This window comes from Arthrobacter sp. ok909, from assembly GCF_900104405.1.
GTDB classification, from domain to species: domain Bacteria; phylum Actinomycetota; class Actinomycetes; order Actinomycetales; family Micrococcaceae; genus Arthrobacter; species Arthrobacter humicola.
In genome coordinates, this window is record NZ_FNJS01000003.1 from 1 (window position 1) to 114,112 (window position 114,112).

104 protein-coding genes, 3 tRNA genes and 2 riboswitches (1 of these 109 cut by a window edge) are annotated in these 114,112 nt (G+C 67.6%); of the genes, 70 read left to right on the top strand and 37 right to left on the bottom strand.

Annotated elements, in window-relative coordinates; genetic code table 11:
- A partial coding sequence (locus BLR03_RS03410; protein WP_139184461.1) for a transposase occupies window positions 1–337 on the top strand: 337 nt, incomplete at its 5' end.
- A gap of 38 nt (window positions 338–375) precedes the next feature.
- Here the strand turns inward: BLR03_RS03410 and BLR03_RS03415 are convergent.
- Complete coding sequence (locus BLR03_RS03415) at window positions 376–597, bottom strand: hypothetical protein (protein WP_091249457.1); 222 nt, start codon at window positions 595–597, stop codon at window positions 376–378.
- Window positions 598–949: 352 nt separating this feature from the next.
- On the opposite strand from BLR03_RS03415, the gene BLR03_RS03420 reads away from it, so the two are divergent.
- A complete protein-coding gene (locus BLR03_RS03420) occupies window positions 950–1,276 on the top strand; it encodes a hypothetical protein (protein WP_091249459.1) in 327 nt (108 codons plus the stop codon).
- 142 nt (window positions 1,277–1,418) lie between these two features.
- On the opposite strand, the gene BLR03_RS03425 is transcribed toward BLR03_RS03420, so the two are convergent.
- Genes BLR03_RS03425 through BLR03_RS03435 form a run of 3 tightly spaced genes read right to left on the bottom strand, consistent with a single transcriptional unit; the run spans window position 1,419 to window position 6,638 of the window.
- A complete protein-coding gene (locus tag BLR03_RS03425; protein ID WP_091249462.1) occupies window positions 1,419–2,978 on the bottom strand; it encodes an FAD-dependent oxidoreductase in 1,560 nt (519 codons plus the stop codon).
- Window positions 2,975–5,245 carry a molybdopterin oxidoreductase family protein gene (locus tag BLR03_RS03430; protein WP_091249465.1) on the bottom strand — a complete coding sequence of 757 codons (2,271 nt, stop codon included), beginning with the start codon at window positions 5,243–5,245 and terminating at the stop codon, window positions 2,975–2,977. Before BLR03_RS03430 ends, BLR03_RS03425 begins: the two co-directional genes overlap by 4 nt.
- A 1-nt stretch (window position 5,246) precedes the next feature.
- Window positions 5,247–6,638, bottom strand: coding sequence for an MFS transporter (locus BLR03_RS03435; protein WP_091249979.1), 1,392 nt, complete (start codon window positions 6,636–6,638; stop codon window positions 5,247–5,249).
- Window positions 6,639–6,954: 316 nt separating this feature from the next.
- On the opposite strand from BLR03_RS03435, the gene BLR03_RS03440 reads away from it, so the two are divergent.
- Complete coding sequence (locus BLR03_RS03440) at window positions 6,955–8,367, top strand: MFS transporter (RefSeq protein WP_091249468.1); 1,413 nt, start codon at window positions 6,955–6,957, stop codon at window positions 8,365–8,367.
- Window positions 8,368–8,482: 115 nt separating this feature from the next.
- Here the strand turns inward: BLR03_RS03440 and BLR03_RS03445 are convergent, their stop codons facing one another.
- From BLR03_RS03445 to BLR03_RS03455, 3 genes are all read right to left on the bottom strand, one after another.
- Complete coding sequence (locus tag BLR03_RS03445) at window positions 8,483–9,214, bottom strand: glutamine amidotransferase (RefSeq protein ID WP_091249471.1); 732 nt, start codon at window positions 9,212–9,214, stop codon at window positions 8,483–8,485.
- A 79-nt stretch (window positions 9,215–9,293) separates the two neighbouring features.
- A complete protein-coding gene (locus BLR03_RS03450; RefSeq protein ID WP_091249982.1) occupies window positions 9,294–11,114 on the bottom strand; it encodes an acetyl/propionyl/methylcrotonyl-CoA carboxylase subunit alpha in 1,821 nt (606 codons plus the stop codon).
- A gap of 189 nt (window positions 11,115–11,303) precedes the next feature.
- On the bottom strand, window positions 11,304–11,996 hold the full coding sequence (locus tag BLR03_RS03455) for a Maf family protein (RefSeq protein WP_091249474.1): 693 nt from the start codon (window positions 11,994–11,996) through the stop codon (window positions 11,304–11,306).
- A 131-nt stretch (window positions 11,997–12,127) separates the two neighbouring features.
- On the opposite strand from BLR03_RS03455, the gene BLR03_RS24305 reads away from it, so the two are divergent.
- From BLR03_RS24305 to BLR03_RS03465, 3 genes are read left to right on the top strand one after another with little or no spacing between them, the layout of a single operon-like run.
- A complete protein-coding gene (locus BLR03_RS24305; RefSeq protein WP_175460401.1) occupies window positions 12,128–12,295 on the top strand; it encodes a hypothetical protein in 168 nt (55 codons plus the stop codon).
- Window positions 12,292–13,035 (top strand): cytochrome b N-terminal domain-containing protein, encoded by a 744-nt coding sequence (locus BLR03_RS03460; protein ID WP_091249477.1) that lies wholly within the window; start codon window positions 12,292–12,294, stop codon window positions 13,033–13,035. Before BLR03_RS24305 ends, BLR03_RS03460 begins: the two co-directional genes overlap by 4 nt.
- The gene (locus BLR03_RS03465) at window positions 13,032–13,985 is read left to right on the top strand and encodes a hypothetical protein (protein ID WP_254788139.1); all 954 of its coding nucleotides are present in this window, start codon (window positions 13,032–13,034) and stop codon (window positions 13,983–13,985) included. Before BLR03_RS03460 ends, BLR03_RS03465 begins: the two co-directional genes overlap by 4 nt.
- 123 nt (window positions 13,986–14,108) lie before the next feature.
- Here BLR03_RS03465 and BLR03_RS03470 read toward each other — a convergent pair whose 3' ends face one another.
- From BLR03_RS03470 to BLR03_RS03480, 3 genes are read right to left on the bottom strand one after another with little or no spacing between them, the layout of a single operon-like run.
- Entirely contained in the window at window positions 14,109–16,664 is a 2,556-nt protein-coding gene (locus BLR03_RS03470) for an MMPL family transporter (protein ID WP_091249480.1), read from the bottom strand.
- Window position 16,665: 1 nt separating this feature from the next.
- The gene (locus tag BLR03_RS03475) at window positions 16,666–17,367 is read right to left on the bottom strand and encodes a TetR/AcrR family transcriptional regulator (RefSeq protein ID WP_091249482.1); all 702 of its coding nucleotides are present in this window, start codon (window positions 17,365–17,367) and stop codon (window positions 16,666–16,668) included.
- Window positions 17,368–17,409: 42 nt separating this feature from the next.
- Window positions 17,410–17,631, bottom strand: a complete 222-nt coding sequence (locus tag BLR03_RS03480; RefSeq protein ID WP_091249485.1) for a heavy metal-binding domain-containing protein — start codon at window positions 17,629–17,631, stop codon at window positions 17,410–17,412.
- Window positions 17,632–17,780: 149 nt separating this feature from the next.
- Here BLR03_RS03480 and BLR03_RS03485 point away from each other — a divergent pair, with 149 nt between their 5' ends.
- Window positions 17,781–18,347 carry a Clp protease N-terminal domain-containing protein gene (locus BLR03_RS03485; RefSeq protein WP_091249488.1) on the top strand — a complete coding sequence of 189 codons (567 nt, stop codon included), beginning with the start codon at window positions 17,781–17,783 and terminating at the stop codon, window positions 18,345–18,347.
- Between the two features lie 92 nt (window positions 18,348–18,439).
- Here BLR03_RS03485 and BLR03_RS03490 read toward each other — a convergent pair whose 3' ends face one another.
- The 4 genes from BLR03_RS03490 to BLR03_RS03505 form a co-directional block, all read right to left on the bottom strand.
- Window positions 18,440–19,894: a dicarboxylate/amino acid:cation symporter gene (locus BLR03_RS03490; protein WP_091249490.1), complete on the bottom strand. Its 1,455-nt coding sequence runs from the start codon at window positions 19,892–19,894 to the stop codon at window positions 18,440–18,442.
- A 291-nt stretch (window positions 19,895–20,185) separates the two neighbouring features.
- Window positions 20,186–21,871, bottom strand: a complete 1,686-nt coding sequence (locus tag BLR03_RS03495) for a DUF885 domain-containing protein (RefSeq protein ID WP_091249987.1) — start codon at window positions 21,869–21,871, stop codon at window positions 20,186–20,188.
- A 91-nt stretch (window positions 21,872–21,962) separates the two neighbouring features.
- Window positions 21,963–22,214 carry an acyl-CoA carboxylase subunit epsilon gene (locus BLR03_RS03500; RefSeq protein WP_175460409.1) on the bottom strand — a complete coding sequence of 84 codons (252 nt, stop codon included), beginning with the start codon at window positions 22,212–22,214 and terminating at the stop codon, window positions 21,963–21,965.
- Window positions 22,215–22,219: 5 nt separating this feature from the next.
- The gene (locus BLR03_RS03505; protein WP_091249494.1) at window positions 22,220–23,803 is read right to left on the bottom strand and encodes an acyl-CoA carboxylase subunit beta; all 1,584 of its coding nucleotides are present in this window, start codon (window positions 23,801–23,803) and stop codon (window positions 22,220–22,222) included.
- A gap of 204 nt (window positions 23,804–24,007) precedes the next feature.
- Here BLR03_RS03505 and BLR03_RS03510 point away from each other — a divergent pair, with 204 nt between their 5' ends.
- The 10 genes from BLR03_RS03510 (at window position 24,008) to BLR03_RS03555 (ending at window position 34,985) form a co-directional block, all read left to right on the top strand.
- Window positions 24,008–24,898, top strand: a complete 891-nt coding sequence (locus BLR03_RS03510; RefSeq protein WP_091249495.1) for an SDR family oxidoreductase — start codon at window positions 24,008–24,010, stop codon at window positions 24,896–24,898.
- Window positions 24,899–25,084: 186 nt separating this feature from the next.
- Window positions 25,085–26,026, top strand: coding sequence for a biotin--[acetyl-CoA-carboxylase] ligase (locus BLR03_RS03515; protein WP_091249498.1), 942 nt, complete (start codon window positions 25,085–25,087; stop codon window positions 26,024–26,026).
- Window positions 26,019–26,618: a PH domain-containing protein gene (locus BLR03_RS03520; RefSeq protein WP_091249500.1), complete on the top strand. Its 600-nt coding sequence runs from the start codon at window positions 26,019–26,021 to the stop codon at window positions 26,616–26,618. The genes BLR03_RS03515 and BLR03_RS03520 overlap by 8 nt, the downstream gene beginning before the upstream one ends.
- Window positions 26,608–27,936, top strand: coding sequence for an adenylate/guanylate cyclase domain-containing protein (locus BLR03_RS03525; protein ID WP_091249502.1), 1,329 nt, complete (start codon window positions 26,608–26,610; stop codon window positions 27,934–27,936). Before BLR03_RS03520 ends, BLR03_RS03525 begins: the two co-directional genes overlap by 11 nt.
- 163 nt (window positions 27,937–28,099) lie before the next feature.
- Complete coding sequence (locus BLR03_RS03530; RefSeq protein ID WP_091249505.1) at window positions 28,100–28,888, top strand: PP2C family protein-serine/threonine phosphatase; 789 nt, start codon at window positions 28,100–28,102, stop codon at window positions 28,886–28,888.
- Window positions 28,889–28,955: 67 nt separating this feature from the next.
- Window positions 28,956–31,289: an NAD-dependent DNA ligase LigA gene (gene ligA / locus BLR03_RS03535; protein WP_091249508.1), complete on the top strand. Its 2,334-nt coding sequence runs from the start codon at window positions 28,956–28,958 to the stop codon at window positions 31,287–31,289.
- Complete coding sequence (locus BLR03_RS03540; protein WP_091249510.1) at window positions 31,286–32,128, top strand: inositol monophosphatase family protein; 843 nt, start codon at window positions 31,286–31,288, stop codon at window positions 32,126–32,128. Before ligA ends, BLR03_RS03540 begins: the two co-directional genes overlap by 4 nt.
- Before the next feature lie 99 nt (window positions 32,129–32,227).
- Complete coding sequence (locus BLR03_RS03545; protein WP_091249513.1) at window positions 32,228–32,731, top strand: GNAT family N-acetyltransferase; 504 nt, start codon at window positions 32,228–32,230, stop codon at window positions 32,729–32,731.
- An 83-nt stretch (window positions 32,732–32,814) separates the two neighbouring features.
- The gene (locus BLR03_RS03550) at window positions 32,815–33,198 is read left to right on the top strand and encodes a RidA family protein (RefSeq protein WP_091249516.1); all 384 of its coding nucleotides are present in this window, start codon (window positions 32,815–32,817) and stop codon (window positions 33,196–33,198) included.
- A gap of 68 nt (window positions 33,199–33,266) precedes the next feature.
- Complete coding sequence (locus tag BLR03_RS03555; protein ID WP_091249518.1) at window positions 33,267–34,985, top strand: SulP family inorganic anion transporter; 1,719 nt, start codon at window positions 33,267–33,269, stop codon at window positions 34,983–34,985.
- 78 nt (window positions 34,986–35,063) lie between these two features.
- Here BLR03_RS03555 and BLR03_RS03560 read toward each other — a convergent pair whose 3' ends face one another.
- Both BLR03_RS03560 and BLR03_RS03565 read right to left on the bottom strand, forming a co-directional pair.
- Window positions 35,064–35,735: a response regulator gene (locus tag BLR03_RS03560; RefSeq protein ID WP_091249521.1), complete on the bottom strand. Its 672-nt coding sequence runs from the start codon at window positions 35,733–35,735 to the stop codon at window positions 35,064–35,066.
- A complete protein-coding gene (locus BLR03_RS03565) occupies window positions 35,728–37,437 on the bottom strand; it encodes a sensor histidine kinase (protein ID WP_175460402.1) in 1,710 nt (569 codons plus the stop codon). Before BLR03_RS03565 ends, BLR03_RS03560 begins: the two co-directional genes overlap by 8 nt.
- A gap of 180 nt (window positions 37,438–37,617) precedes the next feature.
- Here BLR03_RS03565 and BLR03_RS03570 point away from each other — a divergent pair, with 180 nt between their 5' ends.
- The 4 genes from BLR03_RS03570 to gatB all read left to right on the top strand — a co-directional run bounded on the left by BLR03_RS03570 (window position 37,618) and on the right by gatB (window position 42,771).
- Window positions 37,618–39,093, top strand: coding sequence for a CitMHS family transporter (locus tag BLR03_RS03570; protein ID WP_091249995.1), 1,476 nt, complete (start codon window positions 37,618–37,620; stop codon window positions 39,091–39,093).
- 282 nt (window positions 39,094–39,375) lie between these two features.
- Window positions 39,376–39,672 carry an Asp-tRNA(Asn)/Glu-tRNA(Gln) amidotransferase subunit GatC gene (gene gatC / locus BLR03_RS03575; RefSeq protein WP_091249523.1) on the top strand — a complete coding sequence of 99 codons (297 nt, stop codon included), beginning with the start codon at window positions 39,376–39,378 and terminating at the stop codon, window positions 39,670–39,672.
- Between the two features lie 4 nt (window positions 39,673–39,676).
- Complete coding sequence (gene gatA, locus BLR03_RS03580; protein ID WP_091249526.1) at window positions 39,677–41,266, top strand: Asp-tRNA(Asn)/Glu-tRNA(Gln) amidotransferase subunit GatA; 1,590 nt, start codon at window positions 39,677–39,679, stop codon at window positions 41,264–41,266.
- On the top strand, window positions 41,266–42,771 hold the full coding sequence (gatB, locus tag BLR03_RS03585; protein ID WP_091249528.1) for an Asp-tRNA(Asn)/Glu-tRNA(Gln) amidotransferase subunit GatB: 1,506 nt from the start codon (window positions 41,266–41,268) through the stop codon (window positions 42,769–42,771). The genes gatA and gatB overlap by 1 nt, the downstream gene beginning before the upstream one ends.
- 93 nt (window positions 42,772–42,864) lie before the next feature.
- On the opposite strand, the gene BLR03_RS03590 is transcribed toward gatB, so the two are convergent.
- Complete coding sequence (locus BLR03_RS03590; protein ID WP_091249531.1) at window positions 42,865–43,770, bottom strand: LysR family transcriptional regulator; 906 nt, start codon at window positions 43,768–43,770, stop codon at window positions 42,865–42,867.
- Window positions 43,771–43,943: 173 nt separating this feature from the next.
- On the opposite strand from BLR03_RS03590, the gene tdh reads away from it, so the two are divergent.
- The 4 genes from tdh (at window position 43,944) to BLR03_RS03610 (ending at window position 48,778) form a co-directional block, all read left to right on the top strand.
- Window positions 43,944–44,990, top strand: coding sequence for an L-threonine 3-dehydrogenase (gene tdh, locus BLR03_RS03595; RefSeq protein WP_091249533.1), 1,047 nt, complete (start codon window positions 43,944–43,946; stop codon window positions 44,988–44,990).
- A gap of 87 nt (window positions 44,991–45,077) precedes the next feature.
- Complete coding sequence (locus BLR03_RS03600) at window positions 45,078–46,286, top strand: glycine C-acetyltransferase (protein ID WP_091249536.1); 1,209 nt, start codon at window positions 45,078–45,080, stop codon at window positions 46,284–46,286.
- A 99-nt stretch (window positions 46,287–46,385) separates the two neighbouring features.
- Window positions 46,386–47,519, top strand: a complete 1,134-nt coding sequence (locus BLR03_RS03605; protein ID WP_091249539.1) for an NAD(P)/FAD-dependent oxidoreductase — start codon at window positions 46,386–46,388, stop codon at window positions 47,517–47,519.
- Between the two features lie 11 nt (window positions 47,520–47,530).
- On the top strand, window positions 47,531–48,778 hold the full coding sequence (locus BLR03_RS03610; protein ID WP_091249541.1) for an amidohydrolase family protein: 1,248 nt from the start codon (window positions 47,531–47,533) through the stop codon (window positions 48,776–48,778).
- 27 nt (window positions 48,779–48,805) lie between these two features.
- Here the strand turns inward: BLR03_RS03610 and BLR03_RS03615 are convergent, their stop codons facing one another.
- Complete coding sequence (locus BLR03_RS03615; protein ID WP_091249544.1) at window positions 48,806–49,486, bottom strand: histidine phosphatase family protein; 681 nt, start codon at window positions 49,484–49,486, stop codon at window positions 48,806–48,808.
- A 121-nt stretch (window positions 49,487–49,607) separates the two neighbouring features.
- On the opposite strand from BLR03_RS03615, the gene BLR03_RS03620 reads away from it, so the two are divergent.
- Window positions 49,608–50,375 carry a CPBP family intramembrane glutamic endopeptidase gene (locus BLR03_RS03620; protein WP_091249547.1) on the top strand — a complete coding sequence of 256 codons (768 nt, stop codon included), beginning with the start codon at window positions 49,608–49,610 and terminating at the stop codon, window positions 50,373–50,375.
- Between the two features lie 133 nt (window positions 50,376–50,508).
- Here the strand turns inward: BLR03_RS03620 and BLR03_RS03625 are convergent, their stop codons facing one another.
- Window positions 50,509–51,147 (bottom strand): VOC family protein, encoded by a 639-nt coding sequence (locus BLR03_RS03625; RefSeq protein WP_091249549.1) that lies wholly within the window; start codon window positions 51,145–51,147, stop codon window positions 50,509–50,511.
- A 144-nt stretch (window positions 51,148–51,291) separates the two neighbouring features.
- A riboswitch (SAM riboswitch) is annotated at window positions 51,292–51,407 on the top strand.
- Between the two features lie 61 nt (window positions 51,408–51,468).
- Between BLR03_RS03625 and BLR03_RS03630 the strand changes: the two genes are divergently transcribed.
- The 4 genes from BLR03_RS03630 to BLR03_RS03645 all read left to right on the top strand — a co-directional run bounded on the left by BLR03_RS03630 (window position 51,469) and on the right by BLR03_RS03645 (window position 56,496).
- On the top strand, window positions 51,469–52,785 hold the full coding sequence (locus BLR03_RS03630) for a bifunctional o-acetylhomoserine/o-acetylserine sulfhydrylase (protein ID WP_091249552.1): 1,317 nt from the start codon (window positions 51,469–51,471) through the stop codon (window positions 52,783–52,785).
- A gap of 115 nt (window positions 52,786–52,900) precedes the next feature.
- Window positions 52,901–53,016, top strand: a riboswitch (SAM riboswitch).
- Between the two features lie 11 nt (window positions 53,017–53,027).
- The gene (locus BLR03_RS03635; protein WP_091249555.1) at window positions 53,028–54,203 is read left to right on the top strand and encodes a homoserine O-acetyltransferase MetX; all 1,176 of its coding nucleotides are present in this window, start codon (window positions 53,028–53,030) and stop codon (window positions 54,201–54,203) included.
- 169 nt (window positions 54,204–54,372) lie between these two features.
- On the top strand, window positions 54,373–55,755 hold the full coding sequence (locus BLR03_RS03640; protein WP_091249557.1) for an MFS transporter: 1,383 nt from the start codon (window positions 54,373–54,375) through the stop codon (window positions 55,753–55,755).
- A gap of 174 nt (window positions 55,756–55,929) precedes the next feature.
- Complete coding sequence (locus BLR03_RS03645) at window positions 55,930–56,496, top strand: isochorismatase family protein (RefSeq protein WP_091249559.1); 567 nt, start codon at window positions 55,930–55,932, stop codon at window positions 56,494–56,496.
- Here the strand turns inward: BLR03_RS03645 and BLR03_RS03650 are convergent.
- The gene (locus tag BLR03_RS03650) at window positions 56,493–57,113 is read right to left on the bottom strand and encodes a hypothetical protein (protein WP_254788155.1); all 621 of its coding nucleotides are present in this window, start codon (window positions 57,111–57,113) and stop codon (window positions 56,493–56,495) included. The two genes, BLR03_RS03645 and BLR03_RS03650, sit on opposite strands and share 4 nt — an antisense overlap.
- A gap of 87 nt (window positions 57,114–57,200) precedes the next feature.
- Window positions 57,201–58,064 (bottom strand): SGNH/GDSL hydrolase family protein, encoded by an 864-nt coding sequence (locus BLR03_RS03655; RefSeq protein WP_091249998.1) that lies wholly within the window; start codon window positions 58,062–58,064, stop codon window positions 57,201–57,203.
- Window positions 58,065–58,158: 94 nt separating this feature from the next.
- On the opposite strand from BLR03_RS03655, the gene BLR03_RS03660 reads away from it, so the two are divergent.
- Window positions 58,159–58,815, top strand: coding sequence for an alpha/beta hydrolase (locus tag BLR03_RS03660; RefSeq protein WP_091249564.1), 657 nt, complete (start codon window positions 58,159–58,161; stop codon window positions 58,813–58,815).
- A 31-nt stretch (window positions 58,816–58,846) separates the two neighbouring features.
- Here the strand turns inward: BLR03_RS03660 and BLR03_RS03665 are convergent, their stop codons facing one another.
- Entirely contained in the window at window positions 58,847–59,083 is a 237-nt protein-coding gene (locus tag BLR03_RS03665) for an RNA-binding S4 domain-containing protein (RefSeq protein WP_091249566.1), read from the bottom strand.
- A gap of 33 nt (window positions 59,084–59,116) precedes the next feature.
- Between BLR03_RS03665 and BLR03_RS03670 the strand changes: the two genes are divergently transcribed.
- From BLR03_RS03670 to BLR03_RS03680, 3 genes are all read left to right on the top strand, one after another.
- Window positions 59,117–60,082, top strand: a complete 966-nt coding sequence (locus BLR03_RS03670) for a DMT family transporter (RefSeq protein WP_091249569.1) — start codon at window positions 59,117–59,119, stop codon at window positions 60,080–60,082.
- A gap of 121 nt (window positions 60,083–60,203) precedes the next feature.
- Entirely contained in the window at window positions 60,204–61,589 is a 1,386-nt protein-coding gene (locus BLR03_RS03675) for a glycine--tRNA ligase (protein ID WP_091249571.1), read from the top strand.
- 2 nt (window positions 61,590–61,591) lie between these two features.
- Window positions 61,592–62,602: a GNAT family N-acetyltransferase gene (locus BLR03_RS03680; RefSeq protein ID WP_091249581.1), complete on the top strand. Its 1,011-nt coding sequence runs from the start codon at window positions 61,592–61,594 to the stop codon at window positions 62,600–62,602.
- Between the two features lie 194 nt (window positions 62,603–62,796).
- On the opposite strand, the gene BLR03_RS03685 is transcribed toward BLR03_RS03680, so the two are convergent.
- From BLR03_RS03685 to BLR03_RS03695, 3 genes are all read right to left on the bottom strand, one after another.
- Window positions 62,797–63,681 (bottom strand): lysophospholipid acyltransferase family protein, encoded by an 885-nt coding sequence (locus BLR03_RS03685; protein WP_091249584.1) that lies wholly within the window; start codon window positions 63,679–63,681, stop codon window positions 62,797–62,799.
- Window positions 63,682–63,771: 90 nt separating this feature from the next.
- Window positions 63,772–64,584 (bottom strand): DUF1295 domain-containing protein, encoded by an 813-nt coding sequence (locus BLR03_RS03690; protein WP_091249587.1) that lies wholly within the window; start codon window positions 64,582–64,584, stop codon window positions 63,772–63,774.
- Window positions 64,584–65,342, bottom strand: coding sequence for an alpha/beta hydrolase (locus BLR03_RS03695; protein WP_254788141.1), 759 nt, complete (start codon window positions 65,340–65,342; stop codon window positions 64,584–64,586). Before BLR03_RS03695 ends, BLR03_RS03690 begins: the two co-directional genes overlap by 1 nt.
- A gap of 249 nt (window positions 65,343–65,591) precedes the next feature.
- On the opposite strand from BLR03_RS03695, the gene BLR03_RS03700 reads away from it, so the two are divergent.
- From BLR03_RS03700 to BLR03_RS03755, 12 genes are all read left to right on the top strand, one after another.
- Window positions 65,592–66,965, top strand: a complete 1,374-nt coding sequence (locus tag BLR03_RS03700) for an FAD-binding oxidoreductase (RefSeq protein ID WP_091249590.1) — start codon at window positions 65,592–65,594, stop codon at window positions 66,963–66,965.
- 126 nt (window positions 66,966–67,091) lie between these two features.
- A complete protein-coding gene (locus tag BLR03_RS03705) occupies window positions 67,092–68,627 on the top strand; it encodes a YibE/F family protein (RefSeq protein ID WP_254788142.1) in 1,536 nt (511 codons plus the stop codon).
- Between the two features lie 100 nt (window positions 68,628–68,727).
- Window positions 68,728–69,906: a tRNA dihydrouridine synthase DusB gene (gene dusB / locus BLR03_RS03710; RefSeq protein WP_091249593.1), complete on the top strand. Its 1,179-nt coding sequence runs from the start codon at window positions 68,728–68,730 to the stop codon at window positions 69,904–69,906.
- Window positions 69,890–71,188 carry a deoxyguanosinetriphosphate triphosphohydrolase gene (locus tag BLR03_RS03715; protein WP_175460403.1) on the top strand — a complete coding sequence of 433 codons (1,299 nt, stop codon included), beginning with the start codon at window positions 69,890–69,892 and terminating at the stop codon, window positions 71,186–71,188. Before dusB ends, BLR03_RS03715 begins: the two co-directional genes overlap by 17 nt.
- Before the next feature lie 118 nt (window positions 71,189–71,306).
- Window positions 71,307–71,609 carry a hypothetical protein gene (locus tag BLR03_RS03720; protein ID WP_091249601.1) on the top strand — a complete coding sequence of 101 codons (303 nt, stop codon included), beginning with the start codon at window positions 71,307–71,309 and terminating at the stop codon, window positions 71,607–71,609.
- A 1-nt stretch (window position 71,610) separates the two neighbouring features.
- A complete protein-coding gene (locus BLR03_RS03725; protein ID WP_254788143.1) occupies window positions 71,611–72,645 on the top strand; it encodes an FAD:protein FMN transferase in 1,035 nt (344 codons plus the stop codon).
- Window positions 72,638–73,195 (top strand): ferric reductase-like transmembrane domain-containing protein, encoded by a 558-nt coding sequence (locus tag BLR03_RS03730; RefSeq protein ID WP_254788144.1) that lies wholly within the window; start codon window positions 72,638–72,640, stop codon window positions 73,193–73,195. The genes BLR03_RS03725 and BLR03_RS03730 overlap by 8 nt, the downstream gene beginning before the upstream one ends.
- On the top strand, window positions 73,192–74,448 hold the full coding sequence (locus BLR03_RS03735; RefSeq protein ID WP_091249608.1) for an NADH-ubiquinone oxidoreductase-F iron-sulfur binding region domain-containing protein: 1,257 nt from the start codon (window positions 73,192–73,194) through the stop codon (window positions 74,446–74,448). Before BLR03_RS03730 ends, BLR03_RS03735 begins: the two co-directional genes overlap by 4 nt.
- Window positions 74,445–74,696: a ferredoxin gene (locus tag BLR03_RS03740; protein ID WP_091249612.1), complete on the top strand. Its 252-nt coding sequence runs from the start codon at window positions 74,445–74,447 to the stop codon at window positions 74,694–74,696. The genes BLR03_RS03735 and BLR03_RS03740 overlap by 4 nt, the downstream gene beginning before the upstream one ends.
- A gap of 48 nt (window positions 74,697–74,744) precedes the next feature.
- A complete protein-coding gene (gene dnaG / locus BLR03_RS03745; protein ID WP_091249617.1) occupies window positions 74,745–76,754 on the top strand; it encodes a DNA primase in 2,010 nt (669 codons plus the stop codon).
- A gap of 53 nt (window positions 76,755–76,807) precedes the next feature.
- A tRNA-Asn gene (locus tag BLR03_RS03750) sits at window positions 76,808–76,880 on the top strand.
- 137 nt (window positions 76,881–77,017) lie between these two features.
- Window positions 77,018–77,090: transfer RNA gene (locus BLR03_RS03755), tRNA-Asn, on the top strand.
- A gap of 298 nt (window positions 77,091–77,388) precedes the next feature.
- On the opposite strand, the gene BLR03_RS03760 is transcribed toward BLR03_RS03755, so the two are convergent.
- The gene (locus BLR03_RS03760) at window positions 77,389–77,796 is read right to left on the bottom strand and encodes a hypothetical protein (protein ID WP_091249618.1); all 408 of its coding nucleotides are present in this window, start codon (window positions 77,794–77,796) and stop codon (window positions 77,389–77,391) included.
- Between the two features lie 560 nt (window positions 77,797–78,356).
- Window positions 78,357–79,580 (bottom strand): multidrug effflux MFS transporter, encoded by a 1,224-nt coding sequence (locus tag BLR03_RS03765; RefSeq protein ID WP_091249620.1) that lies wholly within the window; start codon window positions 79,578–79,580, stop codon window positions 78,357–78,359.
- A gap of 184 nt (window positions 79,581–79,764) precedes the next feature.
- Here BLR03_RS03765 and BLR03_RS03770 point away from each other — a divergent pair, with 184 nt between their 5' ends.
- The 6 genes from BLR03_RS03770 to BLR03_RS03795 all read left to right on the top strand — a co-directional run bounded on the left by BLR03_RS03770 (window position 79,765) and on the right by BLR03_RS03795 (window position 85,221).
- Window positions 79,765–80,655: a phage holin family protein gene (locus BLR03_RS03770; RefSeq protein WP_091249622.1), complete on the top strand. Its 891-nt coding sequence runs from the start codon at window positions 79,765–79,767 to the stop codon at window positions 80,653–80,655.
- Between the two features lie 55 nt (window positions 80,656–80,710).
- On the top strand, window positions 80,711–81,334 hold the full coding sequence (locus BLR03_RS03775) for a CDP-alcohol phosphatidyltransferase family protein (protein ID WP_091249624.1): 624 nt from the start codon (window positions 80,711–80,713) through the stop codon (window positions 81,332–81,334).
- The gene (locus BLR03_RS03780) at window positions 81,334–82,236 is read left to right on the top strand and encodes a DMT family transporter (RefSeq protein ID WP_091249627.1); all 903 of its coding nucleotides are present in this window, start codon (window positions 81,334–81,336) and stop codon (window positions 82,234–82,236) included. The genes BLR03_RS03775 and BLR03_RS03780 overlap by 1 nt, the downstream gene beginning before the upstream one ends.
- Window positions 82,237–82,340: 104 nt before the next feature.
- Window positions 82,341–83,537, top strand: a complete 1,197-nt coding sequence (locus BLR03_RS03785) for a glycosyltransferase (protein ID WP_091249630.1) — start codon at window positions 82,341–82,343, stop codon at window positions 83,535–83,537.
- Window positions 83,538–83,761: 224 nt separating this feature from the next.
- Window positions 83,762–83,835, top strand: a tRNA-Ile gene (locus BLR03_RS03790).
- Window positions 83,836–84,030: 195 nt separating this feature from the next.
- Entirely contained in the window at window positions 84,031–85,221 is a 1,191-nt protein-coding gene (locus BLR03_RS03795; RefSeq protein ID WP_091249631.1) for an acyl-CoA dehydrogenase family protein, read from the top strand.
- 109 nt (window positions 85,222–85,330) lie between these two features.
- Here the strand turns inward: BLR03_RS03795 and BLR03_RS03800 are convergent, their stop codons facing one another.
- Window positions 85,331–85,930, bottom strand: a complete 600-nt coding sequence (locus BLR03_RS03800; protein WP_091249634.1) for a M23 family metallopeptidase — start codon at window positions 85,928–85,930, stop codon at window positions 85,331–85,333.
- A 782-nt stretch (window positions 85,931–86,712) separates the two neighbouring features.
- Here BLR03_RS03800 and rpsB point away from each other — a divergent pair.
- The 6 genes from rpsB to BLR03_RS03835 all read left to right on the top strand — a co-directional run bounded on the left by rpsB (window position 86,713) and on the right by BLR03_RS03835 (window position 91,769).
- On the top strand, window positions 86,713–87,594 hold the full coding sequence (gene rpsB / locus BLR03_RS03810) for a 30S ribosomal protein S2 (protein ID WP_091249638.1): 882 nt from the start codon (window positions 86,713–86,715) through the stop codon (window positions 87,592–87,594).
- Between the two features lie 143 nt (window positions 87,595–87,737).
- Window positions 87,738–88,574, top strand: a complete 837-nt coding sequence (gene tsf, locus BLR03_RS03815; RefSeq protein WP_091249641.1) for a translation elongation factor Ts — start codon at window positions 87,738–87,740, stop codon at window positions 88,572–88,574.
- Window positions 88,575–88,761: 187 nt separating this feature from the next.
- Window positions 88,762–89,499 carry a UMP kinase gene (gene pyrH / locus BLR03_RS03820; RefSeq protein ID WP_018774549.1) on the top strand — a complete coding sequence of 246 codons (738 nt, stop codon included), beginning with the start codon at window positions 88,762–88,764 and terminating at the stop codon, window positions 89,497–89,499.
- A 132-nt stretch (window positions 89,500–89,631) separates the two neighbouring features.
- Window positions 89,632–90,189 (top strand): ribosome recycling factor, encoded by a 558-nt coding sequence (frr, locus tag BLR03_RS03825; RefSeq protein WP_091249643.1) that lies wholly within the window; start codon window positions 89,632–89,634, stop codon window positions 90,187–90,189.
- Entirely contained in the window at window positions 90,189–91,109 is a 921-nt protein-coding gene (locus BLR03_RS03830; protein ID WP_091249646.1) for a phosphatidate cytidylyltransferase, read from the top strand. Before frr ends, BLR03_RS03830 begins: the two co-directional genes overlap by 1 nt.
- 33 nt (window positions 91,110–91,142) lie before the next feature.
- Window positions 91,143–91,769: a DivIVA domain-containing protein gene (locus tag BLR03_RS03835; protein WP_091249648.1), complete on the top strand. Its 627-nt coding sequence runs from the start codon at window positions 91,143–91,145 to the stop codon at window positions 91,767–91,769.
- A gap of 25 nt (window positions 91,770–91,794) precedes the next feature.
- Here the strand turns inward: BLR03_RS03835 and BLR03_RS03840 are convergent, their stop codons facing one another.
- The 4 genes from BLR03_RS03840 to BLR03_RS03855 form a co-directional block, all read right to left on the bottom strand.
- Window positions 91,795–93,267, bottom strand: a complete 1,473-nt coding sequence (locus tag BLR03_RS03840) for a sodium/solute symporter (RefSeq protein ID WP_091249651.1) — start codon at window positions 93,265–93,267, stop codon at window positions 91,795–91,797.
- Window positions 93,268–93,346: 79 nt separating this feature from the next.
- Window positions 93,347–93,721, bottom strand: a complete 375-nt coding sequence (locus BLR03_RS03845; protein WP_091249654.1) for a DUF485 domain-containing protein — start codon at window positions 93,719–93,721, stop codon at window positions 93,347–93,349.
- Window positions 93,718–94,437: a LytR/AlgR family response regulator transcription factor gene (locus tag BLR03_RS03850; RefSeq protein WP_091249656.1), complete on the bottom strand. Its 720-nt coding sequence runs from the start codon at window positions 94,435–94,437 to the stop codon at window positions 93,718–93,720. The genes BLR03_RS03845 and BLR03_RS03850 overlap by 4 nt, the downstream gene beginning before the upstream one ends.
- Window positions 94,438–94,484: 47 nt before the next feature.
- Window positions 94,485–95,696: a sensor histidine kinase gene (locus BLR03_RS03855; protein ID WP_091250010.1), complete on the bottom strand. Its 1,212-nt coding sequence runs from the start codon at window positions 95,694–95,696 to the stop codon at window positions 94,485–94,487.
- Window positions 95,697–95,947: 251 nt separating this feature from the next.
- On the opposite strand from BLR03_RS03855, the gene BLR03_RS03860 reads away from it, so the two are divergent.
- Both BLR03_RS03860 and BLR03_RS03865 read left to right on the top strand, forming a co-directional pair.
- Entirely contained in the window at window positions 95,948–96,328 is a 381-nt protein-coding gene (locus tag BLR03_RS03860; protein WP_091249659.1) for a DUF485 domain-containing protein, read from the top strand.
- Window positions 96,325–97,941, top strand: a complete 1,617-nt coding sequence (locus BLR03_RS03865; RefSeq protein WP_091249662.1) for a solute symporter family protein — start codon at window positions 96,325–96,327, stop codon at window positions 97,939–97,941. The genes BLR03_RS03860 and BLR03_RS03865 overlap by 4 nt, the downstream gene beginning before the upstream one ends.
- 165 nt (window positions 97,942–98,106) lie before the next feature.
- Here the strand turns inward: BLR03_RS03865 and BLR03_RS03870 are convergent, their stop codons facing one another.
- The gene (locus tag BLR03_RS03870) at window positions 98,107–98,520 is read right to left on the bottom strand and encodes a hypothetical protein (protein WP_254788145.1); all 414 of its coding nucleotides are present in this window, start codon (window positions 98,518–98,520) and stop codon (window positions 98,107–98,109) included.
- Window positions 98,521–99,134: 614 nt separating this feature from the next.
- Window positions 99,135–99,608: an Lrp/AsnC family transcriptional regulator gene (locus BLR03_RS03875; protein ID WP_091249664.1), complete on the bottom strand. Its 474-nt coding sequence runs from the start codon at window positions 99,606–99,608 to the stop codon at window positions 99,135–99,137.
- Window positions 99,609–99,833: 225 nt separating this feature from the next.
- On the opposite strand from BLR03_RS03875, the gene pdhA reads away from it, so the two are divergent.
- From pdhA to BLR03_RS03890, 3 genes are read left to right on the top strand one after another with little or no spacing between them, the layout of a single operon-like run.
- Window positions 99,834–100,982: a pyruvate dehydrogenase (acetyl-transferring) E1 component subunit alpha gene (gene pdhA, locus BLR03_RS03880; protein ID WP_254788156.1), complete on the top strand. Its 1,149-nt coding sequence runs from the start codon at window positions 99,834–99,836 to the stop codon at window positions 100,980–100,982.
- Entirely contained in the window at window positions 100,982–101,992 is a 1,011-nt protein-coding gene (locus BLR03_RS03885) for an alpha-ketoacid dehydrogenase subunit beta (RefSeq protein WP_091249668.1), read from the top strand. Before pdhA ends, BLR03_RS03885 begins: the two co-directional genes overlap by 1 nt.
- Window positions 101,989–103,401: a dihydrolipoamide acetyltransferase family protein gene (locus tag BLR03_RS03890; protein ID WP_091249670.1), complete on the top strand. Its 1,413-nt coding sequence runs from the start codon at window positions 101,989–101,991 to the stop codon at window positions 103,399–103,401. The genes BLR03_RS03885 and BLR03_RS03890 overlap by 4 nt, the downstream gene beginning before the upstream one ends.
- Before the next feature lie 268 nt (window positions 103,402–103,669).
- Here the strand turns inward: BLR03_RS03890 and BLR03_RS03895 are convergent, their stop codons facing one another.
- Complete coding sequence (locus tag BLR03_RS03895) at window positions 103,670–104,341, bottom strand: SACE_7040 family transcriptional regulator (protein WP_091249672.1); 672 nt, start codon at window positions 104,339–104,341, stop codon at window positions 103,670–103,672.
- A 149-nt stretch (window positions 104,342–104,490) separates the two neighbouring features.
- On the opposite strand from BLR03_RS03895, the gene BLR03_RS03900 reads away from it, so the two are divergent.
- The 7 genes from BLR03_RS03900 to BLR03_RS03930 all read left to right on the top strand — a co-directional run bounded on the left by BLR03_RS03900 (window position 104,491) and on the right by BLR03_RS03930 (window position 112,519).
- The gene (locus BLR03_RS03900; protein WP_091249675.1) at window positions 104,491–106,098 is read left to right on the top strand and encodes a carboxyl transferase domain-containing protein; all 1,608 of its coding nucleotides are present in this window, start codon (window positions 104,491–104,493) and stop codon (window positions 106,096–106,098) included.
- A 7-nt stretch (window positions 106,099–106,105) separates the two neighbouring features.
- The gene (locus BLR03_RS03905) at window positions 106,106–108,283 is read left to right on the top strand and encodes an acetyl/propionyl/methylcrotonyl-CoA carboxylase subunit alpha (RefSeq protein WP_091249678.1); all 2,178 of its coding nucleotides are present in this window, start codon (window positions 106,106–106,108) and stop codon (window positions 108,281–108,283) included.
- A 63-nt stretch (window positions 108,284–108,346) separates the two neighbouring features.
- A complete protein-coding gene (locus tag BLR03_RS03910; protein ID WP_091249679.1) occupies window positions 108,347–109,510 on the top strand; it encodes an acyl-CoA dehydrogenase family protein in 1,164 nt (387 codons plus the stop codon).
- Between the two features lie 39 nt (window positions 109,511–109,549).
- A complete protein-coding gene (locus BLR03_RS03915) occupies window positions 109,550–110,350 on the top strand; it encodes a CoA transferase subunit A (RefSeq protein WP_091249682.1) in 801 nt (266 codons plus the stop codon).
- A gap of 2 nt (window positions 110,351–110,352) precedes the next feature.
- Window positions 110,353–111,114, top strand: a complete 762-nt coding sequence (locus BLR03_RS03920; RefSeq protein ID WP_091249683.1) for a CoA transferase subunit B — start codon at window positions 110,353–110,355, stop codon at window positions 111,112–111,114.
- Complete coding sequence (locus BLR03_RS03925) at window positions 111,111–111,683, top strand: MaoC family dehydratase (protein WP_091249686.1); 573 nt, start codon at window positions 111,111–111,113, stop codon at window positions 111,681–111,683. Before BLR03_RS03920 ends, BLR03_RS03925 begins: the two co-directional genes overlap by 4 nt.
- Window positions 111,680–112,519, top strand: coding sequence for an HpcH/HpaI aldolase/citrate lyase family protein (locus tag BLR03_RS03930; protein WP_091249689.1), 840 nt, complete (start codon window positions 111,680–111,682; stop codon window positions 112,517–112,519). The genes BLR03_RS03925 and BLR03_RS03930 overlap by 4 nt, the downstream gene beginning before the upstream one ends.
- Before the next feature lie 189 nt (window positions 112,520–112,708).
- Here BLR03_RS03930 and BLR03_RS03935 read toward each other — a convergent pair whose 3' ends face one another.
- Entirely contained in the window at window positions 112,709–113,812 is a 1,104-nt protein-coding gene (locus BLR03_RS03935; protein ID WP_217639735.1) for an ABC transporter substrate-binding protein, read from the bottom strand.
- A 76-nt stretch (window positions 113,813–113,888) separates the two neighbouring features.
- Window positions 113,889–114,112 carry the 3' end of an ABC transporter permease gene (locus BLR03_RS03940; RefSeq protein ID WP_091249692.1) on the bottom strand. Its footprint extends 655 nt past the window's final position, so 224 of the gene's 879 nt are visible here — the last part of the coding sequence; its start codon lies off the right edge, out of view — the gene reads right to left on this strand; it ends in the stop codon at window positions 113,889–113,891.

Below are 114,112 nucleotides of genomic sequence, written 5' to 3' on the forward strand. Positions count from 1 at the left end.
CCTCATCCACGCCGGGCAGCTCATTCTGGGCGACAAAGGCTTCGCCGGCCGGGAGTTCGAACAATTCATCACAGAAAATCTCGGCGCCACCCTGATCCGGCCCGACCGCAAAGACGAGAAGCACCGCTTCGGGAACTTCGGCGGCATCCGGCAATGGATCGAATCCGTCTTCGACACCCTCAAAGGTCAACTCACCCTTGAACAGCACGGCGGACGGACCCTCGCCGGGGTCTATGCCAGAGTCGCGGCCAGACTCTTCGCACTCGCCGCCGGTATCTGGCACAACTGGCACATCGACGCGCCCCGCAAACGCTCACTCATCGCCTACGACCACTAAACGAATACGGACTCACTCATCTAGTAGGCCGGCCGGCTCTACGGACGGTTAAACTCCTGCTGCCACTGTGCCTTATCCCATCTCTCCTGCAGCTTTCGGTCCATGGTCCACTTACTCTCCCATGTGTCGAAGTTGGCTTTGAAGGTGGGTACGTAGTAACTGGAGCCCTTGCGGCGGGTTCTCTTCTTGAGTCTCAGCAAGAGGCCGAGCAGGATCCACACTGCGATGAGAATTACGACCAGGAAGAATATCGTCTCCACGGGCAACCAGTCCTCGAAGGGGTTTAGTGCCCCCAGTTTAATCCAACTAGCGCCGGATAACGAGGCGTGCTCCTTCCCACCGGCAGTGCCACTGCCCGTACCGCTGTCGCACGAACAAGAGTCCTGTTTGCCGGTAGGGAATGATTGTCGGAAATGGCTCCTGAGACGGAGAGTCGTCTCTTGGCCGGATGCTTAGCGCGTCCACCTTTCAGAGCGAGCGCATCGTTGCGCCGGTACTGCAGTGTGTTTGAACAATGTCCGGGCTTCCGTGCCGTGACCGACAACTCCCGTGCGGGCGATCAGGGAGTAAAACCCCTATCTCGAGGCGTGTCGCATGTGTAATAGTGGCGTTATGTTCATTTTCGTGCTATTGGCGATCGTGCTACTGGTCTTGTTCTGGCAATACATCGTGGCGGGGCTCGCTCTTTGGGTGCTCGTACTCCTTTTGCGCGCCGTGATCAAATGGACGGTGGCCGACCCGGCGCCGGGCTACCGCCGGAAGCCCGTTCAGACCCGGCCTGTGGCCAAGCCTGTCCAGACCCGGCCTGTGCCCGCGCTGAAGCCTGCCCGCGGGCTGCCCGCGCCGGACTATCTGCCCAGGTGGACTGCCAGCCGCCGGCTGGACGCCGGCCGCGAGCATGCCCAGTGGCAGAAGACGTTCGACAACGCAGCTCAGTAAACCCCGCCGAGCCGGCCTCCGGGGCGGCAGAACCCCGGTCCGGCGATGCCTCGCGGGCACCGATGGCGGAAATCGTGCGGATAAAGTTCGCCGCCATGCCAGTTCTTTGCGCCTTTTTCAAAGCGTGACGTCCTTCCCGCCCTCAGGCAACCGCCCCCTGAAAGTGGGCCTCGATGATTCCCTTGATGTCGTCGTGGCAGCCGCCGCAGCCCGTGCCGGCACGGGTCGCCGCGGAAACCTCGGGCACCGTGGAGCAGCCATCGGAGGCCGCGGCGGCAATGGCCGTTCCGCTGACGCCGGCGCACCGGCAGACCGTCCGGGTGGGGTCGGCGGCTCCGGGCGGGGCGAGCTGGTCCGGCCCGTCCAGGCGCAGCAGCAGCGAGCGGTCCGCGGGGAGTTCGGCGCCGCGCTCGAACAGCTGCACGAGCTCCGCCGAGGTCCGGGGCATGCCCACGGCCACGAGTCCCTCAAGCACGCCGGCGCGGGTGGTCATCTTCACGTAGCGACCATGCTCCGGATCGGCCCACTGGGCAATCTGCAGCCGGGCGCGGCCGTTCACTGCTCCGGCGGTGAGGGCTTCCTCGTCCCACGGTTCGGCGGACACGTCCCCGGCCGCGGCCATGTTCATGCCGCGGGCCTTGAGCACGATCACGCCCGGCAGCTCCGCCGCAAGCGCCGGCAAAGCTTCCGCCTCGGCAGGAGCGCCGGACGCCAGCAGGGTCAGATATTCGGCGAGCCATTCGGCCTGCCGCCAGCCCGGGCCTACCAGTCCGGACGGACCGCGCGCGGTCCGGCACTCCACGCATTCCGGGTCCGGGCAGCGGACCTCCGCGCAGTCGCCGATCGCAAAGATGTGGGGCTCGTGGTGGGCGCGGAGCTTGTGGTCCACCAGGATGCCGGCGGCCGTGGAGAGTCCGCAGCCTTCGGCCAGTTCGGTCCGCGGCCGGACGCCGCACGAGAGGACCAGGAGGTCGCCGTCGATCGCGGAGCCGTCATCCAGCAGCAGGGCCGAAAAGCCGCCGTCGGGGGCGTTGTGCTCGACGCCGGTGGAGCGGGCGTTACCGGCCACGCGCACGCCGCAGTTCCGCAGCGACGCCGCGAGCACGGCGCCGCCGCCGCGGTCGATGTTCCGGCCCAGGGGATGCGGGCCGTTGTGCACCACGGTGACCGTTGCGCCTTCCTCGGCCGCGGCCAGGGCGGCCTCCAGGCCCAGGACGCCGCCGCCCAGGACCACCACGCGCTTGCCTCCGGCCACCGCCGAGTGGAGCACGGACGCGTCCCGGAGATCGCGCAGGGCCGTCACGCCAGGCGGCAGGACCGGGGCGGCCGGGTCCGGGTTGAGTCCGGTGAGGTTCGGGATGACCGGCCGGGAACCGGTGGCGAAGACCAGCCGGTCGTAGCCGGGGGTGGTGCCGTCGGTGAGGACAACCTGCTGGCGGGCGCGGTCCACGCGCCGGACGCGGACCCCCAGCCGGACGTCTACGCCGTCGGCCACCAGCGCGGCCGGGTCCGCGAGGGCCAGGGCGGCCTGCGTGGTCCGGCCGACGCCGAGATCCGCCACGAGGACACGGTTGTACGCGGCCTCGGACTCTTCGCCGATTACCGTCAGGTGCGCGATGCCGATGCGCACGGCAGGCAGCAGCTCGTCGATCAGCCGCGCGGCGACAGGCCCGAAGCCCACCACCACAATCCGCTCAGTCATGAGGTCTCCTCTGCTTGAAGAACGCGGGCTTGAACACCGCTGTGATCACCGGCCGGGACATCCCCGGACACTGCCGGGCGAATCCACACTTTGCTGGACTTGAACTCAGGCATCCCGGAAATGGGGTCCGTGGCCGCCTCAGTAAGCCGGTTGGCGCTCTCGAGTTCCGGGAAGTGGAACGGCAGGAACACCGTCTCCGGGCGGATGTCCGTGCTGAGCTCGGCACGGCAGCTGACCTCGCCGCGTTCGTTCGAAATCGAGACGTAGTCGCCGTCGGCGATGCCCTGGGCGGCGGCCGCGGCGGGGTGCAGCTGCAACCGCGCCTCCGGCCGGGCCTCGACCAGCGCGGCCACCCGGCGGGTCTGCGCCCCTGACTGGTAGTGCTCCATGAGGCGGCCGGTGATCAGCGTCATCGGCCTGCCGGCACGGTCCGCCGTGGAAGCGGACGCGGAGTCCCGAGAAACAGAACGACGTCGGGGCGTCACCGCCGTGAAGACGGCCCGCCCGTCCGCATGGGCAAAAGCGTCCAGGAAGAGTCGCGGCGTGCCGGTGCTACCCGACGGGTACGGCCAGTAGGCGGCCTCGCCGCGGTCCAGCATGGCGTAGTCGATTCCCGAGTAGTCGGCCAGGCCGCCGGAGGACGCGAGCCGGAGCTCCTCGAACACGGTCTCCGGGTCCTCGCTGAAGGTGGAGGGCGCATGCAGGAGCTCGGCCAGCCGGGTCATGATCCACAGCTCGCTGCGGACACCGGGCGGGGGAGTGAGGGCCCGTCGGCGGCGGAGCACGCGGCCTTCGAGGTTGGTGAGGGTTCCCTCTTCCTCGGCCCACTGGGTCACGGGCAGGATCAGGTCCGCCACGGCGGCGGTCTCGGAGAGGAAGAAGTCGCACACCACGAGGAAGTCCAGGCTGCGCAGGCCCTCGATCACGGCGTTGGCATCCGGGGCGGAGACCGCGACGTTGGCGCCGTGCACGAAGAGGCACCGGACGCCGTCGGGCTGTCCGAGGGACTTCAGGAGCTGGACGGCGGGGAGGCCGGGGCCGGGGATCAGGGTCTCGGGCACGCCCCACACCTTGGCGATGTAGGAGCGGGCGGCGGGGTCGGTGATCTTCCGGTAGCCGGGGAGCTGGTCGGCCTTCTGGCCGTGTTCGCGGCCGCCCTGGCCGTTGCCCTGGCCGGTGAGCGTGCCGTAGCCGCTGCGCGCGGAGCCCGGCAGCCCCAGCAGGAGCGAGAGGTTGATGGCGGCCGTGGCGGTGTCAGTGCCGTCGACGTGCTGTTCGACGCCGCGGCCGGTGAGGATGTAGCTGCCGCCCTTGCGGGCGCCGTCGGCCAGCCGGCGGGCGGTGTCGCGGATCAGCCCGGCCGGGACGCCGGTGATCGACTGGACCCGTTCCGGCCAGAAGCTTCCGACGCTGCGGACCACGGCGTCGTAGCCGGCGGTCCGTTCCGCGATGAACGCGGCGTCGGCCAGGCCCTCGTGGATCACCACGTGGGCGATGCCCAGGAGGAGGGCGAGGTCGGTGCCCGGCAGGGGCTGCAGGTGCAGACCGCCGCCGTCGGAGGTAAACGCGGCGGTGGCGGAGCGCCGGGGGTCGACGACGATCAGCCCGCCGGCGTCGCGCGCGCCCTGCAGATGCTGGACGAAGGGCGGCATGGTCTCGGCGACGTTGGAGCCCAGCATCAGGATGGTGCTGGCGGCGTCGAGGTCCGCCAGCGGGAACGGCAGCCCGCGGTCCAGGCCGAAGGCGCGCATGCCGGCCGCGGCCGCGGAGGACATGCAGAACCGTCCGTTGTAGTCGATCCGCGAGGTGCCCAGGGCCAGCCTGGCGAATTTGCCGAGCTGGTAGGCCTTCTCATTGGTGAGGCCGCCGCCGCCGAAGACTCCCACGGCGTCCGCTCCGTGTTCGGCGCGGGCCTTCTTCACGGCGGAGACGATCCGCATGAGGGCCTCGTCCCAGCTGACCGGGCGGTGGACGCCGTCGTCGTCCTTCAGCAACGGTTCCGTGACGCGGCCCGGGTGGTCCAGCAGCGACGCGGAGGTCCAGCCCTTGCGGCACAGGCCGCCGCGGTTGGTGGGGAAGTCCCGGCCGGTCACAGTGACGAGAGGCGCGCTTGCGGGTGACACAGCGACGGCGGGTGCCGTCGCCGGTGCGGCGTCAACGGGGTCTGACCCCGGCTGGGGAGCCGGGGTCAGAGCCGCTGGAGAGGTGAGCGTCATGGCGCACTGCAGGGCGCAGTAGGGGCAGTGCGTGTCGGCGCCGGTGATCATGTTAGACGTGTCCCATCGCGTTTCGGTTGGCGTTGCGGATGTAGCAGAACCAGCAGACGGCCAGCATCAGGACGTAGGCCCCGACGAATCCGTAGAAGGCCGAGGTGTAGGAGCCGCTGGCGGTGTTGGAGGCGTTGAGCACCTGCGGGATGATGAATCCGCCATAGGCGCCGATGGCCGAGATCAGGCCGAGGGCCGAGGACGCGAGCCGCTGGGTGGTGTGCGTGCTGGCCCCGGAACGGGCGGCCCGGCTGGAGGTGGCGAAGATGATCGGGATCATGCGGTAAGTGGCGCCGTTCCCGAAACCGCTCGCGGTGAACAGGAGCAGGAACAGAAACAGGAAGAGCCAGAAGTTCTTCAGGGGCAGCGTCCAGAGCATGGTCAGGGTGATGACGGCCATAGCGGCGAAGGCTGCGACGGTCATGCGGGCTCCGCCCATCCGGTCCGCCATGCGTCCGCCGTAGGGGCGGGCCAGGGAACCAACCAGCGGGCCGAGGAAGGCCAGGGACAGGGCCACGGTGCCGACGGAGATCGAGGAGAATGCCGGGAAGTAGTCCTTGATGAGCTTGGGGAAGACGCCGGCGAAGCCGATGAACGAGCCGAAGGTGCCGATGTACAGCAGCGCCATGATCCACAGGTGCGGTTCCTTGAGCGCGGCCAGCGAGCCCGCGACGTCGCCCTTGGCGCTGGTGAGGTTGTTCATGTACTTCCAGGCGCCGAAGGCGGCCAGCAGGATCAGCGGAACCCACATGAACCCGGCCACGGGCAGGTTCACGGTGCCGGCTGCCAGCAGGGTGATGGCGATCGGCACGGCCAGCTGTGCGACGGCGGCACCGAGGTTTCCGCCGGCGGCGTTCAGGCCCAGGGCCCAGCCCTTTTCCCGCGCCGGGTAGAAGAAGGTGATGTTCGCCATCGAGCTGGCGAAGTTGCCGCCGCCGAAGCCGGCCAGGGCCGCCACGAAGAGCATGACGCCGAACGGGGTGGCCGGGTTGGCGACGCACAGGCCCAGTCCGATCGTGGGGATCAGTAGCAACAGTGCGGAGACGATGGTCCAGTTGCGGCCGCCGAAGCGCGGCACCATGAACGTGTAGGGGATCCGCAGCGTGGCGCCCACGAGGCTTGGCATGGAGATCAGCCAGAAGATCTCGTTGGTGGAGAACTTAAAGCCTGCGGCGGGAAGCTGGACCACCACGATCGACCACAGCTGCCAGACAACGAAGCCCAGGAACTCGGCGAAGATGGACCAGTTCAGGTTGCGACGGGCGATCGCGCGGCCGGCCGATTCCCACTGTTCCTTGTTTTCTGCATCCCAGTTGGCGATCCAGCGGCCGGGCCGGTGCTCAAGGGTAAGGGTGTCGGCAGTGCGGGCGGCGCCGGCATCTGCGGTGCCGATTTCGGCGGTGCGTTCAGCAGTCACTTAGGAGACCTCCTTGGGGGGTGTTGTCCCTCAACGGTAGGTACGCCGCGTTTCAGGGACGGTCGCGGTTTATTAACGTGCTGTGACGTTTGCCTATCGGGGCTTATGTGACGGTGTGAGAATCGCTGTGACGACCACCACGTGAGACAAACCAGAATGTCCAAATAGTGGAACGTTTGTCCATTGGGTGGACGATGGGAACTATTATCAGACATATACGAATCCCTAGCCGGCGGCCCGGGGCATCGGGCCCTGGGGAACATCTGTCCGGTCATCATGAAAGCGTTACTACATGTCCTCCACTGCAACCTCCGCGGAGCATGGGTCTGCCAAGCAGGTGAACTCGCGCGGCCGCGTGATCGTCGCCAGCCTGATCGGCACCACCGTCGAGTTCTACGACTTCTACGTGTACGCCACCGCCGCCGTGCTGGTCTTCCCGAAGCTCTTCTTCCCGGGGCAGAACGAGACCACGCAGCTCCTGGCATCCTTCGCCGTGTTCGGCGTCGCGTTCATCGCCCGGCCGCTCGGCTCGATCGTCTTCGGCCACTTCGGTGACAAGTTCGGCCGCAAGGGCACGCTCGTGGCCTCGCTGCTGACGATGGGCATTGCCACCTTCCTGATCGGCTGCCTCCCGACGGCGACCGTTCCCGGCTGGACCTTCTGGGCCCCGGCCCTGCTCGTCGTGTTGCGCTTCGCCCAGGGCCTTGCCCTCGGCGGGGAATGGAGCGGCGCGGCGCTGCTCGCCACCGAGAACGCCCCGGCAAACAAGCGTGCCATCTATGGCACGTTCCCGCAGCTGGGTGCGCCAATCGGCTTCATCATCGCCAACGTGATCTTCCTGATCTTCAGCTACACCCTGACCCCGGCGGCATTCGAGGCGTGGGGCTGGCGCGTACCGTTCCTGGCCAGCGCCGTGATGGTGATCATCGGCCTCTACGTCCGGCTCAAGCTGATCGAAACCCCCGCCTTCACCAAGGTCCTCGAATCCAAAGAGGTCGCCAAGCTGCCGCTGGCACGGGTCTTCAAGACCAGCTGGCGCCCGCTGATCCTCGGCACGTTCATCATGCTCGCCACCTACGTGCTCTTCTACCTGATGACCACATTCACGCTGACCTATGGCACCCGGGCGGCCAGCCTGGACGCGGCGAAGGCCGCCGCCGTAAAGGCCGGCAAGCCGATGACCGATGCCGCCGCGGCGGCGTTCGTGCCGGGTCTGGGCTACACCCGGAACGACTTCCTCTGGATGCTGATCGCCGGCGTCGTGTTCTTCGGCATCTTCACGCTGGTCTCCGGCCCGCTGGCCGAGAAATTCGGCCGCCGCAAGATGCTGATCGCCGTGACCTTCGGCATCCTCGCCTTCGGCCTGCTGTTCGTTCCGCTGTTCAACGCCGGCTTCGTCGGCGCCATGGCACTGCTGGTCATCGGCTTCTCGCTCATGGGCCTGACGTTCGGCCCCATGGGCGCGCTCCTGCCGGAGTTGTTCCCGACCAACGTCCGCTACACCGGCTCCGCGATCAGCTACAACGTCTCCAGCATCCTTGGCGCGGCCGTGGCTCCGTTCATCGCCGTCTGGCTCTGGGAGCTGGCGGGCGGCAGCACCGTGCTGGTGGGCGTCTACCTCGCCTCCATGGCCGTGCTGACACTGATCGCCCTGTTCGTGAGCAAGGAAACCCGGGACCTCGACTACGAGAACAATGTAGCCTGACGCTCCAGGCCTGCTGCTGACGGAAATGCCCGGCGTGTTCGCTGAACACGCCGGGCATTTCCGCGTCCGGCACTTCCGTATCTCGTCGGTCCGTACCTGGTGACTGCCAGCGGGACTAGCTCGCGTAGCGCTCGACGAAGTTCCGGAGGATTTTCATCGGTTCGGTGGCCGCGAACTGCCGGGCGTCCTCCATCAGCATCTCGGCCGATTCCGGCGGGAAGTATCCGGCATGGCGGTAGATGTCGATCCTGGTGATCAGCCCCTCGGCGTCGAGCTCAGGATGGAACTGGGTGGCGTAGAGGTTGGTCTTGATCCGGAACATGTGCACCGGGCAGGCGGCCGAACTGGCCAGGAGCACCGCGTGGGCAGGCAGGACGGTGCAGGCTTCCTTGTGGCCGGTGAAGGCCGTGAAGCTCTCCGGCAGCCCGCGCAGGAGGGGATCCACGAGCCCTTCGTCCGTTAGCTTGATGGTGACGCCGCCCAGGCCTTCACCGTAGGTGCGGTCGATCACGGCGCCCTGGTGCCGGCCCAGCGTGCCCACCCCGTAGCAGGCGCCCAGGAACGGGAAATCCTCAGCGACGACCCTGTCCAACAGCGCGGCGAGCTCGCGCTCCACCCGGTGCTGGGTGTCGGTCTTGTGCTCGGAAGGGTCGCTGGAGGTGAACGGGCTTCCGCCCACGATCACTCCGGAGTAGCGCGACAGCTCCAGCTCAAGCAGGGGGCCGGCCTCCATCCGGATGCGGTGCAGCTGCGGGGGTTCCAGTCCGCCGTAGCGCAGGTAGGCCCGGTACTCGTCCTCGGCGGCCTCGTCCTCGGCGCGGGAGGCGAGGAGCAGAAATGGCTTCACAGACCAAGTTTGCACGGGCCGGACGCAGGGGCGCCAGAGGCACGCCTGCGTCCCGCCCAGCGGATGCTGAGGGCCGAAGCTACTCGGCCGCGCCGTCCTCGATCAGGGCGATGATGGCGCCGGCCGAGACCGTCTCGCCGGCAGCGGCGGAGAGGCCGATGACGATCCCGGCGCGGTGCGCGGTGAGCGGCTGCTCCATCTTCATCGCTTCGAGCACGACGACGAGATCGCCTTCGGCGACGGCGTCGCCCTCGGCGACGGCCACCTTCACGATGGTGCCCTGCATAGGCGAGGTCAGCGCGTTGCCGCTCGCGGCCACGGCTGCGCCGCCGCTGCGGAGGCGTTTCTTGGCCTTGGCCGGCTTGGCGCCGGCCGTGGCGCTGACCGAGCCCAGTGATGCGGGCAGGACGACTTCCAGGCGCTTGCCGCCAACCTCGACGACGACGCGCTGGCGGTCGCCGGCGTCGGCCGCTTCGGCCTCGGTGCCGGTGGGGGTCCAGGCGGGAATGTCGTTGACGAAGGCCGTCTCGATCCAGCGGGTGTGGACCTTGAAGGGGCCCTCGGCCGGTGCGAAGTCGGGGTTGGAAACCACCGCGAGGTCGAACGGGATGACGGTGGGGATGCCTTCCACCACCATCTCCTCGAGCGCGCGCCGGGACCGCTGCAGGGCCTGGGTGCGGGTGGCGCCGGTGACGATCAGCTTGGAGAGCATGGAGTCGAAGTTGCCGCTGATGACATCGCCCTGCTCCACGCCGGAATCGATGCGGACACCGGGGCCGGTCGGGTTCTTGAGCGTCGTGATGGTGCCCGGGGCGGGCATGAAGTTCCGGCCCGGGTCCTCGCCGGTGATGCGGAATTCGATCGAGTGGCCGCGGACTTCCGGGTCCCCGTAGCCGAGCTCCTCGCCGCGGGCCAGCCGGAACTGTTCGCGCACGAGGTCGATCCCGGTGACCTCCTCGGAGACACAGTGCTCCACCTGCAGGCGGGTGTTGACCTCAAGGAAGGAGATGGTGCCGTCCTGGCCGACGAGGAACTCGCACGTGCCCGCGCCGAGGTAGCCGGCCTCTTTCAGGATGGCCTTGGATGATTCGTAGAGGCGCCGGTTCTGCTCCTCCGACAGGAAGGGGGCCGGGGCCTCCTCGACGAGCTTCTGGTTGCGGCGCTGGAGCGAGCAGTCGCGGGTGGAGACGACCACAACGTTGCCGTAGGCGTCGGCGAGGCACTGGGTTTCGACGTGCCTCGGGGCGTCCAGGAAGCGCTCGATGAAGCACTCGCCGCGGCCGAAGGCGGCGGTGGCCTCGCGCACGGCGGATTCGAAAAGTTCGGGGATTTCCTCGCGGGTGCGGGCCACCTTGATGCCGCGGCCGCCGCCGCCGAAGGCCGCCTTGATGGCGACGGGCAGGCCGAACTTGTCCACGAAGTCGAGGATTTCCTCGGCGGACGCCACGGGATCGGCGGTCCCGGGGACCTGCGGGGCGCCGACCTTCTCGGCGATGTGGCGGGCCTGGACCTTGTCGCCCAGGGCGGAGATCGCCTCGGGGGAGGGCCCGATCCACGTGATGCCGGCATCGATCACCTTGGCGGCGAAGTCGGCGTTTTCTGCCAGGAAGCCGTATCCCGGGTGGATGGCATCCGCGCCGGACTGGCGGGCGACGTCGATGATCTTGTCCATCACGAGGTAGGATTCCGCGGCGGTGTTGCCGCCCAGCGCGTAAGCCTCGTCGGCGAGCCGGGCATGCAGCGCGTCGCGGTCCGGATCCGCGTACACGGCCACCGAGGCAATGCCCTCATCGCGGGCGGCGCGGATGATGCGCACCGCAATTTCTCCGCGGTTGGCGATCAGCACTTTGCTGAGCGGGCGGGTGCCCGCTGCTGCATGTGACTGCGTTGATCCCGGCACGGTGGTCGCGGACTGCTCCGAATTTGCTGACAAGGCGTCTCCTTCTTTCCTTCAGGGAGCCTAGCGCGGTTTTGAGGGTTCCGCCGATATTACTTGCGGATTCCGCGCGTAAACGGCCCTTCCTTTGTAGGGTTCCCACAAAGGGCGGCGAATTGGCTCATTCCGCCGTCGCTGGCCCTCCCCCTGCCCTCACTCGGCACGGACGTCCGCCGGGTCAATGGCGCCGCCCGTCCAGAGTTCGGTGATTCCCACATTTGCCTGGCCGAGCAGGGCGCGGAGCGTGGAAATGGAAAGCCCGACGACGGTGTGGGGGTCGCCGTCGACCTTCCGGATGAACGCCCCGCCGTAGCCGTCGATCGTGAAGGAGCCGGCACACTGGAGCGGCTCGCCGGTGGCGATATAGGTCTCGATCTCCTCGGCGCTCATCTCCATGAAGTGCACTTCGGCCGAGGACACCGAGCCCAGCGTGGCGCCGGAGCCGCGGGCGGTGAGCTCGCCGCCGCCGTCGGCGTCCCCGCCGTCGGTGTCGCGGCAGTCCACGAGCCAGTGCCCCGTGTGCAGAACGCCCATGCTGCCGCTCATACGGAGCATGCGCTCACGGGCGACGTCGGCCGTGTAGGGCTTGCCGTGGGCCTCGCCGTCGAACTCGAAGACCGAATCGCAGCCGATGACGATGGCGCCGTCGGCCTCGGGCAGCGAGGCGACGGCCTCGGCTTTGGCCCGGGCGAGCAGGAGGGCGGTGTCATGTGGGTCAGTCACGCCGTAGCGGGCCTGGACGGCGTCCTCGTCCACGTCGGAGACAAGGACCTCGTGCTGGATCCCGGCGTGGCTGAGCAGCTTGGTGCGGGCGGGGGACTGGGAGGCAAGAATGAGGCGGGTCACGGATCCAGCCTAATTGACCCTGTGCCTGCCGGAGAGCGGTGGACGGGCGCCGGGCGGGGCGAAAGACTCTGGTTGCTGACATTGGGTGATGGTGTGGTTGACTCGGCACCCTACAGAGAATCGAGAAACCCATGGCCGGTTGGCTAGTGGCAAGCGTTGGCACCGTTGGTGACGGAACATATTATGGCTGGGACGGCTTCACCATCCAGTCGGGCAACCTGATAGTGATCGTCGTCATGATCATCCTGTTCGTCCTGGCCCTGGTTCTGCCTTTTCCCGGCGGGAAGCGGCGGAAGTGAGCGCCCACGCGACGCCGGGGCATGGCACGCCCGTCGACGAACCTGATGCCCACACCTTGACCGGCAGAGCCCGCCGGTGGCTCCTTAAGAAGCTTCCTCCGGAGAAGCTCTTGCCCGAGGACCAGCCAAGCTATGTGGCATCCTGGGCGTACGTCTTCGGCATGGGGGCCATCGCTTCCCTCCTGTGGATCATTGTTTCCGGGGTGGTGCTGGGACTGAACGGGCCCCAGTGGTATCACGTTTCCTCGCTGGGGCACTTCGTCAACAGCAGCCATCTGTGGAGCGTGGAGCTCTTCTTCATCTTCATGGTGGTGCACCTGTGGCTGAAATTCTGGATGGCGGCCTGGCGCGGGGGCCGGGTCCTGACCTGGATCACCGGCGTGATCTCCTTTGGCATTTCCATCGTGGCCGCCTTCACCGGGTATCTGCTCCAGACGAACTTCGATTCCCAGTGGATTGCCTTCGAAGCCAAGGATGCGCTGAACGCGGTCGGAGTCGGCGCCTGGTTCAATGTGGCCAACGTCGGACAGCTCTTCACCTGGCACGTCACCCTGCTGCCCCTGGCCGTGGGCGCTGTGGTGATCCTGCATGTCCTGCTGGTCCGGGTCCACGGCGTGGTACCTCCGCTTGAGGCCGCGGAGTCAGACGCCCAACTGCTTCACAACAGTCCGGAGTCCGCGGAGCCTCCAGAGCCCACCGCACCGCCGGAGACCACCGAATCCCGGGGCGCAGTGCGATGACCAGGAAAACCAACAGTATCTCCTGGCGGAAGACGGACGACGTTGCCAGCCGGCCCTGGACGGGCAGCGTCCGCGAATATGACCTCATCAAGGAACTGATCATCGGTGTTGTGGTGGTCGGCCTGCTAGTGCTCGGCGTATCCGCCCTCTTCGGGTCCCCTGATGAGCCCAGCATCAGCTTGAAAGCGTGGGCCACGGCCGCCCCGGCGGATTTCGTTGGCACCGCGGCAAAAGAACTGGCCGGTACCAGCGATTCTGCGGGGTACGGGCCGCCCTACACCTCGACCCCAGGTGCGTCGCAGACGATCGGCCCCGTGGACCTGCAAAGCCTCTCCGGCGTCCGCCTTCCCGTAGACAACGCCAATGACTTCGTGATCGCCCCGCTGGCGACGCTGCCGTCTCCGCCGGCAGACCTGGCACGTTGGATGGCGGCCACAGACCAGCAGCGCTCAGGCTGGGCAGCCGCCTATTCCGACGCCCTCGCCGCCGCGCCCGATAACGACCCCGCCAAGGTGGCCGACGGTGATTACGGCCCGGTCCCTGCGCTGACCGGCGCCTTGCTGAACATGGCGCGCCAAGGAAATCTGGACGGCGTTCTGCAGAACGGCGGAAGCTTCTACAACACGGACTACACGCACAGCCTCCTGTTCCTGGGAGACGGCAGCTACTTCCCGGGTCTCGCGGCAAGCCAGCACCTCTCCGGGGATCAGTGGGGCGTGATGAACGAAACCGGCGATACGCCGGGGCAGTCCTGGTTGTGGCTCTTCTCGCTCCTTTACCAGGTGGAACCGTTCAAGTCCGCGCCGAATGCCGATGCGCTGGTTGTCGTCACAATGTTCGTGCTCACGGCATTGCTTACCCTGCTGCCGTTCATCCCCGGTCTGAGGTCGCTGCCGCGTTGGATTCCCCTTCACCGCTTGGTCTGGAAGGACTACTACCGCAATCGCTGAGGGAGCCGGCAGCACAGCAACGCGGGGTCACTTAGCGCCCGTCCGAAGGGGACTAATGGGCGCTATGTGACCCCGCGTTGCTCTAGCGGGCGGAGCATTACCGTCGTATCGCGCTGGCGAACGTCAGCGCGCTGCGACCTCTTCGGACTCGGCTTCGGGCTCGGCTTCGGGCACTGCCGAGGCGGCGCGTGCCGGCTGGTGGAGCTTGGCGCCCTCGACGTCGACGTCCGGTAGGATCCGGTCCAGCCAGCGGGGAAGCCGCCAGGCCCTCTCGCCGAGCAGGTACATCACTGCGGGGACGATCGTCATGCGGACCACGAACGCGTCCACCAGCACGCCGAAGGCCATGGCGAAGCCCAACGGCCGGACCATGTTCAGGTGCGAGAAGATGAAGCCGGAGAACACGCTGACCATGATGATGGCGGCAGCGGTGACCACGGACGCGGCATGGCTAAAGCCGGTGCGAACCGCGTGTTTGGCCGATTCACCGTGCATGAACGACTCGCGCATGCCTGAGGTAATGAACACCTGATAGTCCATGGCCAGGCCGAACAGCACGCCGATCAGGATGATCGGCAGGAAGCTCAGCACGGCACCCGGATTCTCGACGCCGAACACGCCCCCCAGCCAGCCCCACTGGTAGACGGCGACGACGGCACCGAAGGCGGCGGCGAGCGAGAGCAGGAAACCGCCGGTGGCCAGCAGCGGCACCCAGATAGAGCGGAACACGAGCAGCAGGAGGATCAGCGAGAGGCCCACCACGATTGCCAGGTATGGCGGCAGCGCGTCACCGAGCTTGGTGGACACGTCGACGTTGCCGGCGGTCTGTCCGGTGAGGCCGATGCTGACGCCGGTGGAGTCCTTGATCTGGGCCTTTTCGGCGCGGAGTTCGGAGACCACCTGGACGGTGCTCGCGCTGGCCGGACCCTCGGTCGGGATGACCTGGAATACGGCGGTGCGGCGGTCCTCGCTCAGGGCCAGGGGCACGGCGGCGGTGACATTCTCGGTCTTGCGCAGGATGTCCGCGACGTCGAACTGCTTGGCCGTGGCGTCGGCTTCGCTGAGTCCTTCGGGGAGCTCGCCCACCACGATGATCGGGCCGGTCATGCCCTCGCCAAAGCTCCGCTTGGTCACGTCATAGGCCTTGAAGGCCGGTGAGGCGACCGGTTCGGAGCTGGCATCGGGCAGGGCAAGCCGCAGTTGGCTCGCCGGCAGAGCCACGATGCCCAGCAGCAGGGCTGCGGCCAGCAGGGTCAGGACCGGGTGCCGGGTGACGAGGCCACCCCAGCCGCGGGTGCTGCGGCGTTCGTCGCGGGCCCGGTCCTCGGTTTCGTGGCCCGGGGCGGCGTTGTGCTTCTCCGCCTTGGCCCATGCTCGCTTGGAGATCAGTTTCCGGCCCACAAGGGAGAGGACAGCGGGCGTCAGGGTCAGGGCAACGACGACGGCAACGGCTACCGTCGCGGCGGCAGAGAGACCCATGACAGCCAGGAACGGAAGGCCGGGGACCACGAGGGCCGCGAGGGCGATGATGACAGTAAGGCCGGCGAAGAGCACAGCGTTGCCGGACGTGCCGGTGGCCAGCGCCACTGATTCCTCGGCGTCCATACCGCCGAGCAGTTGGCCGCGGTGCCGGTTGACGATGAACAGGGAGTAGTCGATCCCGACGGCAAGGCCGAGCATCAGCGCCAGCATCGGGGAGATGGAGCTCATATCCATGGCACCGCTGAGGGCGAAGGTGCCGCCAACACCGACGGCGACGCCGACGATGGCCATCAGCAGCGGAAGCCCGGCAGCGATCAGGGTCCCGAGCATGATGATCAGGACCAGGGCTGCCACGGCGATGCCGAGAATTTCGGCGGTGCCGAAGATCTCGGAAATGTCCTCGCTGATCTCCTTGCTGGGCAGGGCGGTCACGTTGGCGGCGGAAACCTCCTTGACGATGTTCTGGACTTCCTGCCGGACCTCAGGCTTGAGCCCGTTGATGGAGGTCTTGAACTGGAGCTGTGCGATCGCGGCCTTGCCGTCCTCGGAGACGAAGCGCAGGCCCTTCGATGCCTCCAGCTGACGTGTGCCCAGGGCCAGCTTTGCCTCGCCGGCTTCCAGTTCCTTGGTGCCGGCGTCGAGCTTTGCCTGGCCTTCGGCGAGGGCCGCCTTCTGCTGGCCGAGCTGCGCCTCGATGACGGCGGCCGGCATGCCGGCCGACGTCATCTGCTGCTCGGCAGCGTCCAGCTTGGCCTTTCCTGCGGCCAGCTCGGCCGCGGCCTGGTCCAGCTGGGCTTTGCCGGCAGCGGACTGCTCCTTGCCCGCGGCGAGGTCGGCGGCGGCCTTGTCCAGTTGCGCCTGGGTGGCGAACGGATCAACCGTGCCCTGGACATCGGGCAGGGTCTTCAGTTTTGCCAGCGCAGCCGTGACCGCATCCTTTCCGGCCTGGCTGAACTGGGCATCGTTGGCTTCGAACACGACGCTCGCGGAGCCGCCGGACGACGAGGGAAGCTCGCTCTTGAGCTTGTCCGCCATCTGCTGGGTTTCGGTGCCGGGAATCTGGAAGTTATTCGACAGGGTGCCGTGGAAGGCGGCTGCCGCAGCACCGACGGCCACCATGACGGCGAGCCAGAGGGCGATGACGAGCCAGCGGTGACGGTAGGAGAACTTGCCGAGACGGTAAAGCAATAGGGCCATGTCAGTGCCGATCTGGGGAAGGGGTGGCGGGGGACTGGGATGCGAAACCGGAGCCCAGCAGGCCCATGGATTCGATCAGGAGCTGGCGGAGGACGGACAGGGAATCCGGGCTGAGGTCGCCGCCGCAACGGGCGAACCACACGTCCAGGGCTGCTTTGCCGCAGGAGATGACCGAACCGGCGAGGGCACGCAGATAGAGTTCGTCGATGTCGCGGCCGGCCGTGCGGGCAAAGCGTTCGCGGGCGGCCTCGATGATTTGTTCGGTGCAGTGGTCCCAGGCTTCCAGTTCGGAGCGGCTGAGCTGGGGATTGGTCTGGCCCAGGCTGTAAATCTCGGCCACTGGTGCAACCGTCATGGGATCGGCCAGTTCAACGAGGGCTGCCCGCGCCGAGTCCAGGATGGGTTCGTCGGCCGGACGCAGCCGGAACTGCTGTAGCGCGGTGTCAAGAAATCCGAATGTCACCGAGGCCAGCGCCGCCTCGGTGCTGCCGAAGTAGTTGAAGAAGGTGCGGCGGGATATCCCGGCGGCGTCGGCAATGTCCTCCACCGTGAAGTTTCCGGGGCCCCGTGACCGGAGCAGGTTTAGTGCGGCATCAGTGATGGCCTGCCGGGTGGCCGCCTTATTTAGTTCGCGGCGTGACGGGACGCCTGGTTCACCGGATGCGGCAGCCTGGCCGCCGGCAGAGGATGGTAGTGAAGACACGCCCTTACACTACGTGCATGTTTGCACTCTGGGCAAGTATTTTCAACGCTCAAGCGCTCCGGGCTCGTTGTGTGAGAGTGGAATGGCAAAGACGGCCGTGCCGTACGCGCAGATCTCCGTCCAGTTGGGCCCGATCGCTGACGTGTCGAAGCCCATGGCGACAATGGCGTTGGCGCCGCGCTGCTCGGCTTCGGAGACCATCCGGGCCATGACCTGCTGCCGGCTGTCGTAGAGGTCTGCGCCAGGGGGGATCCGTTGCCGGATTCACAGCAGGATTCACAGGAACCTGAAAGCTGGGAGACAGCTATCTCTGCTCAGGCGGGTGCAGACTGAAGACGCTGGTGGTACCGACTTCCCAAGGAGAGCCGTCAGCAACAAAAGCCGTCACCGCGCGGCAGATCCAGGAGACACACATGTCACGCACAACCAAAATCGCGCTCGGCCTTGGGGCCGCGGCGGTGGCACTCGGCGCCGGGCTCGGAGTCGCCGGGATGGCCTCTGCCACGACGATGCCGAGCCCCACCCCGTCCCCCAGCGCCCCGGGTGGCACCTTCTCCGGCGGGCACGGCATGCACGGTGGGCGCCACGGCCACGGCCACGGCCATGGACCTGCGGGCGCCGAGCTCGGCACCCGTGTCAAGGACCTCGCCGCCAAACTCGGCGTTGACGAGGCCAAGGTCACCGACGCCCTGAAGGCCTTCCGCGACGCGAACAAGCCGACCACCCCGCCGGCCGAAGGGCAGAAGCCGGACCGCGCCGCGATGGAGAAGGCTTTGGCCGCATCCCTGGCGAAGTCCCTTGGCATCGATGAAGCCAAGGTCACTGCCGCCCTGGAGGAAATCCGGACCGCGGAGCAGGCCCAGCACGCCGCCGCGCTGAAGCCCCGGCTGGACCAGGCCGTCAAGGACGGAACCCTGACCCAGGCCGAAGCGGATGCCGTCACCAAGGCGGCGGAAAAGGGCGTGATCGGCGGGCGCTAAGGGCCAGCCCCCGGCCCATTCAACGGCAGAAACGGCGAAGTCCCCGGGAAATTCCGGGGACTTCGCCGTTGCACTTATGCCTACCGGACCGGCTAGGCCGTGGCGTCCGCCAGTTCGCGCTCCGCCGTCGGCCGCGCTGCGGCCGGATCAGCAGCCGGCGCGGCCACAGCGCCGGCGGAAGCGTCGGTGAGGTCGTCGCTGAACGGATCGCCGTTCCGCGGCGCGTTGTAGAGGGTCTCGTCCAGGATGCCTTGGCGCTTGGCCACGATTGCAGGGATCAGGGCCTGGCCGGCCACGTTGACGGCGGTGCGGCCCATGTCCAGGATCGGGTCGATCGCCAGCAGGAGCCCCACGCCGGCCAGCGGCAGTCCCAGCGTGGAAAGCGTCAGCGTCAGCATCACGACGGCGCCAGTGGTGCCGGCGGTCGCGGCCGAGCCGAGCACGGACACCAGCGCGATCAACACGTACTGGGTGAAATCAAGCTGGATGCCGAAGAACTGGGCCACGAAGATCGCGGCGACGGCGGGGTAGATCGCGGCGCAGCCGTCCATCTTGGTGGTCGCGCCCAGCGGCACCGCGAAGGAGGCATAGGCGCGCGGGACGCCCAGGCTCCGTTCGGCCACGCGCTGGGTCAGCGGCAGCGTGCCGATCGAGGAGCGGGAGACGAAGGCCAGCTGCACGGCGGGCCACACGCCGGAGAAGTACTGCTTGACGGACAGGCCGTGGCTGCGGATCAGGACGGGGTAGACCACGAACAGCACGAGCGCCAGGCCGATGTAGATGGCCACCGTGAACTTGCCGAGCGAGCCGATGGTGTCCCAGCCGTAGACGGCCACGGCATTGCCGACCAGGCCGACGGTGCCGATCGGCGCGATCCGGATGATCCACCAGAGGACCTTCTGGATCACGGCGAGGGCGGAGGCATTGAGGTTCAGGAACGGCTCGGCGGCCTTCCCCACTTTAAGTGCGGCGATGCCGACGGCGATCGCGATCACCAGGATCTGGAGCACGTTGAAGCTCACCGCGGTGGTGGCCACGCCGTCGGTGACGGTGGTGGTCGCGCCCAGACCCAGGAAGTTCTTGGGGAAGAGCCCGGTGAGGAAGGCCCACCAGTCGCCGGACTTGCCGGCGTACTTGGCTTCCTGGTTGATGCCGGTGCCGGCGCCGGGCTGCAGCAGCACGCCGAGTCCGATCCCGATCAGCACGGCGATCAGCGACGTGATGGCAAACCAGAGCAGCGTGTTCCAGGCGAGCCGGGCAGCGTTGGAGACCGCGCGCAGGTTGGAAATGGAGCTGACGACGGCGGTGAAGATGAGGGGGACCACGGCGGTCTGCAGCAGCGAGACGTAGCTCGAACCGATGGTCTGCAGGGTGGTGCCGAGCGCATTGGGGTTGGCCTTGGTGCTGCCCGTGTACTTGGCGAGAAGGCCAAGGCCGAGGCCCACGATCAGGGCGGCGATGATCTGGAAGCCGAACGAGCCGGCCCATTTGGGTAGCTGGAACCCGGTCTTTCCAGCGGGTGCGGGGGTGCTTGTCTGAATGCTCACCGGAACACGCTAGGACCAGCGCCGATAGCACGGCGAAAGGATGTTGAGAAATATTACTGGCCCACCGTCCGCCCCGCCGCACCGATACCTATGATTTCCGCGCAGTTCAGGACTCTTGTGAAGTTATTCCAGTCCGCGGTGTGGCGATTGTCTCGTCACACGGCGGTCCCGGTTACGCGAGTTGACAGTTCGCGGCAATGTTTTTCGAAAACACTGCCGCGAACTGCACACTCGAGCATGGCCCGGGGGAGCAGGCATCCGTTCTGGCGGGGCCCCGGGACGGGAACCGCCCTACCCCAGCAGCGCGCGCTTGAGGGTGTCGAGGCCCACCGAGCCGATGTTCAGGGCCTTGGTGTGGAACGCCTTGAGGTCGAAGCCGGGGCGGGATTCAAGCTCGGCCCGGATCTGCTCCCACAGCCGCTGGCCCACCTTGTAGGAGGGGGCCTGTCCCGGCCAGCCGAGGTAGCGGGTGAACTCGAACTTCAGCTGCCCCTCGCTGATCGGCAGGTTGGCGCGGAGGAAGTCAAAGCCCTTCTCCGGGGTCCAGGTGCCCGACCCCCAACGCTCGGGCACCTCCAACTCCAGGTGCACTCCGATGTCGAACACCACGCGGGCGGCCCGCATGCGCTGCATGTCGAGCATGCCCATGTGGTCGCCCGGATCCTTCAGGTAGCCCAGTTCCTGCATGAGCTTCTCCGCGTACAGGGCCCAGCCTTCGCCGTGGCCCGAGGTCCAGCACACGCTCCGGCGCCACTTGTTCAGCAGCTCACGGCGGTAGGTGGCGGTGGCGACCTGCAGATGGTGGCCGGGCACGCCCTCGTGGTAGACCGTGGTGGTTTCGGCCCAGGTAGTGAAGGTGTCCTCACCGGCCGGCACGGACCACCACATCCGGCCGGGCCGGCTGAAGTCCTCCGAGGGGCCGGTGTAGTAGATGCCGCCTTCATCGGTGGGGGCGATCTTGCACTCCAGCGTCTTCATGACGTCCGGGATCTCGAAGTGGACGCCGGCGAGCTCCGCCACGGCCTTGTCGGAGAGTTCTTGCATCCAGGCCTGGAGGGCGTCGGTGCCCTTGAGTTGACGGGCAGGATCGTTGTTCAGGATCTCCTTGGCTTCCTCGACCGTGGCGCCGGGCCGGATTTCCCCGGCCACCCGTTCCTGTTCGGCGATCAGGCGGTCCAGTTCCTGCACCCCCCACGCGTGGGTTTCCTCCAGATCCACGGTGGCACCGAGGAAGGACCGTGAGGCCAGCGCATAGCGGCTGCGCCCGACGGCGTCCTTGGCCGGGGCGACGGGGAGGAGTTCGGACTCGAGGAACCCCGCAAGCCGCGCGTAGGCCACCCGGGCGGCTGCCGTGCCGGCGTCGAGCTTGGACTGCAGTTCCGGCGGGAGCGGGCCGTCCGCAGTCGTGGCGCCGGCCGTGAGGTTCGCGAAGAAGCCGTCCTCGGCTGCGTGTTTGGTGGCCTGCTCTATCACGATCGATACCTGGCGGGCTGCGGCCACCTTGCCGTCCTGCATCGCCGAACGCAACGATTCGATGTAGCCGTCGATCGCGGCGGGGACGTTGTGGGCCCGGCCTGCGATGTGGTCCCATTGATCGGCTGTATCCGTCGGCATGAGGTCGAAGATCGCGCGGATGTCCTGCGACGGCGAGGCGATGTTGTTCAGGTCGGCCGCGTCCCAGCCCGATTCGTGGATTTCCAGCTGCAGGCCCAGCCGCTCCCGCATGGCGTGGAGGGTGACGGCATCGACGTCGTCCGCCGGCTCCAGACCGTCCAGGGCCGCGAGTGCCTCGCGCGCCGCGGCCGCGAATTCCTCGTGTCCGGCGGGTGAGAAGTCCGGGTATTCGGTTTCGTGCCCGGGCAGGCCGAGCTCGGTAGCGAAGCTCGGGTTAAGCCGGATGAGGGTGTCCGTGTAGGCGTCGGCGACGGCGTCAATGGCGGTCTGCTGGCGCGCGGTGGCCGAGTTGTCTGAGGCTATGGTTTCGGTAGTCACCCGACGAGACTAGCCCGGCCGTCGTGGTTATGAAAGACTCGCTGAACTTTTTTCGGTGGCGGCCCAGCCGGGCCGTTTAGCCGAGGCTGCGGCGCCAGGCGTCCGGACCCGGCTTGGGTGCGAGCCGCAGCTGCTGCCGGCGGACCCAGTGCCGGACGCCGGGAGCTTCCGGTGCCGCCTGCGGGGCCTGCCCCATGGACAGCACGACGGCGGTCAGCGCCGCCAGCTCCTCCGGCGTCGGCTCGCCCTTGACGACGGAAAGCAGTGCCGGCGACGCATCGCTGCCCGGCTGTTCAGCCGGTTCCAGCGGTTCAGCGGGTTCGTGCACGGGGGTCACAGCGGGATGTTCCCGTGCTTCTTGGCGGGCAGGGCGGCCCGTTTGTCCCGGAGCGCGCGGAGGCCCTTGATGATCTGCACCCGGGTCTCGGACGGGGCAATGACCGAGTCCACGTAGCCCAGCTGGGCCGCCTGATAGGGGTTGAGCAGCTCTTCCTCGTACTGGCGGATCACCTCGGCACGCTTGGCCTCGACGTCGCCGCCGGCCTCGGCCACCGCGGCGAGTTCGCGGCGGTACAGGATGTTGACCGCGCCCTGGGCGCCCATGACGCCGATCTGGGCCGTGGGCCAGGCGAGGTTGAGGTCCGCGCCGAGCTTCTTGGAGCCCATCACGATGTAGGCCCCGCCGTAGGCCTTGCGGGTGATGACGGTCAGCTTGGGCACGGTGGCTTCGGCGTAGGCGTAGAGCAGCTTCGCGCCGCGACGGATGATGCCCTGGAACTCCTGGTCCTTGCCGGGCAGGAAGCCCGGGACGTCGACCAGGGTGATGATGGGGATGTTGAAGGCGTCGCAGTGCCGGACGAAGCGGGCGGCCTTTTCCGACGCGGCGATATCCAGGGTGCCGGCGAACTGCATGGGCTGGTTGGCAACGATGCCGACCGTGTGGCCCTCCACCCGGCCGTAGCCGATGATCACGTTCGGGGCGTAGAGGGACTGCATCTCCAGGAAGTGGGCGTCGTCCACGATCTGCTCGATGACCTTGCGCATGTCGTAGGGCTGGTTGGCCGAGTCCGGGATGAGCAGGTCCAGGGCGAGGTCGTCGTCGTCGATCTCCAGCTCCTGCTGGTGTTCGAGCACCGGGGCTTCGGCGAGGTTGTTGGAAGGCAGGAAGTCCAGCAGTTCGCGGACGAACTCCACAGCGTCGGCCTCGTCGGAGGCCAGGTAGGTCGAGGTGCCGGTGTTGGCGTTGTGCTGGCGCGCGCCGCCCAGGGTCTCCATGTCCACGTCCTCGCCCGTGACGGTCTTGATGACGTCCGGGCCGGTGATGAACATGTGCGAGGTCTTGTCCACCATGACCACGTAGTCAGTCAGGGCGGGGGAGTAGGCCGCACCGCCGGCGGAGGGACCCATGATGAGCGAGATCTGCGGGACGACGCCGGACGCGTGGACGTTGTTGCGGAAGATATCCGCGAACATGGCCAGGGAGGCGACGCCCTCCTGGATGCGGGCACCGCCGCCGTCGAGGATGCCGACCACCGGGCAGCCGTTGCGCAGTGCGAATTCCTGGACCTTGACGATCTTCTCGCCGTTGACCTGGCTCAGCGATCCGCCGTAGACGGAGAAGTCCTGGCTGTAAACGGCCACCGGGCGGCCGTCAACCGTGCCGTAGCCGGAGACGAGGCCGTCACCCAGCGGCTTCTTCTTCTCCATGCCGAACGCGGTGGAGCGGTGCACGGCCAACGCGTCGAACTCGACGAACGAGCCGGCATCCAGCAGGAGGTCGATGCGCTCGCGGGCGGTTTTCTTGCCGCGTGCGTGCTGCTTGACCACCGCCTCCGGGCCGGAGGGCTGCTCGGCACGGGCCTGGCGGTCGCGGAAATCTGCAAGCTTTCCCGCAGTCGTGGTCAGATCGTGGCTCATCAAGTGTCTCCGGCTCTGTCGCTAGGTTGTTCGGTGCCCGGCTCGCGGCGTCCTTTGGTCGGATTCCACAAAAGCAGGGCTCTGCTGGCAAGTCTAGTGACGGTATTGGCCGGTGCCGCTGTAGGGAACCTACAATTTTCGCGCCGCAACGCTCCCGCATCTCCTTGTTACCCGCCAGTAACAATGGTCGGCTAGAGTGGGCTCATGACTTCAAGCAATGATGCTTCGGGCGCCGCTGCAGGGCCGTATCAGGCCGCCGGTTCCCTTCAGGACCGCACCATCCTCATCTCCGGGGGCAGCCGCGGCATCGGGCTGGCCATCGCGCTCCGCGCGGCCCGGGACGGCGCCAACATCGTCCTGATGGCCAAGACCGGCCAGCCCCACGCCAAGCTGGAGGGCACGGTCTACACTGCCGCCGAACAGATTGAAGCTGCCGGCGGCCGGGCGTTGCCGCTGGTGGGCGATGTCCGCAACGACGCCGACGTTGCCGGCGCCGTCGGCGCGGCCGTGGACCGCTTCGGCGGGATCGATGTCGTCGTCAACAACGCCTCGGCGATCGACCTCTCCACCACCGACGCCGTGGACATGAAGCGCTACGACCTCATGCAGGACATCAACGTCCGGGGCACCTTCCTGCTCTCCAAGCTTGCCCTCCCCGCCCTGCGGGCCTCCGACGCCGGGAACATCCTGACGCTCTCCCCGCCCTTGAACCTGGACCCCAAGTGGGCCGGCATGCACCTGGCCTACACCATGGCCAAATACGGCATGAGCCTGACCACCCTGGGCCTGGCCGAGGAGCTCAAGGTCGACGGCATCCGCGTGAACTCCCTCTGGCCGTGCACCTTGATCGACACCGCGGCCATCCGCAACATGCCCGGCGGCGACATGATCGTCAAGGGCGCCCGCGGCCCCGAAATCATGGCCGATGCCGCACACGCCGTGCTGACCGGCAGCAACGCGGTCCCCGCGAACGGCAGCCGCAGCGGCAACTTCTACACCGACGAGCAGGTCCTCGCGGCGGCCGGCGTGACCGACTTCAGTCCCTACAGCCTCGGCGCGCCGGAGGACAGGCTGGCCCCGGACATCTTCCTCTGAGCTTGCTGAGTGTTTTCGGCGGCATGCCCCGCGGAATTTCCCCTCGTTCGCGGACCCGACGCCGGGAATCTCCGGCGTGTCGCGCCGACACGCCGGCTGCGCCGGCCAAAGGTGGGGAGTACCCGCGGAGGTACGTGAATCAACGCCGCCGGAGCCGGGGCGCGCTTTCCTCGGTAGGATTCAAGGATGGAAGCCGTGCAGGAAACCCCGGACCGTCCGCCGCTGGACCTCAACGCCCTGAGCGATGAGGCTTTCCTGTCCGCCAACGGGATTCCGCGCCTGACAGTGGTGGAGTCCACCGGCTCCACCAACGCCGATCTCCTCCGCGGCGTGACCGAGGATCCCGGCGCCTGGCCGGACCTGTCGGTGCTCACCGCCGAATACCAGACCGCTGCGCGCGGCCGGCTCGACCGGCACTGGGAGGCCCCGGCCCGCAGCTCCGTCTCCGTCTCGCTCGTGCTGCGTCCGGTCAACTCGACCGGCCGGCCGCTGCCGACCCACAGCTACTCGTGGCTCTCCCTGCTCGCCGCCCTTGCCCTGCGGGAAGCCCTGACGGAAACCGCGGGCATTCCCGCGGAACTCAAGTGGCCCAACGACGTCCTGGTGCGCGGTAAGAAGATCGCCGGAATCCTGGCCCAGCTTGGCCCGCTCGGCGGCGTCGGCACGCCGCCGGTCATCCTCGGCACCGGCCTGAACGTCACCCTCACGGAGCCGGAACTCCCGGTGCCCACCGCCACGTCCGTGCTGCTGGAGAACCCGGACACAGTGGACCGGACGGAACTCCTGAAGAGCTACCTGTCCCGCTTCGCCACCTTGTACCGCAGCTTCTGCAACGCCGACGGCGACCCCGCCGCCGGGATGGCCGGCGGCCCTTCGCTGCACAAGAGGGTGGAACACCTGCTGACGACCCTCGGCAAGCAGGTCCGCGCCCAGCTGCCCGGCGACCACGAGATCATCGGCCACGCCACGCGCCTGGACGAATACGGTTCACTCCTGGTGGTTGACGCGACGGGCCATGAACATGTGGTGACCGCCGGGGACGTCGTGCACTTGAGGCCGTGGACCCCGGCCGCAGCAGACGGACAGGGCGGAGAAGGCCGCGGCGGAGCAGAAAGCGGTTATGCGTAAAGTGCTCCTGCCGGGTGAGCAAGTGATTGTTGTAACCCGGCCCCAGCCCAGGATGCTGATTGTCCCGGCGCTGTTGTTCGTTGTGGTTCCGGCACTGGCCGCCTACGCCTGCGCCTGGGTCGTCAAGGGCGGCCCGGCGAAGCTTGTGCCCCTCATCCCCAAGGAATGGACACCCTGGCTGATCGCCGTGTGCCTGGGGCTGGCGGCGTGGGTGCTGCTCGGTTATTGCCTCCCGAGGGTCATCACATGGCAGGCCACGCGCTACATCCTGACCAGCCGGCGCTTAGTTACCCGCTACGGCATGTTACGGCGGCGCGATCAGCAGATCCCGCTCGCCGCCGTCCGCCATGTGGCCATTGAGCAATCGTTGTTGCAGCGCCTATTGCGCTCCGGGAATATATCCTTGGAGACCGGGTACCCCTTGGGAACCATGGTTCCCGACGTTCCAGAGGTCGCGACATTCCGAAGCTTCATTCTTGACGCCATCGGCGATCTCCCCAGGGGCGACGCCTTCGGGGCCGAGGGCACGACGAACAACCCGGGCGAGGACTTGCCGTGGGAGATGAGAGAAGGTGGAAGAGATGAACGCTGAGAACGTCCACCAGGACACCGACCTCGCCGCCCCGGATTTGCCCCGGGAGCCCGAAGACGTCATCTCGGAGCCGGCGGCCGTCACCCCGGCGCCAACGACTGAGGCCACCCGCGACGCCGGCTCCGGACTTGGTGCCGCCGGCATCGACGACGCTCCCGCCGTCGTAGAGCCTGCCGACGCCGACGCCAGCGCCGATGCCAGCGCGCACGTTGACCCGGCCGCCGAACCGGCCGCGTCCGATGCCGCTGAACCCGTCGCTCCGCCCACCGGAACCATGTCCGCCGAACGGCTCGCCGCCAAGGCCCTGGAAGCCCGTCTGCTGGGCGGCGAACGCAAGCTCAAACGCCGTGAAGTCGCCGCCGGTGCCGGGCTCTCCCTGCTGTCCGCCCGGAAACTCTGGCGCGCGCTCGGCTTTCCCAACCTCGGTGATGAAGACGTCGCGTTCACCGAACGCGACCAGTCCGCCCTGTCCACGATCGTGGATCTGGTGCGTGCCGGCAAGCTCACGGAGGAAGCCGCCATTTCCATCACGCGGGCCATCGGCCAGATGACGGACCGGATGGTGGTGTGGCAGATCGAGGCCCTCGTCGAGGACATGGTCCAGAAGCAGGGAGTGCCGGATGCCGTCGCCCGCAAGCGCCTTGTCAGCGAGCTTCCGAACCTCATTGACGCCCTTGAGGAGATGCTCGTGTACTCCTGGCGCCGCCAGCTCAACGCCGGCGTCCAGCGCCTGGCGGTCCGGGCCGAGGCCGGGCTGCAGTCCAGCGAAGAGGGCCGCGAAGGAGACGAGGACGACGCGCCGCTGCCCCTGGCGCGGGCCGTAGGTTTCGCGGACCTCGTGTCCTACACCAGCCTGTCCCGGCGGATGAATGAGAAGACGCTCGCCCAGCTGGTGCAGCGCTTCGAGAACAAGTGCGCCGAGATCATCTCCGTCGGCGGCGGCCGGCTGGTCAAGACGGTGGGTGACGAAGTCCTCTACATCGCCGAAACACCGGCGGCTGGCGCCGAGATTTCGCTGGCCCTGTCCCGTGCCTTCACGGAGGACGAGATCCTGCCGCAGGCCCGCGTGGCGATGGTCTGGGGCCGCATCCTGTCCCGCCTGGGCGACATCTACGGACCCACCGTCAATCTCGCCGCACGCCTGACCGCCCTCGCCGATCCCGGCACCGTGCTGGTGGATTCCATGACCGCGGCCGCCCTGGACGACGACGAACGCTTCGTCCTGGTGCCCCGCCCGGCCGAGGACGTCCGCGGCTTCGGCGAAATCCACCCGGTACAGCTGCAGCCCGGCAGCGGCCGCGGCCTCGTCCTGGACTGACCGCAGGACTACGCGCAGCGTCGATCACCCGCCACGCGCAGGACTAAGGGCACGGGCTTCTCAGTTGTGCGGCGCATATGCAATAGTCGGACCGGCAGCTGCCATCCGGCCGGGTGTGTGACCGCCGCCAACTTTCGCGAGCACCACTTCAGCTAGGACGGCCATGAACCCAACCTCAGATGCCCCGCTTCCCGCTTCGGTCGGGGCGCGGGGACCGCGCCTGCGCTGGGGGTGCGGCACGGACCGGGGCCTGCGCCGTGAGATGAACGAAGACTCCTTCATTGCCGCCGAGCCCGTCTTCGCGGTGGCCGACGGCATGGGCGGCCACGAGGCAGGCGAAGTCGCCAGCAGCATCTGCGTGCGCACCCTGGCGGAGCTTCCGCAGGTGAAGACCGGCAGCCGGGACGCAACGGCAGGCCTCGTCCAGGACTATCTGCTCATAGCCGACGAGGGCATCCGCCAGGCCACGGACTCCCGCGCCGGAACCACGCTCTCCGGCGTCATAGTGGTGGAGCAGCCGGACGGCCCGTACTGGCTGGTCCTGAACATCGGTGATTCCCGCACCTACCGGTACAGCCACGGCGGCCTCACCCAAGTCAGCGTGGACCACTCTGAAGTGCAGGAACTGGTGGCCGCCGGCCAGATCACAGAAGCCGAGGCCGCTGTCCATCCCCGCCGGCATGTGGTGACCCGCGCGCTGGGCACCGGAGACGAATCCGAGGCCGACTACTGGCTGATTCCGCTCGAGGACGGTGACCGAATGCTGGTGTGCTCGGACGGGCTCAACGGGGAACTGAGCGACGATCGGATTGCCGGCATCCTTGGATCCGAGCCGGATCCCCAGACGGCGGTCGAGGAACTGATCCAGGCCGCCCTGCGGAGCGGCGGACGGGACAACGTCACCGCGATTGTGGTCGATGCCCGGACCGCCGACGGGGATGCGCCCGTCTGACCGGCGGGCTGCCGCCCGGACAGACTGCTGATCGGACAATGGCAATGATCTAGGGCAGGATAGGTCTGTGAGCACAGGAAAGACCGCAGCAGAGACTGAAAAAGCAGCCGACGAAGCCCAGGGGCACGTCACGGATCCTGAACGTCCCGAGGGGGAGCAGGTCCCGTCCGGGGATGTCCGCGCGGAGTACGAAGACCTCGTGGAGGAAGTCCGCAAACATCGTTTTGCGTACTACCAGGAGGACGCGCCGATCATCTCCGACGCCGAGTTTGACGAACTCTACCGGCGGCTGGAAACCCTCGAGGCCATGCATCCGGAGCTTGTGGCCAACGATTCGCCCACGCAGGAAGTGGGCGGCGAGGTGTCCGCCGCGTTTGCCGCCGTCGAACACCTGCAGCGCATGTACAGCCTGGAAGACGTCTTTTCCCTCGAGGAGCTTGAGGCGTGGATTGCCAAGGCCGAGGCGTCCATCGTCAGGATCGGCAACGGCGGCAACCCGCCGGTGTGGCTCACCGAACTGAAGATCGATGGCCTGGCCGTCAACCTGCTCTACCGCGACGGCATGCTGGTCCGGGCCGCCACCCGCGGCGACGGCACCACCGGCGAGGACATCACGCACAACGTCCTGACCATCAAGGAAATCCCGCAGCAGCTCAGCGGCACGGGCTTCCCGGCGGAAATGGAAGTCCGCGGTGAAGTCTTCATTCCGTCCAAGGCCTTCGCGGAGTTCAACGAGGCCCTGATCGAGGCCGGCAAGGCGCCGCTGGCCAACCCGCGCAACGCCGCCGCCGGTTCGCTGCGGCAGAAGGACCCGGCGGAAACCGCCAAGCGGCCGCTGCGGATGTACGTCCACGGCATCGGCGCCCGCGAGGGACTCCAGACTGTCAGCCAGTCAGACACCTACCGCCAGTTGGCCGAATGGGGCCTGCCCACCAGCCCGTACTTCGAGGTCCTCGCCGGGCTGCAGGACGTGCTGGACTTCATCAAGCGCTACGGCGACAAACGCCATAGCCTGACGCACGAGATCGACGGCATTGTGGTCAAGGTCGACGACTTCGCCACGCAGCGCGCCCTGGGCTACACCTCCCGCGTGCCGCGCTGGGCCGTCGCGTACAAGTACCCGCCCGAGGAAGTGCACACCAAGCTGCTGGACATCGCCGTCAACGTCGGCCGCACCGGCCGGGTCACCCCCTACGGGATCATGGAACCGGTCAAGGTCGCCGGCTCCACCGTGGAAATGGCCACCCTGCACAACCAGGAAGTGGTCAAGGCCAAAGGCGTTAAGATCGGCGACATCGTGGTGCTGCGCAAAGCCGGAGATGTCATTCCGGAAATTGTGGGCCCGGTCCTGGCGCTCCGGGACCAGCAGGACCCGCCCGTCCGCGACTTCATCATGCCCACCGAATGCCCGGCCTGCGGCACGCCGCTGGCCCCCGGGAAGGAAGGGGACGTGGACATCCGCTGCCCCAACTCCCGATCCTGCCCGGCGCAGCTGCGTGAACGCGTCTTCCACCTCGCCGGCCGCGGCGCCTTCGACATTGAGGCCCTCGGCTGGGAAGCCGCGATCGCCCTGACCCAGCCAGCCGAGCCCGAAACGCCGCCGCTGACCACCGAGGCGACCCTGTTCGAGCTCACCCCGGAGCAGCTCGCGGACGTCCGCGTCCGCCGGGAGAAGCGCTCCAAAGGCGTGGCAACGGGCGAATTCGAACTCGTGCCCTACTTCTACACCAAGGCCACCACCAAGACCCCGTCCAAGCCCACGGCCACCACGGACAAGCTCTTCCGCGAACTTGAGAAGGCGAAGTCCCAGCCGCTGTGGCGCGTCCTGGTGGCGCTGTCCATCCGGCACGTCGGCCCGCGCGCCTCCCGCGCCTTGGCCACCGCGTTCGGCAGCATGGACGCCATCCGGCAGGCCACCGAGGAAGAGCTCGCCAGCGTGGACGGCGTGGGACCGGTGATTGCCCAGGCATTGACCGAATGGTTCGCCGAGGACTGGCACCGCGACATCGTGGACCGCTGGGCCACCGCCGGCGTCCGGATGGCCGACGAGCGCGACGAGTCCACACCCCGGACCCTGGAGGGGCTGACCGTCGTGGTTACCGGAAGCCTCGAGGGATTCAGCCGGGACGAGGCCAAGGAGGCCATCCTGATCCGTGGCGGGAAGGCGGCCGGCTCGGTCTCCAAGAACACCAGCTACGTGGTGGCCGGCGACAACGCAGGCACCAAACTGGACAAGGCGGAACAGCTCGGTGTCCCGGTCCTGGACGAGGACGGCTTCCGGGCCCTGCTGGCCAACGGCCCGGCCGGTGCGGCCGACAGCGACACGGACCTTGACTCGGGCCGCGACATGGACGACGACGACGGCGCCGCCCCTGGCGTCGACGCGGCGGCGGCTCAATGAGCTCCCACCCCTCCGTCCCGACCGAGGCCGAGCCCGGCACCGTGGCGCTGCTGGAACTGGCCAAATCGGCCGCAGCCGCGGGTGCCGCGGTCCTGGCCACCCGAAAGGCCGCCGCCCTCGACGTCAGCAACAAGGGCGACTCGGGAGACTGGGTGACGGCCTTCGACCTCGCCGCCGAAGCCGCCGTCCGGGACGTCATCACCGCCGCCCGGCCGCACGACATCATCACGGGGGAGGAAGGCGGGACTGTTCTGCCGGCGGAGCCCAGCGGCTACCGCTGGTCCATCGATCCCCTCGACGGCACCACCAATTTCATCCGCAACATCGTCTACTACGCCACCTCCGTCGCGGTGGCCGACCCCGACGGCGTCTGGCTGGCCGGCGTCGTCAGCGCCCCGGCGCTGGGCCGCACCTACTTCGCCTCCCGGGGCGAAGGGGCCTGGCTCGAGGAGCAGGGCCGGCGGACCGCCCTGCTCGGCCCCGTCCCCGGGCGCACCGGACAGATCCTTGCGACGGGCTTCAGCTACGATGCCGGGGTCCGGGCGGAACAGGCCGGCGGCCTGGGCGGCCTGATGGACGGCTTCGCGGACATGCGACGCCTGGGCTCGGCGGCGCTGGACCTCTGCCTCGTGGCGGACGGCACCCACGACGCCTACGGCGAACGCGGGCTCAACGAGCACGACTTCGCCGCCGGTGCGCTGATCGCGGAGGAGGCCGGCTGCTGGGTGCGGCGGCCTCGGCTCACCAGCCCGCTGGCCGGCGGTCCGTCCGACGACGAGCGTCTGGCGGCCTGGACGTGTGCCGGTTCGCTGGAACTCTCCGGTAAGTTTCCGCTCTGACGGGTGCTCATCACGCCCGGTCCCGGCAATAGTGATAGTTCAGTCACGGAAACGGCCCGTGCGCACGTTGCCGGCGTCGGCCGCCCGTACCATTGACAGGTGCCTTCGCAGATCCTCATTCGCCCCGCCGTTCCGGCCGACTTCGACGCCATAGCGCGCATCACCCGGGACGCCTACCTGGCGGCGGGCTACTTTGAGAGCGCCGACCACCCCTATATGCGGCAGATCCAAGACGTCGCCACGCGGGCGGCGGACGCGACGATCTGGGTGGCCGAGCGGGACGGCCGCATCCTCGGATCCGTGACGCTGGCGGTCGCGGGGGAGCCCTATGCGGACATCGCCCGGAGCGACGAGCTCGAGTTCCGCATGCTCGTGGTGGACCCTGCTGTCCAGCGCAGCGGCGCCGGCAAGGCCATGGTCCACGCCATCATCGAACACGCCAGGTCCCTGCCGGGAATCCACGCCGTGGCCCTCACCACCGGCATCAGTTGGGAAAGCGCCCACGGCCTCTACCGCAAAACCGGCTTCGTCCGGGCACCGGACCGTGACTGGCTGGTGCCGGGCACGGACATCAAACTGCTCGTCTACCGCCAGGCCCTCTGACACAAAGGCGCGCGTTTTATCGGCCTGCCGGCCATCCGCCCTAGAGTTGTGCCGATCCCTGCGGCAACTGCGAAAGGCACCCCATGCGCAAAACCTTCGGCACCGGCTCCACCTGGGAACAGACGCTCGGCTATTCCCGGGCCGTCCAGGTGGACAACACCCTCTACATCTCCGCCACCGCCGCCAGCGGCGAGGACGGCATCGTGGGCGAGGACTTCTACACCCAGACCAGCTACATCCTGCAGAAGCTCGGGGCAGTGCTGGCCGAGGCCGGCTTCGCCTTTGAGGACGTGGTGCAGTCCAAGCTGTACCTGACGGACATCAGCAAGTGGGAAGAGGCCGGCCGCGCCCACGGCGAGGTCTTCGGCGACATCCGCCCGACGCTCTCCCTGGTCCACGTGCTGCCGTTCCTGGACCCGAAGATGCTCGTCGAGATCGAACTCGTCGCCCAGAAGAGCGCCAGCTAGAAGCCTTGCCGGTGCCCGGGCCGGGCGGAGCTCTGGCGGAACGGCCGGACTTGGGGTAAGACTGGCGCATGACCAGGGCACACGGACAGGGCCCCAGCCGGGTCCCCATTTTCGGCCAGCTTCGTTCCTATGACCGGGCGTGGCTGCGTGGCGATCTGATCGCCGGCGTCACCGTCGCAGCCCTGATTGTCCCGAAGAACCTGGGGTACGCCGGCATCGCGGGGATTCCGCTGCAGAACGGCCTGTACGCGGCTGCGGCGGGTGCGCTCATGTACGGGATCTTCGGCAGCTGCCGGCAAATTTCGATGGGTCCCAGCTCGGGACTGGCGGCGGTGGCCGCGAGCGCCGTGCTCGCCGCAGGCATTACCAACGGCGTCGATATCGCCTCGTTCGTCGCCGGTATCACCCTTGCCTCGGGGGTCCTGTTCCTGCTCCTTGCCGTCCTCAAGATGGGCTGGATCGCGCAGTTCCTCTCCCGGGCCGTGGTTACCGGCTTCCTATTCGGTGCGGCGATCGACGTCGTGATCGGGGAGCTCCCCAAGCTCACCGGGACCGAGGTCACCGGTTCCAATCCGATCCAGGAACTGTGGTCATGGCTGGGGACGCTCGGCGAGGCGCACCAGGCGACGGTGATCGTCGGCGTGATTGCGCTGGCCGTCGTCTTTGGGCTCAAGGCAATCGCTCCCAAGGTCCCCGGCGCCCTGGTGCTTGTGGTGGGCGGACTGCTCGCGGCGGCATTGTTTGATCTCGGCGCCAAGGGCGTGGCGCTGGTGGGTGACGTCCCCCGGGGGCTGCCGGCGCTGAAGATCCCGGACGGCCAGCTCATGTGGGACCACGCGGGCACGGTTGCGGTCGCCGCGGTGGCGTTGGTCCTGATCGGCTTCTCCCAGACCGCGGGTGATGCGCGCGCGTTCGCCGCCAAGCACCGCTACCAGATCGACATCAACCAGGAATCGACGGCGCAGTCACTCTCCAACCTGGCCGCGGGCGTGTTCCAGGGCATGCCGGTCTCGACCAGCCTCTCAGCGAGCTCGCTGAACGACCACTCCGGGGCGAAGACCGGGCTCGCCTCCCTCACCTCGGGTGTCACCGTCCTGCTTACACTGCTGATCCTGGCGCCGCTCTTTTCCAACCTGCCCAAGCCCGTTCTGGCGGCTCTGATCATCGAGGCCGTCGTCATGGGCATGATGAACGTGCCGGAGATGCGGCGGCTTGCCCGGGTACAAAAGGTGGACTTCTGGATCGCGATCGCTGCGATCCTCGGAACCCTGGTGTTCGGCGTACTCGCGGGGGTCATCATCGGCATCGGACTCTCGCTGATCTGGCTGGTCGCGGTCGCCACCCACCCGGCGATGCCGGCTCTTGGCCGGGAACCGGGCACCCAGGTCTTCCGCGAAGCCGACGGGCACCCCGGCGACGAGATCCTCCCCGGCGTGGCCGTGATCCGGTTCGACGGCGGCCTGTTCTTCGCAACCGCCGACGCCCTGGAGGATCGCCTGCGCGACGTCATCCATGCAAAACCGGAACTGACCGGGATCGTGATCGACTGCGGCGGGATCAACTTCGTGGACTCTCAGGGCGCGGCAAAGATGGCGGACGTCGTCATCCTGGCCCGGGACGCCGGCGTCAGTCTGCGCCTCACCCGCCTGAAGCCGGCGGTCCGGGCCATCCTGGAACGCGACGGCGTGATCGAACTCATCGGGGCGGACAAGATCCACGGCAACATCCACAGGGCAGTCGAGGCGGAACAGGCGGCCGCAGAACGGGGCCGGGCGGACACCGGCTAGAACCACCGCGGGGTCGCTCACGGTCCATCGGGGCGGTCGTGATGGGCCGTAAGTGACGCCGCGTTGCTTTGCGGAGGGCTAGTGGCCGGTTCCCGCGGGGAGTCCGTAGCGGTGCTCGGGCCTGCCGGTGGTGCCGTAGCGCAGCTGGATGTCCACGGCGCCGTCGTCCGCGAGCGAGGACAGGTACCGCTGGGCGGTCGCACGTGACACCCCCACCCGGGCAGCGACGTCGGCGGCCGAATACTGCTCACCGGGAACCAGGGATTCGAGCACCGCGGCCTCGGTGGCGGACCGGGGCCGCGCGGAGGGGGCGACGTCGCCCGCGATCAGGGCCCGCTTGGCGCGTTCCACGGTCTCCTGGTTGACGGATCCCGGCTGGGCCAGGATACGGCGGTAACGGGCATACGAGCGCAGCTGCTGGGACAGGGCCTCGGCCGTGAAGGGCTTGAGCAGGTAGCCCAGGGCGCCGCGGCGGAAGGCGAGCCGGAGCGAGGCCGTGTCCGAGGCCGCGCTGAGGATCACGGTGTCCACGTCCAGCTGGTGCAGCAGGTCCAGCCCGGAAGCATCCGGCAGGTAGACGTCCAGCAGCACCAGGTCCGGGCGCAGGCTGTGGATGGCCTGCAGCGCCTGCGACGCCGAACCGGCCGGCGGCAGCGCGAGGAAACCGGCCACGGAATCCACATAGGCGGCGTGCAGCTTGGCGACGTGGAAATCGTCGTCGACAATCAGCACCCTGACATCCTCAGGCATCGGTGTCCTTTCCGGTTGGTTCTGTTGTCCCTGGCAGGGTGGCGACGAACACGGCGCCCGGGCCGCCGGGGGAGCCGGGGTCCAGCACCCGGACGTCGCCGCCGCGCCGGCGCGCGAGCTGCCGGGACAACGCGAGCCCCAGCCCCTGCCCGGCGCCCGCCCGCGCCGGCCGTTCCGACGTCGTATAGCCTTCCGTGAACACAGCCTCGGCCCCTGCGGCCGCAACCCCCGGTCCCAGGCCGTCGCCGGAATCCGCGACGACAATGTGAAGGGTGCCGGCGCCGCCGTTGACGCCGGGTTCGTCCAGCACTTCCACTTCCACCCAGCGCTCGGGCGCGGAACCGGCGACGGCGGCATTCACGGCGTTGTCGATCAGGTTCCCCAGGACGGTGGTGACATCCTGCGGCTCAGCGACGCGGCCGCGGACCACCGATTCCGGGCCGAGCCGAAGACTCACGCCGCGCTCGTCCGCCTCAACACCCTTGGCGCCGAGGAAGGCCTGCAGATACGGGTCCTGGAGCAGCTCGGCCTGGTCCACCGGGAAGGTCAGCGGCCCGGTGGCTGCCAGTCTGGCCAGATAGTCCCGGGCCTGCTGGGGCTTGCCGATGCTCATGAAGCCGGCGATCGTGTGCAGCTGGTTGGCGAACTCGTGGCGCTGCGCCCGCAGGGCCGCGGACATCGTCCCGACGGCGTCGAGCTGCCGGGTCAGCTGCTGGAGTTCGGTCCGGTCCCGCAGCATCACCACCCAGCCCAGGTCCTCGCGACCGTGCAGGGCCTTGCGCGCGCTGGCCACCAGTACCCGGCCGCCGGCCACGAGTTCCACGGCGTCGCCCTCGGCCGCGTCGGCCCGGGTCAGGGCCTTCAGCTGGGCCGGCACCGGCGCGGTACCCCAGGCGGTGCCGGAGAGGTCGGGAACACCGAGCAGCCGCTGGGCGGCGGCGTTGAAGACACTGACCCGGTCATCGGCCGCAACGCCGATCACGCCGTCGTCGACCCCCTGCAGTACCGCCACCTGGTCGTGCACGAGGGTGCTGATTTCCTCAGGCTCCAGCCCGAGCGTGAGCCGCTGAAGCCGGCGCCGGAGCAGGAAGGACGCCAGTACCCCGGCCAGCAGCGCCCCGGCGGCCGTGGCGGCGATGGGAGCGATGTCCCGGGCCAGGCTCTGGCTGATCGTTTCGGTCGAGTAGCCCACGCTCACCTCACCCACCACGGCCGTGGACTCCGGGGCGAACACCGGGACCTTGGCGCCGGCGGAGGGCCCCAGCGTGCCCGTGTTCCGGGTGGTGACCTCCTTGCCGGCGAGGGCTTCGGAGGGGTCGGTGCTCACTTTCTCGCCCAGCCGTTCCGCATCCGGGTGCGCCAGGCGGATGCCGGTCTCGTCCGTAATGACCACGAACAGCGCCCCGGTGCGGGTGCGGGCACCCTCCGCGGCAGCCATGAGCGGCCCGGCCAGCAGTTCGGCCGCCGGGGGAGCAGCGGGAAGGGCGCTGATGGACTGGACCTCTGCCCGCACGGTCGGGTCCGAAGCGACGGTCCGGGCCAGGGTCAGCGCCTGGTTCTCCGCCTCGCGCCCCAGCCGGTTGTAGGTGAGCCAGGCATGGACGGCGCTGCTCAGGAGCACCACCAGCGCCACGACACCGAGCTGCAGGATCAGCGTCTGGGTGGAAAAGCGCAGGGCAGGCAGGGCTGTGCGGCGCTTCATCGGGCTCCTGCCTGGGTGTTCGTACGGACCGGTTCGGACGTGAGCAAAATGCGCAAAATGCATCCAATAAGCAGTATGCCAATCAATTGAGCCAAAGACCCAGCCGTGACGGATCCCACTCTAACGTCTGTAGTGCGCATCACACCGGAGTGGTGTCATTCAATGAAGAAGGAGCCGGCCGTGCTGGTATTACTAGGATTCGCCATGATTGCGGTATTCATGGTGCTGATCATGACGAAGAAGTTGACGCCTGTTTTGGCGCTCATCATCGTTCCCACGATTTTCGGACTTTTCGCCGGCGCGGGCCTCGGCATCGGCCCCATGGTGCTGGACTCCATGAAGTCCATGACATCCACGGCCGCGCTGCTGATGTTCGCCATCATCTACTTCGGCCTGATGATCGACGTCGGCCTCTTTGACCCGCTGGTCCGGTTCATCCTGCGCAAGCTCGGCAACGACCCCGCCAAGGTGGTCCTCGGCACGGCCATCCTGGCCGCCGCGGTGTCGCTCGACGGCGACGGCTCCACCACCTTCATCCTCACCACCGCGGCGATGCTCCCGGTCTACCTGCGGCTCAAGATGAGCCCGGTGGTACTGACCTGCGTGGCCGGCCTGGCCAACGGGACCATGAACATCCTGCCCTGGGGCGGTCCCACGGCCCGCGCCGCCTCCGCCCTGAAGATCAGCGTGTCCGAGGTCTTCGTCCCGATGATCCCCTCCCTCATCGCCGGCCTGGTGGTCGTGTTCGCCTTCGCCTGGCTGCTGGGCCTGCAGGAGCGCAACCGCCTCCGCGCCGTCGCCCCGGAAATCTGGGGCACCGGGGACGCCCGGATGCCCGACGCCGGCACCTCCCGCGGCGGCACCGGCCGCTTCGGCTTCGGCCGAAAGGTGTCCGGCCCCGCCGGCGGAACTACCGCCGTCGGAAGCCCTGCAACCGGAGGTTCCTCCGTCGCCGTCCTGGAGCGCGCCGAGGACCTCGTGGACGAGCGCGACTCGGCCATGGCGGACACCGCCCTGGACCCCAACCGTCCTACCCTGCGCCCCAAGCTCCAGTGGTTCAACCTGGGCCTGACGGTCGCGATCATGGTCCTGCTGGTCGCGGACCTCGTGCCGCTGCCGTTCGTGTTCATGGTCGGCTCGGCCATCGCCCTGCTGGTCAATTTCCCCAAGGTCAAGGACCAGAGCGCCCAGCTGATCGCGCACGCACCGTCGATCGTCGCCGTCGTCAGCATGGTCATGGCCGCCGCGGTCCTGACCGGCGTCCTCAACGGCACCGGCATGGTCAAGGCCATGTCCACCTGGCTGGTCCAGATCATTCCTGCGGACATGGGACCGCTCATGGCCGTCATCACCGGCGTCCTGAGCATCCCGATGACGTTCTTCATGAGCAATGATGCCTTCTACTTCGGCGTCCTGCCGGTCCTCAGCGAAACGGCAGCCCACTACGGCATCAGCGCCGCCGAAATGGCCCGTGCTTCCATCACCGGACAGCCCTTCCACCTGCAGAGCCCCCTGGTCCCGGCCATCCTGCTCCTGGTCTCCCTGGCCAAGGTCGACCTCGGCGAACACCACAAGAAAGTCCTCTGGCGCACGGCCGTCATCTCCCTGGTCATGCTCGGCGTAGGAGTCCTCACCGGAGCCATCGGCATCGGCTGACCCCCAAAGAAAACTAAAGGAGGCAGGGTGCGGAAGATTTTCCGCACCCTGCCTCCTCGTGTGGTGAGGGAGAGCCCGCGATCGCCGAAGGTGAGCGCGGCACATCGGCGACGGGACGGGCATCCGGAAGCGTGCGTCTAAGCGATGAACGAGCGAGCACGCGGAGGATCGTCCGGCCCGCCGCCGATAGGCGGCCACAGCCGGCCTGGCGGCGGACGGTGGCAACCGTTCAACCCACGTAGACTGGGACGGAAAATAATCCTTTACTTGCAGGGGAGATCCATGGCTGCGATCAACCGCGACGACGTCGCGCATCTCGCGCAACTCGCGCACATCGAGATGAGTGCCGAAGAGCTCGACAGGATGGCCGGCGAACTCGCCGTCATCGTCGAATCAGTGAAGTCCGTCAGTGAAGCTGCCGGTGATGACGTCCCGGCCACGTCGCACCCGATTCCGCTGACCAACGTGTTCCGCGAGGACGTCGTGGGGCACACGTTCACCGCCGAGCAATCCCTCTCCGGTGCCCCCGACGCGTACGAAGGCCGCTTCAAGGTCCCGGCAATCCTGGATGAGGACTAAGAGCATGACTGAGAACAACGAACTGATCCGCCTCTCCGCCGCCGCGCTCGCCGACAAGCTGGCCGCCCGCGAAGTCACCTCCGTCGAGGTCACCCAGGCTTACCTGGACCGGATCGCCGCCGTCGACGGCAAGGTCCACGCCTTCCTGCACGTCAACACGGAGGAAGCCCTTGCCGTCGCCGCCGAAGTGGACGCGATCCGCGCCGCGGGAGGCGCCGCCGCCGAGGAACTGCACGCCCTCGCCGGCGTGCCGATCGCCGTCAAGGACCTCATCGTCACCATCGGCCAGCCCACCACAGCCGGCTCGAAGATCCTCGAAGGCTGGTACAGCCCCTACGACGCCACCGTCGTGGAGCGCCTGCGCGCCGCCAAGATGCCGATCCTGGGCAAGACCAACCTGGACGAATTCGCCATGGGCTCCTCCACCGAGCACTCCGCGTACGGCCCCACCCACAATCCGTGGGACCTGGACCGCATCCCCGGCGGTTCCGGCGGCGGTTCCGCTGCCGCCGTCGCGGCCTTCGAAGCCCCGCTGGCCCTCGGCACGGACACCGGCGGATCCATCCGCCAGCCCGGCGCCGTCACCGGCACCGTCGGCGTCAAGCCCACCTACGGCGGTGTCTCCCGCTACGGCGCCATCGCCATGGCCTCCTCGCTGGACCAGATCGGCCCGGTCTCCCGCACCGTGCTGGACTCGGCCCTGCTGCACCAGGTGATCGGCGGCCACGATCCCCGCGACTCCACCTCCCTGCCGGACCCGCTTGAAGACCTCGTGGCCGCGGCCCGGACCGGCAACGTCCAGGGCATGAAGATCGGCATCATCAAGGAACTCCACGGCGAGGGCTACCAGGCCGGCGTCGAGAACCGCTTCAACGAGTCCCTCGAGCTGCTCAGGGGAGCCGGCGCCGAGATCGTCGAGGTCTCCTGCCCCAACTTCAAATACGCCCTAGGCGCCTACTACCTGATCATGCCCTCCGAGGCCTCCTCCAACCTGGCCAAGTTCGACGGCGTCCGGTACGGCCTGCGCGTCCTTCCCGAAGAGGGACCGCTGACCATCGAACGCGTCATGGGCGCCACCCGCGCCGCCGGCTTCGGCGACGAGGTCAAGCGCCGCATCATCCTGGGCACCTACGCGCTGAGCGCCGGCTACTACGACGCCTACTACGGCTCGGCCCAGAAGGTCCGCACCCTGATCCAGCGCGACTTCGAGGCCGCGTTCGCCAAGGTCGACGTGCTGATTTCCCCGACGGCCCCCACCACGGCCTTCAAACTGGGTGAAAAGCTCAACGACCCGCTCGCAATGTACCTCAACGACGTCGCCACCATCCCCGCCAACATGGCCGGCGTCCCCGGGCTCTCCCTGCCCGGCGGCCTGGCCGACGAGGACGGACTGCCCGTCGGCATCCAGCTGCTGGCCCCGGCCCGCCAGGACGCCCGGCTGTACCGCGTCGGCGCCGTGCTGGAGTCCCTGCTCGAGGCGCAGTGGGGCGGCCCGCTCCTGGACCGTGCCCCCTCCCTGACGGCCCCCTCACCGACTGATTCAGCACCGGCGGTTGCTGCTGGCGCCCCCGCGAGCCACGGAGGTTCACACTAATGACTGACGCAACCCTGAGCTTCGAAGAGGCCATGGAGAAGTACGATCCCGTCCTGGGGTTCGAGGTCCACGTGGAACTCAACACCAAGACCAAGATGTTCTCCTCCGCGCCCAACGTCTTCGGCGACGAGCCCAACACCAACGTCAACGAGGTGGACCTCGGCATGCCCGGCGTCCTGCCCGTGGTCAACAAGACCGCGATCGAATCCTCGATCAAGATCGGCCTCGCGCTGAACTGCAAGATCGCCGAGACCTGCCGCTTCGCCCGGAAGAACTACTTCTACCCGGACACCCCGAAGAACTTCCAGACCTCCCAGTACGACGAGCCCATCGCGTACGACGGCTACCTGGACATCGAGCTCTCCGACGGCACCGTCTTCCGCGTCGAAATCGAGCGCGCCCACATGGAAGAGGACGCCGGCAAGCTGACCCACATGGGGGGCGCCACCGGCCGCATCCAGGGCGCGGACTACTCCCTGGTGGACTACAACCGCTCCGGTGTGCCGCTCGTCGAGATCGTCACCAAGCCGATCGAGGGCGCCGGCAGCCGCGCGCCCGAACTCGCCAAGGCCTATGTGGCCGCCGTCCGCGAGATCGTCAAGAACCTGGGCGTCTCGGACGCCAAGATGGAACGCGGCAATGTCCGCTGCGACGCCAACGTCTCGCTGCGCCCGCACGGCCGCGAACGCTTCGGCATCCGCTCCGAGACCAAGAACGTCAACTCGCTGCGCGCCGTCGAACACGCTGTCCGCTACGAGATCCAGCGCCACGCCGCCGTCCTGGATTCCGGGGAGCCGGTCATCCAGGAAACCCGGCACTGGCACGAGGACACCCGGACCACGACCTCGGGCCGGGCCAAGTCCGACGCCGACGACTACCGCTACTTCCCGGAACCGGACCTCGTCCCGATCACCGCGTCCCGCGAGTGGGTCGAGGAGCTGCGCGCCACGCTGCCCGAGCCGCCGGCCGCCCGCCGCAAGCGCCTGCAGGCCGACTGGGGCTACTCCGACCTGGAGTTCCGCGACGTCGTCAACGCCGGCGTCATGGACGAGATCGAGGAAACCATCGCCGCCGGCGCCACCCCCACGGTGGCCCGCAAGTGGTGGATGGGCGAGATCGTGGGGCGCGCCAAGAACGCCGACGTCGATCCCGGCCAGCTCGGCGTCAACCCGGCCACCATCGTGGAACTGAACAAGATGGTGGAAGAGGGCAAGATCAACAACAAGATGGCCTCCGAGGTCCTCGACGGCGTGCTTGCTGGCGAAGGCACCCCGGCGGAGATCGTTGAAAAGCGCGGCCTCGCCGTGGTCTCCGACGACGGCCCCCTGCTCGAAGCCATTGACGCGGCCCTCGCCGCGCAGCCCGACGTCGCGGACAAGATCCGCGGCGGCAAGGTCCAGGCGATCGGTGCGATCGTCGGCGGCGTCATGAAGGCCACCCGCGGGCAGGCCGACGCCGGCCGCGTCCGCGAACTGATCCTTCAGCGCCTCGGCGTCGAAGGCTAAGCGCCCCCGCCCTGCCCAACTGGCTCGCAGTTGTGGCCGTTTTGAGCGCTCAAAACGGCCACAACTGCGAGCTACTTGGGTTAAGCGGACGAATCAGGTGACCAGTTCGGTCATGATGGTCTGCAGTGCTTCGCAGACCATCATGACCGATGTGCGTTTAAGGTTCTCCGGCCTGGCGAGGACATCGATCCTGCGCCGGGTGCTGATGCCTTCCAGCGGCCGCAGCACGATGCCCGGATTCAGCACGGGCCGCGCCGTGTACCGGGGCAGCAGGCCGATCACGCCGCCGGCCGCGACGAGAGCCGCCACGGTCGAATAGTCGTTGATCCGGTGCACAATATTCAGCTCCCGGCTGGAGACGGCCGCGACGGCGGACAGCACGTCGGCGGGGGAGTAGCCGGCGCGGCTGGTCACCCACGGTTCGCTGACGACGTCGTCCGCCGTCACCGCGCGCTGGCCGGCCAGCCGGTGCCCGGCCGGCAGCGCGACGTCCAGCGGCTCATGCGCGAGCGGGATCACCGCGACGCGCTCCTCGGGCCACCGCGGGCTGTGATCCATCCGGTGCGCCAGCACAAGGTCATAGCGCGCCGTCAGGGCCGGGAAATCCTGCTGGGCCACGTCCTCGTCCGAAAGTAGGATCCGCGGCTGTCCGGGTGCGTCCAGGAGCCGGGCCAGCGGCGCGAAGAGCGCCTGCCCGGCGCTGTGGAAACCGCTGAGCGTCACCGGCGCGACGGGCGAGCCGTGATAGGCGCCGATCGCCATCTTCGCGTCCGCCATCGCGCTCACGACGGCGGCCCCGGCGTCCGCGAGCACCTGTCCGGCCTCCGTCAGCACCAGGTTCCGGCCCTCCTTGCGGGTCAGCGGAACCTCCACGGTCTTCTGCAGCGCGGCCAGCTGCTGGGACACGGCCGAGGGCGTCACGAGGAGGGTTTCGGCGACGGCCTTGACGCTGCCCAGGGCGCCGAGCTCACGCAACATCTCCAGCTGGTGGATTTCCATGCCAGCCATTCTATGCAACAGCAACTTCTAAATCGTCGATTGAGAAGAATTCGGTTGTGCTAATGCTTTTTCGGTGGGTCTAATGGGGTGAGTTGTCCCACATGCCCGCGCCGCACAGCGGAATAGACCGGGCGGGGCACTACACGCGGAGCAAAACACAGTTAGGAAAGTCCATGAAGGCTCTCTACAAGGCCGGTGCCCACGCAGGATTCGAACTCGTCGACCGCCCGGAGCCCGAGGCCGGCCCGGGTGACGTCAAGATCCGGGTCATGACCACCGGCATCTGCGGCACGGACCTGCACATCCAGTCCTGGGACGCCTGGGCGCAGGGCATCATCAACGCCCCGTTGATCGCCGGCCACGAGTTCTACGGCGAGGTCGTGGAGATCGGCGAGGACGTCCTGGACGTCAAAGTGGGGGACCGTGTCTCCGGCGAGGGCCACATCGTGTGCGGAATCTGCCGCAACTGCCGCGCCGGCCGCAAGCAGATGTGCATCAACACCGTCAGCGTCGGCGTCCAGCGCGACGGCGCCTTCGCCGAGTACGTGGTGATCCCCGAGACCAACGTCTGGGTCCACCAGGATCCCTCCGTCACCCCGGAACTGGGCGCCATCTTCGACCCCTTCGGCAACGCCGTCCACACCGCCCTGAGCTTCCCGCTGGTCGGCGAGGACGTCCTGATCACCGGCGCCGGGCCCATCGGGCTCATGGCCATCGCCGTCGCCCGGCACGCCGGCGCCCGCAAGATCGCCATCACCGACGTCTCCGCTCCCCGGCTGGAACTGGCCCGGAAGCTCGGCGTCGACCTCGCGATCGACGTCTCGAAAATGCGGGTCAAGGACGCCCAGCGCGAACTCGGGATGCGCGAAGGCTTTGACATCGGCATGGAAATGTCGGGACACCCCACCGCGCTGCCTGAGATGATCGACAACATGAACCACGGCGGCCGGATCGCAATGCTGGGACTGCCCAGCCAGTCCATCGACATCGACTGGGGCAAGGTGGTCACGCACATGCTGACCATGAAGGGCATCTACGGCCGCGAAATGTTCGAGACCTGGTACGCGATGAGCGCCATGCTCTCCTCCAACCCGGTCCTGCACGCCAACATTTCCGCCGTCGTCACCGACTCGCTGCCCGCCACCGACTGGGAAAAAGGCTTCGAGGTTGCCCGCGCCGGCGTCGGGGGCAAAGTGGTCCTTGACTGGACCGTCTTCTAGGCCGCCCTCTCCGGGCCGCCGCTTTCCAGGCGCCCCTTTCCGAACCAGCATTTCGCCCCCGCATCCAACCAGCTGAGGAGCCAACCCATGTATTCGACCATCAAGGACCAGCTGCAGCACGAACTCGACGAGATCCGCAGCGCCGGACTGTTCAAGACCGAGCGGCACATCGACTCGCCGCAGGCCAACCACATCAAAGCCGGGCAGATCGGGGAGTCCAGCGCGGACGTCCTGAACTTCTGCGCCAACAACTACCTCGGCCTCGCGGACCACCCGGAGATCATCGCCGCCGCCAAGGCCGCGATGGACGAGCGCGGCTTCGGCATGGCCAGCGTCCGCTTCATCTGCGGCACCCAGGACCTGCACCTGAACCTGGAAAAGCGTGTCTCGACGTTCCTCGGAACCGAGGACACCATCCTGTTCTCCAGCTGTTTCGACGCCAACGGCGGAGTCTTCGAATCCCTCTTCGGCCCGGAGGACGCCGTCATCTCCGACGCCCTGAACCACGCGTCCATCATCGATGGCATCCGGCTCTGCAAGGCCCAGCGCTTCCGCTACGCCAACCAGGACATGGCGGACCTCGAATCGAAGCTGGTCGAGGCCACCACACAGGAGAACCCGGCCCGCCGCAAGATCATCGTCACGGACGGCGTCTTCTCGATGGACGGCTTCCTGGCCCCGCTCGAAGCGATCTGCGACCTCGCCGAAAAGTACGACGCCATGGTCATGGTGGACGACTCCCACGCGGTGGGCTTCATGGGCGCCTCCGGTGCGGGCACCCCCGAACACGCCGGCGTCTCGGACCGCGTGGACATCTACACGGGAACTTTCGGCAAAGCCCTCGGCGGCGCCTCCGGCGGCTACGTCTCCGGGCGCCGCGAGGTCATCGCCATGCTCCGCCAGAAGGCCCGCCCTTACCTGTTCTCCAACTCGCTGGCCCCGGCCATCGTCGCGGCCACGCTCAAGGCACTGGACCTCGTGGAGAACTCCGGTGAACTGCGCACCAAGCTCTTCGCCAACGCGGAACTGTTCCGCAACCGCATGAGCGAGGAAGGCTTCGAACTTCTCCCCGGTGAACACGCGATTGTTCCGGTCATGTTCGGCGACGCCGTCATGGCGGCCAAGGTGGCCGACGCTATGCTCCACAACGGCGTCTTCGTCACGGCATTCAGCTACCCGGTGGTGCCCAAGGGCGCGGCCCGCATCCGCGTCCAGCTCTCCGCCGCGCACAGCGACGAAGACGTCGAGGCCTGCGTTCAGGCGTTCGTCCGGAGCCGGGCCGCCGTCGCGGCCTAGAAAACGGGCTACGGGGTGCGGCGCCCCTGACTGCGCCGCACCCCGTGCCGTAACCCGAGTCTCTCCCCGTGCCGCGGCTCCGTCTGCAAGGATGGGACCATGTCAGCAACTTACGATGTCGTGATTGTCGGCGGAGGCATCGCCGGCCTGTCCCTTGCCTCCGCCTTGGCCGGGCGCTGCAGCGTGGCCCTGGTGGAGGCCGAGCAGACCCTGGCGTACCACACCTCGGCCCGCTCGGCCCGGCAGCTGATCCCCAGCTACGGCCCGCCCGTCGTCCAGGAACTCACGGTCCGGACGCTGGAGCTGATCGCCGCCGGCGACCTCGAACGTCCGGCACCGGTGCTCACGCCGCGCGGCTTCATGCTGATCGGCGACGACGCCACCGTCCGGGCCGAAGCCAGCGGCCACATGCACCGGATCACCCATGCCGAGGCGCTGGAACTGTGCCCTGTCCTGGTTCCGGAATCCTTCAGCGCCGCCGGCCTGGACACCGGATCCTTCGCCTGCAACGCCCCGATACTGCTCGAGGACCACCGTCGGCGGGCCGAAGCCGGCGGCGTGGACATCATCACCGGGGCCAGGGTCCATTCGGCTCAGCGCCTGGGCACCGGCTGGGAACTCGGCGCCGGACAGGAAGGCTTCGAGGCCGCCGTCGTTGTCAATGCGGCCGGCGCCTGGGCGGACGAGCTCGCGGTCCTCAGCGGCGTCGAGAAGCTCGGCCTCCAGCCGTACCGCCGCACCGCCGCGATCGTCGACGTCGGGCATCCCCTCCCGGCAACCTGCCCCATGGTGGCGGCGGCCGATGACAGCTTCTATTTCCGGCCCGACGACGGCCAGGTCCTGATCTCGCCCGCGGAACACGTCCCGAGCGGAGCCGAAGACGCCCGGCCCTACCCCGGCGACATCGAAGGTCTCGTCGCCCGGCTCAACACGATCACGACGCTCGGGATCCGCGGCGTCAGCAAAGCCTGGACCGGTCTGCGGACCGAAGCCGCGGACGGTGTCCCGGTGGTGGGATTCGACGCCGAGGCCACCGGATTCTTCTGGCTCGCCGGGCAGGGCGGCTACGGCTTCCAGACGTCCTCGGCGATCGCGGAACTGGCCGCCGGGCTGATCCTGGCCGGGCAGGGTGCCACCGCTTCCGGCACGGCCGCAGGCACGGCCGCGGAGACCAGTCCGGCATCCCGGACAGCGGAGGCGCTGGCCGCGACCCGCTGGTCCATCCGGCGCTGAAGAATGGATCCATGAGCACCCTGATCACCAACATCGCCGAACTCATGACCCAGGACGCGGAACACCGCGTCCTCCGCGACGCGGCGGTGGTGATCGAGGGGGAGCGGATATCCTGGCTGGGTCCCGCGGCCGGCGCGCCGGCGGCGGACGAAGCCGTGGACGCCGGCGGCCGGGCGCTCCTGCCGGGCTGGGTCGATTCCCACACCCACCTGATTTTCGCGGGGGACCGCACGGCCGAATTCGAGGCCCGGATGGCAGGGGAGAGCTACAGCGCCGGCGGGATCGCCGTGACCACCGGCGCCACCCGGAGCACTAGCGACTTCGAGCTCACCCGGCTGGCGATGGGCCGCATCGCGGAAGCCGTCTCTCAGGGCACCACCTACCTCGAGACCAAAACGGGCTACGGCCTGGACGTCGAGAACGAGGCCCGCAGCGCCCGGATCGCCTCCACGGTCGCGGACGAGGTCACCTACCTCGGAGCGCACCTCGTGCCCGCCGGCATGGACGCCGAGGACTACACGGAGCTGGTCTGCGGGCCGATGCTCGCCGCGGTTCTGCCCTACGTACGCTGGGCCGATGTGTTTTGCGAGCAGGGCGCCTTCAACGAGGACCAGTCCCGCCGGGTGCTGCAGGCCTGCAAGGACGCCGGGCTGGGACTGCGGGTCCACGGCAACCAGCTCGGCGAAGGCCCGGGCGTCCGGCTGGCCGTGGAATTCGGCGCCGCGAGCGTGGACCACGTGAACTACCTTTCGGCCGCGGACATCGACGCCCTCGCCGGCAGCTGGTCCGGCTGGCAGGACGCCGGCGGCACCGGTTCTCAGGTCACCGGCGCCCAGGGGAAGGGACAGCGCGGCACCGTCGCGACGTGCCTGCCGGCCTGCGACCTATCCACCCGGCAGCCGCTGGCCCCCGGAAGGGAACTGCTCGACGCCGGCGTGCAGCTCGCGTTGGCCTCCAACTGCAACCCGGGTACGTCCTACACGAGCTCGATGGCGTTCTGTGTCACCACTGCCGTGCTGCAGATGCGGCTCAGCGTCCACGAGGCGGTGCGCGCGGCAACCTACGGCGGCGCGCTGGCCCTGGGGCGGGAGTCCGGGAACGACGTCGACGGCGAACGCGCCGTGGGCTCGATCGCCGTCGGACACCGGGCGGACCTGCACCTGCTCAACGCGCCCTCGGCCACGCACCTGGCCTACCGGCCCGGCATTCCGCTCACCCGCGCCGTGTGGCGCGCAGGGGTCGCCCAGGCAGTGCGGTAGTCCGGGCCGGACCGTCTAGAAGAACGGCTAGAAGAACATCGGCGGGGCGTCCAGGACGGTCTCGTCCACGCGCCTCTTTTCCCACTGCGTGAACGGCTTGTCGAGCTCGTACTTGCCCCGCGCGGTGCGCAGCAGGGTGCGGACCTCGGCGTTCTCCGGGTTGTTCAGGGATTCGAAGTACTCCACCGACCAGTGGAACCAGCGCATGCAGAAGAGGCGCATGGTCAGCCCGTGGGTCACGAACAGCGCGTTCGGGGCATAGCTGGGCTTTGACCAGTGCCGGTAGAGGGTCTCCATGAAGGAGGAAATCCGGTCATACACATCGGAGCCGGACTCGCCCTCGCGGAAGCGGTAGAAGAAGTGGCCGTAGGCGTTGCGGAGCTCCTTTTGGTCCTCGATGTCGCCGGCGATCTGAAAGTTGGCCCAGTCCTGCTCCCGCAGCCGCGGTTCCTCGATCACCCGTTCCACGAGCGGGCCGAGGTTGAGCGCCTCGAGGGTCTGGTAGGCACGCAAGTACGGGGAAACATAGACGCACACCGGGCGGCCGTCCAGTTGGCGCCGGATCTCCTCACCGGCCGCCGTCGCCTGCTCCAGCCCCAGCGGCGTCAGCGGAATCCGGTAGTCCGGAACACGGTTGTAGATCGAGGTGTCGGCATTGGCGGCGGACTGGCCGTGCCGGATCATGATGATTTTCCGGGGCGCACTCATAAACCCCAAGCATAGGGCTCCCGGAAGCGGGTGCCGCAGGCAAAACCCCGCACGGCCGCCACCGCCCGGGCAACAGGTGGGGCACCAGCAAACTATCGGCAACGGCAGGCAAGATAGGAACATGTTGGTTCCCTCCCGCCGTCGGCTGCGGTTCGAAGTGTTGATTGTCCTGGGACTGTCGCTGGGGCAGTCCGCGGTGTACTCCGTGGTGCAGCTGCTGGACAAGATGACCACGGCGCCGCTGGCCCAGGGCACGTCGACGCTGAACCGTTCGCAGAGCACGCGCGAATACTTCGACCTCACCTACCAGCTACTGGACATCCTCTTCGCCCTGGTCCCGGTGGCCCTGGTGATCTACTTCCTCACCGAGCGCTGGCCGGCCGGAGAACACGGCACCTCGGCGTTCCGGAGGATCGGCTTCAACTTCGCCCGTCCCGGCAAGGACCTCCTGCAGGGACTGGGACTCGCCGCCGCCATCGGGATCCCGTCCCTGGCGCTCTACGCCGCCGGCCGGGCGCTGGGGATCACGACGGCGATCATCCCCAGCGCCCTGGACGCCTACTGGTGGACGGTGCCGGTGCTGGTCCTGTCCGCGATCCGGCACGGGATCGTGGAGGAAGTGATTGTGGTGGGCTATCTCCTGGACCGGCTCGGGAAGCTGGGCTGGAGCACGCCGGCGGCCATCGCCGCCAGCGCCCTCCTTCGCGGCAGCTACCACCTGTACCAGGGGTTCGGGCCGTTCATCGGCAACGCGGTGATGGGCGTGGTCTTCGCCCTGGTCTACACCCGCACCAAGCGCGTGATGCCCCTCGTGATCGCCCACGCCATCCTGGATACCGTGGCGTTCGTGGGATTCAGCCTGTTCGGCAAGGCCGTGGGCCTGGGCTGACGGCCCCGGGCAGACGGGCCTCCGCCCGGGCCGGACAGCCGCAGGCGCCCTTAAAATAGTATCGGCCGCCATCTCGCGGGTGACATCATTGGCACCCGCGGGATGGCGGCCGAAGTGTGGGGCAGGCGGAGCGTTAGATCGTGACGGCCCCGGAGGCGGTCTCGAAGGTGACGGAGAGGATTCCGGGCGTTCCGTGCGGCGCGAGCCAGTTCACGGCCACGTCTTCCAGAGGCTTTTCCACGGGCTCGCCAAGCCATTCCGTGACGCGCTCTGCCGAACCGGCAATGGTCAGCGCGGACATCTTGACGTCGCTTGCGTAGGCGTTGGAGGGGTGAAGCTCCGGGTCGCCCTCCCACTTGAGCATGTAGGGCACCTGCGGGTCGGCGATGAGGCCCAGGATGCCGATCTGCTTCCAGACCAGTTCGCGGCCGTCGGGGAACTTCCGGTTGCCGTTCACGGCGGCGCGGCCCAGCCGCTCCTCGAACGGGCCGAGGTCGTCAACCTCGACGCACCAGCCCATCCAGCCGCCGCCGGCCTCGGAGCGTGCCCGGACTGCCTGGCCGAAGGGGGCCTTGTCCGATGCCGGGTGGTTCAGGACCTCCACGACCTCTACATACTTGTGTCCCGCTAGCGGGATAATCATGTTGCGTGTCCCGAAACGGGGGTGCACTCCACCCTTCACGGCTTCGACGCCGAGGGCAGACGCAATACGTTCAGTGGTGGCTGCCAAGCCATCGTGTTCACAGGCGTAAGAAACGTGATCCATGCGCATGCCCTCATCTTGGCACTTTGTGATGGACCTCTCAGCTTAGGCTTGCCTTACCGTCATGGGATGTTTGCAGGCCAGCGTGCCCGTCGTCGTCATGTTCGTCATAAAGCTATCCAGCGGCCTGCCGCCATTCCTAGACTGAAGCAAGGTCATGAGTGCCAGCGCACAGCCCCGGCTTGCTGGCCGGCAACCCTCGTATCGCGGTGGGGTGCCCCGGGTGAAGACCTGGCCGTCCGGCGCCCGCCGGAGGGCAAGCGCGGCGCCCGTGCCGGCCCGGGCCGATGGCCCCGGGCGGTGCTGTGCCCAGTCCCGACAGGAGCAACAATGTCCACTGCCTGGTCCTTCGAAACCCGCCAGATCCACGCCGGCCAGGAGCCGGACTCCGCCACCGGCGCCCGGTCCCTCCCGATCTACCAGACGACGTCGTTCGTGTTCCCAAGCGCCGAAAGTGCCGCGAACCGCTTCGCCCTCGCCGAACTTGCCCCCATCTACACCCGGATCGGCAACCCCACGCAGGACGCGGTGGAACAGCGCGTGGCCAGCCTCGAAGGCGGCCTCGCTGCCCTGCTGCTCAGCTCCGGCCAGGCCGCCGAGACCTTCGCGATCCTCAACATCGCCGAGGCCGGCGACCACGTGGTCGCCAGCCCCAGTCTCTACGGCGGCACCTACAACCTGCTCGCCCACACGCTGAAGAAGTTCGGCATCTCCGTGACCTTCGTCGCGGACCCCGACAACCTGGACCAGTGGCGCGAGGCCGTCCGGCCCAACACGAAGCTGTTCTTCGGCGAAGTGGTCTCCAACCCCCGCCAGGACGTGCTGGACATCGAGGGCGTGTCCAAGGCGGCCCACGAGGCCGGCGTGCCCCTGATTGTCGACAACACCCTGTCCACCCCCTACCTCATCCGGCCGATCGAGTGGGGCGCGGACATCGTGGTCCATTCCGCCACCAAGTACCTCGGCGGCCACGGCGCCGCGATCGCCGGCGTGATCGTGGATTCGGGCAAGTTCGACTTCGGCAAGGACCCCGAGCGGTTCCCCGGCTTCAACACCCCGGACCCCACCTACAACGGACTGGTCTACGCCCGCGACCTCGGCGCCGGCGGCGCGCTCGGGGCCAACCTCTCCTACATCCTCAAGGCCCGGGTCCAGCTCCTGCGCGACCTCGGCTCCGCCGTGTCCCCGTTCAACGCCTTCCTCATCGCCCAGGGTATCGAGACCCTTAGCCTGCGGGTTGAACGCCACGTGGCCAACGCCACCAAGGTGGCCGAATGGCTGGAGGCTCGGGACGACGTCGAATCCGTCGCCTACGCCGGGCTGCCGTCCAGCCCCTGGTACGAGCGCGGGCGCAAGTACGGGCCCAAGGGGACCGGCGCCGTCGTCGCGTTCAACATCGCCGGGGGAGCGGAGGCAGGCAAACGCTTCGTCGATGCCCTCGAGCTGCACTCGCACGTCGCCAACATCGGTGACGTCCGCTCCCTCGTGATCCACCCGGCGTCGACCACGCACAGCCAGCTCTCGACCGAGCAGCAGGCCGTGGCGGGCGTGAACCCCGGCCTGGTGCGGCTCTCGGTCGGACTGGAACACATTGACGACATCCTCGCGGACCTCGACGCCGGATTCCGCGCGGCCAAGAGCGCGTAGCTCCACCGGACAACCGGCGGCCGGCCTCCCGCGGACGGGGAGTGCCGGCCGCCGGCTGTCACACGGAAGTCACAATCTTCGTCATTTCCGCACGCTGTTTCGTACACTCATACAAGGTCATGAGTGCCAGCGACAGCCCCGGCTTGCTGGCCGGCAACCCTCCATTTGCGGCGGGGTGCCCCGGGTGAAGACCTGGCCTGCCGGTCAGCTGACGGCAGGCAAGCGCGAAGTTAGGTCCTCATATGACGATTGCCGTCACCCGCAGCGGTGAACCCGAAACCAAACCAACCCGGAACTCCGTTTCCGCCAGCCCCGCCGCCCAAGCGGCCAGGGTACCGGACGGGACCGTCCAGTACCTCGGGATCGGGGACCTGCAGCTCGAATCCGGGGTCCAGCTGCCGGACGTGGTCCTCGGCTATGAGACGTGGGGGACCCTGAATGCCGATGCCTCCAACGCCGTCCTCATTGAACATGCCCTGACCGGCGACACCCATGTGACCCGCGGCGCCAGCGAGGAACCCGGCTGGTGGGAACAATTGGCCGGACCCGGGGCCCCCGTGGACACGGACAAGTACTTCGTCGTATCGATAAACATCCTGGGCGGCTGCTACGGCTCCACGGGACCCTCCACGCCGGCCCCTGACGGCCGCCCCTGGGGATCGAGGTTCCCGCTCGTGACACTCCGGGACACGACCGCCGCCGAGGCGCGGCTGGCCGATGCCCTGGGCATCGACAGCTGGTACGCCGTGCTGGGCGGTTCGCTCGGCGGCGCGCGCGCCCTTGAGTGGGCCGTGACCTACCCCTCGCGGGTCCGCCGCTGCGCCGTGATTTCCGTCGGCGCCAGCAGCACCGCCGAACAGATTGCCTTCGCGCAGGCCCAGACCCTGGCCATCCGCCAGGACCCGAACTTCAACGGCGGGGACTACTACGGCGGCCCGGAACCCGAAGCGGGGCTCGCCCTCGCCCGCCGGATCGCGCACATCACCTACCGCTCTGCGGCCGAGCTCGACGGCCGGTTCGGCCGGAACGCCCAGGAGTCCGAGGCGCCCCTGGCGGCCGGATCGCTGGCCGGGCGCGGACGCTATCAAGTCGAAAGCTATCTGGACCACCAGGGCAACAAGCTGGTCCGGCGTTTTGATGCCAACAGCTACATCGCCATCACCGAGGCGCTCATGAGCCACGACGTCTGCCGCGGGCGCGGAAGCCTCCGGGACTCCCTGGCCCCGGCCACGGCCGAGTTCCTGGTGGCGGCCGTGGACTCGGACCGCCTGTACTTCCCCGCCCAGTCCCGTGCACTGGCCGAGGCTCTGCCGGGGGGCCCCGAGCTGCACATCATCGAGGCGCCGATCGGCCACGACGGCTTCCTCACCGAAATCGGGCAGCTCAGCGGCCAGTTGCGGAGCAATTTCTTCGCCTAGCAGCCGCTCATGGCTGTGCATTTTTGCAGATGCTCTCTGCACGAATGGTCGTTGTGGCTCACGGCACCGGGACCCATACTCGTTGAGAATAACGCTGTGTGTGCTAACTCACACAACATCTCAGCCCAATGGTCCACAGGGTGTCGAGGGCGACACCGAAGGAGTTCTCATGAGCACGGAAAACGCTGCTGCGACGCGCGCAGGCGAGCCCGACGTCAAGACGTCCGGCCTGAAGAAGGTGGTGGCGGCCTCCATGGCCGGCACCGTGGTGGAATGGTACGAATTCTTCCTCTACGCATCCGCGGCCACGCTGGTCTTCGGCAAGGCCTTCTTCCCGAATTCGCAGACCGAACTGGACGGAATCCTCGCGGCGTTCCTCACGTACGCCGTCGGCTTCGTTGCCCGCCCGATCGGCGGGATGGTCTTCGGCCACTTCGGCGACAAGTTCGGCCGCAAGCAGCTGCTCCAGCTCAGCATCATCCTGGTGGGCGTGTCCACGTTCCTGATGGGCTGCCTGCCCACCTTCGCGCAGATCGGCTACTGGGCCCCGGCGCTGCTGGTCTTCCTGCGCTTCGCCCAGGGCTTCGCGGTCGGCGGGGAATGGGGCGGCGCCGTCCTGCTCGTCGCTGAGCATAGCCCCAGCAAGTCCCGCGGCTTCTGGGCCAGCTGGCCGCAGTCCGCTGTTCCGCTCGGCAACCTCTTCGCCACCGCGGTGCTGTTCATCCTGTCCTCCGTGCTGTCTTCGGCGGACTTCCTTAGCTGGGGCTGGCGGGTCGCCTTCTGGCTCTCCGCCGTGATCGTCCTCATCGGCTACTACATCCGCACCAAGGTCAGCGACGCCCCGATCTTCCTGGAAGCACGCAAGGAAGTTGAGGCAGGCCACAAGGGCTACGGCGTTGCCGAGGTCTTCCGCCGCTACCCCCGCGGCGTGTTCACCGCGATGGGCCTGCGCTTCGCGGAGAACATCCTGTACTACCTCGTGGTCACCTTCTCTATCACCTACCTCAAGACGGTGGTCCATGCCGACACCGCCCGGATCCTGCTGCTCCTGCTCGTGGCCCACTTCATCCACTTCTCCGTGGTGCCCATGGTCGGCCGGCTCTCGGACAGGGTGGGCCGCAAGCCCGTCTACATGGCCGGCGCCGTTCTGGGTGCGACCTGGGGCTTCTTCGCCTTCCCGATGATGGACACCGGAAACGATCTGATCATCCTCGCCGCGGTCATCATCGGCCTGCTCTTCCACGCCCTGATGTACGCCGGGCAGCCGGCCATCATGGCCGAGATGTTCCCGACCCGGATGCGGTACTCCGGCGTGTCCCTCGGTTACCAGGTGACCTCGATCGTGGCCGGTTCGCTCGCGCCGATCATCGCCGTCGCGCTGCTGAGCCAGTACAAGTCCTCCGTCCCGGTGGCCATCTACCTCCTGATCGCCTGCGCGGTCACCGCCGTCGCCGTGTTCTTCCTCAAGGAGACCCGCGGCGTCTCGCTCCACGACGTCGACGCCGCCGACGCCCAGGGCACCGCAGACCTCCTCGCCGCCGGCAAACGGTAAGCCGCCGGTCCCGGGAAACAGGGCCCGGGGAAACCTGTTGAAGGGACGGCGGCCCGGATTCGCGCACGGCGCGGATCCGGGCCGCCGGCGTTAACGCTGCTCATGATCTCCGCAGTGCTTGGGGCGCGGGGATTAGAGTGGGCAGGCAGGCAAGCCCAGGATCCGGGAGGCATTGTGACCACGCTCGTCAACCGACCCAACACGGCACTGGTCGTGGTGGACATGCAGCTCGGCGTCGTCGCGGGGGCCTACCGCCGCGACGACGTCGTTGCGACCATCGCCGCCCTCGTGAAGAGGGCACGCGACGCCGGCGTGGACGTCATCTGGGTGCAGCACGGCGGCGGGGAGCTCCCGCGGGGCAGCGACGCCTGGCAGTACGTGCCCGAGCTCGCGCGGCGTGATGCGGAGCCGCTTGTGCCCAAGGAGTACAGCGACGCCTTCGAGGCTACGGACCTGGAGTCCGTGCTGGCAGAGCGCGGCATCGGCCGCTTCTTCATGGCCGGCGCGCAGACGGACGAGTGCATTCGCTCGACCCTCCACGGCGGGATAACCCGAGGCTACGACGTCACGCTGGTCGCGGACGCCCACACCACCGAGGACCTGAGCGAATATGGCGCGCCGGCGCCGGAACTCGTGGTGGCCCACACCAATCTGTACTGGCAGCACCACAAGGCTCCGGGGCGGACGGCCGGAACCGTCAACGCGGCCGATATCGACTTCGCCAGCTTCTTGTGTGCCTAGCCCTTCATGATTTCAGCGCGCTGGGACATGTAGTCCTCCATGGACAGCTTGCCGTCGCTATACTGCTGGTCCAGCTCGGCGAGCTTGCGGGCCCGGTAACCCTGCGGGGCCGACGGCGTCCGGGGCGCCTGCGGCTGCCCTGCGCCCGGGGCGGGTTCGTGCCGCTGCGGCTGAGGCGGGTGGTTTAGGTACTCCGGGCTGTCCTCGTAGGGAACGGGCGATCCGTAGCCGGCCGGCCCCGGATACTGCTGTCCGGGGTACGGCTCGGTCGGGAACGGCTGGTCCGGGAACCGCGGGCCCGGATACGGCTGGCCCGGGATCTGCCCGCCCGGATACGGCTGGCCCGGGTTCTGCGGGTTCGGGTACTGCTGGCCGGGATACGGCTGGTTGGCTCCTCCGGGCTGCTTCGGCGCGCCCAGTTGGCCGAAGCCGCCAAAGTAGTCCTGCTGCGTGTACCCGTCCCGCGGCTGGTTGTTCTGGTTTGGCGGGTTGCCTTGGTTTCCGGGGAACCCGCCGAACTGGCCCGGCATGTTCTGGTTCCGGCCGCGGACGGACCTCCGGTAGAGGCGCACTCCCATGGGAATCAGGAACGACAACACAATGATCCAGAAGAACATACTGCTCACGGTACGGGGCCTTTCAGCTGCTGGGCCTCTTCACTTGCGGGGCCTGAGGAGTGTGCCTCCAGCTTAGGCCCCGCAGGCTCAGGACCGTACCGCGTCCTCCGTGCCCGGCGGGCCTTCGCCCGAGCCCAGCGGTACGCCTGGCCCGAACACCGGCCCCGGCAGGGGCCGCTTGGCCGTCACGCCGTCGCCCGAGGAACGGTGCCGCAGCCGACGCACCACCCACGGAACAAAATACTCCCGGGCCCACACAAGGTCCCCGCTGCGGGCCTCCCGCCAACTGCGCTGCGGCATCGGTTTGGGGGCGAGCGGCTCCAGGGTGTGTTCGACGTTCAGCGAATCCAAGACCATCGCCGCAATCGTATGGTGGCCCAACGGCGAAAAGTGCAGCCGGTCAACGTCCCACATCTGCGGATCATTAAGCTGGCGCAGAGACCACATGTCCGCGATCACGGCGTCGTGGCGCGCGGCGATCGTGCGCAGGTTTTCGTTGTAGATGGCCACCTTGCTGCGGATCCGGCCGAGCACCGTGGAGCCTGTGTCCGGGCCGTTGAAAAGGACCACGGTGGCGCCCCCCAGGCTCAGGATCTGCACCACCGAGTCCAGCTTTTCGGCCAGCACGTCCGGATCCCCGCCCGGGCGGATGAGGTCGTTGCCGCCCGCGGAGAGCGTGATGAGGTCCGGTTTGAGCGACAGGCAGTGCGCCAACTGCTGGTCCACGATCTGCTGCAGGAGCCGGCCGCGGACGGCCAGGTTGGCGTACGCGAAGTCGTTGTGGCCGCGGCTGAGCTCCTCGGCCACCCTGTCGGCCCAGCCCCGGTGGCCGCCCGGGCTCGCCGGCTCCGGATCGCCGATGCCTTCCGTGAACGAGTCGCCCATGGCCACGTAACGGGTCCACGGGTGGGTCACAACGGTGTCCGCCGACGTCTCCGGGGAATTTTCCATGGCTTCGGTTTCGCTCACCTTCTTATCCTGCACTCTTCCTGTCAAGCTACGCCACCGTAGGTTGTTACCGCCGGGTAACTGTAAGAATGGTTCCATGACTCACGCTGATGCCTTCCCCGCCCCTGTCGTCGAATGGTCCAAGCCGGAGCAGGAACGTGCGGGCAAACCGCTGATTGTCCTGCTCCACGGCTACGGCGCCAACGAACAGGATCTGCTCAGCCTGGCGGACCTGCTCCCGCAGGAATTCGCGGTAGCCTCCGTGCGCGCCCCGATCGCCATGGGACCGGGCTTCACCTGGTTCCCGCTGACGGCGTCCATCGACTATTCGCTCGAGGCCGTCAAGGCCGCCGCGGCGTACGTGCAGGACTGGATCGACTCCGTCAAGGCCGACCATCCCTCGGTGACGCTGCTCGGATTTTCGATGGGCATGGCTATGGCCACCACGCTGCTGCGGCAGCGTCCGGCGGACTTCGCCGCCGTCGTCGGGCTTTCAGGTTTTGCCGTCGACGCCGGCGGCGACCTCAGCTTCCGCGATGGCGAACTGGACGGCACCGTGCCGATGTTCTGGGGACGCGACCAGCAGGATCCGGTGATCACCCCGGACAAGATCGAGTTCACCATGGGCTGGGTGCGCAAGCACGTGAAGCTCACCAAGGTCTTGTACACCGGCATGTGGCACGGCATCAACCAGCAGGAAATCGGCCACGTCTCCGAGTTCCTCACGCACGCGGTCCTCAACTCCAGGAACTAGCCGCCCGGACGGCTGGCCGGGGGTAAGCCGGCTAGGATCCTGCGGGCGCGCTGATCCGTACGGTCTGGCCGTTCACGGTGACGGTGTCGCCGTCGTGAAGCTGCCGCCCGCGGCGCTCGTCAATTTCGCCGTTGACCTTGACCAGCCCGTTTTTGATCAGGTCCGCGGCCTCTACACCGTCCTCCACCAAATTCGCGAGCTTCAGCAGCTGGCCCAGCCGGATCATGGTGTCGCGGATGGTGATGTCTTCAATTTCCGGATTGCTCATATAGGCAATGATGCCTGACCTAAGGTGGCACCAATGACGCACACACCCCGGCTCCCGCTCATCGCGGGGCTGCCCATGGCCGTCGCGGCGGGGTTGTTCATACCGTTGCAGGGCCGGATCAACGGCGCGCTCGGGGCGGAGCTCGGCGACGGCATTGGTGCGGCCGTCGTCAGCTTCAGCACCGGGTTGGTGGTGATGGTCGTCATGTCCGTGGCGCTGCCCAAAGGCCGGGCCGGGCTGGCCCGGATCCTGCCGGCCGTGCGCGAACGGCAGTTTCCGCGCTACTACGTCCTGGCCGGCTGCATCGGGGCGCTCTTCGTCTTCGCCCAGTCCTTCACCGTGGCGCTGCTCGGCGTTGCCCTATTCACTGTGGCCGCCGTGACGGGGCAGACCCTCAGCGGGCTGTTGGTGGACCGGATGGGAATCGGGCCCGCGGGGAAGAGGCCGATCACCGGTATCCGCGTGCTCGGCAGCGTGCTCACCGTCGCCGCCGTCGCGTGGGCGGTGTCGCCGAGGTTCAGCGCCGGAGAATCCGTGCTGCAACTGCTTCTTCCCGTGTTGCTGCCGCTTCTGGCCGGGTTCCTGATGAGTTTCCAGCAGGCCATGAACGGCACCGCCACCGTCCACTACGGGTCCCCGATCGCCGCGACCCTCGTGAACTTCATCGCCGGGGCCGTCCTGCTGTGGGCGGCGTGGCTGGTCAAGCTCGCCGTGTCCGGTGCCGGCAATCCGCTGCCGGGGCAGTGGTGGTACTACCTTGGCGGCCCGCTCGGGTGCGTCTTCATCGGCGTCGGCGCCCTCCTGGTCCGCAGCCTGGGCGTGCTGGTCACGGGCCTCGGGATGATCGCCGGGCAGCTGCTGGGATCCCTAGGGCTGGACCTGGTTTTCCCGGTCCCCGGGACCGTCGTCGCGCTGCCCACCGTCCTGGGCACCCTGCTGACGCTCGGTGCCATCATCCTGGCCACCCTGCCTTGGCCGCGGGGCGCGCTGAAGCGGTAGCGGGCCGGTAGGCTTGGAGTTTGCATCGCACTGTTCGTATGACCCCGTCCGGCAACCAGCCGGCGACCCGGGGCTGACGCCGCGGACCGCACCCAGCGGCCCTGTAGAAATTGGAGTTACCATGGCAGCAAAATCCGTCCTCGACCAGATCATTTCCCTCGCCAAGCGACGGGGGTTCGTTTTCCAGGCCGGTGAAATCTATGGTGGCTCGCGTTCTGCCTGGGATTACGGGCCCCTCGGCGCCGAGCTCAAGGAAAACATCAAGCGCCAGTGGTGGCAGTCCGTGGTCCGCGGCCGCGAAGACGTCGTAGGCCTCGACTCCTCCGTCATCCTGCCCCGCCAGGTCTGGGAAGCCTCCGGCCACGTCGAGGTCTTCTCCGACCCGCTGGTGGAGTGCCTGTCCTGCCACAAGCGCTACCGCGCGGACCACCTCGAGGAAGAGTACGAGGAGAAGAAGGGCCGTCCTGCCGAAAACGGCCTCAAGGACATCGCCTGCGCCAACTGCGGCACCCGCGGCCAGTGGACCGAGCCCCACGAATTCTCCGGCCTGCTCAAGACCTACCTCGGCCCCGTCGCCAGCGAGGAAGGCCTGCACTACCTGCGGCCCGAAACCGCCCAGGGCATCTTCGTGAACTTCAGCAACGTCCTGACCACCTCGCGGAAGAAGCCGCCGTTCGGCATCGGCCAGATCGGCAAGTCGTTCCGCAACGAGATCACGCCGGGCAACTTCATCTTCCGCACCCGCGAGTTCGAGCAGATGGAAATGGAATTCTTCGTCGAGCCCGGCACCGACGAGCAGTGGCACCAGTACTGGATGAAGGAACGCATGTCCTGGTACACGGGCCTGGGCATCCGCGAAGAGAACCTGCGCTTCTTCGAGCACCCGCTGGAGAAGCTCAGCCACTACTCCAAGGGCACCACGGACATCGAATACCGCTTCGGTTTCCAGGGCTCGGAGTGGGGCGAGCTCGAAGGCATCGCCAACCGCACCGACTTTGACCTCTCCACCCATGCCAAGGCTTCCGGCGCGGACCTAAGCTACTTCAACCAGGCCACCAACGAACGCTACACCCCGTACGTGATCGAGCCTGCGGCCGGCCTCACCCGCTCGTTCATGGCCTTCATGATCGATGCTTACACCGAGGACGAGGCCCCCAACGCCAAGGGCGGGGTGGACATCCGCACGGTGCTCAAGCTGGATCCGCGCCTGGCGCCGGTGAAGGCAGCCGTCCTGCCGCTGAGCCGCAACGAGGACCTGTCCCCGAAGGCCAAGGACCTCGCCGCCCAGCTGCGCAAGAGCTGGAACATCGAGTTCGACGATGCAGGCGCCATCGGCCGCCGCTACCGCCGCCAGGACGAGATCGGCACCCCGTTCTGCATCACCGTGGACTTCGAGACCCTCGAGGACCAGGCCGTCACCATTCGCGAACGCGACACCATGAGCCAGGAACGCGTCTCCCTGGACAAGGTGGAGGGCTACCTGGCCGCGCGGCTGGTCGGCGCCTGATCATGGCCATCGAATACCGGGAATGGCGGGAGGGCGACGACCTCGCGCTGCTGGAAATCTGGGGCGGCCCGGAGACCGTGCAGGCCGGGCAGTTCCGCGGCACGCTGGCGCCCTCGGGCAATGCCCCGTGGCGCCGCTGCATTGTGGCCGAGGACGTCGTCGACGGCGTCGCCATTCCCGTGGCGGCGGCCGTGGTCCACGAGGCCTCGCTGCACCCGGAACGGCTCTGGGCGTATATCGAGGTCGCCCGGGACCACCGCCGCGCCGGCATCGGGTCCACACTGCTGACCATGCTTCGGCACGAGGCCGCCAAGTCGCCGTCGGGAGTGTCCAAGCTCCGCTGCAAGGTGGAGCCGGGCACGCCCGGGGCGGCGTTTGCCGAGGCGGCGGGCATGGCCCCGATCCAGCGCTCCCGCCTGATCATCGTGGACCCGGCGCCGCTGAAACTGCCGGTGTTCGGCGACGGTTCCGAGTCGGCGGCCAGCGACCAGGTCGAAGACCTGGCCACGGGCTCGGTGGAGCTCAGCGACGTCGTTGGCCGGTACTACACGGCCGTGCACACCTGGGACAGCCCGGGGGAGTTGAGCGTTGCCATGGTGCAGCGGTTGTTCCTGGATGACCTCAGCGGCGCCCATGGCGCGATCGTGCTGCGGGCACCCAAAGCCAGTGCCTTCGGGCACGGCATAGCGGCGAGCCGCAAGGGCCGGCTGGAGGGGTTCGCCATCAGCTACGCGCAGGGCACTCCAGGCACCGGAGCCGACGCCGATGGTACCGGTTCTGCCGGGCCCGCTGCGCCTACTGAGGTGTTCCTCGGGCACGAGCCAAAGCTCGGCGAGGACGAGGCCCGCGCAGCCGTGCGCGATCTCCTGGCCCTGATCGCCTACCAGCACCCGGTAATGCTGGAACTGGACGATGCGATGACCGCCCTGCGCGCCGTCGTCGAACCGCTGCTCGAGACCGGCAAAGCCCACGTCCAGGGCTCCGAAACGCTCGTCGTTGCGGACCCGGCCTAGGACTCAAGCCAACTGACCCGCAGCACTGACCCGCAGCACTGACCCGCAGCGCGTTGTGACCCGTGAAAACGACACACGTGCTGCGGGTCAGCCCGGTTAACGGGCCTGTCAGCTTGGGTAGCAGCTCTGTCGGCGTGACGGGGCCATCTACCGGACGCGCCTATTTGCCGGACGCGCCTATTTGCGGGACGGGTTTATTTGCGGGACGATGCTTGTCGGCGGTGTGCACCGGGGCGCCGCGGCCCGTCGGCCGCGTCGAGGCGGCGCCGTTCCTCCTCGGTCGGGGCGCCGCCGCCGAGCGCGGCGGGCATCCACCAGGCCCCGGGGTCCGGTCTCAGCGGGAAGTCCGCCATGCCGACGTCGATCCCGTGCTGGAGGGTCCTGGCCAGTTGCGCGGTGGCCGGCTGTGCGTCGTGGGCCGGGTCCGGGAGCGAGCCCGGCAGGATCGGCTCGCCCACGTGGATCCGGACCGGGGCGCGCCAGGCGCGCCGCGGCGAGAATCCATGGTGGCGGGTCATCAGCCGGTGCGCGCCCCAGACGGAGACCGGGATGATCGGCACACCGGCTTCGGAGGCCATCCGTACAGCGCCGGTCTTGCACTCGCGCACGGTGAAGCTGCGGCTTACCCCGGCCTCCGGAAGGATGGCAATGTACTCGCCCGCCAATAGCCGGGCGACCGCAGCGTCGTAGGCGTGGACTCCGGATTCGTAACCGACCACCACGTGACCGGCCGCGCTGACAGCGGGCCCGGCAAACCAGTGGTCGGCGGCTCCCTGCGTCACGAGGAAGCGCATCTGGGCACGGTTATGCCACCACAGGATCATCTCGGCGAAGGCAAAGTCGAGGTAGCCGAAGTGCGTGATCGCGACGACCGCGCCCTGGCCGGGCACCACCCGGCGGGACGGGCCGCGTCGGGAGGCACTGCGGGAAGCCTGGGGGGACTCAGTGGGCGGTCCGGGCCGGGGCAGGTTCTCCCGCCCGGTGACGAGGACGCGGATCCGGAACAGCCAGCGCAGGGCCAGACCGGTGCGGACGATGAACCGGTAGAAGCGGTCGCTGGGCCCTGGTCTCCACTTCATCGGTCGCCGGCTCGTCCGGGCACCTGCCATGCCGGCGCCCGCCGCGCCAGTCCCGCAGCGCCAGTGCCGGCCATATCAGCCCCCGCCATATCAGTGCCCGCCTGCGCGCCGCCGGGGCGGCAAGGGCAGGAATCCGGACGTGGATTCGATGTATTCCTTATAACCGGGCCGTGCAGACATCGCTTTTTCCGTCAGCGGCTTCCCGGTGCGGCCCGCCAGTGCCCAGATCATCAGGGCGGGGGAGAGGATGGTCAGGACACCGGGCCACGAATCGGCGGCCACGAGGAAGAGGCCCGCCCAGACCGCGGCGTCGCCGAAATAGTTCGGGTGGCGGGTGTAGCGCCACAGACCGGTGTTGAGGACCGTGCCGCGCTTGGCGGGATCGGCCTTGAACTGCGTCAGCTGCCAGTCCCCGACCGTCTCGAACACAAAGCCAAGAACCCAGAACAGAACACCGAGGAACGCCAGCCAGCCCAAGCTGCCAGTGGCGAACATGCCGACCTGGATGGTGAGCGAGACGAAGAACATCACCACGCCCTGGGGCAGGTAGACCCGCCGGAGCGCGTAGACGTTGCGTGATCCGGGTGCGGCGGAGAGCATGTCCACGTAGCGCGGGTCCTCGTGGCCGCCGCGTGCACGCACACCGATGTGGACCGCGAGGCGAATGCCCCACACCGCAACCAGGGCCAGAAGCAGCAGCCGGCGGCCGGCGTCGCCGTGGCCGGCGGAGAGTACCCAGGAGATGGCCGCGACCACAACGAACCCGAGGCCCCAGACGGTGTCGATGACGGAATGGCGGTTCTGCCGCACGGCAACGGCGAAGGTCAGCGCCAGCAGGACCGCAAGTCCCGCGATGACCCACGGCAGGCTGGCGAGGAAGGCATCCAGCGGGAACGGCTGCATCACAGCACCACCGGCATGCGCGTTCCGGCGGCCGGCAGAAGGCTGCGCAGGGCGTCCGTGGCGCCGGGGACGTCAGCCCCTGTGGCTTCCCCGAAGGCGTCCAGGATGAAGTCATCGGCGAGCGAGTTCCACAGCGCCACCCGGCGGAACATGAAATGCCCGGCCCCCGTGAGGGAGACGTACTCAACAGAGGCGGCGACTCCGTCGGCCCGGCGTGCGTAGTCCAGCGAATTCGACGGACTGGTCCAGCGGTCCTCCGTGCCGTGCACGATCAGGACCCGGCGGTCGGCGACGGGTTGGACCGGCGTCTTGTGATTGAGCCACGGGGCGAGGGCGACGACGACCTCCACCTGCGGATCGTCGGCCACGCAGAGTGCCGTGAGGCCTCCCATGGAGTGGCCCAGCAGGTACACCGGCACGCCGGGATGTTCCTGGCCGATCCGGGAAAGCGCCCAGCGGGCGTCCTGAACGGGGGACATGTCCTCCCCGTTCCAGCCCCTGTACCGGTTGCGCAGGGTCCAGACGGCGAGCCCGTGCGGTCCGCCCTGCCGGTTCAGCGCCCGGGCGAAGGGCAGCATCCGGGCCGGGCTCAGGTGCCGGCCGCGGACAGGATCGTAGCTGTCCGCGCGTCCGCCGTGCAGGACCAGGGCGACTCCGCGGGTCTCCCCGGCCGCCTCGGCGATGGACAGCACGGCCTTGGCGGCAGGTCCGGAACGGCCCGCCTCCGGTTCGCGGTCGTCTAGTTTGCGCTTGGCCACGCGTGTCCTTCCCGTACTTCGTCCGTCAATTACCAACCATAGGTTGCAGCCTCCGCCCGTCAAGGGAATCGCTGCCTGATGTGGATTCGGAGCCGGAGCCCCCGGCGATGGGTACGGCTCGTGCCGGACCCTTGACGGGGGAATGCGGGAGGAGTATGCCTGTGCACGTAAACCTCCGGACGCCACGCCGGCTGGGAGCGCAGAGAACCGTCCGGGTCGAATCTCACGACGAAATCGACGGTACTGAAAATGAACGGAACAAAGTTCGATACCCTGCGCGAGCAAGTCCGCGGGCAGGTCATCACGCCCGGCGACGCGGACTACGACGCGGCCCGGGCAGTCCACAACGGCATGATCGACAAGCACCCGGCCGCTGTGGTCCGTGTATCCCAGGTGGCGGACGTCATGTCGGCCGTCAACTTCGCCCGCGACAACTCCCTGGATCTGGCCGTCCGCGGCGGCGGCCACAGCGGTCCGGGCTTTGGCACCTGGGATGACGCTGTTGTCATCGACTTCTCCACCACCACCGGCGTCCGGATAGATCCGGCGAACAAGACGGCGAGGACCGAGGCCGGCGCAACCTGGGCCGATTTCAATCACGCCACGCACGCCTTCGGACTTGCGACCACCGGGGGCATCATCGGCTCAACCGGCGTCTCCGGACTCACGCTCGGCGGGGGCATTGGCTATCTCTCCCGGAAGCACGGGCTCAGTTGCGATAACCTCCTCTCGGCCGACGTCGTCACCGCGGACGGAAAATTCCTCACTGCGAGCGAAAGTGAGAATGACGACCTTTTCTGGGCGCTGCGAGGCGGGGGCGGCAACTTCGGCGTCGTGACCTCGTTGGAATACCGCCTGCATCCTGTGGACATGGTCCACGCAGGGATCATCATCTACCCGGCCGAGCACGCCGAAACCGTGGCGAAGTTCTACCGCGAGCACCTGGCGGCAGCCCCTGAAGAGTTCGGCGCGTTCCTCGCTTTCCATCAGGGACCCCCGGTTCCGTTCCTTCCGGAACAGTGGCACGGGAAGCCGGTCTGCATTGTGGTCGGCATGTGGACGGGCGACCTCGCCGAAGGGCCGGCCCGCTGGCAACCATTCCTCGACGTCGCCCCGGTGGCCGGATCCATGGTGGGGCCGATGCCGTATCCGGCCTTGAACTCGGCGTTCGACCCGATGTATCCCAAGGGGCTTTTGGCCTACTGGAAGGCGGCCTTCCTGACAGAACTCAACGACGGCGCCATCGACGCACACCTTGAATTTGGCCGACGTGTGCCCAGCCTGCAGACAGCCGTGCACATCTATCCGATTGACGGCGCTGTGCACCGTGTGGGAGTGACGGACACGGCCTTCCCCAACCGGAACGCCAGGTTCTCCCCGGTTATAGCCTGCCACTGGGAGGACCCCGCGGACAGCGAGGCGAACATCGCCTGGGTACGGGATTACGCGGCGGCGCTGCAGCCCTACTCCGAGACCGCGGGCTACATCAATTTCATGGACGGTGATGATATGTCCAAGGTCGCCGAGAACTACGGACCCAATTACAGCCGCCTGCGGGAGATCAAAGCCAAGTACGATCCGCAGAACCTCTTCCACGTAAACCAGAACATCACCCCGGCCTGACCAGCCCGCCTCCGTGGCGCCGGAGCTCCGGGCACCGGGCCTCAGGCCGCCGGGAGCGTGCGGCGTCATCTGTCCGGAGCGGCGCCGACCGCGACGTAGAGTTTTCGGCATGAGGTTGAACTGCTGATGGGCGCCGGACATTCCCACTCCCACGGGCACCCCGGTGCCGGTCACGCGGAGCCGACGCCCCGGATGCTGGCGGCACGGAAGAAGGCAAACTGGATCCTGGCCGCCATCCTGATCCCGCTGACTTTGCTGACCCTGGCGGCCATGGCCTTCCTGTGGCCGTCGGGGAGCAAAGAGGGCATCACGCTGGCCAGTCCCTATGCGGCGGCCCCGGGCGTGACGTTCGATACCGGCAAGATCCAGCGGGTGGTCGTCGGCAGCTGTTCGGATGCGCAGACAAGCGGCGACCCCGCTGCCCAGCAGGGCGCATCCGGGGCTGACGCCGCCGTCCAGCCGTCGCAGACGGGCTCACAATGCACGTTTGCCTACACCGAGCCGGACAAGGGCGGCAACCCGGTGAAAGTGGTCATCAACCCTGACATCGCGAAATCCCACGGGGTGAAACCCGGAGACAACATCCGCTACCTGAACCTCTCCCAGGCCCAGGGTGCGTCCGCAGCCCAGGGCGCACCCGCCTACGTCTTCGTCGACTTCGTCCGGACGCTACCGATCATCTTCCTGGCCGTGCTCTACGCCGTCGTGGTGATTGCGGTGGCGCGCTGGCGAGGCCTGCGGGCCCTGATCGGACTCGTCGGGGCCTACGTCGTACTCGTCTCCTTCATGCTGCCCGGACTGGTCGAAGGAAAGCCGCCGCTGCTCCTGGCACTGGTGGGGTCCACGGTGATCATGATCGGGGTGCTGTACTTCGCCCACGGTTTCTCCGCCCGGACCTCGACGGCGCTGCTGGGGACCATGTTCGGCCTCGCCATTACGTCGCTGCTGGCCGCCTGGGCCACCGACGCCGCGAACCTCGCCGGCGTGGGCAGCCACGACGCCGCCACGCTCACCAACATTTCCGACAACATCTCGATCTCCGGCATCATCCTGTGCGGGCTGATCATTTCCGGCCTGGGCGTGCTGAACGACGTCACCATCACGCAGTCGTCCGCGGTCTGGGAACTGTGGGAACTCGCCCCCGACACCAGCGCCCGGCAGCTCTTTGCCTCCGCGATGCGGATCGGCCGGGACCACATCGCCTCCACGGTCTACACGATCGCGTTTGCCTACGCCGGCGCGGCCCTGCCTGTCCTGATCCTCGTCATGCTCTACGAGCGCCCGCTCGGGGATGCCCTGACCAGTGCCGAACTCTCCGAGGAAGTCATCCGCACCCTCGTCGGCTCGGTGGGACTGGTCCTGGCCGTGCCGGTCACCACCCTCATTGCCGTGCTCGTCGTCAAGGCCACCGGGATCAAGGGCAGTACCGCAGACCCCGCGGCCGCGCTCGTCGGTGCAGCCGACGTCGGCGTGCCCGCGCTCGCCGGCGTTGGGGATGGCGGGCTTGCCGGGCTCTCCGCTGGGGCCGACGTCGGCCAGTACCCGGGCGGGTCCGCCGGTCGCCGGGCGGCGGACAGCGCGCCCGGTGCATCGGGAGGGACCGAACCGGACGCCGCCGGGACTGCCACGCGCCGGGGGCGGCGTGCCGCCCTGCGCGATTGATACGGCGTTTGGCGGCACCCGGATTTTCCACACAGCCCGGCGTTTCCACATAACCGACGCCGGATCCGACCGATTTGCCCGTCTTTGAGACAATGGTCGGGTGACTGTTGTAGCAACGCCTCCCGCCCCCAAGCTGGAACTCCCGCCCCTGAAGCTGGGCCCGATCACCGTGGACACCCCCGTGATCCTGGCCCCCATGGCGGGTATCACCAACTCCGCCTTCCGCAGGCTGTGCCGTGAATACGGCGGCGGCCTGTATGTCGCGGAGATGGTCACCTCGCGCGCCCTCGTGGAACGCACACCGGAGTCGCTGCGCATCATTTCGCACGACGACGACGAGAAAGTCCGCTCCGTCCAGCTCTACGGAGTGGACCCCGTGACCGTCGGCCAGGCCGTCCGGATGCTGGTCGAGGAAGACCGGGCGGACCACATCGACCTCAACTTCGGCTGCCCGGTCCCCAAAGTCACCCGGCGCGGCGGCGGCTCGGCCCTGCCCTGGAAGATCGACCTCTTCACCTCGATCGTCCAGACCGCTGTCAAGGAAGCCTCTCAGGGCAACATCCCGCTGACCATCAAGATGCGCAAGGGCATCGACGAGGACCACCTGACATACCTTGATGCCGGCCGGATCGCCCGCGACTCCGGGGTTGCCGCCGTCGCTCTTCACGGCCGCACGGCCGCGCAGTTCTATTCGGGCCAGGCCGACTGGTCCGCCATCGCCCGGCTCCGCGAGGCGCTGCCGGACATCCCGGTCCTCGGCAACGGCGACATCTGGTCCGCCGAAGACGCGGTCCGGATGGTCCGCGAAACGGGCGTGGACGGCGTCGTCGTCGGCCGGGGATGCCAGGGCCGGCCGTGGCTGTTCGGCGATCTCATGGCCGCGTTCGAAGGCAGCGACCAGCGGCACCGGCCGGATCTGGGCCAGGTGGCCGAAAGCGTCTACCGGCACGCCGAGCTAATGGTCGAGACGTTCGGGGACGAGGGCAAGGCCCTGCGCGAAATCCGCAAGCACATCGCCTGGTACTTCAAGGGCTACGTGGTCGGCAGCGAGCTGCGGACCAAACTGGCGCTCGTCACCAGCCTCGAGGTGCTCCGCGCAACCCTGGACCAGTTGGACCTCGACTCTCCGTACCCCGGGGTCGACGCCGAGGGCCCGCGCGGCCGCGCCGGCTCGCCCAAGAAGCCCGCCCTGCCCAAGGACTGGCTGCTGAACCGGACCCTGGATGACGAGCAGAGCCGCGACATCTCCTTCGCCGAACTGGATGTCTCCGGTGGCTGAGACCCGGACCACCGCCCCCGTCCTGGACGGCTACACCTCCCGCGACTCCGCCCGGTGGGTCGAAGAGCCGCCCAAGACCACCTACCGGTCGGACTTCGAACGTGACCGTGCGAGAGTCCTGCACTCCTCGGCCCTGCGCCGGCTCGGCGCGAAGACCCAGGTGGTCGCCCCGGATACCGACGACTTCGTCCGGACCCGGCTCACGCACAGCCTCGAAGTGGCCCAGGTGGGCCGCGAACTCGGCCGAGCCCTCGGCTGCGACCCCGATGTCGTGGACACCGCCTGCCTCAGCCATGACCTCGGCCACCCGCCCTTCGGCCACAACGGGGAAGCGGCTCTCAACGAGGTCGCCCACGCGATCGGCGGCTTTGAAGGCAACGCCCAGACGCTGCGGCTGCTGACCCGGCTGGAGCCGAAGGTCCTGGCCCCCGACGGCCGTCCGGCAGGCCTGAACCTGACCCGGGCGAGTCTCGATGCCGCCGCCAAGTACCCGTGGTCCGCCGTCAACGCGCCCGTCATCCACGGGGAGCGGACCAGCAAGTTCGGCGCCTACGAGGACGATCTCCCCATCTTCGACTGGATTCGCGAAGGCGCCCCGGAACGCCGGTCCTGCCTCGAAGCGCAGGTCATGGACCTGGCGGACGACATCTCCTACTCGGTGCACGACGTCGAGGACGCGATCGTCGCAGGGCACTTCCAGCTGCGCTGGATGGACAACCCGGACCACCGCGCCCGCGTCGTCGGGTACGCCAAGCAGTGGTACCTGCCGCATAACGACCCCGCCGCGATCGACGCCGCGCTGGCCCGGCTGGAGGCCACGAGCGTCTGGGTGCGCGAGGCCGACGGCAGCCGCAAGGCCATGGCGGCGCTCAAAGACATGACCAGCCAGTTGATTGGCCGGTTCTGCCAGAGTGCGCTGGAAGCCACCCGCGCCGTTTACGGCCCGGAGAACCTCACCCGCTACCACGCGGAACTGATCGTCCCGGACGAGACCGTCATGGAAATCGCGGTGATGAAGGGCCTGGCCACCACGTTTGTGATGACCACCGAGCACCGCCAGCCCATCTACGAGCGCCAGCGGGAGGTCCTGCACGCCCTCGTCACCGCCCTCAGCGCCACGGAGGACCGCCACCTGGAGCCGATGTTCGCCGCCGACTGGCTCGACGCGGGGGACGACGCCGGGAGGCTGCGCGTCGTGATCGACCAGGTCGCGTCACTGACGGACGGCTCGGCGCTGGCCATGTACGAGCGTCTCGTGGGCAGCCTGCCGTCGCTGTGGTGACCAAGCCAGCCGCCAGCGGCCAGGACCACCATCCAATAGACAGGAATGTCTAAGGGTTTACAAAGGAACTCCGGGGATCATGGGAACACAGGCCTGACCGCAGAGGAAGGGGACACGCGTGGATACCCGGGACAAGGGCAGGCGACTGGCCAGCGGCATCACCGCGGCAGTCGGCATCGGCAGCCTCGCGGCTGCGGGCGTCGCCGCCGCCGTCGTGTATTCCGCCACGCCGTCCAGCGCTTCAAAGACTTCTCCTGCGACCGCCAGCTCGAACTCGTCCGGACGGTCAGCGCGCCACGGCTCCGGCACGGCGGGCGGCGGCAGCGCCACGCAGAATAACGGCTCGAACCGCTCGCACGGATTCACCCCCGTCCAGCCGGGCAACGGCGGCGTCACCCACGGTCAATCGTCGGGGTCCTAAGGTGGAGGCGCAGGCAGCTTGGACCGTCTGGGGCCTTGAAGCTTCCCTCGCTGTTACCGACGCCGGAATGCTCGCCGCGGCCCAGGAGGTCGTCCAGAGCGTCCTTGCCGACGTCGAGCTCGCCTGCAGCCGCTTCCGGGACGACTCGGAACTCACCAGGCTCCAACCGCAGCTGGCCGCCGGGGCGATCGTCAGTCCGACACTCCTCGACCTGGTTGAGCGGGCCCTGGCCGCCGCCCGGTGGACGGACGGCGCCGTCGATCCGACCCTCGGCGCGGATCTGGCCGCCCTCGGGTATGACCGGGATATCGTCAGCGTGCAGGTGCTCCCGGACGATCCCCGTCCGCAGGGTTCGCACCCGGTCCCGCCGGCCGGTTCGGTCCGGGCACGGCGCGTTCCCGGGTGGTCACGGATCAGGATTGACGGGCGGACCCTGACCGTTCCCGCGGACATCCGGCTGGATCTGGGCGCCACCGCCAAGGCAGCCGCAGCCGACCGCGCTGCAGCCGAGGTGCATTCGCAGCTGGGATGCGGGGTGCTCGTCTCTTTGGGCGGCGACCTGGCGACCGCCGGCCCGGGGCCGGGAAGCCCCGGCGCTGCGGCCCCCGGCGCGGGCCCCGGCGCTGCGGCCCCAGACGCGGGCCCCGGAGCGGCAGGGCCGTGGCAGATTCTGGTCCAGGACCTTCCCACGGACCCGAGCCATCACATCGCCCTGGACCCCGGATTCGCCATGGCCACGTCCAGCACGCAAAAACGCCGGTGGAAGCACGCGGGAGCGGACGTCCACCACATTCTGGATCCCCGCTTCGGACTGCCCGCAGAGGCCGTGTGGAAGACGGTGACCGTGGCGGCTCCGACGTGCCTGGAAGCCAATGCCTTCAGCACCGCCGGCATTGTTCGCGGCTTCGCCGCCGTCGAATGGTTCCGTTCCGCGGGTGTCACGGCCCGGCTGGTGGATCACCGCGGACGCATTGTCACCACCGGCGGCTGGCCGGCGGAGAGCAACAGCATGGAAGTTCGTGCGTCCCGTGGATGAGGCAATGTGGGCGTTCGGCAGGGTGAGCGGCTTCATGTCTCTTGCCCTGTTCACGGTGTCGGTCCTGTTGGGCATCCTCACCCGCTCCGGCCGGCCCTTGCTGGTGCTTCCGAGGTTTTCCGTCAGCATCCTGCACCGGAACATCGCCTTGTTGGCCACGGTGTTCCTGGGGCTGCACGTTGGGTCCCTGTTGTTGGACTCCTTCGCGAAGCTGCGGCCCGTCGACGTCGTTGTGCCGTTCCTTGGCTCGTTCCGGCCGTTCTGGCAGGGCCTGGGGACCGTGGCACTGGACCTTGTCGCGGCCGTCATCGTGACGGCCCTGCTGCGGCAGCGGATCGGGCACCGGACGTTCAAGGCCGTGCACTGGCTCACCTACGCGGTCTGGCCGGTGGCGATGGCCCACGCACTCGGCAACGGCACGGACGCCGCCGGCCAGTGGTTTCTGCTGCTGGCGGCAGCGTCCGGTGCGGCGATCGCCGGTGCCCTGCTGTGGCGGCTCTCTTCAACGTTCCTCGAAACCGCCAGAGCCCGTGGAAGTAACCTCCAATGAGCTCGATACCCGGCGTGCTCCCTCAACCGCCGCTGCCCAATGCGCAGCCGCTGGCGCGTCTTTTGGCCGCCGGCGCGGAGGCCGGGTACGCCCGGCACGTGGACACCTTCGGGCCTCTTGATCCCGACGCCGTCGCACCCGGGCTGCTGAATCTGCTGGACGCGTCGGGTCTGACCGGACGCGGCGGCGCCGCCTTCGCGACCTGGCGCAAGGCGCTGGCGACATCACAATCCGAGCGGAAGCGCCTTGTTCCCGCGCGGCCCGTCGTGATCGCCAACGGCGCCGAAGGGGAGCCGCTGAGCTTCAAGGACCGTACGCTCCTGGCGCACGCCCCCCACCTGGTGATTGACGGTCTGCTGGCCGTGACGCGGGCAGTCTCGGGCACCCAAATGTACCTCTATGCGCCTGCCGCCAGCCTTCCCGGGGTGCAGGAGGCCCTCTCTGGACACCCCGGGAGCGGCCGGATCCAGCTCGTGGAGTCACCGGAAACGTTCATCTCCGGCGAGGCGAGCGCCGTCGTCAACAGCATCGCCACCGGCTCCGCGATCCCGCTCGACAAAGGCCGCCGGCTCAGCGACACCGGGCTCAAGGGGCGCCCCACCCTGGTCCTCAACGTCGAAACCCTGGCCCATGTGGCCCTCATCGCACGGTTCGGCGGGGCCTGGTTCCGCGAAGTCGGGACGCCCACGGACCCTGGCACGCGGCTGCTGTCCGTGTCCGGCCCAGGGCCCGGCCCGGACGTCGTCCTGGAGGTGCCCGGCGGTGCAAGGCTCACCGACGTCGTTCAATCCGCCGGCATGGACCCGGCCTCCCTGTCGGCCGTTCTCGTCGGCGGCTACCACGGCCGCTGGGTGCGGCCGGCGGCCTACGTCCTCTCGCCCGGCGGTCCCGCCGGCCACGTGGTCCGGCCCGGAGCGGGCGTCATCCACGCCTTGGGGGCGCAGGAGTGCGGGCTTGGGGCCACTGCGGGGATCGTGGCGTACCTGGCCGGGCAGTCCGCCCGGCAATGTGGCCCCTGCATGTTCGGGTTGCCCGCCATGGCGGGAATCTTCAACCGGATCGCAGCGGGGGAACAGGACCCGCGGCTGCCGGGGGAACTGGGCCGGCTCGGCACGCTTGTCTCAGGACGCGGTGCCTGCCATCACCCGGACGGAACAGCGCAGCTGATCAGCAGTGCGCTGGAGGTCTTCGCCGACGACGTGCGGTCCCATCTCACCGGGCGCTGCTCCGGATCCGGAAGCTGGACGCCATGACGGCCACCCTTCACATCGACTGGACCAGGTGCGACGGCCGCGGCCTGTGCACGGAGCTGCTCGCCGGGGTGCTCGTGCGGGACGACTGGGGGTACCCGGTGGCCCGTGGAAGGCAGGGTCCTGAGCGCACCGACGTCCCCATCAGGCCCGGCGACGCGGACGCCGCGCGCGACGCCGTCTCGCTCTGCCCGAAACTCGCTCTCAGCCTCCGGGACCCTGCTTCCGGAGGCCCGCAGCGCCGGCGCTAGTCCCCGGCCGGGCCGGTCCGTGTCGGCCCGGCGTACTAGGATGGCACTGTGGCCGGCCTGATCAAACGTGAAGATATCGACGAAGTACGCCAGCGCACCGACATCAAAGAAGTTATCGATGGCTACGTGACGCTCAAGGGTGCCGGGCTCGGGTCCTACAAAGGCCTGTGCCCCTTCCACGACGAGCGCTCACCCTCCTTCACCGTTCGTCCCCAGGTAGGCCGGTACCACTGCTTCGGCTGCGGCGAGGACGGCGACGTCATCTCCTTCGTGCAGAAACTGGACCACATCTCCTTCCACGAGGCCGTGGAAAAGCTGGCCCATCGGATCGGCTTCGAACTCCACTACGAGGACGGCGGCTCCGGACCCAACCGGGAGGACATCGGCCGGCGCCAGCGGCTGCTGGATGCCCACAAGGTGGCCGACGAGTTTTTCCGGGCCCAGCTGCTGACCCCGGGCGCCGCGGAGGGCCGAAATTTCCTCTACGGCCGGGGCTTCGACCGTGCGGCGGCGGAACAGTTCGGGGTGGGGTATGCCCCGCAGGGCTGGGACGCGCTGCTCAAGCACCTGCGCGGCCGCGGCTACACCGACGCAGAACTCAAGCTGACCGGTATGTTCTCTGCCGGGGGACCCGGCAACCAGCAGAGAATCTACGACCGCTTCCGCGGCCGGCTGATCTGGCCCATCCGGGACATCGCAGGTGACACCATCGGATTCGGCGCCCGCAAGCTCTACGAGGACGACCAAGGCCCGAAGTACCTGAACACCCCCGAAACCGTGCTCTACAAGAAGTCCCAGGTCCTCTACGGGATCGACCTCGCCAAGCGCAACATCGCCAAGGACCGCCAACTCGTGGTGGTGGAGGGCTACACCGACGTCATGGCCTGCCATCTGGCCGGCATTCCGACGGCGGTGGCCACGTGCGGCACCGCGTTCGGCACGGACCACATCAAGATCGCCCGCCGGCTGCTGTCCGACGATGGCAGCGGGGGAGAGGTCATCTTCACCTTCGACGGCGACGCCGCCGGGCAGAAGGCGGCGCTGCGCGCCTTCGAAGAGGACCAGCGTTTCGTCGCGCAGACGTTCGTGGCTGTGGAGCCCAGCGGCGCGGACCCGTGCGAGCTCCGTCAGTCCAAGGGCGACTCCGCGGTCCGGGACCTGATCGGCAGTCGCCGCCCGCTGTTTGAGTTCGCCATCCGCGCCACCCTCAAACGGCACAATCTGGACACCGTCGAGGGCCGGATCGCGGCCCTGCGTGAATCAGCGCCCGTGGTGGCGCAGATCCGCGACGCCGGTATCCGGCCGGCGTATGCCCGTGAATTGGCTGGCTGGCTGGGGATGCCCGTCGAGGAGGTCAGCAGGGCCGTCGGTGTGGCGACCAAGCGCGCCGCACAAGGTGCCCCAGCCACTCCGGGCGGCGGCCCGGGCCGCAGCCAGGGCGGCGCCCAGGCCGGCGGACCCAGCACCGGGCATGGCCCGGGGCAGGCGGGAGCCCCGGGCTATGCCGGGTCAGGCCGCGGCTACGCGGGGCCGGGTCCCGGCGTGGCGCCCTTGCCGGCGTCGGCCGTTCTTCCGTCCTTCAACCGGCCCGATCCGCGGGACCCGGTCGCGGCGATGGAGCGTCAGGCCCTCGAGGTCGCGCTCCAGGAACCCGGCATGCTGGAGGGCGAGACGTGGCAGCGTTTCTCCGAGGCACGGTTCTCCACGCCCGCCTATCTCGCCATCCACGAGGCCATCCGAGCCACCGGACTCGGGTCCGCGGGGGATCCGGTGCGCTGGGTGGAGCAGCTGCTGCAGGAGGTTCCCGAGCCGCTGCGGCCGCTCGTGTCCGAACTTGCGGTGGTGCCATTGCCGGCTAACACGCCCGAGGGCGTTCTGCGCTACTGCAGGGACATCCTGGCCCGCCTGTTTGAGCTCCAGATCACCCGCGTGAAGGCGGAGAAGATGGGGCAATTGCAGCGCCTGGATGCCTCGGCCGATCCCGAGGAATTCCAGCGGCTGAATCGCGAACTCATGCAGCTGGAGATGCAGCGGAGATCGTTGCGCTCGGACGCCTGAGGCGCCGATTTCGTTTCCCGGGCTGGTGTTTGCTAGGCTTATACCCGCTTCATTCCTCCTTAGCTCAATTGGCAGAGCATTCGACTGTTAATCGAAGGGTTGCTGGTTCAAGTCCAGCAGGAGGAGCGCGCAGTCCCCGTTCCGGGTTCCCGGGACGGGGACTTTTTTTATACCCGGAGGGGGTATTTCACGGGTTGCTTTTACGGCTTTGCCGGTCGATTTCCCTACCGGCAAAACGTTTGCTAATGTCATACCTGCTTCATTCCTCCTTAGCTCAATTGGCAGAGCATTCGACTGTTAATCGAAGGGTTGCTGGTTCAAGTCCAGCAGGAGGAGCGGACAGGTCCCGCGGCCGGTGAAAACCAGCCGCGGGACCTTTTTTATTGGATTTTTTCGGGTCCGGTTTCTGATCCGTCGGGGACCCGGGTCACCCGTGGACCCGGGTCACCCGTGGACCCGGGTGACCCGGGGCATCCGGTGGCCAGAGTCTTCGGTGGCCGTGCTGCTCAGGAGCCGAGCGTTCAGGTGTCCAGAGTGTTCAGAGTGTTCAGCGACGCCGGGCGTTCAGCGACGCCGGGTGTGAAGTCGCCCGGGCCTCAGCCCACATGACCTCGGGCGCTCGGACTCTCTGGCCTCAGACAAAGTACATTTCCACCTGGAGGAAGCGCTGGGCCTCGGCGACGGCGGCCTCGAACGCTTCTTGCTCGGTGGGGGACTTCCTCGGCTCACGCGGATGCCATTCATGCGGCGCAGAGTGCACCTGGGTGAACCCGCCCCCTGGCGGGGCATAGAAAATACCGAACCGTTGCACGGGCCACTCCGGGGAGGTCTCCGGCGCCACCAGGAGGGCGGAGTCGGAGGCCGGGTTGTACCACTGCGCAATCGGGCGGCGCCGGTCTTCGGTGAACAGGCCTGCCGCGTACATGGCCGCCGACTGCGGGCTGGTCTGACTGCATAGGCGATCCCACCACAGGGGCAGGATTCCGGTGTCGCACCGCTGCCACGTGGCGGGGAGGGGCTGAGGTACCTGCCAATCGGGCATGAAACAACTTTATCTCCCGCCACGGGCGCCGAACAGAGTGCCACTGTGCCCAGTCTTGAGCGTGAAGAATGAGCATGTCCCGTGGGTGCAGCTGCAGCATCGGCGAGCCGTGGGACATGCCCAGCGCTGGCCCCAACGGGTGGACATAGTGCCCCTATGCCCACCCCCGGGCGCGAACAATGAGCATGTCCTGCCGGGTGGACACGAATGATGGGCATGTCCCCTCGGGTGGGTCTGAAGCGCGGGGTGGCCGGGGGACATGCTCAGTTCTGGCCCGAACGGGTGGACATAGTGCCCCTATGCCCACCCCCGGGCGCGAAGAATGAGCATGTCCTGCCGGGTGGGCACAAATGATGGGCATGTCCCCTCGGGTGGGTCTGAAGCGCGGGGTGGCCGGGGGACATGCTCAGTTCTGACCCCAACGGGTGGACATAGTGCCCCTATGCCCACCCCCGGGCGCGAAGAATGAGCATGTCCTGCCGGGTGGGTGCGAAGAATGAGCATGTCCCGCGCCGGAAGGGCTTGAAAGATGGGCATGTTCCCTTGGAGCAGGCGCGGGCCTACTGGATCGGCGGCACCGTGCTGGGCCGCACGATCAGCCACAGGGCTGCGGCGGCCATCAGGATGCAGGCGGCCTGGACGGCGCCCATGGGGGTTGCGGAGCTGACGCCGAGCCAGCCGACCACCGGGGAGATCAGGCCCGCCATCATGAACGTCGCCGCGCCAAGCAAGGAGGCGGCTGTTCCGGCCTGGGCGCCATGTTTGGCCAGAGCCAGCACCTGCACGGTGGGGAAGGTGAAACCGGCACCAAGTATGTAGAACCACAGAGGCACCAGGACGCCCCACAGGCCGAAGCCCAGCTGGTCGAAGATGACAATCAGCACGGCCATAAGGAACATCCAGGCCGTGGAGCAGGCCAGGATCCATTGTGGCGGCACGTGCCTGACGATCCTTGCGCTGGTCTGGACGCCGGCCACGATGCCGAGGGAGTTGATGCCGAAGAGCAGCCCGTACTGCTGGGGCGTGAAGCCGTAGACATTCTGGAACAGGAACGGCGACGCGGACAGATAGGTGAAGAGGCCCGCGAAGTTCATGCCACCCACCAGCAGCAGGCCCACGAAGATCCGGTCGGAGAACAGCACTTTGTAGCGCTGGCGTGCGGTCAGCCCGGTCTTTCCGCGCAGCTCCGGCGGCAGAGTTTCGCGGATCACGAACAAGGCCGCGATGATCACGCACGTTCCATAGGCCGCCAGGAACAAGAAGATGCCGGGCCACGGCATCAGCAACAACAGCTGTGAGCCGATGACCGGGGCGAGGATCGGGGCCAGCCCGTTGACGAGGGCCATGCGCGAAAACATCCGCACCATCGCGTAGCCGCTGAACAGGTCGCGGACCATGGCCATGGCCACAACACCGCCGCCTGCGGCCCCGACGCCCATGAGCACACGGAAGAGGCCCAGCGTGGCGATGTCCGTGGACTGGGCGGCGCCCAGGGAAGCTGTGATGTGCACCGCCGTCGCCAGAATCAGGGGCATCCGCCGGCCGAACTTATCGCTCAGCGGCCCCACCACCAGCTGTCCCAGCGCGAACCCTAGGGTGGTGCCGGTCAGCGTCAGCTGCACGGCCGCCGCCGAAACGCCAAGGTTCTCCTCCAAGGCCGGAAACGCGGGCAGGTAGAGGTCCACCGTGAACGGCCCAAGGGCAGTCAAAGCGCCCAGCGTCAGGATGTAGAGAAATTTACGTCGGCGGCTCAGGGAATCACCGGGATTGGGGGGTGTGCTCACAGAGGTCCATCCTAGGGCCCGCCAGGACGGCCGGCGGGTGGTTGCGCGGGCGCGCCACACCTTGCCCGAAAAGGCCCCCCAAGAGCCGAAATGATAGTTTTGACCCCGGGGTCTGTGCGAAGCTGTCCAGACCCGGCAAGCCCGCGGGAGCGGAACGACGGATGGCACCAGTTAGGCAGGACCGATGAGCGGACGTCACAGCGGCGGGACAGGCGGCGGGCTGCGCATTTCCGCGCTGCCGAAAACCCTGAAGATGATCTTCAAACTCGCGCCCCGACAGCTCAATGACGAGATTGCTCTGGCCAAGGCCGAACTCAAGCGCAAGGGGATCCAGCTCGGCGTTGCCGGCGCCTTCTTGGCCGTCGCCCTGATCTTTGTCGCTCTGCTGGTGATCGGACTGGTCGTTGCCGCCATCATGGGCCTGGCCACCATCATGCCGGCCTGGCTTGCCGCACTGCTGGCCTGCGCCTTCTTCCTGATCATCGCCGCGATCGGGGCGCTCATCGGCGTCAACAAGTTCAAGGCCGCCATGCCGCTGGTCCCCGAGGACACTCTCCGGGGACTCAAGCACGATCTCGGCATCGCCAAGGAAGGCTCAGCCTTCGACGCGGCCGTCCTTGACCCGAACTCGGAACAGTACAAGGCCGCAAAGGCCGCCAAGGAAGCCGCCGCCGCCAAGGCGAAGGCCGAGAAGGAAGCCAAGGCTGCCGCCAAGCCGGACTTGGGCCCAGCCCCCACCGAGGCCGAACTCCGACGCCGGTTGGATCAGCGCCGCACGCATCTCACCGGTGTCCGGGACGAACTCGGGCGGGAACTCGACGTCAAGACCCAAGCCCAGGGGTTGCTGTCCGCCACCCAGGCGCGGCTGCAGGAAAGCAAAGAGCAGCTCGAGGACAAGATCGCGGGCTTCCGCGCGGCCCGTGCCTCAGCCCGTTCCTCGGCGGGAGCGCCGGCCACATCCGCCGACGGGCAGAGCCTGGCCGGCCAGATCAAACAGCGCTGGAAGCCCCTTGCAGTGCTGGCAGCGTCCGGGGCCGCACTAGCGGTCCTCCTGCGCAAGCTGATCAAGGGCTAGGCAGATTCCTGAACCCACTCGCCAAACCGTTGCCGTCCACGGAAAGGGGGAATCGATGAAATTCATCGGCGCTGGTGCCCGCCCCGGGCAGCCCCTCGTCCACCGCGACGCGGTCTTCACGGTTCCCAACATCCTGACCGTGGTGCGCTTTTTGGGTGTTCCCCTCTTCATTTGGCTCGTCCTCGCGGAGCAGGAGTACGGCTACGCTGCCCTCGTGCTCGCCGTTATGGCCAGCACCGACTGGGTGGACGGCTACATTGCCCGCCGCTTCAATCAGATGTCCAACCTCGGCCGGGTCATGGACCCCATCGCCGACAGGCTGTCGCTGATCGCCGTCGCCGTGACCCTCGTGATCGCCGGCGTCGTCCAGTGGTGGTATCTCGCCGCATTGCTGGTCCCGGATGCGATCCTGCTGGCTCTGTCACTGTTCTACTTCCATGGCCACCCGGATCTGCCCGTGAGCCGCATCGGAAAGATCCGCACGGGTCTGCTGCTGGTGGGCACACCGCTTCTGGTCCTGTCCAAACTGCCGGTGCCGGCCGCCGAGGTCTACGCCACGGTCGCCTGGATCTTCCTGGGCCTCGGCCTGGTGGGACACTGGATCGCGGCCTACAACTACGTCTGGGCCATCATCGGCAAGGGCAGGGAACTGCGGATGCACGACGGCGGCTCCGACTGATGGTCTGGCTTGCGGTTTTGCTGGCGGTACTTGGCGCCTTCTGCCTGGCCTTCGGCGCCCAGCGCCAGGGGAGCGCGGTTAAGGCCGATACCGGCGGCCTGGCGCTGAGCACCCATGGGCTGCTGCGGCTTGTGCGCAATCCGCGCTGGGTCTTTGGGTTCCTGCTGCTCTGCGTCGGGATGGCGATGAACGCCGTCGCCCTCGTCATGGCGCCCTTGACGGTGGTGCAGCCGATCGGCGCGATCGCCCTGGTCATCACCACTGTGGTCAATACCAAGGACCAGGGCCTGAGCATGAACCGGGCCACCATCGTCGCCATCTCGGCCTGCGTGACCGGCTCAGCCATGTTCGTGGTGCTGGCCGTCAACGTGACCCAGGAAAACCACAATGTCAGTAGCGAGGACGAGTTGACCATCGTCCTGCTCCTGGCCCTGGCGGTGGGGCTCTTCGGCACGCTCGCCCTCCTGTTCAAGCACCGCATGAGCGCCTTCGTCTACATCCTGGGCGCAGGGGTTCTCTTCGGCTTCGTGGCGGTCCTGACCCGCATTATCGGCAGGCATCTGCTGGACCCGAACGGACTGTTCCTGCTGAATGTGCCGTGGTACAGCCTTGTGGCGATCGTTGCTGCCGGCGTACTGGGATCGTGGTTTGTGCAGAACGCCTATTCCGGCGGACCGCCGGACCTCGTGATCGCCGGGTTGACCGTGATCGACCCCATTGTGGGCATCGCGATCGGCATCGTCATTCTGGGAGAACTGCGTCCCGACGTCCAACCCGTTATGGCCATTGCCATGGGGACGGCGGCATCCCTTGCTATCGTGGGAGTAATAGCCCTTTCCAGGCACCACCCGGAAGTCACCAAGCGCAAGAAGGACGCGCGGAAGGCTGCGGGCAGGTCCTAGGGCGTCCGTCCAGACTTCGGCTACAGGCCCGGTGCGCCTGCACCGACCGCCAGCCGGCCACCTTTGATCCAGCTGCCCGCCAGCGACCACCAGGAGCTCTTCACGTGACCATGTCCGACAACCAGCCTCCGCTGACCATCCTGATTGCCGCTGACACGTACCCGCCCCACGTCAACGGGGCCGCCCAGTTCGGCTACCGTCTCGCTAAGGGGATGACAGCCCGCGGACACAATGTGCACGTACTGGCATGCCGCCCGGGCAAGGGTCCGAGCTTCACCGAGTTCAGCGAAGAGGCCACCGTGCACCGCCTGCGCTCCCACTCCGTGCCGACGCACGAGTACTTCCGGATCACCTTCCCCTGGGAGATCAAGAAGGAAATCGCGCTCTTGTTCGACCGCATCGAACCGGACGTGGTGCACATCCAGAGCCACTACATGATCGGCGAGCACGTCCTGTACGAGGCCGTGAAGCGCGGCATCCGCGTGGTAGCGACGAACCACTTCATGCCGGAAAACCTGAACCCGTTCCTGCCGTTCCCGCAGTGGTTCAAAGACATCATCGGCCGGATCTCGTGGCGGGACATGGGCAAGGTCATGAGCCAGGCCGACGTCGTGACCACGCCCACACCGCTCGCTGCCAGGGCCATGCACCAGCACGCCTTCCTCCGCAAGGTCCTGCCCCTCTCCAACGGCATCGACGCCGCCGCCTACGAGCTGCGTCCCGACGAAACCGTCGAACGCCACGCCAGCCCCACCGCGCTCTTCGTCGGCCGGCTGGCCGAGGAAAAGCACGTGGACGTGCTGATCGACGCCGTCGCCAAGACGCCCAAGGACCTGGACATCCATGTGGAAATCGTCGGCGGCGGCGAAGTCCGCCCGGCCCTCGAAGCCCAGGTCGCCCGGCTCGGGCTGACAGACCGGGTCAAGTTCCTCGGGCTGGCCAGCGACGCCGAACTCCGCGAGGCGTACATCGCGGCCGATGTGTTCTGCATGCCCGGCACGGCAGAACTTCAGTCCCTCGTGACCCTGGAAGCGATGTCGGCGTCTACCCCCGTCCTGCTGGCCGACGCCATGGCGCTGCCGCACTTGGTGCGCGAAGGCGAGAACGGCTACCTCTTTACCCCCAACGACAGCGATGATCTCGCCACCAAGCTGGCGCGCGTGCTCTCGCTGCCCGAAGACCAGCTTGAGGCGATGGGGAAAATCAGCCGCGAAATGGTAGAGAGCCACGGCATCGAGCGGACGCTGCAAACGTTCGAAGACATCTACCGGGGCGCCAGCTACGACGACCTGGTCGTCTAAGCAGACTGCATCCTGCTCTGGCGGTGCCCCGTGTGACCGTGTCCTCCGTCCAGCTGTGTCCTCCGGCCTTGTCCCGCTCTAGCTGCGCCCAGTCCCGGTGCAGGGGGTCCAGTCGGCCGCCAGCCGCGGTGGCGGCCTGCACGTGGGTTGCGTCTACTATTGCTAGAGTGTTTTTGCCCGGAAGCAGTCCGGCCCCCACGGGTCTGGCCTGGCTCCGGGCGCAAGGGGCTATAGCTCAGCTGGTTAGAGCGCGGGACTCATAATCCTAAGGTCCTCGGTTCAAGTCCGAGTAGCCCTACATTTGTGCGGATACCTCCTCGGGTCCGCACCCACGGGAGCCGTGGCTGACGTCCGACGTCGGCCACGGCTCCCTTTGCGTGGCGGGGCTGCTTGCAGCAGTCCCAGAACTGCGGTAAGTTACTGGTGAGTAACATAGCGCAGGCGCGAAGCCCGTGTCCTTTTGGTCGCTGCTGATCACGAGTGAAGGAACATCATGTCCAAAGCTGCAATCGACATCCACAACCTGCCCTACGCCGACGGCGACTTCTTCGCCTTCGAGCAGCTTCTCAGCGCCAAGGAGCGGGACAGGCTGTCCGAAGTGCGCGAGTTCCTCGCCCGCGAGGTCAAGCCGATCGCAGTCGATTGCTGGAACCGCGCCGAGTTCCCCATGGACCTGATCCCGAAGCTCGCCGAAATCGACCTCGTCAGTCCGGTCAAACGGCAGGGCTACTCGAACCTTTTCGCAGGAATCCTGCATGCCGAGGCCACCCGCGCGGACACGTCGATCGCGACGTTCATGGGCGTCCATGACGGGCTGTTCACCGGCTCCATCGAAGCCCTTGCCTCGCAGGAACAGCAAGATGCATGGCTTCCGGACATTTACTCCCTCAAGAAGATCGGCGCCTTCGGCCTGACCGAGCCGCTCGGCGGCTCCGACGTTGCCGGCGGTACGCGCACCACGGCGCGGCGCGACGGGGGGAACTGGATCCTCAACGGGGCGAAGCGCTGGATTGGCAACGCCACTTTCTCCGATTGGGTGGTCATCTACGCCCGGGACGTCAACGACAACCAGGTCAAGGGATTCCTCGTTGACACCAAGACCGAGGGGTATCGCGCCACGAAGATCGAGAACAAGATCTCGCTGCGCACGGTTCAGAACGCCGACATCACTCTCGACAACGTGGTGGTGCCGGACTTCTTCAAGCTCGCCTACGCCAACAGCTTCCGCGACACCAACAAAGTCCTCAAGGTCACCCGCCTTGCGGTGGCCTGGCAGGCGGTGGGGCAGCAGCTCGCGGCCTTCGACGTCGCCCGGCGCTACGCCGTTGAGCGCACCCAGTTCGGCCGCCCGATTGCCTCCTTCCAGCTGATCCAGAACCAGCTCGTGCAGATCCTTGGCAATGCCGTCAGCTCCATGGGCATGATGGTCCGGCTGTCCCAGCTGGAGGACGCCGGCGAGGCCAAAGACGAGCAGTCCGCACTGGCCAAGGCGTTCACCACCGCGCGCATGCGTGAAAGTGTGGCCCTGGGCCGGAGCATCCTCGGCGGCAACGGAATCGTGACGGACTTCGAGATGGCGAAAGTGTTTGCCGACGCCGAGGCGATTTACTCGTATGAAGGTACGCACGAAATCAACACCCTCGTGACTGGCCGCGCGATTACCGGAATTTCCGCGATCGTCTAAGGCGCCCCGGCTCGGCGTCGGCACCGGGCAACCTGCACGGGGCAACCGGCGCCGGGCAACCTGCCCGGGGCAACCTGCACCGAACAACCGGCGCCCGCCCGCCGGTCCCTCATCCGGGGCTGGTGGCCAGGGGCGGGAGCAGGACTGAGGGCCTCAGATCCATTACGAACGCCAGCGGGTTCACGTAGTCTTCGCCTCGGCGGACGCCCCAATGGAGGCAGGGCGGCGCGGGTCCGCAGTGGCCGATCTGCATGCGGCCCAGGATGTCGCCCCTTGCCACCGCGGCCCCCACCGTCAGGGCGCTGGCTACCGGTTCGAAACTGCTGCGCAGCCCGTTGCCGTGATCGATGGTGATGACCGGCCGGTCCACCACGACTCCGACAAAGCTCACCGTCCCGGCCTCCGGTGAGAACAGCGGGGCACCGTCGTATGCCGCCTCAATGTCGACACCGCGATGACCGCTGAGCCACGGCTTTGCCGGGGGAACGAAACCGCGCAGAACCGCCGGCCGCGGACTGAGCGGCCAGTCCCAGGTGGGTGCCGGGACAGGCGGTGCCCCCGAGGAGCCCCGGACGCTGGATATCGAAACCTCGGGACCGACCGGCCCGGCGGTGACGAAAGCCTCGGGTGCAGAACGCTGGGGGACCGGAACTGTGGGCACGGCGGGCAGTGCCAGGAGCAACGCCGCCAGGCCGACGGGGATCTTCATGCCTCCAGACTGCCGCGGCAGCTCGCGGGGCGGAATCGTCCTCGGCTGCTATGTGGAAAAGCGCGAGCGTCGCCCGGGCGGCGGGCGGGGCTTAGGCCGCCGGTGCCCATCGGCCCCGAGGCGCTACCAACAGCCCGGAGGCGGTGCCCATCGGCCCCGACCCGGTACCCGCTGGTCCCGACCAGGCGCCCGCCGGTCCACGCCCCGACCGGCGCCCGATGGTCCCGTCCCGGCTCGGCGCCCGCCCGTCCCCGGTCCACGTCCCGGGCAGTCCCCGCCCGTCCCCGGTCCACGTCCCGGGCAGTCCCCGCCCGTCCCCGGTCCACGTCCCGGGCAGGCCCCCGCTCCGCCCCCGGATTGCGGCCCCGCTGCCCGGCGAAAGCGGTCCTTCGGGGCGGGGCTGCTGTAGTACACTTGGTGGAGCAGTTTGCTGTGCCCTCACGCTTGTGATGATCACCGCGATAGCCACTGCGACAGTCACCGTGTTAGGCATTGTGATGGTCGTCGCGGCCGTCGTGATTGTTCAAGCCGGCACGCCTCATTCAGGGGTGCGGGGGAGCAGCAGCTGACTACGCGTATCCAGCCCTCCTCAAAAGAAGCCTCAAACTTCCGCTGCGGAGGACTGCGCCTCCTGCGGTCCGTTCCCTTCGGCACGGATGGGAAGCGCAGTGGATGCCAGGAGCAACGCCCGTCCCGGGCGATTGCTAAATAACCGTCAACTATGGGCAGGGTAAGAGAGCCAGGGGCTCTCTCATGAATGACCTGCCGGAAGGAGCGTCGGCATGCCCGTCGTAACTATGCGCCAGCTGCTTGACAGCGGCGTCCACTTTGGACACCAGACCCGCCGTTGGAACCCGAAGATGAAGCGCTTCATCTTCACGGAGCGCAACGGTATCTACATCATTGACCTGCAGCAGTCGCTGTCCTACATCGACCGTGCCTACGAGTTCGTGAAGGCCACCGTTGCACACGGCGGCACCGTCCTCTTCGTCGGCACCAAGAAGCAGGCGCAGGAATCCATCGCCGAGCAGGCCACCCGCGTTGGCCAGCCGTACGTCAACCAGCGTTGGCTTGGCGGTATGCTCACCAACTTCCAGACCGTCTCCAAGCGCATCCAGCGCATGAAGGAACTGGAAGAGATCGACTTCGACGACGTCGCCGGTTCCGCATACACCAAGAAGGAACTGCTGCTCCTTCGCCGCGAACTCACCAAGCTGGAAACCAACCTGGGTGGTATCCGCAACCTGACCAAGGCGCCCTCCGCGCTGTGGATCGTTGACACCAAGAAGGAACACCTTGCTGTCGACGAAGCCAAGAAGCTGAACATCCCGGTTGTGGCCATCCTGGACACCAACTGCGATCCCGACGAAGTCGACTTCCCGATCCCGGGTAACGACGACGCCATCCGCTCCGTCAACCTGCTGACCCGCGTTGTCGCCGACGCCGTTGCTGAGGGCCTCATCGCCCGTAACCAGCGCGCCACCGGCACCACGGAAGCTCCGGAAGAGCCGCTGGCCGAGTGGGAGCGCGAACTCCTCGAGGGCAACAAGGCTGAAGCTGCTGCAGCGCCCGCCGCTGAAGAAGCACCGGCTGCTGAAGAAGCTCCGGCTGCAGAGGCTGCTCCGGCCGCCGAAGAAGCACCGGCTGCTGACGAAGCCAAGTAGGCAGACAAGTAAATCTGGATCTCCCCTCGCGCTGCATGCAGCTGCCTGCGGCGCAGGGGGTACCGACAGGATGGCCGCTCACTCGGTGAGCAGCCGTCCTGTCGGTCCGTACACCACATAAATTTCTAGACAGAGGGGTTCACATGGCGAACTACACTGCCGCTGATATCAAGGCTCTGCGCGAGCGCACCGGCGCCGGCATGATGGATGTCAAGAAGGCTCTTGACGAAGCCAACGGTGACGCCGACAAGGCCATCGAAATCATCCGCATCAAGGGCCTCAAGGGCGCTACCAAGCGCGAAGGCCGCTCCACCGCTGAAGGCCTGGTTGCTGCCAAGGTCGCCAACGGCGTCGGCGTGATGATCGAAGTCAACTGCGAGACCGACTTCGTCGCCAAGGCTGACAAGTTCATCCAGCTGGCCGACAAGGTTCTGGCCGTGGCTGTCGAGTCCGGCGCTGCCGACCTCGAGACCCTGCTGGCCACCGAGGTTGACGGCAAGCCGCTGTCCGAGGTCGTCATCGAAGAGGGCGCCGTTCTGGGCGAAAAGGTTGTTGTCCGCCGCCTCTCCCGCATCGAGGGCGCTACGGTCGACGCTTACCTGCACAAGACCTCCAAGGACCTCCCGGCCCAGGTCGGCGTCCTGTTCGCTGTTGACGGTGAAGGCGAAGCAGCTGCCACCGCAGCCCACGACGTTGCCGTCCACATCGCCGCCATGTCTCCGAACTACCTCACCCGTGAGGACGTTCCGGCCGAGCTCGTCGAGTCCGAGCGCCGCATCGCCGAGGAAACCGCAAAGGCCGAGGGCAAGCCCGAAGCTGCGATGACCAAGATCGTCGAAGGCCGCGTTACCGGCTTCTACAAGGGCGAGGTCCTCGTTGACCAGGCATTCGCCAAGGATGCCAAGAAGTCCGTCGCCCAGGTCCTCGAAGAGGCCGGCGTCAAGGGAACTGCCTTCACGCGCTTCCGCGTCGGCTCCTAGTCAGACAACAGTCAGGCACTGGTCAGACATACGTCGGACAATAGCCAGACATGCTAAGGGGGTGGTCACCACGGTGGCCACCCCTTTTGCATGCATGCACGAGGTACCCGTTTCGGCCACAGCCGGAATGCCGCCTTGGGCCCCCAGCACGATAACCTAACTCAGAGTTCACCAACGGGAAGGCACCATGGAAACCGTCACCACTTCAGCCCAGCCAAAGAAGAACAGGCGCCGCGTCCTCTTGAAGCTCTCCGGCGAGGTCTTCGGCGGCGGGAAACTGGGCGTTGACCCGGACACCGTCCGTGGCGTAGCCAAGCAGATCGCGGCCGCTGTTCCCGACGTCGAGGTCGCGATCGTCGTCGGCGGAGGCAACTTCTTCCGCGGCGCCGAACTGTCCCAGAGCGGCATGGACCGTTCCCGCGCCGACTACATGGGCATGCTGGGAACCGTCATGAACTGCCTCGCTCTCCAGGACTTCCTGGAACAGGCCGGGGTGGAAACGCGCGTGCAGAGCGCCATCACCATGGGCCAGGTCGCCGAGGCCTACATTCCCCGCCGCGCCATCCGCCACATGGAAAAGGGCCGGGTTGTCATTTTCGGCGCCGGCGCCGGCCTGCCCTACTTCTCTACGGACACCGTGGCGGCCCAGCGCGCCATGGAGGTCCACGCCGACGTCGTCCTGATGGCCAAGAGCGGCGTCGACGGCGTTTACACCGCCGACCCCAAGAAGGACCCGACGGCGGAGAAGCTCCACCGCCTCAGCTACGACGACGCTCTGCGCCGCGATATCCGGGTCATGGACCAGACTGCGATGACCATGTGCAAGGACAACAACCTCACGATGGTGGTCTTCGGCATGGAAGGCGAGGGCAACGTCACCCGCGCCATCCGCGGCGAAGACCTGGGCACCGTCGTCACCCCCTAGCAACGGCTAGGATGTTTTCAGGACCTTTCCGCTGCTAGGCGGAAAACACAGGCGCCAGGCGGAATGCACAGGCGCACAAGAAAACGTGCCGCGCCCCGGCCGCCGGGACGCACCAATTTCTGAGGAGAGACCGTGATCGAAGAAACCTTGCTCGAAGCCGGGGACAAGATGGACAAGGCAGTTGAGGTAGCCAAGGAAGACTTCGCCTCGATCCGGACCGGCCGCGCAACGCCTGGCTTGTACAACAAGGTCATCGTCGAGTACTACGGCACCCCGACGCCGCTGCAGCAGCTGGCCTCCTTCGCGGTCCCGGATGCCCGCACCATCCTCGTCACCCCGTACGACAAGACGGCCCTGCGTGACATCGAGCGCGCCCTGAGCGATTCCGAGGTGGGCGCCAACCCCTCCAACGACGGCAATGTCATCCGCATCACCATTCCGGAGCTGACCAGCGAACGGCGCAAGGAATACGTCAAGATCGTCAAGTCCAAGGGCGAAGACGCGAAGGTGTCCATCCGCAACATCCGCCGCAAGGCCAAGGAAACGCTGGACCGGCTCGTCAAGGACGGCGAAGCCGGCGAAGACGAGGGCGCCCGCGGCGAGAAGGAACTGGACGCCATGACGAAGGCGCACGTGGACGGGATTGACGAGCTGCTCAAGCGCAAGGAAGCTGAGCTGCTCGAGGTCTGATGAATCAGGCACAGGAGGCCTCCGGGCCGCGCGCCCGGAGGCGGGGGAAACCACGCGAAAACCCGACGCCCAAGGCGGGCCGGAACCTGCCCGCCGCTACCGTGGTGGGCGTTGGCATGCTCGTGTGTGTCCTGGGCGGACTGCTTTTCCTCCCGCTGGGCTTTGTCCTGATCACCATGACCTTCGCCATCTTCGGCGTCTGGGAAGTCTTCCGCGCCCTGGAGGCCGCCGGCACCCGCGTGCCGATTGTCCCGGTGATGGTCGGCACGGTGGCCATGCCCATCGCCGCCTACTTCGGCGGCCTCGAGAGCCTGCTGTTTGCCATGCTGGCCAGCAGCGTGGCGGTGCTGTTGTGGCGGACCCTTGAGGGCGCGGCCGGATCGGCGCGCAGCATCTTTGCCGGGGTCTTCACCCTGTCCTGGGTGCCGTTCATGATCAGCTTCGCGGCTCTGCTGCTGCATACTCCCGACGGCGAGACACCGGTCGGGCTGTGGCCCGGCGGTGTGATCCCGCCGGGCGCCTGGCAGATCGCGACGCTGCTGCTCCTCGTGGTTGCCAATGACACCTTCGGCTATCTCGTGGGCGCCTCCCTCGGCAAGCATCCGATGGCTCCCAAGATCAGCCCCAAGAAGACCTGGGAAGGCTTCGCGGGTTCGATCGCGGGAGCGGTGATCATCGGCGTGCTCGCCACGGTCTTCGTACTGGGCAAGCCGTGGTGGGTCGGCGTCGTTCTTGCCGTGGGCATGGTGGCCGCCGCCACCGCCGGCGACCTCGCCGAATCCATGGTCAAGCGCGAGCTCGGCATCAAGGACATGAGCAGCATTCTTCCCGGCCACGGAGGCGTCATGGACCGCCTGGACTCGATCGTTTTCGCCTCCCCGGCAGCGTTCATTCTCTTCTCCGCCGTCGCTGGCGCATAGGCGCATCCCGGACCAGCCCCTCCGGCCCCTAGAATGGTGCCGAGCAAACCAGCCGAACGGCATCGAAGGAACAAAGTAACAGTGGACATTCAACGGCAGATTCCTGCGTCTTTTGACCGCGTGCAGCGGAACCAGTACGGCTACAACGCCAAGCAGGTCGACGATTTCCTGCAGCGCGCACGGGTGTCGTTCGAAGCTCCGACGACGGCCGCACGCGCCATCAAGAGCGCCGACGTCCGCGCCGTCTCCTTCGACCCCGTGAAGGGCGGCTACGCCGCCTCCGGTGTGGATGCCGCGCTGGACCGGCTCGAAGACGCCCTCGCCCGGCTGGAGCGCGATGAGCTGGTGGCCGAACGCGGCGAGGAAGCCTGGCTGCGCGAAATCGGCCGGCTCGCGGGGGTCCTGCGCGGGCGCCTGCACCGCCCGGACGGCCAGCGGTTCCGGCGTCCGGCCAAGCCTAAGGCCCGCAGCTACAACACCACCGACGTTGATGACCTCTGCCACGAGCTGATCGGCTACCTCGAGGAGGACCAGCCGCTCAGCGTGGACAACGTCCGGCGTGCGGTGTTCCGTCCCGCCGTGGGCCGGGACGGCTATGAGGAAAGCCAGGTGGACGCGTTCCTGGAGCGTGCCGTCGAGCTCATGGCCGCCATCGACTAATCCGCCCCGCTGGCCCGACGTCGGGTCAGCGTTCCGTTGCGAGCGGCCTTTCCGGGGTGTGCAGCCGGGTCATGACGCGTGTCATGGTCCGGGGCACCCGGCCCTGCGTTGCCCGCGATACCAGCACCATGACGGCGAACGCGACCGGGACCGTCCAGGCGGCGGGCTGCGCCAGCCACGACGGCGTCGCTGCCGCGCCCAGCACCGAACCGGCCACCATCGCGCTGCCGCAGAACACCCCGCCCGTGACCATGCCCGCGATCGCCCCGGCATCCGTCAGCCCCCGCCACCAGATGCCCAGCAGCAGGACCGGGCAGATTGTGGAGGCGGTAAAGGCAAACACCAGACCCACGCTGCCGGCCAGCGCCATCGATTCGGTCATCGATGCGATCCCGAGCGGGACCAGCGAAGAGATGAGTGCGGCCAGCCGGAAGCCGCGCACACTGCCGCCAAACACGTCCTGGCTGATCACGCCCGCCAGCGAGACCACCAGGCCCGACGTCGTCGACAGGAACGCGGCAAACGCCCCGGCCACCACCAGCGCCGACAACAGGTCGCCGGCCATCCCGCCAACCACCCGGCCAGGCAGCAGGAGCACCAGGGCGTCGGCCTGGCCGCTTTCGGCGAGGTCGGGAGCCACGACGCGACCGATCACGCCGTAGGCCGTGGGGAGCAGGTAGAACACCGAGAGCAGACCCAGGACAATCAGCGTGGTCCGGCGCGCCGACTGCCCGTCCGGATTCGTGTAGAACCGGACCAGTACGTGCGGCAGCCCGAGGGTTCCAAAAAGCAGGGCCACGAGCAGCGAAATGATCTGATACGGGCCCGCGGGGGCCAGCGCCGACGGATTGACGGCGGGGGACGCCGCGGGGGCGGTGGTGCCGGTGGCGCCCCCCAGCACCAACAGGATGAACACGATGGGCACCGCCAGCGCGGTCAGCTTGAGCCAGTACTGGAAGGCCTGGACAAAGGTGACGGAACGCATCCCGCCCGCCACCACGGTGATGCAGACGACGGCGACCACCGCCACGGGTCCCACCCACGCCGGCAGGCCCGTGGTGATCCGGATGGCCAGGGCCGCGCCGTGCAGCTGCGGGACGATGTAGAGCCAGCCGACCACCACCACCACCAGGCTTGTGACCCGGCGGACGGCACTCGAATCAAGACGCGCCTCGGTGAAATCCGGAATCGTGTAGGCGCCCGAGCGGCGCAGGGGAGCGGCGACGAACAAGAGCAGCATCAGGTACCCGGCCGTGTAGCCCACCGGATACCAGAGGGCATCCGTGCCGGAAAGCAGAATGAGCCCGGCGACACCGAGGAAGCTCGCGGCCGAGAGGTACTCCCCGCCGATTGCCGAGGCGTTCCACCACGGCTTGACCGTCCGGGACGCGACGTAGAAGTCCCCGGTGGTGCGCGAGACTTTCAATCCGTAGAAACCGACAACGGCGGTGGCGAGCGTGACAGCGGCGAAGGCGGCCACTCCGACGACGGGGTTCACGTTCCGTCCGCCCGTCCCGGCAGGTGCCCCGCCGTCGGGCCGGTCACCTGCCCCCTCATGAGTCCGGACATGCGTCCCGTCACTTGTCGCCGGCGAGGTCCCGGTACCGGGCCTCGTTCCTGGCAGCCGTCCGCACGTACAACCAGGCGCTCAGACCGATCACAGGATAGATCCCGGCGCCCAGCAGGACCCAGTCAAAGGGAAGGCCGGCAATGGTGGAGTCCGCCAGGCCCGGGACCAGCCCCAGCATGAGCGGAAAGGCCAGCAGGATCAGCAGGAAGCCCAGGGCCACCACGAGCGCGAGCCGGAGCTGGGACCGGATGAGGGAACGGACAAACAGCTGCCCGGCGTCGGACTCTTCCGCCGCTTCGCGCAGCGCCGCGGCGGAGCGCCCGCTGGTCAGGACGGCGGTCGGCGTGAGGCTGCGGGGCGCCGTGACGCGGACCCTGGTCATGCCTGCGGCCGGATGCGGGTTGCCTCGAGCTTTTCCCGGACCGACGGCAGATGCCGGCGGCTGATGGGAAGCTCGGCGCCGGCCACGGTGACGCTGGGCCGCGCGGCGGCGAGCTTCATGTGGCCGACATGGCTCAGTGCGATCAGGTAGGAGCGGTGGATGCGCAGGAATCCGGCGTCGGCCCACTGCTGCTCGAGGTCGGCCAGCGGAACCCTGATGAGGTAGCTCGCGTCGGCGGTGTGCAGCCGGGCGTAGTCGCCCTGCGCCTGGACGTACGTGACGTCCTCCCGCCGGATCATCTTGGTGGTTCCGCCCAGGTCCACGGTGATCATTTCCGGCGCCGGGGCGCCGTCCTTGAGCAGTTCGCTGATGCGTCCGATCGACTTCGCCAGCCGCTCGGCGCGTACGGGCTTGAGCAGATAGTCCACGGCCGCGAGCTCGAACGCCTCCAGCGCGCAGTCCTCGTCGGCGGTCACGAAGACGACGGCGGGCGGACGCGGGCTGCGGGAAATGGCCCGGGCAATATCCAGCCCGGACAGCGCCGGCATGTGGATGTCGAGGAAGACGGCGTCGACGTCTTCGGCCGCCAGCGCACGCAAGGCTTCGGCGCCCGAAGAGGCCCGGTGGATGGCGCCGATCCGGTCATCCTTGCCGAGCAGGAAGGCCAGTTCCTCAACGGCAGGGAGCTCGTCGTCGGCGACGAGTACGTTAATCATGGCAATAGCCTACTGCCGCAGGCATTTCCGGGAGCCTGGGGCCGGCATCAGGCGTCGTGGCGGGGCTGGGACTTGGGGACGCGCATTGTGATCAGCGTCCCTTCGCCGGGCGCCGTCTCGATCACCAGGCCGTTGTCGTCCCCGTACACCTGCCGCAAGCGGGCGTCGACGTTGCGCAGGCCCACGTGCTCGCCGTCGCTGTGTCCGGCAAGAACGGACCGCAGTTGTTCCGGGTCCATGCCCACGCCGTCGTCCTCGATCGTCACTTCGGCGAACGCGCCGGAGTCGTTCGCCGTGATGGAAATATGGCCCGGACCCTCTTTGGCTTCAAGGCCGTGCCGGACCGCGTTTTCGACGAGCGGCTGCAGGCTTAGGAAGGGGATCACGGTGCTGAGGACCTCCGGAGCGATCCGCAGGCTTACCTGGACGCGGTCCCCGAAGCGCGCCCGCTCCAGGAGCAGATACCGGTCGATGCAGCGCAGCTCCTCGGCCAGGGTGGTGAAGTCGCCGTGGCGGCGGAAGGAGTAGCGGGTGAAATCGGCGAATTCCACCACGAGCTCCCGCGCACGTTCGGGGTCCGTGTTGATGAAGGACGCGATCGCGTTGAGCGAGTTGTAGATGAAGTGCGGGCTGATCTGGGCGCGGAGGGCACGGACCTCGGCCTCCATCAGGAGCGTCCGGGAGGCGTCGAGTTCGGCCAGTTCCACCTGGGTGGCCACCCAGTCTGCCACCTCGCCGGTGGCACGGACGAGTCCGGCGCCGGCGGCCGGCGCGAAGGCGGCCACGACCCCCACCACCCGTGCGCCGGTCTTGATCGGGGCGATCACGACGGCGCGTTCCACCTCCGGTGCCAAGGTCCCGCCGCCGGCGGCCAGCAACTGGAGTTCACCCGCCGGAATGACCGCGAGGTGGCCGCCGTCGAGCACTTTTGACGCGAGCCCCATCAGGGCCGGCCTGAGTTCCTCGCCGGCACCGTCCCACGCGAGCACGCCGGTTGTATCGGTGATGGCGAGGGCGTCGCAGCCCAGGAGGCCGCGCAGCTGCCGGCTGGCTTTGGCCGCGCCGGCGGGGTTCAGCCCGGTCCGCAGGTACTGGCCGGCACGGGATGCGGCATGCAGCGTCTTGTAGGTGGCGCGCTCTGCATCGGTGCCGAGGTCGCGGAAGGAACGCAGGACCTTGAGTCCGACGGCGACGACCACCGCGATCGCCATGGCGATCACCGCTACGGCGGCGGCAGTGAACAGGGGAGAGTCCGGCATGGTGCTCAGCCTACCGTCGGTCCCGGGGCCGCCGGCGCTGGCCCGCATGGAGGCCAGGGGCGACGACGTCCTGGACCGTTTGACTGCCGTTTGGCGCAGCATGGGGACCGTTGGGCTACGCGGGTACCGCCGGCACTGGAAGGTAATGCACGTCACGGTACACAGTGATTGCAGTCACATTGGCCGGAGGATTGTTCCGAGTAGACCACGGCAGCCGGTGTGGATTCACCAGTCTCAATGAGGAGGAACCGATGGGTCACGACGCCCAAGAAGCGGACGCGGCGGCGGCCGTGGACTTCAAGGAAGTCCAGTCGACGAAGCAGTTCAAGGAACTGCGCAAACGTCACCGCAGCTTTGTCTTTCCGATGTCCATTGCATTCCTGCTCTGGTACTTCGCCTATGTCCTGCTGGCCGACTATGCGGTGGGATTCATGTCGATCAAGGTTTGGGGCAACATCAATGTCGGCCTGATCCTGGGCCTGCTGCAATTCGTCACCACTTTCGCCATCACCGGCTGGTACGTCAGCTACTCGAACCGCAAGCTGGACCCCATTGCCTCCGAAATCCGCAACGAAATCGAAGGGCACGAATTCGACAAGCACGGCAACCCGGTAGGGGGAACATCAAAATGACACTCATGGTCCCCGCGGTCAATGTCACCGACCTCAAAGACACCACCCTGCTAAACATGGGCATCTTTGCCGTGTTCGTCGCCATCACCATGGTCATAGTGATCAGGGCCAGCCGCAACAACAAGACTGCTGCCGACTACTACGCGGCCGGCCGTTCCTTCACCGGTCCGCAGAACGGCACGGCGATCGCCGGCGATTACCTCTCCGCGGCGTCCTTCCTGGGCATCACCGGTGCCATTGCCATCAACGGCTACGACGGCTTCATGTACTCGATCGGCTTCCTGGTCGCGTGGCTCGTCGCCCTGCTGCTCGTCGCCGAACTGCTCCGCAATACCGGCAAGTTCACCATGGCCGATGTGCTTTCGTTCCGGCTCAAGCAGCGCCCCGTGCGTATCGCGGCGGCCATCTCGACGCTGGCGGTCTGCTTCTTTTATCTGCTTGCCCAGATGGCCGGTGCCGGCAGCCTGATCTCCCTGCTCCTGGGTATCAGCGACTGGGGCGGACAGGCCCTGGTGATCGTCGTCGTCGGTGCCCTGATGATCATGTACGTCCTGATCGGCGGCATGAAGGGGACCACGTGGGTCCAGATCATCAAGGCCATGCTCCTGATCGCCGGCGCCGCCGTCATGACCTTCTGGGTCCTCGCGATCTACGGCTTCAGCCTCTCCGACCTGCTGGGTGGCGCGGTGGAAACCTCGGGCAACCCGAACTTGCTCAACCCGGGACTGCAATACGGCAAGACCGAGACCTCCAAGCTTGACTTCATGTCCCTCGGCCTGGCTCTCGTGCTCGGCACGGCAGCCCTGCCGCACGTGCTCATGCGCTTCTACACGGTTCCGACCGCAAAGGAAGCCCGTAAGTCCGTAGTGTGGTCCATCTGGCTGATTGGCATCTTCTACCTCTTCACCCTGGTGCTCGGTTACGGCGCTGCTGCGCTGGTGGGTGCTGACACCATCAAGGCTGCTCCTGGCGGCGTCAACTCGGCAGCGCCGCTGCTCGCCTTTCACCTCGGCGGCCCGCTGCTCCTGGGCTTCATCTCGGCTGTGGCCTTCGCGACCATCCTGGCGGTCGTGGCGGGCCTCACCATTACCGCGGCGGCATCCTTCGCCCATGACATCTACGCCAGCGTCATAGCCAAGGGGAAGGCCGACGCCGACACCGAGGTCAAGGTTGCCCGCCGCACCGTGGTGGTGATCGGCCTGCTGGCGATCGCCGGCGGCATCTTCGCCAACGGACAGAATGTCGCGTTCCTCGTGGCGCTCGCCTTCGCCGTTGCCGCCTCCGCCAACCTTCCGACCATCCTCTACTCGCTGTTCTGGCGCCGGTTCACCACCCAGGGAGCCTTGTGGAGCATGTACGGCGGCCTGTCCGCGGCGATCATCCTGATCGTGCTCTCCCCGGTGGTATCGGGGTCCAAGACCTCGATGATCCCCGGCGCCAACTTCGCCATCTTCCCGCTGAGTAACCCGGGCATCGTCTCCATCCCGCTCGCGTTCCTCCTTGGCTGGCTCGGCACCGTCCTGGACAAGCGGAAGGAAGACCCCACGAAGCAGGCCGAAATGGAGGTCCGTTCCCTGACCGGCGTGGGGGCCGAAAAGGCCACTAACCACTAGGACCCACGCCCGAAGGGCCCGGCCGGTTCCACAAAGCCGGTTCCATAAAGTGGTTCCACAAAGTGGCTCCATAAAGTGGTTCCACAACGGAGGAGCTCACGTGCAGCAGCACGGGAGCTCCTTTGTTGTGGGCCGGCGGGCTGCGGCAGGGAGTGATGTCCCGGGTCAGCGCTGCGGCCGCAGCCGGATATTGACCATCTTCAGCTCGTCGCTGCCCTCGAAACGGTAGACCAGCGCCACGCTCTTGGTGTCGCAGTCGATGGAGCCGGTGACGTCGGCCGCGTTGGTGCCGTTGCTGGAGCTGACTTTGAGGCTTGTGTAATTTGCCTTGCAGCTGTCGTCCAACCCCAGGCTGTGCACCCCGGCGGCGAACTCTTCCCGTGAGAGCTTCTGCATGAGGGCGGGGTCCAGGTACTTGTCGTAGGCAGTGTCGACGTCGCCGGCGATGATGAGCTTGTTGAAGTCGTCCGCAAGGCCCCGTGCCTGGTTCGTGGTTCCGCCCACCACATTGAGCAGGATGACCACGCCGGCAGCCGCCAGGAGCAGGACGCCGCCCACGATCCCCAGAACGATCCACAAGGCCTTGTGGCTCTTTTTCGGGGGAGGCTGGGCCGGGCCCCCGTAGTACGGCGGACCGTAGGGCGGGGCGTAGCCGGGCGGCGCGGCGCTGTTCGCGGGAGGGCCGTACGGCGGAACCCCATTGGCGGGAGGGCCGTACGGCGGAACCCCATTGGCGGGAGGGCCGTAAGCCGGAGCTCCGGCAGGGGGAGCAGCATAGTACTGAACGGGCGGCTGCCCTGATGGGGCGGGTGTTTGCGTTGCGGGTGGTGCCGGGTGGCCGGCCGCGGGATCATGCCCGGGCTGTGGCGGTACCGGGCGGTGCGGTTCCTCGGGACTGCTCACTGTTCAAGCCTTTCCGGCAGTCCAGACATCCACCGCCTGTTGTGCAGGGCCGCGTGCGCGGCACCAAGGGCTCAAGGGGGACCCAATGGACACAGCCTAGCGCCGCGGCCGCCGACGGCACAGAGCCGACGGCACAGAGCAGGGGGCACAGAGCAGGGGCGCAGAACGTCATCGCGGACCATTAGCCCAGATCAGGTGCCCAGATCAGGTGCCCAGATCAGGTGCCCAGATCAGGCGCCCGGAACGGCATCGAGGAGCGCAGGCTCGCCGGGGCCCGGAGACGCAGAAGATCAGGTGTCGGCGGATCCGCGTTCCAGCAGTGGCTGGATCCGGAACGGGATCAGTTCGCCCATCGCCAGGGCCGTATCGGTCCGGTCCACGCCGTCGCAGGCCAGGATCTTGCCGTTGATCCGGAACAGGTCCTCGGCGTCGAGGGCCACCACGCGCAGGAGCAGATCGGCCGAGCCCGTCAGGCCGTAGCCCTCCAGGATTTCCGGAATGCCGGCGAGCTCCACTGCGAGGCTGCCCAGTTTCTGCTGCTGGACATGGACGGAGATGAAAGCCATGAGCGGGTACCCCAGAGACACCGGATTGATGCGCCGCTCGAAGGAGAGGAACACATGCTTCTTCTCCAGCTGGGCCATCCTGGCCTGCACCGTATTGCGTGATAATCCGAGCTTTTGGGCCAGGGCCACCACGGTCCGCCGCGGATCCCGGGCCATGGCCGAAAGCAGGCGGGTGTCCGTGCCATCCAAGGGTTGCATAATGCGCAAGATTAGCACGGTCTGCCGGTGCCAAACAGTGCATAATGCTCAGTATTTTTACGGGTGGTTGTACCCGATGAGCATTGTGAGTAGGGTCACAATTATCCGGGGCAACGGCGCCCGGGCGGCTGGCGCGCCGCGGGATCACGAGTCCTGCGAGCTCCGGTCAGACGACGTCAGAAGGTGCGGACAACTGTGTTTACCGACGACGCGGGCAAGGGCGGCATTTCCGCCGGGGGCCCCGGAAACAGTGAAGATACAACGAGGCGGACGGGCGGCGATCTCGTCCAGCTCATCACTCCCGAGGGTGAGCGCATCAGCCATCCCGAGTTTGATTCCTGGCTCCAGGATGTCAGCGACGAGCAACTTGGCTCGCTCTATGAGGACATGGTGGTCATCCGCCGGATCGATGCCGAGGCCACCGCGCTCCAGCGGCAGGGCGAGCTCGCCCTGTGGCCGCCGCTCCTCGGCCAGGAAGCATCCCAAATCGGCTCGGCCCGCGCACTCCGCGAGGACGACTTTGTCTTCCCCAGCTACCGCGACAACGGGGTGGCCTACTGCCGCGGAGTGAAAGTGGAAGACCTCGTCCGTGCCTGGCGGGGCAACGCCTCCGCCGGCTGGGACCCGTTCACGGTCAACGTGGCCACGCAGCAGATCATCATCGGCGCGCAGAGCCTGCACGCCACCGGCTATGCCATGGGCATCCAGAACGACGGCGCCGACTGCGTCGCGGTGGCCTACTTCGGCGACGGCGCCACGAGCGAGGGCGACGTCAATGAGGCGATGGTCTTCGCCGCGAGCTTCCAGGCGCCCGTCGTCTTCTTCTGCCAGAACAACCACTGGGCGATCTCGGAACCGGTCCGGGTGCAGTCCCACATCCAGCTTGCGGACAGGGCTTCCGGCTTCGGCATCCCCAGCATGCGGGTGGACGGAAACGATGTTCTCGCCGTCATGGCGGCCACCCGCATCGCCCTGGACCGTGCGCGGCACGGCGGCGGCCCCACCTTCATTGAGGCCGTCACCTACCGGATGGGCCCGCACACGACGGCGGATGATCCCACCCGCTACCGGGACGCCAACGAGCTCGAAGACTGGGCCGCGAAGGACCCGATCAGCCGGCTGAAGTCGCTGCTGGACCGCAAGGGACTGCTGACCGCGGACCTCGAGGCCGCCGTCGCCGCCAAGGCCGACGCCGTGGCGGCGGAACTCCGTTACGGCACCATCAACATGCCCGAGCCGGCGCCGCTGGATATCTTCAAGCACGTCTACAGCACGCCCAACTCCTGGCTGGACCGCCAGCAGGACCACTACTCCCGCTACCTGGCTTCCTTCGGCGATCCCGCAGAAGCCGCTTCTGAAGAAGGTGCACGCTGATGCCGCAGATGACCTTTGCCCGAGCCATCAATTCGGGCCTGCGCAAGTCCCTCGAAAACGACCCAAAGGTCATCCTGATGGGGGAGGACATCGGCGCACTCGGCGGCGTCTTCCGCGTCACCGACGGCCTGCAGAAAGACTTTGGCAAGCATCGCGTCGTGGACACGCCGCTCGCGGAGTCCGGCATCATCGGCACCGCCGTCGGCCTGGCCTACCGCGGCTACCGGCCGGTGGTGGAGATCCAGTTCGACGGGTTCATCTACCCCGCGTTCGACCAGATCGTCAGCCAGGTCGCCAAGATGCACTACCGCACCCAGGGTGCGGTCAAGATGCCCATCACCATCCGCGTCCCCTTCGGCGGCGGCATCGGCTCCCCGGAGCACCACTCCGAATCGCCCGAGGCCTACTTCACGCACACCTCGGGGCTGCGCGTCATCAGCGTCTCCAACCCGCAGGACGCGTACACGATGATCCAGCAGGCCATCGCCTCGGATGACCCGGTGCTGTACTTCGAGCCCAAGCGCCGGTACCACGACAAGGGCGAGGTGGACGAGTCGATCGACCTGAACACTGCGCTGTCCATGGAAAAGGCCCGCGTGGTCACCGAGGGCAAGGATGTCACCCTCGTGGCGTACGGCCCGCTGGTCAAGACCGCCCGCGATGCCGCCCTGGCGGCCGCCGACGAAGGCATCTCGGTCGAGGTCATCGACCTCCGCTCGCTGGCCCCGCTGGACTTCGCCACCCTGGAGGCCTCGGTCCGCAAGACCGGCCGGATTGTCATCACGCACGAGGCCGCCCAGTCCGGCGGGCTTGGCGCCGAAGTTGCTGCGAGCATCACCGAGCGCTGCTTCTACCATCTTGAGGCCGCCCCCGTCCGGGTCACCGGCTTCGACGTCCCGTACCCGTACTCGAAGCTGGAAATGCACCATCTGCCGGGCCTTGACAGGATTCTCGACGGCGTCGACCGGGCCCTGGGCCGCCCCAACTCCCTCAGCGGGCTGGAAGGATGAGCGCCACCATGATTAAGGAATTCAGGCTCCCGGACCTCGGCGAAGGACTGACCGAATCCGAAATCGTCGCCTGGAAGGTCGCGGTCGGGGACACCGTCACGCTCAACCAGATCATCGCCGAGGTGGAGACGGCCAAGGCCGTCGTCGAACTGCCCTCCCCGTTCGCCGGAGTGGTCGCGGCCCTCCACGAACAGCCAGGTAGCGTGGTCGAGGTCGGCAAACCGATCGTCTCCTTCGAGATTGAGGGCGACGACGGCGGCTCCGGTTCCGACACGCGGACCGCCAAGCGCGAGCCGAACCTCGTCGGCTACGGCGCCGTCCTGGAAACCTCCGGACGGCCCGCCCGCCGCGCCCGCACCTTCACGGCCCCGGCAGCTGCCTCCGCGGTGGCGTCGGCAGAGCCGGTGGCACCCGTCCGGGCAGCCGAGCCGGTGGTGCCAGTCCGGGTTGCTGAGCCGGTTGAATCCAAGCTTGTCGAAACCAGGCTGGCCGAGCGTCCGCGGTCCACGCCGCCGGTCCGCAAGCTGGCCAAAGATCTCGGCGTCGACCTCGAGGCCGTCACCGGCACGGGGGAGCGCGGGCTCATCACCCGCGAGGATGTCCGGAACTTCGTCGGCGGCGGGGATCTGCCCGCAGCCGCCCAGGAATTGGCCGGCGCGGCGCAGCCAGTTGGGGCGCAGGCCGCCGGGCTCACTCAGGCCCCGGGCGAGCGGGAGACCCGCACCCCGATCAAGGGCGTGCGGAAGTTCACGGCCGCCGCCATGGTGGCCAGCGCCTTCACCGCACCGCATGTCACGGAGTTCCTGACCGTTGACGTCACCCCCACGATGGAGCTGCTGGCACGGCTCAAGGCCAGCCGCGCATTCGCCGGGTACAAGCTCACCCCGCTGACACTGGTGTCCAAGGCCGTGCTGATCGCGCTGCGGAACCACCCGACGCTCAACGCCCGGTGGGATGAGGCCAACCAGGAAATCGTCCAGTTCAACTACGTGAACCTGGGCATCGCGGCCGCCACCCCGCGGGGCCTGACGGTCCCGAACATCAAGGACGCCGACCGGATGTCCCTCCTGGACCTCTCCACGGCGCTGACCGAGCTGACCGAGACGGCCAGGGCCGGCAAGACCAGCACCGAAGCCCTCTCCGGCGGCACGATCTCCATCACGAACATCGGTGTCTTCGGCATCGACGCCGGCACGCCCATCTTGAACCCGGGCGAGGCCGCCATCCTGGCCCTCGGCGCGGTCCGGAAGATGCCGTGGGAGTACCAGGACGAGGTCGCCCTGCGACAGGTCATGACGCTCAGCCTCTCCTTCGACCACCGCCTGGTCGACGGCGAACAGGGCTCGCGCTTCCTCCAGGACCTCGGCACCATGCTGGCCGATCCGGGCATGGTCCTCGCGATGGTCTAAGCACCGCCGAGCCCCCGGCGCGCTCCGGAACACCATTGCCGGCTGTCCTTGCGGGCGGCAGGGACTTGGTTCTGGCGGGTTGTCTCCGTCCGGGGGCACTTTGGGCGCAAGGTTCGACGTCGGCGCCATAGTTGACGGCGTGTCTGCGTCAAAGTGCCCCCGGAGCGCGGGCTCGGGCGTGACGGATGTCCTGGACAAGGTAGTGCCCAGGAATGCGCCCGGGGGTGGTGGATGCCCTGAATAAGGTGGGTGCCTGTGAGGGAGGTGGTCAGCCGCGCGGCTCGGGGACGGCCGGTGCCAGGAGCGCTGCCAGCGCCATGCTTTCCAGTAGCGGCCTGGCGCGCCGGACCCCCATCCGCCGTCCCGAACTCCGCACCGAGTGCGGGGTGGAGTTGATCAGGCCGAAGGTGGCATGCGCCCGCATCCGCAGCTCGGCTGCCTCCGTGCCCTCGTGCAGCCCGGCCAGAACGTCCACCCAGAGTTCGACGTAGTTGCGCTGGAGCGTGCGGACCTCGTCCTGGTCCTCGCCGGCAAGGTTGCTGAAGTCCTGGTCCTGGACCCGGATGACGTCGGGATTACTCAGGGCAAAGTCCACATGGAACGCCACGAGGCCGCCCAGCGCCGCCAGGGCGCCGTCAGAGTCGCTAACCACGCGGCGGCCGCCGTCGAGCAGGTCCTGGCTGACGCTCAGCAGCAGCGCGCCGAGGACCGCCTGTTTGCCGGCGAAATGACGGTAGACCGCAGGACCGCTGACCCCGGCCGCGGCGCCCAGGTCCTCAAGGGAGACGCGGTTGAACCCTTCGATGGCGAACAGTGTGGCGGCGGCCGACAAGAGGGCCTGACGTCGGTTCGCCTTGGCCTGGCTCCGCTGTGTTGAAGGGGCTGGGGTGGAGGGGGCGTGAGCCGGCGGCGTCTGGGTGGTCTGGCTGGGCTCGGTCACCGGCGCATCCCCTCGTTGCAGATGGTTCCTGTGTTGGACATCACAGTTAATAGAGACTAACCTAAATTTCAGTTATGCGGCACTAACCGAAACAGTCGGACGGCTTCAGAAGCCGGCCCGGCACGCAGGTCAGGGAACGGAAGCAGTCAATGGAGACAATCGCCAGCCAGGTGGATGCCACGAGCGCCGCCTTCGCCGCGAACCGCGAGGCCCAGCTGGGGCTGGCCCGCGAGCTGAAGGAACGCCTCGCCACGGCCGCGCTGGGCGGTCCGGTAAAGTCCCGGGAACGCCATGTTGCCCGCGGCAAGCTGCTGCCGCGGGAGCGCATTGACCGGCTGCTCGATGACGGCAGCCCGTTCCTGGAGATTGCCCCGCTCGCGGCCAACGGCATGTACAACGACGACTCTCCGGGCGCCGGTGTGATTGCCGGGATCGGCCTGGTCCACGGCCGGCAGGTCCTGGTCATTTCGAACGACGCCACGGTCAAGGGCGGCACCTATTACCCGATGACGGTGAAGAAGCACCTCCGGGCGCAGGAAATCGCGCTCGAGAACCGCCTGCCGTGCATCTACCTCGTGGATTCCGGGGGCGCGTTCCTGCCCAAGCAGGACGAGGTCTTCCCGGACAAGGAGCACTTCGGCCGGATCTTCTTCAACCAGGCGAAAATGTCCGCGGCGAAGATCCCGCAGATCGCCTCGGTGATGGGCTCCTGCACCGCAGGGGGCGCGTATGTGCCGGCGATGAGTGACGAGACGGTGATCGTCCGGAACCAGGGCACGATCTTCCTGGGCGGGCCGCCGCTGGTGAAGGCGGCCATCGGTGAGATCGTCACGGCGGAGGAGCTCGGCGGCGGGGACGTCCACTCGAAGATTTCCGGGGTCACCGACCATCTCGCCGAAAACGATGAGCATGCCCTGCAGATCGTCCGCGACATTGTCTCCACCCTGCCGCGGCCGGCCGGACCGGTCTGGGACGTCGACACCGCCGTCGAACCCCTGGCCGACCCGGAGGAGCTCTACGGCGCGGTCCCCACGGACGTCAACGCCCAGTACGACGTCCGCGAGGTCATCGCCCGGCTCGTGGACGGCAGCCGGTTCCACGAGTTCAAGAAGAACTACGGCACCACCCTGGTCACGGGCTTCGCGAAGCTGCACGGCCACCCGGTGGGGATCGTGGCGAACAACGGCGTGCTGTTCAGCGAATCCTCGCTCAAGGGCGCCCACTTCATCGAACTCTGTGACCAGCGCGGCATCCCGCTGCTCTTCCTGCAGAACCTCTCCGGCTTTATGGTCGGCAAGGACTACGAGCAGGGCGGCATCGCCAAGAACGGCGCGAAGATGGTCACCGCCGTCGCGACCGCCCGGGTCCCGAAGCTCACCGTGGTGATCGGCGGGTCCTTCGGCGCCGGGAATTACTCGATGTGCGGCCGGGCCTACTCGCCGCGGTTCCTCTGGATGTGGCCGGCGTCGCGGATCTCGGTGATGGGCGGCAACCAGGCCTCCAGCGTGCTCGCCACGGTGAAGCGGGACCAGTACGAGGCCCGCGGCGAGGAGTGGTCCGCCGCGGACGAGGAAGCGTTCAAGGCCCCGATCAAGCAGCAGTACGAGGACCAGGGCAGCCCCTACTACTCCACGGCCCGCCTCTGGGACGACGGCGTGATCGACCCCGCGGACACCCGCACCGTCCTGGGACTGGCGCTCGACGTCGTCTCCCGCACCCCGCTGCCGGAGACCTCCTTCGGCCTGTTCCGGATGTGAGCCAGCAATGACCACTACTTCTACATCGCCCAAGCCCCGGGCCCTCAAACCCCTGTTCGGCACCGTGCTGGTCGCGAACCGCGGCGAGATCGCCTGCCGTGTGATCCGGACCCTGCGCGCCCTGGGCATCCGTTCGGTGGCGGTCTATTCCGACGCCGACGCAGGCGCCCGCCACGTGCGGGAGGCCGACGTCGCGGTCAGGATCGGCCCGGCCGCCGCGACCGAGAGCTACCTGAAAATCGAGGCCATCGTCCAGGCCTGCCGGGACACCGGCGCCGAGGCCGTGCATCCGGGCTACGGCTTCCTGAGCGAGAACGTCGACTTCGCCCGCGCCCTCGAAGCAGCAGGCATCACGTTCATCGGCCCCGGCGTCGAATCCCTTAACGTCATGGGCGACAAGATCCGCTCCAAAAACCACGTCACCGGCTACGGCGTCCCGGTGGTCCCGGGCATCGCCGAACCCGGCATGAGCGACGCGCAGCTCGTCGAGGCCGCGGCCGGAGTCGGCTTCCCGCTGCTGATCAAGCCCTCCGCCGGCGGCGGCGGCAAGGGCATGCACATCGTGGAACGGCCCGAGGACCTCGAAGCCACCCTCGCGACCGCCCGGCGGGTCGCGGCCAGTGCCTTCGGCGATGACACCCTCTTCCTGGAACGGCTCGTCACCACCCCGCGGCACATCGAGGTCCAGGTCCTCGCGGACAACCACGGCAACGTCATCCACCTGGGGGAGCGCGAGTGCTCCCTGCAGCGCCGCCACCAGAAGGTCATCGAGGAGGCGCCCTCGCCGTTGCTGGAGTCCCTGCCCGATGGCGTGGACATCCGGGCCCGTCTCGGCGAGGCCGCCTGCCAGGCCGCGCGCAGCGTCAACTACTCCGGTGCCGGCACGGTCGAGTTCCTGGTCTCGGACAACGCCCCGGACGAGTTCTTCTTCATGGAGATGAACACCCGGCTGCAGGTCGAACACCCTGTCACCGAGATGGTCACCGGCATCGACCTCGTGGAATGGCAGGTCCGCATCGCCGCCGGCGAGGAACTCACAGTGACCCAGGACCAGGTAGTCCTCACCGGCCACTCCGTCGAAGCACGCGTCTATGCGGAAATCCCGGAAAAGAACTTCCTGCCCTCCGGCGGGCGGGTCGTGCTTCTGGACGAACTGCCCGCTGACTCGGCAGGTTCAGCAGGCAGCGTCCGGGTGGATTCGGCACTGATCGAAGGCCTGGAAATCTCCTCCAGCTACGACCCCATGATCTCCAAAGTCATCGCGTGGGGAGAGAACCGGGCCGCTGCCCTCGACACCCTCGACGAGGCGCTGGCCGGGTACACCGCGCTGGGGATCGATACCAACGTTGAATACCTGCGGTTGCTGATCAACGACGCCGATGTCCGCGCCGGCCGGCTCGATACCGGCCTGATCGAACGCAGGATGCCGGAGTTCAACTTCCGCCATGCGGGCGACTTCGAGGTGGCTGCCGCTGCCATTTACGTCGCTTCTCTGCAGGAACATGATGCCCAAGCCGCGGGGAAAGGCCCGTGGGACCTCGGCGACGGGTGGAGGCTTGGCGCCCGCGCCCCACGGCGGATCAGCCTGGGAACGCCCGACGGCGGTGTCGCCACGGTAGAGGTGTTCGGCGCGGTGGGGCAGGGCACGGCTAGGGTGAGCATCGACGGCGGGGCGCAGCGCACGGCATCACTTAGTTTTCCCGCCCAGGACCACGCAGAGTTGGTTCTCGGCGGCGAAGCCCTGGTCTACTCGCTTGCGGCGGTGTCTACCGGACCCCTTCGGGACAATGCGACGCCCGCGGAGCTCTTCCTCGGCAACGAGGGCTGGTCCTGCCGCCTCGAAGTACTCACCCGCGAAGCGCGGCTGGCCCGCGTGCTGGCAGCGATCGAACGCGAAGAAGGCGCCGCGGACCCCGCAGTGCGCTCACCGATGCCCGGGACCGTAGTGTCCGTGTCCGTTAGCAACGGCGACACCGTGGAGGCCGGCCAGGTGCTGCTCGCGGTGGAGGCCATGAAGATGGAACACCAGCTCGTGGCGCCCCTGGACGGCACCGTCCACATCAGCGTCGGATCCGGCGACCTCGTGAAGGCAGACCAGGTGCTCGCTACCATCCACCCGCCCGAATTCTCCAGAGCCGAGGACACCATCGAGGAAGCCGTCATCGCGATGGGCGCGGCGGAATAGACGCCACAGCTTCAACACCAGGCCACAGTTTTTAGACAGCAACACAGATAAAGGAGTCACCCCATGGCTAGTTTTGACCTCAGCGAGGACTACCAGGTCCTTAGCGACACCGTGCGCGAATTTGCCGACGAAGTGGTGGCCCCGGTGTCCGCCAAGCACGACGAAGAACACAGCTTCCCCTACGAAGTGGTCTCCCAGATGGCCGACATGGGCCTGTTCGGCCTGCCGTTCCCCGAGGAGTTCGGCGGCATGGGCGGGGACTACTTCGCCCTGGCCCTGGCCCTGGAACAGCTCGGCCGCGTGGACCAGTCCGTCGCCATCACCCTGGAGGCCGGGGTGTCCCTCGGCGCCATGCCGATCCACCGCTTCGGCAACGCCGCCCAAAAGGAGGAGTGGCTGCCGCTGCTGGCCTCCGGAAAGGCGCTCGCCGGCTTCGGCCTGACCGAGCCCGAGGCCGGGTCCGACGCCGGCGGCACGAAGACCACCGCGAAGTTGGGCGGCGGTGAATGGGTCATCAACGGCAACAAGGAGTTCATCACCAACTCCGGCACGGACATCACCAAGCTCGTCACCGTCACGGCTGTCACCGGCCAGGATGAGCGCCCGGACGGCAGCATCAAGAAGGAAATCTCCACCATCCTGGTGCCCACCAACACCCCGGGTTTCAAGGCGGAGAAGGCCTATAACAAAGTCGGCTGGAACGCCTCGGACACCCACCCGCTGACGCTCGACAACGTCCACGTCCCCGAGGCCAACCTGCTCGGCACCCGGGGCCGCGGCTACGCGAACTTCCTGTCCATCCTGGACGAGGGCCGGATCGCGATCGCCGCGCTGGCCGTGGGCGCGGCCCAGGGCTGCGTGGACCAGTCCGTGAAATACGCCAAGGAACGCAGCGCGTTCGGGCAGAACATCGGCAAGTACCAGGCCATCGCGTTCAAGATCGCCCGGATGGAAGCACGGGCCCACACGGCCCGCCTGGCCTACTACGACGCGGCCGCCAGGATGCTCGCCGGCAAGCCGTTCAAGACGCAGGCGGCCATCGCTAAGATGGTCGCAGGCGAGGCAGCCATGGACAACGCGCGGGACGCCACCCAGGTGTTCGGCGGCTATGGCTTCATCAACGAATTCACCGTGGCACGCCACTACCGCGACTCCAAGATCCTCGAAGTCGGCGAGGGCACCACGGAGGTCCAGCTGATGCTGATCGCCCGCGAACTGGGTCTCTGACCCGCCCGCTGGCCGCAACCGTCGAGGGAAGGATCACTGATGATCAACAAAGTTGTTGCCAGCGCTGCCGAGGCCGTCGCGGACATCCACGACGGCGCCTCGCTCGCCGTCGGCGGTTTCGGGCTGTGCGGCATTCCGGTCGCCCTGATCGAGGCCCTGCACCGGGGCGGCGCCACGAACCTGGAGACCGTCAGCAACAACTGCGGCGTGGACGACTGGGGCCTTGGGATCCTGCTCAAAGACGGCCGGATCCGGCGCACCATCAGTTCCTACGTGGGGGAGAACAAGGAGTTCGCCCGGCAATACCTCGCCGGCGAACTGGAGGTGGTCCTCACCCCGCAGGGAACCCTGGCCGAAAAACTGCGCGCCGGCGGCGCCGGCATCCCCGCCTTCTACACGCCGGCCGGCGTCGGAACGCAGGTGTCCGACGGCGGGCTGCCGCAGAAGTACGACGCCGGGGGCAACGTCGCGATCGCCTCAGCGGCGAAGGAAGTCCGCAGCTTCAACGGCACGGACTACGTGCTGGAGGAATCGCTGACCCCCGACTTCGGACTCGTGCACGCCTGGAAAGGTGATCGGCACGGCAACCTCGTCTTCCACGCCACCGCCATGAACTTCAACCCGCTGTGCGCGATGGCCGGGAGGATAACGATCGCCGAGGTCGAGGAACTCGTGGAACCGGGGAAGCTGGACCCGGAGCACGTCCACGTCCCGGGAATCTTCGTCCAGCGCGTGGTGCTGGCCCCGCACGGCGAAAAGCGCATTGAAAAGCGGACGGTGGCAGTGGCCGCCGGCGCCTCCGGCGCAACAAAACAGTTACCAGAGCAGGCAGGAGCATAGTCGTGGAAACGAACAACGCCCAGGGCGCCCCGCCCCGTCCCGAAGCCGTCCGCCACGAATACCGGCCCGCAGCCGTCGAGCATCCTGCCGGTGTTGAGAGCAAGGGCTGGACCCGCAATGAACTGGCCGCCCGGGTGGCGCAGGAACTGCGCAACGGGCAGTACGTCAACCTCGGCATCGGGATGCCGACTCTGATCCCGAACTACATCCCGGCCGGAGTCGAGGTGGTGCTGCACTCCGAGAACGGCATCCTCGGCGTCGGGCCGTACCCGGCGGACGAGCAGGTCGATCCGGACCTGATCAACGCCGGCAAGGAAACCGTCACGGTCAACAAGGGCGCCGCGTTCTTCGATTCCGCCGCCTCCTTCGGCATGATCCGGGGCGGCCACGTCGACGTCGCCGTACTCGGTGCCATGGAAGTCGCCGCGAACGGCGACCTCGCCAACTGGATGATCCCCGGAAAAATGGTCAAAGGCATGGGCGGCGCCATGGACCTCGTGTTCGGTGCCAAAAAAGTGATCGTGATGATGGATCACGTGGACCGCAACGGCAAGCCGAAAATCGTGGACGCCTGCACGCTACCGCTGACCGGCAAAGGCTGCGTGGACCGGATCATCACCGACCTCGCCGTGATCGACGTCGTGACCGACGGCGGGCAGTCCCGGCTGGTGCTGCGCGAACTGGCGCCGAACGTGTCCGTGGAGGACGTCGTGGCGGCCACCGGAGCCGAACTCTTCGAGGAAGACCAGGAACTGACCGTATGAGTGACACCGGCACGACATCGCCAGGCACTGGCACAAGCACGGGCACCGGCAGCCCCCGGGTGATTGAACAGCGCGGCCTCTATTTCGACGAGCTGGAAGAGGGCGTGGTCTACGCCCACCGGCCCGGCCGGACCGTCACCGAGACGGATAACGTCCTCTTCACCACCATGACGATGAACACCCAGGCCCTGCACCTCGACGCGGCCTGGAGCGCCGGGCAGCCGTTCGGCCAGCGGCTCATGAATTCGATGTTCACCCTGGCCACCGTCGTGGGCCAGTCCGTGCCCCAGCTGACCCAGGGCACCATCATCGCCCAGCTCGGCCTGACGGACGTGTCCTTTCCCCGCCCGCTTTACCACGGGGACACCCTGTATACGGAGACGGTAGTCACCGCGAAAAGGCTGTCCGCGTCCCGTCCCGGCCAGGGCATCGTGACGATGCAGCACACCGGGCGCAACCAGCACGGCGACGTGGTGGCCCTCGCCGCTCGCAGCTGCCTGATGTGGACACGCGAGGCCCACGCAGCTGCCGAGCTGGAAGCGGCGCAAAAGGGGACAATAGAGACATGAGTTTCCTGATGGGTCCCGCCCTGCTGTTCTGCCCCGCCGACCGCCCCGAGCGGTACCAAAAAGCCGCCGAGCGCGCCGACACCGTGATCGTGGACCTCGAGGACGCCGTCGCCCCCGCCGACAAACAGCGGGCCCGCGGCGCCATCCTCGCCCAGCTCGGCGCCGCCGGCGACGTTCCGGAACTGGATCCGAGCCGCACCATCATCCGGGTCAACCCCGCCGGCACGGACGAGTTCGAAAAAGACATGCACTGCCTCAAGCACACGCCCTACCGGCACATCATGCTGGCCAAGGCCGAGAACGCCGCACAGCTGAAGGAACTCGAGGGCTACGGCGTCATCGCCCTCTGCGAGACGGCCGTCGGCGTCCTCAACGCCGCCGCCATCGCCGCCGAACCCAACGTGGTGGCCCTCATGTGGGGTGCGGAAGACCTGCTGGCGTCGCTCGGCGGGACCTCCAGCAGAACGGAGAACGGTGATTACCGGGCCGTCGCGCTGCATGCCCGCTCCAGCGTGCTCCTGGCCGCCGGCGCTTTCGGCAAGGACGCGATCGACGCCGTTTACGTCAACATCCCGGACCTCGCCGGGCTCGCGCTCGAGGCCCGCGACGCCGTGGCCTCGGGGTTCTCCTCCAAGGCCTGCATCCACCCTGACCAGGTGGCCGTCGTCCGGGAAGCCTACGCCCCAACCGAGGCCGAGGTCGCGGCGGCCGCCGAGCTGCTCGACGCTGCCGCCGCCGCAGGCACGGGAGTCTTCCAGTTCAAGGGCAGGATGATCGACGGGCCCATCCTCAAGCACGCCGAGTCCACCCTCCGCCGGGCAGGGCGCACAGTCTAGGAACTCCCGCAACGACGTGGCGGGTGCGCCTGGGGACGGTTCCCAGTTTCCTTGGTCCGGCTGCCGCTGCTTTTCTGCGGGCGTAGCCGGAGGGTCGACCGGCCTGTGTGGCGTACCACACAGGCCGGCCGAGAGTCGTCATTTGCTCGGTGGCGTCGAGACGCCGATAACTTCTATGTGGGGATTAGGTCAGCCGTTGTCGCCGGCGGCCGTGGTGGTGGGGGTGTAGCCTTCCAGTTTGTTCGCAGCGAGAGCGTACTTGTTGGTGAACGTGTTGGAGATGGTGACCTTGGAAGTGTCGACGCCGATCGTCTTTTCCATCTCGAAGATCACCTTGGGGCCGCCCGCCGGCATGATGCCGTCAGGCAGGAACTGACCCTTGTCCTGATTCAGGGCGGACACGTACTGGTCCTTGCTGATGGTGTTGTTCTGGACGTAGGAAGCCGGCAGCTTGTCGGCAATTTCCGCGGCCGAGTGGCTGTTGATCCATTGCATGGTGGCCACCAGCGCGTTGACAACCTTCTGCGCCGCGTCCTCGTGAGTCTTGACCCAGTCGGCCTGCGCCAGGAGGCCCGCGGCTGGCGCCTCCCCGCCGAGGGCGGCCTTGGCGCCGTCGGCGGTGGCCAGGTCGACGGCGGTGTATGCGAGGTTCTTGCTCTCGAGTGCGCCCACGGTCGGCTGCGTGGTCATGACGCAGTCGGCGGAGCCGCGCTGGATGGCCGCGATGGCCGTGGCTCCGGCGCCGACGGCAATCGTGTGGTAGTCATTCTTCGAGAGACCGGCCTTCGAGGCGATGAACTGGGTCAGCTCATCGGTTCCCGAACCGAGGTCGGTGACGCCCACGGTCTTGCCTTTGAGGTCGGCTGCCGAGTGGATGCCGCTGTTGGTCGCGCACATCAATCGTTCGCCCGGCGCGCCGGAGAGCTGCACGAGGTTGATCACGTTTTTGCCCTTGGACTGGAAGTCAACGGTATGGATATACCAGGCGCCGGTCATGTCCACCTGGCCGGACGCCATCGCGTCTTCCGCGCCAACGCCGCCCTGCTGCTCGGTCGAGAGCTCGACATTCACTCCGTACTTCTTGTAATAGCCCAGCTGTTCGGCGAGCTGGTAGGGCAGATAGATCTGTTTGTCGATGCCGCCGACCATCAACTTGACGGTGGGCGTATCGGCCGAGCTTGCTGTGGAACCTCCGGCGGCGGCGTTGCCGCTTCCGGAGTTGCCGCCGCAGGCGGCGAGGCTGAGCGCGATCGCTCCGGCGGCGGCGACGGCGTAGATTTTGTGCTTCATCATTGGGGCACGTTTCCTTTTGTTGTCCGTGGGATGGTGGCGGTTTTTGTCAATAGGGTGGAATGAGTGACGGGGATTTTCAGATGGCCTGGGCTTCGGAACGGTTCGGTGGCCGCCATTTGAGCAGCTTGTGCTCGAGCACGGTGATAAGGGCTTCGGCGCCGAGCGTGACCGCGGCGATGATCACCATGCAGGCGAAGACCGTGTCGGGGTCGAAGGTCCCCTGTGCCTGGCTGATGATCAAGCCGATTCCCTTTTGGGCGCCAAGTACTTCGGCGACGAGCGCGCCGATGATCGCAAAAC

Coding starts and splice junctions, on each gene's coding strand:
- BLR03_RS03470 (WP_091249480.1), bottom strand. CDS start 16,664: ATGGCCCTATTGCTTTACCGTCTCGGCAAGTTCTCCTACCGTCACCGC.
- BLR03_RS03485 (WP_091249488.1), top strand. CDS start 17,781: ATGTCACGCACAACCAAAATCGCGCTCGGCCTTGGGGCCGCGGCGGTG.
- BLR03_RS03610 (WP_091249541.1), top strand. CDS start 47,531: ATGAGCACCCTGATCACCAACATCGCCGAACTCATGACCCAGGACGCG.
- BLR03_RS03505 (WP_091249494.1), bottom strand. CDS start 23,803: ATGAGCCACGATCTGACCACGACTGCGGGAAAGCTTGCAGATTTCCGC.
- BLR03_RS03425 (WP_091249462.1), bottom strand. CDS start 2,978: ATGACTGAGCGGATTGTGGTGGTGGGCTTCGGGCCTGTCGCCGCGCGG.
- BLR03_RS03550 (WP_091249516.1), top strand. CDS start 32,815: ATGCGCAAAACCTTCGGCACCGGCTCCACCTGGGAACAGACGCTCGGC.
- BLR03_RS03850 (WP_091249656.1), bottom strand. CDS start 94,437: ATGATTAACGTACTCGTCGCCGACGACGAGCTCCCTGCCGTTGAGGAA.
- BLR03_RS03930 (WP_091249689.1), top strand. CDS start 111,680: ATGAGTTTCCTGATGGGTCCCGCCCTGCTGTTCTGCCCCGCCGACCGC.
- BLR03_RS03740 (WP_091249612.1), top strand. CDS start 74,445: ATGACGGCCACCCTTCACATCGACTGGACCAGGTGCGACGGCCGCGGC.
- BLR03_RS03875 (WP_091249664.1), bottom strand. CDS start 99,608: ATGCAACCCTTGGATGGCACGGACACCCGCCTGCTTTCGGCCATGGCC.
- BLR03_RS03430 (WP_091249465.1), bottom strand. CDS start 5,245: ATGATCACCGGCGCCGACACGCACTGCCCCTACTGCGCCCTGCAGTGC.
- BLR03_RS03680 (WP_091249581.1), top strand. CDS start 61,592: ATGGCCATCGAATACCGGGAATGGCGGGAGGGCGACGACCTCGCGCTG.
- BLR03_RS03915 (WP_091249682.1), top strand. CDS start 109,550: ATGATCAACAAAGTTGTTGCCAGCGCTGCCGAGGCCGTCGCGGACATC.
- BLR03_RS03440 (WP_091249468.1), top strand. CDS start 6,955: ATGTCCTCCACTGCAACCTCCGCGGAGCATGGGTCTGCCAAGCAGGTG.
- BLR03_RS03775 (WP_091249624.1), top strand. CDS start 80,711: ATGAAATTCATCGGCGCTGGTGCCCGCCCCGGGCAGCCCCTCGTCCAC.
- BLR03_RS03860 (WP_091249659.1), top strand. CDS start 95,948: ATGGGTCACGACGCCCAAGAAGCGGACGCGGCGGCGGCCGTGGACTTC.
- BLR03_RS03520 (WP_091249500.1), top strand. CDS start 26,019: ATGCGTAAAGTGCTCCTGCCGGGTGAGCAAGTGATTGTTGTAACCCGG.
- BLR03_RS03905 (WP_091249678.1), top strand. CDS start 106,106: ATGACCACTACTTCTACATCGCCCAAGCCCCGGGCCCTCAAACCCCTG.
- BLR03_RS03890 (WP_091249670.1), top strand. CDS start 101,989: ATGAGCGCCACCATGATTAAGGAATTCAGGCTCCCGGACCTCGGCGAA.
- BLR03_RS03540 (WP_091249510.1), top strand. CDS start 31,286: ATGAGCTCCCACCCCTCCGTCCCGACCGAGGCCGAGCCCGGCACCGTG.
- BLR03_RS03625 (WP_091249549.1), bottom strand. CDS start 51,147: ATGCGCATGGATCACGTTTCTTACGCCTGTGAACACGATGGCTTGGCA.
- BLR03_RS03590 (WP_091249531.1), bottom strand. CDS start 43,770: ATGGAAATCCACCAGCTGGAGATGTTGCGTGAGCTCGGCGCCCTGGGC.
- BLR03_RS03885 (WP_091249668.1), top strand. CDS start 100,982: ATGCCGCAGATGACCTTTGCCCGAGCCATCAATTCGGGCCTGCGCAAG.
- BLR03_RS03605 (WP_091249539.1), top strand. CDS start 46,386: ATGTCAGCAACTTACGATGTCGTGATTGTCGGCGGAGGCATCGCCGGC.
- gatC (WP_091249523.1), top strand. CDS start 39,376: ATGGCTGCGATCAACCGCGACGACGTCGCGCATCTCGCGCAACTCGCG.
- gatA (WP_091249526.1), top strand. CDS start 39,677: ATGACTGAGAACAACGAACTGATCCGCCTCTCCGCCGCCGCGCTCGCC.
- BLR03_RS03565 (WP_175460402.1), bottom strand. CDS start 37,437: ATGAAGCGCCGCACAGCCCTGCCTGCCCTGCGCTTTTCCACCCAGACG.
- BLR03_RS03525 (WP_091249502.1), top strand. CDS start 26,608: ATGAACGCTGAGAACGTCCACCAGGACACCGACCTCGCCGCCCCGGAT.
- BLR03_RS03630 (WP_091249552.1), top strand. CDS start 51,469: ATGTCCACTGCCTGGTCCTTCGAAACCCGCCAGATCCACGCCGGCCAG.
- BLR03_RS03670 (WP_091249569.1), top strand. CDS start 59,117: ATGACGCACACACCCCGGCTCCCGCTCATCGCGGGGCTGCCCATGGCC.
- BLR03_RS03735 (WP_091249608.1), top strand. CDS start 73,192: ATGAGCTCGATACCCGGCGTGCTCCCTCAACCGCCGCTGCCCAATGCG.
- BLR03_RS03640 (WP_091249557.1), top strand. CDS start 54,373: ATGAGCACGGAAAACGCTGCTGCGACGCGCGCAGGCGAGCCCGACGTC.
- BLR03_RS03795 (WP_091249631.1), top strand. CDS start 84,031: ATGTCCAAAGCTGCAATCGACATCCACAACCTGCCCTACGCCGACGGC.
- BLR03_RS03855 (WP_091250010.1), bottom strand. CDS start 95,696: ATGCCGGACTCTCCCCTGTTCACTGCCGCCGCCGTAGCGGTGATCGCC.
- BLR03_RS03635 (WP_091249555.1), top strand. CDS start 53,028: ATGACGATTGCCGTCACCCGCAGCGGTGAACCCGAAACCAAACCAACC.
- BLR03_RS03420 (WP_091249459.1), top strand. CDS start 950: ATGTTCATTTTCGTGCTATTGGCGATCGTGCTACTGGTCTTGTTCTGG.
- BLR03_RS03900 (WP_091249675.1), top strand. CDS start 104,491: ATGGAGACAATCGCCAGCCAGGTGGATGCCACGAGCGCCGCCTTCGCC.
- BLR03_RS03910 (WP_091249679.1), top strand. CDS start 108,347: ATGGCTAGTTTTGACCTCAGCGAGGACTACCAGGTCCTTAGCGACACC.
- BLR03_RS03705 (WP_254788142.1), top strand. CDS start 67,092: ATGGGCGCCGGACATTCCCACTCCCACGGGCACCCCGGTGCCGGTCAC.
- BLR03_RS03515 (WP_091249498.1), top strand. CDS start 25,085: ATGGAAGCCGTGCAGGAAACCCCGGACCGTCCGCCGCTGGACCTCAAC.
- BLR03_RS03780 (WP_091249627.1), top strand. CDS start 81,334: ATGGTCTGGCTTGCGGTTTTGCTGGCGGTACTTGGCGCCTTCTGCCTG.
- BLR03_RS03925 (WP_091249686.1), top strand. CDS start 111,111: ATGAGTGACACCGGCACGACATCGCCAGGCACTGGCACAAGCACGGGC.
- BLR03_RS03600 (WP_091249536.1), top strand. CDS start 45,078: ATGTATTCGACCATCAAGGACCAGCTGCAGCACGAACTCGACGAGATC.
- BLR03_RS03865 (WP_091249662.1), top strand. CDS start 96,325: ATGACACTCATGGTCCCCGCGGTCAATGTCACCGACCTCAAAGACACC.
- BLR03_RS03615 (WP_091249544.1), bottom strand. CDS start 49,486: ATGAGTGCGCCCCGGAAAATCATCATGATCCGGCACGGCCAGTCCGCC.
- BLR03_RS03465 (WP_254788139.1), top strand. CDS start 13,032: ATGACCAGGAAAACCAACAGTATCTCCTGGCGGAAGACGGACGACGTT.
- BLR03_RS24305 (WP_175460401.1), top strand. CDS start 12,128: ATGGCCGGTTGGCTAGTGGCAAGCGTTGGCACCGTTGGTGACGGAACA.
- BLR03_RS03660 (WP_091249564.1), top strand. CDS start 58,159: ATGACTCACGCTGATGCCTTCCCCGCCCCTGTCGTCGAATGGTCCAAG.
- BLR03_RS03620 (WP_091249547.1), top strand. CDS start 49,608: ATGTTGGTTCCCTCCCGCCGTCGGCTGCGGTTCGAAGTGTTGATTGTC.
- BLR03_RS03830 (WP_091249646.1), top strand. CDS start 90,189: ATGAATCAGGCACAGGAGGCCTCCGGGCCGCGCGCCCGGAGGCGGGGG.
- BLR03_RS03835 (WP_091249648.1), top strand. CDS start 91,143: ATGGTGCCGAGCAAACCAGCCGAACGGCATCGAAGGAACAAAGTAACA.
- BLR03_RS03510 (WP_091249495.1), top strand. CDS start 24,008: ATGACTTCAAGCAATGATGCTTCGGGCGCCGCTGCAGGGCCGTATCAG.
- BLR03_RS03665 (WP_091249566.1), bottom strand. CDS start 59,083: ATGAGCAATCCGGAAATTGAAGACATCACCATCCGCGACACCATGATC.
- BLR03_RS03845 (WP_091249654.1), bottom strand. CDS start 93,721: ATGACCAGGGTCCGCGTCACGGCGCCCCGCAGCCTCACGCCGACCGCC.
- BLR03_RS03560 (WP_091249521.1), bottom strand. CDS start 35,735: ATGCCTGAGGATGTCAGGGTGCTGATTGTCGACGACGATTTCCACGTC.
- BLR03_RS03650 (WP_254788155.1), bottom strand. CDS start 57,113: ATGTTCTTCTGGATCATTGTGTTGTCGTTCCTGATTCCCATGGGAGTG.
- BLR03_RS03675 (WP_091249571.1), top strand. CDS start 60,204: ATGGCAGCAAAATCCGTCCTCGACCAGATCATTTCCCTCGCCAAGCGA.
- BLR03_RS03770 (WP_091249622.1), top strand. CDS start 79,765: ATGAGCGGACGTCACAGCGGCGGGACAGGCGGCGGGCTGCGCATTTCC.
- BLR03_RS03800 (WP_091249634.1), bottom strand. CDS start 85,930: ATGAAGATCCCCGTCGGCCTGGCGGCGTTGCTCCTGGCACTGCCCGCC.
- tsf (WP_091249641.1), top strand. CDS start 87,738: ATGGCGAACTACACTGCCGCTGATATCAAGGCTCTGCGCGAGCGCACC.
- pyrH (WP_018774549.1), top strand. CDS start 88,762: ATGGAAACCGTCACCACTTCAGCCCAGCCAAAGAAGAACAGGCGCCGC.
- BLR03_RS03935 (WP_217639735.1), bottom strand. CDS start 113,812: ATGATGAAGCACAAAATCTACGCCGTCGCCGCCGCCGGAGCGATCGCG.
- BLR03_RS03685 (WP_091249584.1), bottom strand. CDS start 63,681: ATGAAGTGGAGACCAGGGCCCAGCGACCGCTTCTACCGGTTCATCGTC.
- tdh (WP_091249533.1), top strand. CDS start 43,944: ATGAAGGCTCTCTACAAGGCCGGTGCCCACGCAGGATTCGAACTCGTC.
- BLR03_RS03530 (WP_091249505.1), top strand. CDS start 28,100: ATGAACCCAACCTCAGATGCCCCGCTTCCCGCTTCGGTCGGGGCGCGG.
- BLR03_RS03555 (WP_091249518.1), top strand. CDS start 33,267: ATGACCAGGGCACACGGACAGGGCCCCAGCCGGGTCCCCATTTTCGGC.
- gatB (WP_091249528.1), top strand. CDS start 41,266: ATGACTGACGCAACCCTGAGCTTCGAAGAGGCCATGGAGAAGTACGAT.
- rpsB (WP_091249638.1), top strand. CDS start 86,713: ATGCCCGTCGTAACTATGCGCCAGCTGCTTGACAGCGGCGTCCACTTT.
- BLR03_RS03690 (WP_091249587.1), bottom strand. CDS start 64,584: ATGCAGCCGTTCCCGCTGGATGCCTTCCTCGCCAGCCTGCCGTGGGTC.
- BLR03_RS03655 (WP_091249998.1), bottom strand. CDS start 58,064: ATGGAAAATTCCCCGGAGACGTCGGCGGACACCGTTGTGACCCACCCG.
- BLR03_RS03760 (WP_091249618.1), bottom strand. CDS start 77,796: ATGCCCGATTGGCAGGTACCTCAGCCCCTCCCCGCCACGTGGCAGCGG.
- BLR03_RS03715 (WP_175460403.1), top strand. CDS start 69,890: ATGTCTCCGGTGGCTGAGACCCGGACCACCGCCCCCGTCCTGGACGGC.
- BLR03_RS03700 (WP_091249590.1), top strand. CDS start 65,592: ATGAACGGAACAAAGTTCGATACCCTGCGCGAGCAAGTCCGCGGGCAG.